Origin of the sequence: Vibrio artabrorum (assembly GCF_024347295.1) — a bacterium.
In the GTDB taxonomy this organism is placed as follows: domain Bacteria; phylum Pseudomonadota; class Gammaproteobacteria; order Enterobacterales; family Vibrionaceae; genus Vibrio; species Vibrio artabrorum.
Genome location: NZ_AP025459.1, coordinates 1 through 115,343 on the forward strand (window position 1 = coordinate 1; position 115,343 = coordinate 115,343).

A 115,343-nucleotide genomic window follows, 5' to 3' on the forward strand; every position below is an offset into this window, starting at 1 on the left:
CCGTAATCAAATTAACTCTTAGTTAATCAAATCAGCTCTTCGTTAATCAAATCAAGAATGTCGATCAGCTCATGATCCGGCAAATTCAGTAAGTTATCACCAACATACCATTCAATCTTACATTGGTTTGGCCATTCGCTGATCGCTGGGTTCCCGATCCAAATTTTATGCTTCTTGGCGATGTTATCCCTCACAATAATGCCGTCTTCGTAGCTCACCGGTAGATAAAGGTGAAGCATGTTAGCCTGCGGTTGTTGCGGGTTAACCGTGAACTGAGGGTAATCTTGTAATATTTGATAAACCTGTTTGGTGCGTTCATATAGCGCAGGCATCAGGTCTAATCGCTCATCAAATTGCATGGCCGCTGACACCACATAAGGCGTTCGATGATAGACATTGCCACCTTGACGCTTCATCCACGCCGATGCTTTTGCCACAAAGGCTTTATCGCCTAACAGTAACGAACCACCAAGGCCATTGAGACCTTTATACAGCGATACATAAGCAGTATCGAAACCGTTAGCTATCTCACGGTATGGCTTTTGATAATACGCAGCGCACTCCCACAAGCGCGCACCATCCATATGCAGATGAATGGATTGCGCTTTGCAGTAATGCTTAATCGTTTCTAGCTCTTCCCACTCAGGTAATTGCCCGCCAATTTCTCGCATCGGCAATTCATATAAAGCCGCTGCAATTTCATCGGGCCATGCTTTTAAGTCGTCGACATTCCAAGTTCGAAATGCATTTCCGACGGGCAACACGTTGAATCGATTTTGAAGCTGATACCCTTGGCGTTCATGACGCATGATATGACTCGACTCATGCATCGCCACTACTGGATTTCTTTTTTCTTGGCACGCGATCTGTAGGGCGGTTGCCTGGTTCATTGTACCTGTAATGACAAACACGGCAGCTTCATAGCCGAGCAAATCGGCAACTTTGGCTTCAAAGCTTTCTATAAACTCTCCATCACCATAACTATCATGGCTTATATTGTGCTTCTCACACCATTCTGCCATCTGAGAGAATGTTTGTGCTGGAGAGGGTTCTAAGTGACCAGAAAGCAACAAATTACATTGTTGACGCAAGTCCATGCTCATAGTTTTTCCTCTATTCATTGTCGTTCTATGTCGGGTGATTGCATTATTTATGTTCGTCCCCAACGGTGCCATAAAATACACTAATTCGCTTTTATTATTCGCGAACAATTAGTTTTACTCAGTCATAGACAGTGTGTGTCAGCTATGCACAAATTGGCGAGTGCTTTAGATAACGGATCACCAAAAATCGTATTGACTCCATAAATTAGTATGGGCTAATTCGTTGTTCTTTAACCATTCTTCTATTATTGTATATCGACAATCCCAATACGCATTGTTCGAGAATAAACAAAGAGGGCTGTATGTCGAAAAATCGAGTTTTGGTGCTATTCGCCCACCCAACTCAGCACCGTTCTGAAGCAAACAAACCCTTATTTGAACAAGCTCAGCGCATTGATGGAGTCACCTGTGTCGATCTCTACGCTGAATATCCAACCTTTAAAATCAACATTGACCGTGAACAGAGACGTCTATTGGATCATGACATCATCATTTTTCAGTTCCCTCTGTATTGGTATTCGACGCCGGCGATTCTTAAAGAGTGGCAAGATCTCGTTCTAGAATATGGCTTTGCCTACGGTGTTGATGGAAACAAACTGCAAGGTAAGAGCTTACTGTGTTGCATCACAGCAGGCGGTAAAAAAGAAGCTTACCAAAGCGATGGTTATAACCACTTCACTGTTCGAGAACTGCTTCACCCTTTAGAGCAAACCGCGTCCTTATGTGGAATGAATTACCTTGCTCCTTTTGCGCTTTTTGGCTCTCGGACGGCATTAGAAGAAAAACGTATTCAACAACATGTCGATAACTATAAGACGCTTTTACAAGCGTTAGTTGCAGACAGAATCAACATCAAAAAAGCCACTAAAGCAGAAAAATTAAACCACTATGTAGAACAATTAATGACTGAGATGAAACAATGACAGGATATTTTCTACAAGCATTTATCTATTTACTTGCGGCGGTCATCGCTGTACCGATCGCCAAAAGGCTTGGCCTTGGCTCGGTGCTTGGTTACCTCATAGCCGGCGTCGTGATTGGTCCAATCATCGGCTTGGTTGGTGACGAAACCACAACGATTCAACATTTCGCTGAATTTGGCGTAGTCATGATGCTATTTTTAGTCGGGCTTGAGCTTGAGCCTAAAATGCTGTGGGCGATGAGAAACCGCTTAGTTGGACTGGGTGGCCTTCAAGTTGGTGCAACAGCGGCAGTGGTTATGGGGATCGCATTAGTTTTTGGACAACCTTGGACGATCGCTCTTACTATTGGCTTGATCTTCGCTCTTTCATCTACCGCGATCGTTCTGCAAACTTTTAACGAAAAAGGGCTATCTAAGACAGAAGGGGGCAAAAATGCGTTCTCGGTCTTGCTGTTCCAAGATATCGCCGTGATTCCAATGCTCGCCTTCATTCCGTTGCTGGCTCTCCCTGAACTGGTGACTTTAGCAGAGAGCTCAGCTCAAGCCGCAGCACATCATGATGACTTAAGTTTGGTTGCAGGCTTACCAAGTTGGGCATACGGCCTAGTCATCACCGCCTCTATCGCGATTGTCGTTGTTGGTGGACATTATCTAAGTCGACCACTATTCCGTTTCGTTGCCAGTTCTGGCCTGCGTGAAATCTTTACAGCAACAGCACTGATGTTGGTTATTGGTATTGCAGCACTAATGAGCCTAGTCGGCTTATCGCCAGCATTAGGCACTTTCCTAGCCGGTGTTGTACTGGCTAACAGTGAATTCCGACATGAGCTGGAGTCCAACATTGATCCGTTCAAAGGCTTATTACTTGGACTGTTCTTTATTACCGTGGGTGCGGGTATCAACTTTGGGATACTGTTTAACGACTTTGCACTCATTCTTGCTTTGACATTGGGCGTGATGATACTTAAAGCACTGGTGCTGTTTACGCTGGCATTAATATTCAAGATCAAGAACAGCGATCGTTGGCTGTTTACATTGAGCTTGGCACAAGCCGGTGAGTTTGGTTTTGTGTTATTGAGTTTCTCCGCTCAAAACCACGTATTACCTGCTGATATCGTCCAGACCCTGTCGCTAGTTGTCGCGCTTTCAATGTTCCTAACACCCGGGTTATTCATTCTATTTGATAAAGTGATATTGCCTCGTTACCAACAAAAATCGAACGACCGCGAAGAAGATACCATCGACGAAAAAGGCACGGTCATTATTGCTGGCATTGGTCGATTCGGTCAAATCGTTAACCGCCTTTTGGTCTCGAATGACGTCAATACGGTGGTTCTGGATCATCAAGCAAACCAAGTTGACTTGCTGCGTTCCATCAATATTAAGTCTTACTTTGGTGACGCCACTCGTCATGACCTATTGCATACCGCTGGAATCGAAGAAGCGGCGATGCTTGTCATTGCCATCGATAACCCAGATTCAAGCGTTGAATTGGTTAAATACGTCAAACATACCTACCCTAAAGTAAAAATCTTAGCACGTGCATTCGACCGCGGTCATAGTTACCGATTAAAAGAAGCAGGGGCTGACTTTGTAGAATCAGAAACGTATCACTCAGCGCTTGAGATGGGGGCTGAAGCCTTACGTTCTTTAGGTCACCACCCCTTCTTCGTCGAACAACAAAAATCAACGTATCAACGTGTTGAAAGCCGCAAGTCTGAAAAACTTTACCAAGCTTGGTCTGAAGCTCAAGAGAACCCGCGCTACGACAACAATTATCGACAAATCTTCATTAATCTTGAAGAAGCAATGAAAGAAGATATGAAAAAAGACCGTTCAGATAAACATAGTCATTCTGAGCGTGGTTGGACACCACCACCGAAAGGCTACGCTGACAATTTGGACGATGAAGAGTCTCAACCGTAAAGCTCGAACGGGGCAATGACGGGCTAAATGAAGAACGTGTATACAATGAGCGCTACAGTGCATCAGATCTTAGGTAATACACGTTGAAATTATCATTACTTAATATAATAATAATTTTTTGTTATTTTCAGGTGAGAGATGAGTATGATTAACCCACTTTGGCTCAATACGTTTAAGACTCTGGTTGAAGTTGGTCATTTCACTCAAACTGCAGACAAGCTGTACATGACACAACCGGGTGTGAGCCAACACATCAAAAAACTTGAGCAAGCTTGCAACTGTGACCTGTTATCTCGGGAAAAAAAGAGTTTTGAATTGACTGAACAAGGTCGGATTGTCTATCGCTATGCACTTCAGTTAGCGAAAAACCAAGAAGACTTATTTGAGTCTCTAAGTTTTGATAACCCTTATGCAGGCCAATGTAACCTCTCCTGTTCTGGCTCTTTATCTTTACGACTTTATCCGAAGCTTCTTCAACTGCAACAGCAACATCGAGAATTAAGCATTCACCTCGAAGCGGCGCCAAACCAAAAGATATTGAATGACTTACTCCAAGGCAATACCGATATCGGCATTGTGAGGCACTCACCTAACGACAGCTACTACCAAAGCCAAGTCATAGGCCAAGAGAGTCTGCACCTTATCGTTCCCCACAATCTTGCAGATCTAGAGATAACACCAACGGTGTTAAACGACATTGGCCTCATTGCACACCCAGATTCGGCTCACTATCTGTCTTTATATTTTGACTTATGTGGGGATAAGGATCTTGCGAGTATCAACGTTAATGAGATACCAAAGTCTGGCTACATCAATCAACTTCACCAGATCTTACTGCCAGTATCAAAAGGGTTGGGCTTTACCGTGTTACCGGCTAGTGCGGTTGAACACTTTCCAGAAAGAGACAAACTGCACGTTGTGCCGCCCAAGGTTGAAGTTGAGGAGACCTTGTATTTGGTTCAGAAAAGAAATCAAAAACTGCCACACAGGTACGATGCGGTCATTGAGTTAATCAAACAAAACGTAAACAGCTAGGCCAAATCTCATATTAATTTAAAATGGACTTGCCATTTCAAAAAATACGCGTATCATCCACCAATTGGCTCTTGTTTAAAGAGCTGTTAATGCTAAAGTAAGTCCAAGTTCCACACAGACAGTTCTCGATTCCCTCGTTACACCCTCTCTGCGTCAGCTTTCACCTAGATAGTCATTCAATAGCTTTAAATTCGATCCTACTACCGTTCTATTCATCCTTTGCTTTCTTTTGAGCAAATTAAAAATAGATCGACAACTTAAATACAAATGTAATAAACACAAGGCACAATTATGTCACGCAGAACAACACGACAAACCCATTGGTACCAACTATCACGCGAAAAAAACGTTAATAAACTAAAAGGTAATAAATGCTCAAAATCAAAATAGACTTATACCGAGAAGAAGTTTCATGGGTCACCGAGATTCGACAGCTCAATAGCGATATACTTCACCGCCACATATTGCCCAAGCTACACCACCACAGTTATCTCATCGACTTTGAATTTAATGAACGAGAAAGCATCGGAACTATCGTTTCAGGCAACGGAAACACCCTAGGACATTTCACACTCCTATAGCATTTTCCAAAGGCGACAGAAAGCAACACCGCCTAGTCCCAAAGATGTAAAAGATGTCACCCTCAATTCGCTCTAGCAGAACAAAATAGAGTAGAAGTAAAACCGATCAGAAACCTAGCCCTTTTTGCATTTCACACGCGGCTAACGCTAGCTAGGTTATCGTACTTCTATTGAAACCAACTTATATCGAACTCTGAATTACCAATGAGTCATTATCAGTGCATTCATGGACTAATAAGTTAACGGCATCGACCTTAACTTCTGATCAAGAGTATATAAGTGTTCTGCAGCTTGCATGTGTTGAGGGTAATCATTGAATTTCTCACGATTCTCCTCATTCATCTTACATGTCTCATCCACCAGCATTAACGTCCAATACAGCTTTGTTGTATGCAGCATCGCCAATAACGGTTTGAACACCTCTTTCTCATAAGCTTGAATCAATTCTTCAATTAACTCGTCACGTTGGTCTTCGCTTGCGATTGAACCCTCGGTTGCCGACAACACTTTTTGATACTTGAGGTTTTGTTGCAGCTTATCCATGATCGTTTGGTTATCTTTCGCTAGCTCAACAAGTTTTGACTTAATGATGTTCACCCAGTGAGCTTGGCTTAGTACGACATCGTTAACACTGGTAAAATCTTCTCGTATCTGTCGTTCCACATCTTTTTGAGCTTTCTTTAAAACGCCACGCACTTTTTGGAAAGGCAGCTGATATTCCTTACTTAGCTCGATAATCAGTTTATGAAAACCACCATTTGGCAGGTGTAAGTTCTCCTTGAACGTCGCCATTGCAGCTTCTTGCTGTTGTGTAAGGTTGGTCATTCTGTTTCCTATTCTTTATCACTTATGGTGCTGAGCCCGCGATCATACCATTGTTGGTCATAATCGTTAGATATCTTCATCCAGACACCTTGGTCTTGGATTCGTCAGCACTACCTTATTTCTGCTCATCTTACCGATAAATATCTTTGTCGTGTGGATAAAACACCCTAGTTGATGTCCCAAAGTGACATCACTACTATGCGAACCCAAAGGGTTGGTCACCTCAAGTTGAGCGCTGTGAAGAAAAAACAGCAACAAAAAATGAATAAGCCGCAGCCGTTCTTTGACATGACAAACCAAACTTCAAATCTCCGATGTAAGTGACACCGGTATGTTGTCGTTTATTTCAGTTTTAAATAGATCACTTTTTGAACATCGATTCGCACCAGTTTATGAGCCCTCTTTGAGCGCTTTTCTATATCTAAATAAACCTGTTGGAAAATTTGTCGTGAACGTATTAAGAAATATTTGCCCTGATCGATTAGGGAAAGAGCGTAACAAACGAGAGTATGATTTACGCGTGCTTAATTGTGTGAGTGAAAGCGAATATGAATCGCGAATGGCAGTATGGAATAGCCTAACTTTAGGTGCTAATTCATCTGCTTCGGAAACAAAAGCCTTTATTGATGAGGTTTTTAAAAAACTACAACGAGACCTCAAAGATACTGATCGTGAATTATCGATTAACGCCGCTGAGTTTATTGCAACAGCACATGAGGAAATCAATTATATCAAGGTTTTCGTAGCCGATAAAACGTCACAATATGGCTGGTACGCGACGATCGTTTTAATGATCATCGGTATTTTTGCATTGTGTATCTAACACAACCCGTCTATGTATAAACGGTAACAAAATCCACACGATTCTCGCGAGACGTTTCGGCTTTAAGCCAGGCGGCTCGCGTTTTTGTATCAACTCAGCGCTGGAGTCTGTCCGTTAGCAATCTAGATTCAGGGTTTGTTTAACTCACTTCTTATGTACGAACATAAGTGCTTACTCCTACCAATGACAATGACAAACTTAAATACAGCACTCACCAAAGAACAAAAAAGCAACACCTCCCCAACCAAAGCGTTACTTATCACACAAACCATTCACTTAATTCTGCCTGAAATACTATTTTATGAAATACTCAGCAGCGAAGGAATCAGGTCAATATAGGGATAGTTATGCGCCACCTTTCTATAGCACGCAAGATTAAGCTAGGTTATGCCATCTGCTTGCTCTTTTTCGTCATTTCCGGCGTTGTGAGTTACAAAGGCATCCAAACCTTGTCGCAAGGCTTTAGTCAATACAGTGAACTTAGCCATGAAACGACACTATCAGGTAACATCCAAGTGCACTTTCTTCAGATGCGTTTAGCCTCTGAACGTTATATAGACTCATTGGATAAGCAATATGAAACGAATTATCAAGCAAGTAAACTCGCCATTGATGATCTGTTGAACCAGCTTCTCCAAACCTCCACCAAAAATGATAGCTTATCGAGCCTACAGTTAGTGCAAGACAGTGTTGAAGCCTTCGATGCGGCTTATAGCTCTATGAAACAGAGTCAGTTACTCATCGACAAACTCGTGAACGTCGATATGGTCCAAAGAGAAACCAACGCACTCAAAGCCGCTCAGAGCTTATTGTATGAGTCTTACAACAACAATGACCCAAATGCGAGCTTGTACGCGGGCATGCTGATGGAGAATTTTCTCCTCGCCAAAATCACCGTGTTAAATTACTCAAATAACAACAATCTTAAAACTTATGAAGCCGGTAAAAATATCTTTGAATATGCATTACCAGGTATTGAGAGTGACATTGAGTCTCTTCAATCCTCCCCTTATCAAAGTGAACTGATTAAAGACTTTTCTAACCAACGCGAAGCGTATGAAAAAGGCTTTGAACTCGTTCATCAACAGATGATTGAGAACACCCAAAGAGAAGCAACCCTTGTCTCAATTGGCAACAGCTTAGCCATCGCGGTAGCGGATGCCCAGAGTATTCTTGAACAACAGAAACAAGCACTCACGCCAAAACTGCAAGCCAGCAAAAAACGCTCCATTCAAATCATCATCTTGCTGACTGGTGTGGCTTTGATCATTGGTATGACGAGTGCGGTTTTGGTGACTCGATCGATAACCAAAGGCATCGATCAGGTTAAACGGATCACTAACGAACTTTCTCAGGGTAACCTGAACGTTGAAGTGAACATCGAGAGTAAAAATGAGATTGGCGAATTGCTGACCAACATGGCCATCACCATTGAGTCTCTGCGAGATATCGTTGGGCAAGTAAACCACTCTAGTGTACGGATTGGCGAGATGTCAGAGTCGCTCAATCAAGTCACCAACACCAGCTCGACCAACGCAACACAATTGAACAATGAAATGAACAATATTTCATCCGCCGTTGATCAACTCGCGTCAAGCACCTCAGAAATTGCCACCAGTGCTAACCATGCATCTCAAGTGGCAAACCAAGCAACTGAGAATGTGGCAATGGGATTAAAAGAAGTAGACAAAACCCTGCACGAAATTGGCAGTGCCGATGAAAGCATGCAGGTCAGCAGTCAAAAAGTGACCAACCTACACAAAGAGTCAATAAACATTGGTGCCATTCTTGAAGTTATCAAAGGCGTTTCTGAACAGACCAACCTATTGGCATTGAACGCAGCCATAGAAGCCGCTCGTGCGGGTGAGCAGGGCCGTGGATTTGCCGTAGTAGCCGATGAAGTGAGAACTCTAGCGAAGCGCACCCAAGATTCTGCAAGCCAGATTGATGAACTGATCACCTCACTGCAACGTGGTGCTAAAGACGCATTAGAGTCTATCAAAGCGAGTCACAGCACGGTTTCCGATGCTTCGACTCAGGCGCAACAAGCTTCTCAAAACTTACATGTGATTAATCAACATATTCAAGATTTGAATCAGGCCAACAGCCAAATTGCGGCTTCAGTTGATGAACAAGATTGCCTAACTAAGTCATTGGGTGAGAATGCGCAGGGTGCCAACACCATAGCACAGAGTAATCAAGAATCGGTTAGCAGCATTTCAGGTGCGGCGAACGACTTAACTGAAGTTGCTCACCACTTGGAGCGTCAAGTGAATCGATTTAGAACCTAACTTATTTGCAACATCGCTTATGTGAGAAATCGCTTATTTAAGACAAAGAAAAGGCTTCTACCTCATAAAAAATGCCCTCCAATCGTTGGGGGGCATTTCGTTTTATTCGTTATGTTTTTTTAATTTGACGGTTGAATATCAAGCATAAACTAGGGGTTTTAAAGCATTTCTTTGGCTATCAAATGCAGCAGAAACGTTTCCCGCTCAATGCTCATGCCCTTTTTCGGGCTCTCAGCCATGGTCTTCTCGTTATGAGCAATGGCGTCATGAATGTTAATCCACACAGGTTTCATTCCGTTTTTTATTTCATAGTCTTCATAAGCCGTTTCCCCCAGCTCGCGGTCAATCTTGCATGAGTAGCAATAAGAAATCATGTGCATGATATCCGCATCATCTTTATACCAAGGGCGAAACTCTTCAATAATACCGAACGGTTTAATGCTGTGGATATTCTTTGCACCCGTCTCTTCTTCCAGTTCACGAACCATACCGGCAATGACGTCTTCACCCTCATCTAGCCCACCACCAGGGATGGTGTAGTCGTGATAACGCTCGGTATAAAGCATCAAGATGTTCTCACCATCTAACACAATCGCACGGGCAGCATTGCGCTTGTATACCGTTTTATTGTCTAAGTGTTCGATCTCTGGGTGGATAGTCGTTTTTAGATGTCTCATGATTCCAACTGCTCAACTGAATTTGGCGGCATCATATCATAACTATCCATAGTTTCGAGGTTCACAACCCCACACAAGCACACATAATCTTGTTATTTCGCCACAGCTAACTCAGCGCTATTGATCTAAAACACCCCACACACAATCCTCCCTCAAACGAAGATAATCCAGCGACATTTCACCTAAGTTAACATGAGCTAACACTCAAAAAACCGTTAAACGTAGGGAAATAGCAGCGTATTTCAATATCTTGACCAAATCGAACTAACCTTTTCTGAAATCTAAAATATACTCGTTTCATAGGGCTTCTAATCTGGTTCTGTAGAAGTTAGCACATTCACTTGTAAAGTTATTACGTAGGAGATAAACATGAAGAATATTGGTTTAATAACAGTATTTGCCATTGTACTAGGCGGCTGTGCGAACAACTATGCAGAATATAGCGAAGGCCAACGAGTTTCAGTTTCTAATCCAGCGGCAATCTATTGCGTTCAGCAAAATGGCGAGTTGAACACGGTTACTGAAAACAATCAACGCACAACTTACTGTGTATTCGACGATGGTGAACGCATTGAACAATGGGAGTACTACCGTAACCACCACGAACAACAAACTGAAAATTAGTCACTTACGTTAAAACGTCCGTCGTCATGACTATAAAGCCCCTCACTGCAAAGGATTGTTGCGGAAAATGAAACGGAATAAATGTCTAGCGCCACCAGCGCTGTGTGCGATCTGATTCCGGGTCTAAATAACGATTCAATAGAGTCAGGTTTGTATCGAGTAATGCTAGATACTCCCTGACTTTTTTTATATCGGCACTGGCTGAGGTTTGCTGGATGCAGCGATCCAATACTGGAAGTAAGCTGTCCATGAGAACAAAGTTAGATGAACCTCTTACTAATTCCTTCGCGATGTTCAACGCGTCTAAAGACAATTGCTCCGGTTTTTGTCTTACCGACTCTAAATCTCGTTCAAAGGCCCCCGTAGAGACCCCTTCTAGATACACTCGATAGGTCGTCAGAGCGTCCACCAACAAAAACAGTTCTCCTTGGGTGCTTTGATAAGGGTATGGCACCGCAACATGAGCATCTAAGTGACGCTTTATCTGTAAATTCACCCCAAGCGCCGAACACTTCTCGACGAGAACTTTGAGCAAACCTTGCTCATCCATTAGCGATTGAATCTCGAATATACGTTGCAAATGGTAGTCATGCGAAATGAAGGTCACCTTGACACTTTGTCCACGAACAAACAACCCACTCTCAATCATCTCTGACGCTAGATTCTGGATATTCTCTAGCGTATTGGTCGAAAGCTGCTCGAGTAAAATCGCCCCTAGTGGAAACGGATGTGCACGCTGATTTTCAAGCTGTCTAAAATATTGGTGCATAGCATCGGCTTCCGAAATCGTTTGGCCTTTAGTCACTCCACCACAAAATGCAACCGCCGTTTGCTTATTGGACTCCGCCGTCAGATATTCAACCAAAGCATCAACTCGGCCGATCCCTTCAGCAGTCAATTTATTTCCATTGAGCCGCTTACCTAGCACAATAAGGAGGTGATGAATGCTCATTTAATGTTCAAGTCTCGTTTTTATAATTAGATGAAGTGAATTATGTATACAATACTTATTAACAAAAGTATTTTGAAAATCTCACACGTTGCTCGCAATAAGTTCACGGTTGAGAGCAACATCATAAGCCATGCAAGAATAAATGTGCCGCTGTCACGTAAAATAGCACGATCTTGGGTTTCATCGCTCTGCGCTTGTTAACGTTAATCACAGTCAAGAGCGCGAAGATCAATCAAGAACCCTTTACTCGAAAAAAGTGAAACGAACACCATACCAATTTTACACAGAGTTCGTTCATCGAACCGTCTTCACAGGAAGTTACTATGCTGTCTATTTTTGACATTTACAAAATCGGGGTCGGGCCTTCGAGCTCCCATACCAATGGGCCAATGATTGCTGGGTTCAATTTCACCCAAAAGATTGACTCTATACTTAGCCAAGTCACCCGAATTCAAATCGATTTATACGGTTCACTGTCATTAACGGGGATTGGTCACCACACAGATCGTGCCACCCTATTAGGCCTGCTTGGCAATCGCCCTGACACGATAAAAATAACCAGCGCCAATGAAGCTATGCGTAAAGCAATTGAAGAAAAATCGTTGATGGTTAGTGGTCGTCACGCCATTCATTTTGATGTAGAAAGCGATTTACTCTTTCACAAAAGCAACCTCCCGCTTCATGAAAACGGCATGACAATATCAGCCTTTGATGCCACTGGCTGCCTTCTTGAAATGGAAACCTATTACTCCATCGGTGGTGGGTTCATTGCCACCACTGAAGAACTGCAACACGGGAAACAGGAATCAAAAACACAAGTTGAATTCCCTTTCTCTTCTGCCGATAAACTGCTGGAGCTCGCTGACCAAAATGGCCTTAGCCTTGGTGGCTTAATCCTGCGCAATGAAGTGTCATTCCAAGGTATGGATGTGATTGACCAAAAAGCAGACCAAATCTGGAAAGTGATGTCATTATGCATGCAACGTGGTTTTGATACTGAAGGCATACTCGATGGTGGTTTAGAAGTGACACGTCGAGCACCGGCCCTTCTTAAAAAGCTTGAAGCCAATGCGTCGATTGAAAACGATCCCATGGAAATTATGGACTGGATTAACCTATTTGCCTTTGCGGTCAGTGAAGAGAATGCGGCTGGTGGTCAGGTTGTCACCTCACCAACTAACGGTGCGGCTGGCGTTATTCCTGCTGTACTCATGTACTATCACCGCTTCATCAAAGAGCTGAACACCAAGCAGCTTAAAGACTTTTTAGCCGTATCAGGCGCCATCGGTATCCTATACAAAACCAATGCTTCGATTTCAGGCGCAGAGGTGGGCTGTCAGGGTGAAGTCGGCGTATCTTCATCAATGGCAGCGGCCGGCTTAACGGCATTACGCGGTGGCAGCAACGAGCAAATCTGTATTGCAGCAGAAATCGCAATGGAGCATTCACTCGGGATGACATGCGACCCTATCGGAGGGCTTGTTCAGGTACCTTGCATTGAACGTAATGCCATGGGCGCAATGAAAGCGATCAACGCATCACGCATGGCGCTAAAACGCACCAGCAAATGCCTGATATCGTTAGATAAAGTTATCGCAACCATGTACCAAACTGGTAAAGACATGAATAAGAAGTACCGTGAGACCTCTTTAGGTGGCTTAGCCGTGATCCACATGGCACCACCCTGTGAGTAACCTCAATACAATGAAAAAATCGAAACGAAGTCTTCACTCTGGACACCTTGTTTGAAACTGAATGTTTCCCCTACCCAAGCCAGCTGCCAAGCTGGCTTTTTATTGGTTTAAAGCCAGAAGCGAGTGGTATTAGAACTAATCTAAGCCATTCACAACACAGACTTTAAATATTTTCCCATTGTTATTCAACAGCTTACACCGAACCCCGCTAACAATAGAATCACAATCAAATACATATCGATAATGGAATCTAAGATTCTACATTTCACGCATGAAAAATATGAATCTTCAGATAAGAAAAAATCATAGCGAATAAAGTACTGATCATGGCTCATGCTTCATTCTATGTTTCGCTATCAATGATAGAATAATTGAGTAATTACACTAACATTTAACATACATATGAGAATAAAATAATGTGGAATAGATTAAACAAATCAATGATGTTCTGCCAGATGATGTTTGGACTTTCGTTCTATGGCGTCATGGTAATCTTGACTCGTTTCTTCCTTGAAGACCTCAACTATAATGAAGCCGATACCATGATGGTTGTTGGTGCTTTCTCTGCCATCGGGCCGCTATTTGCTATCGCTGGTGGCTTCATCGCCGACAAATTCTTAGGCGCATACCGCTCTTTAACTATTGCCTTTCTAGGGTTCGCAAGTGGTTATGTGTTACTGGTACTCGGTGCAGCAGCAACCAATATACCAATGGCATTGTGCGGAATCGCTCTAGCAAGCTATGCACGTGGTTTGATGTCCCCTTCTTACCCAAGTCTTTATAAGCGCACGTTCAAAACTCAAGAAGATTTCGAAAACTGCTACCCTATCAACTACTCCGTCAACAACATTGGTGCGCTTTTGGGCCAATATTTATTCCCTATGCTGGTACTTGTTGTTGGTTTTCAAGGCGGCTTCCTACTTTCAGCAGCTCTAGCTGGTGCCGCACTTCTGATGATGATTATTGCTCGTAAAGGCCTTGTCAACGCCAGTGCTGAAATCGATCAACAACCAGTAAGCACAAAAAACTGGGCGGCGTTCCTTGTTATTTCTGCAGCAATGATTGGCTTAGTGTTCTTCATGTTTTCTAACATGGATATCGGCCAAAACATCGTCTATGCCATTGGTGGTGCAGCCATTGTCTACTTTATCTCTTTGATGATTAAATCAAAGAAATCAGACATGCTGAAAATGGGCACAATATTAATCATCACATTCCTAACCACCTGTTTCTTTGTGTACTACGGTCAAATGATGACATCGATGACCATGGTAGCGATCAATACTATGCGTGGTGACCTACTTGGCTTCATCCCTGTCGCTCCAGAAGCCTCAATGGCAATGAACCCACTGTGGTGTATGGTTGCAGGCCCTATCATTACCGCTATTTTCTCAAACCTAGAAAAGAAAAATATTCACTTCTCGACTGCAACTAAAGTAGGGTTCTCGTTCATTCTAACGGCTATCGCTTTCGGTATCCTGACCATGGCTGTGACGACCGTTGGTGAAGATGTTCTAATCCGCCCTGAAGTATTCCTGGCAATCCATTTCTTCCTAGCATTTGGTGAAGTTATTGTTGGCTCTATGGTGGTGGCGTTCATTCTGTCTGTGGCCCCTAAGCATATTGAGAACTTCTCAGTAAGTTTGTTCTCTGTTGCGATAGCACTATCAGGTATTGTTGGTGCGGTGTTCTCAACATCCATTGCACTGGAAAAAGGTCAAGAGATCACACAAGAGATCGTACAAACCGTTTACGGCGATTACTTTCAAATGCTAACCGTTTTAGCGGTCGTGATGGTGGGCATCGCAATGGTAGCATCGTTCATCATTCGTAAGATGCTAGAAGCTGCGAAAGTCGCAGAAGAAACCATTGAACTAGAACAAGTAAACAGCTAATTTTACCCACGTTAAACCGCTCTAATCGATCAAGCCCTTTCGTTTACTAAAGGGCTTTTTTTATCCAATAGCAAAGTCCTTTAACGTACTTCTGCATCACGCCGACACCATGAGTCAAGAAGCGATTTTAGAACAGAGAAGTAACCAAACCAGCGATAATCAGAACGACACCGACACCGCGAGTCGCGTGCCACTTTTCCTTTAACAAGCAGATCCCCATCACTACACCAAAAATGATACTCACTTGCCGAAGTGCAACAACCAAGCTGACGTTCTCTGTCATGGTCATCGCAAACAACACTAAGCCATAGGTCGAAGCCATCATGATGCCAGCAAGTGTTGCTCTTTTACGTAGTAACCAAGCGTTATGAAATTCTATTCTTTGATTCGACACGAGCAACCACAGGCTCAGTGGAAGCACAATTGCCCAGAACTGGATACCTAGGTAGAAAATCGCGGTGTGTTTATTGGTAATGCTAGGCGTGCTTAAAGGCTCTAATAATAGAAGCGCCTCTTTATCAATAATGGAGTAGCCCGTAGTACCAATGGCGGCGATTAATGCCCACAGTACGCCAAGATTCAGATAGGCCTTGAGCCTTAATTCAGAAAACTGCTTAAGCGGGACAAACAGACAACCCAATGTGATCAGTGCAAATCCAAGCCATTGATTGATTGATAATTCATACCCTATTAACACCGTACCTAAACCCACCATCAACACGGGCAATGCTCGGGCCATTGGGTAAATCACACCAATATCGGCCTGCTTGTAAGCCATACCTAAGCCGATTAAATAGATGATTTGGCAGATTCCACTTAAAAGAAGTAGCTGCCAGAATGGAACTGTGATGTTTGCAAAGCCGACACTGTAGACGTACCAAATCAAATAGGGAGTCAACATCGCGGCAGCGGCAAAGCCAGAAGCAAGGAAAAAAGACGACCCCGATCCTTGATGAGATTTACCCAGAACATTCCACCCCGCATGAAGCAGAGCCGAAATTATCACGATAACGATGGCAGAAAATTCCATTTCATTCCTAACTGATTAACTGACTTTTAAAAGCCGTCGCTGAAAACGGGTGATAAAAAAGGCCTCCAGATAAGAGACCTTTGATCGATTCAATTGGGTAAGCCCACAAAGTTACAGGTATGTAAGCGTTCTAACGTATGACTAGCGCTCTAGCTGCGCGATTGACTCAATACTGATCGCGTCATGACGCCAATACTCAATATCACAATCAATCAGATCGCCGTTTTGGTTGTAGTTCACACGCTCTACGACCATTGCAGGAGAGCCAGAAGTCGCACGCAGAGCTTGTGCTGTTTCGCCAAGCAAAGACGTTGTGCTCACTCGGTAACGGATCTTCTGATACACTACACCAAAGTGCTCGCGGTAGATGTCCGTCAACGATTGAGACAAGTCATAATCAAGCAAGTTAGGGAACAACTCAGGTCGAATGTAGTTAGTCACATACACAACGGGCCTGTCTTCAAGGTAACGAACTCTGTCAACTCGATAAACATCCGAAAAAGGTTGCAGCTCAAGAAGCCTAGTTGCTTCCTTGGTTGCTAACATGCCTTTCGCCGCCACCAACTCTGTTTTCGGCTTACGATTCTGCGATAAAGCCATGTTGGTGAAGTTCAATGTTTGTGTTGGATCGTAGCGCAGTGGCGCAGGCGAGATAAACCAACCACGTCGGTCTTCTCGATAAATGCGCCCTTCCGCTTCAAGTGAAGATAAGGCTTCACGTAAGGTAACTCGAGTCGTATCAAACGATTCAGCCAGCTTACGTTCCGCAGGCAGCTTCTGTCGTGGTGTTAGCATCCCCGACTCTATCTGCTCTACGATGACATCTTTGATTTTTACGTACTGCACTTCATTTCCTTTCATTCTTGTTCTTGTCGTCAGCCACTCCTTGGCCAACTGCAATATAAGTGGTTGGCTAGCGTTTACGCCAAGCTTGGGTGCGCTTCTCGAATAACTTGTTGATTAGCATATGAATCAACTTCGCACTCGCTGCTGATATCATGATCATCACCGCCATCGCTGCCGCTGCCCCCGTTTGCCCCGCGTCGTCCATATTCAGTACTGATACTGACGCTGGAATCGTATTGGTAGAATACAAGAATACTACCGCAGATGTCGTGGTAAGTGCATTAATAAACAGGTATGTCGCAATATCTAAAATCGCTGGCAGACAAACGGGTACCGTCACCTTAAAGAACAACTTGTATTGCGGTAAGTTTACCGAAGCCGCTGTTGCTTCAATTTCAGAAGGCAGCTGTTTCAATGCCGTTAACGCAGTCATGTGCCCTACCGTGTAGTAGTGAACCACGGTATTAATCACCAAGAACGCCATCGTGCCATACAAGAAGTTGAGTGGATTACTCAAATCATTGAAGTAAAAGATATACCCCAAGCCCAGCACCATACCCGGAACGGCCATCGGCACCACGCTGAGCATTTGCATCGCTTGACGAACAGGACCGAAGGCACGGCCTTTCTCAATGCAGTATGCCCCAAGGAAAATCAGAACAGTACCAATTATCGCAGTCCAAGCACCAAGCGTTAACGAGTTGAAGAATGGCGCCCAACCATAAGTACTCATTTCTGCGAAGTTGTAGTTGTTTAGCGTCAGCGCTTTGTTCCAAGGCCAGAAGGTGACCATCGAACCGTATATCGCCATACCCAACACAATAACCACAGCAGCAGAGATGATGGTACAATAAAGGAAACATAAACCATCACGTAGTGTGCTAGGTTCCGGTTGGTACGCGACAGAACGAGTATCAAACAAGCTCTTCTGCTTCTTTTGAACCCAGCGGTCAACGGTAAACGCAAGCAACGCAGGCAATAGCAGCAAGATACTGGTTACTGCCCCCATAGAGAAGTTCTGTTGCCCTACTACCTGTTTAAAGATATCGGTAGACAGAACGTTGTAGCTACCACCAATCACCTTTGGCACACCAAAATCACAAACCACCAGCGTAAACACTACGATCAGAGTGCTGATCAAGCCGTATTTTGCCGCAGGTAACGTCACCATAAAGAAAGTTTTTAACGATGAAGTATTGAGTGCACGTGCAGCCTCATACAGACGAGCGTCAGAGGTTCTTAATGAGGTGGTCAGAATCATTAAGGCGTGTGGAAACGTCCAGAATATCAAGCCAAGAGAGATACCAATCAAGCCATAAACCGAGTTGCCACCCAAGACTTCTTTGGCGATACCTTGGTTACCAAATAAGAAGATAAGACTGATAGCAGGAAGCAAAGACGGTGCTAAAATCGGCGCTGAACCTAAGACTTGAAATAGCCCCTTGAAAGGCATGCACGAACGAGTCAAGGCATAAGCATAACCAAACGCTAATACCCCCACGATAACCGTCACTAGCAACCCTATCGTGAACGTATTACCTACCGACTGCCATAAGCTTTGAGACGCAAAATACGTTGCGAAATTCTGTAAACCAACAAATTCGCCATCTGCGTTCTGAACACTCTTTTTCAACATGGCCCACAGTGGCATCAGGATAAACAACGTCATGACCACAGACAAAAAGGCCAACAGCCCAAATAGAATGACGTTGTCTTTACTTAACCGAGCCAGAAAAGGTTGTACTCGTCGTTGAATTAGCCGCTTAGATTGCATCATTTGAGTCGATTCCATGATTGTTTACGCCGCCTCGTCTTTCATCACTTGCAGGCTTTTCGATGGGTAAGCTCTAAGGCCTTCTTCATCAAACGCTACATAACGAATGTCACTACGACGTAACTTCAATCGATTAAACTCTTTGACGGACACATCCACTAGGATCTCTTTGGCCGTTGAGTCGTGTTGCAATTGACACTCAATGCGATAAAACGCACCAAGGAACTCACTCGATACGATTCTCACCGGTAACGATTCGTTAAAACGATCAACAAACTGAATTTGTTCTGGACGAACCGCGATATCAAAACGATCGCCATGCTTTGGGGTTAAATTATCCAAAGCAGGCAGCGGTAACATTGACTCAGCAATACGCATCTTACCTTGCGCCGCAACAGAAGCTTGAATAAAGTTCATACTACCAACAAACTCAGCGACAAAACGACTAACCGGTTTTTGATAGATATCTTGAGGCGCCCCTACCTGCTCGATAACACCATGATTCATCACCACAATACGGTCAGCCATGGTTAACGCTTCATCTTGGTCGTGCGTCACCATGATAGTGGTGATACCTAGCTTACGTTGCAGTTGGCAGATCTCATCACGTAGGTGTGTTCTTACCTTTGCATCCAACGCAGACAGCGGTTCATCGAGTAGCAACAAGCCTGGAGACAACGCCAATGCGCGAGCCAGAGCAACACGCTGCTGCTGTCCACCAGATAGTTGATTTGGAAACTTCTGACCAGACGTTGGTAAGCCGATGGTCTCTAACCAAGACTCAACCGTCTCAAGGGCTTCTTTGGTCGACATGCCTTGGTTTTTCAGACCAATCGCAATGTTTTCTTCCACCGTGAGATTTGGAAACAAAGCGTAAGACTGGAACACGATGCCAAAGTCGCGCTTTTCTGGTGGCAAGAAGGTCGTATCCTTACCGTTCTGCTCAATAGAACCTGAAGTGGGTAAATCTAGACCTGCAATCGCACGTAATAAGGTGGTTTTTCCACAGCCAGATGGGCCAAGGAAGCAGACGAACTCGCCTGTATCTATCGATAGGGAGATCTCTTTTAACGCTGTAAATTGGCCAAATTGCTTTACAACGTTTTCAATATTCAAATAAGTTTGGTTGCTCATACTACAGCACTCTCCATATGGTATATACCAAACTTAAACTGAGAATATTGCAGTTGAGTGACAAATTTATAGAAGCTCAATGACAGTTATATTGCAGATATAATAAGCATTAAAGATTGCTATTTGTTCAGCATTAACAGTTCGTTCAACGTTGAAAGCCCTCAGTGACTTGCCCATAAATCACTGAGAGCCTTAATGTAAACTTCTAATTTAAACGCAGGATTAATCTATGATTCAATCTTGTCGGCTTTGCCCGCCGCACCTGCGAGTTTGGATAACTGTTTATCTAGCCACAATGGCGTGTTACCCGAATCTTCCGCGTTCTCTTTTCTTCGTACCGCATCACGCACCATCATCGCACCTACCCAACGAAATGGCTCGGGCGGGAAGCGTCCTAAAGGGCCTTTAGTTAAACCGCTTCGTGTCCAAGCATTGTCGATATCGAGTACCATTGCTGACAAAATTTTTCCGCCCATACGGGTTTGAGCAACGCCATTGCCTGAATAACCAAGCCCATAATAGATGTTGCTTTGGCCTTTTAGATTACCGAAAAATGGCAATCCGGTGACCGAACGATCTGAGCCGCCAGACCAGTTGTAATCGAATTCACTTTGTTCCAATTTAGGGAACAGCTTTTGGAACGATTGATTGAGAATCGGCAGGTAGTTAGTCGTTTGGTTAAACATGCTTTCAACTTGATTGGCAAACGAGAATTTATTGCCACCTTTGCCCAACATGAGTCGTCCGTCCTGGGTATCTCGGTAGTAGTGGACAAAGATACGCGAATCCACCACCGCCGCCCCTTTCTCTGGGCCAAATTGCTTGAGCTTGTCAGGAATAGGCTTGGTCACCACCATATCTGAAGAGACAACCACAATGCTGCGTTTGAACTCTTTGAAGTGATCGAGCATCCACGCATTGAGTGCCAAAATCACTTTATCTGCAAATACGGAACCGCCTTTGGTTTGAATTCGAGCGGGAGAGCCATAGTCGAGTGATGTCATTTCTGTGTTTTCGTGAATTTCGACACCCAGTTCGAGCGCGACTCGGCGCAAACCTCTAGCCAATAACGCTGGCTGCACACTACCCGCAGCTTCTGAATAGTAACCTTCAATGTGGCGATCAGATCCCGCTTTGTCAGCCAAAGAATTGTCGCACTTCTTCCAGCTATTGATACCCTGCTTAACCAGCTCATTAACAACAGACTCCATTCCACCCTTTTGAGCTTCATTGGTCTCCGTGTAGTAAGTTCCGCTACGATATAGATGCGCGTCAATGTTGTGTTCGTTACAGAAGGCTTCGATCTCGTATATAACCTTTTCCGATTCCTTAACCAACCATTTCGCTTGTTCTTTTCCGTAGAGCTTTTTCAGCGTCAGATACTTAGTTGACCACGTCAGCATGCAACCGCCGTTCGCACCAGAAGCACCGCTACCACATAGGCCTTTTTCAATCACGACAACATGTTTTTCGGGTTGCTGTTGTTTGATTAAAATCGCCGTCCATAACCCCGTATAGCCACCGCCAACAATGGCGATATCACAGTTGACATCTTTTTGGAGTGGCTTAGCCGAATCTAGCCCCGCATTGATGTTGCCAAACTCTTGTTCCAACGCTTGCTTGAACCAATATGAGTAGTGCTTTGTCATTTGTTGTACCTTACTTAAAACCTAAAGGCGTAAAACTAACAAAGGAAGACCGAAGCCTTCCTTTACTGATCTCGAACTTCTAATGAACTAAATAGGTCGTCAGATTAAGATTTTGGCTCTGATTTAGCATCAAACTTCTCAGACCATGTTTTAAGAACGTCGGCACGTTCGCTGCCCATACGAGCGAAGTCCATTTTTGCCATGTTCTTTTCTACATCAGGGAAGTTCTTTGCTTTGCCTGTCACATCTTGGTGACCAACAACTGGGTACATTTCGATGTAAAGCTCATTTGCCGCTTTAGAAATAGACCAGTCAACAACGCGTTGCGCTGCATCAGAAGGCTTAACAAGACCTACCGCCTCAGACTCCCAGCCGATGCCTTTAGGTGTGATCACTGACAGTGGAGCGCCTTGAGTCTTTAATTTAGCACCACGGCTCGCCATAGAAATACCGATGGCCACTTCCCCCATGCCCGCTTCAACACAAGGCTTCGAACCCGAGTGTGTGTAATGAGCAATATTTTGATCAAGTTTCTGCATGTAGTTCCAGCCTTGCTCTTCGCCCATGTTCTGTAGCCAAGCTGAAACCTGCATATAACCAGTCCCCGAAGAAGCTGGGTTTGGCATCGCAATGTGGCCCTTATAGACAGGTTTCGTTAAGTCGTCCCAAGATTTCGGAGCAGGTAGGTTCAGTTGCTTAGCAACGATTTTGTTAAAGCAAATTGCATTGAAGAATGCATCATTACCATACCAAGCTTGAGTAGACTGTGGGTCATTCAGGTTAGTGCGTAACGCTTCTACTCCTTGAGGTGTGTAAGGCTTCAGAATACCCTCTTCTTTAAGCAAAGCCATGGAAGAGCCCGCAAGCCCCCATACTACCTCTGCACGAGGGTTATTTTTTTCAGCCAGTAATTTTGCCGTCATGATCCCCGTTGAATCACGTACCCACTTAATCTCAATGTCTGGGTTTTCACTTTCGAATGCATTTTTGTATTTAGCTAAAATGTCAGTTTCGAAAGCCGTGTAAACCGTCACTTCCTGTGCTGCATAAGCATTACCAGCGAGTAGAGTGACTAACGCTGCAAGTGATCCTTTCATAAAACGGTTTTTCATCATTTTCTCCAGTCAGGCTCAACTCCAAAGTGAGAAGTCGCCAAAATTAAAAGTTACCGAGGTTGAGCATTTTTTAAGTTAGAAGCCTCATCAGAGGCAGCTATATCCATAAGTTCATCTGGGGTGCTTACATGTCAGTGGTATGTACCAGATTGCAAGTATTAAACTAATCAAGGTTTATGACGGCTAAATGAACAAAAAATGGCAATTTAAAGATCGACAACTTTCTCAACATGAGTGACCCATTTGAATATGAAGCTTTTGTGAAAATAACGTTTGGGCTATTTACGACCGTTTGAATGGGTTGTTAAAGTGGCTGTAAATATTGGTATAGTCCAAAATACAAATCGCGAGAATTGAACATGAGAAACGAATACCTACTACTGACACCGGGGCCTCTATCTACTTCTGAAACCGTTCGCCAAGCGATGCTAAAAGATTGGTGTACTTGGGATGATGAATACAACAAAGACGTTGTTGAAGTGATTCGTCGCAAGCTAGTGACTTTGGCGACTAAGCAAACGGGTTATACGAGCGTACTAATGCAAGGTAGCGGCACCGCTTCAGTTGAAGCAACAATCGGTAGCGTTATCTCTAAAAGCGGCAAGCTTCTTGTTGTTGACAACGGTGCGTATGGTGCTCGTATTGCTCAAATCGCAGAATACTTAAACATTCCATGCCATGTCGTTTCTCCAGGTGAAACATCACAGCCTAACTTGAACGAAATGGAGACGGCATTGGCTATGGATTCAGATATTACTCACGTTGCGATGGTGCACTGTGAGACCACTACGGGTATGTTGAATCCAATCGAAGCGATCGGCAAATTGGCAAAACAGCACAACAAAACCGTCATTCTAGATGCGATGTCGAGTTTTGGTGGCATCCCTATGGATATTGCTGACTTAGGTATCGATTACATGATCAGTTCGGCAAACAAATGTATTCAAGGTGTACCTGGATTCGGCTTTGTTATTGCGAAGCAATCGGAACTGAAAAAATGCAAAGGCCAAGCTCGTTCATTAAGCCTTGACCTGTTTGACCAATGGCACTGCATGGAAAGCAACCATGGTAAATGGCGTTTCACCTCTCCGACTCATACCGTGCGTGCGTTCTACCAAGCTCTACTTGAATTGGAGCAAGAAGGTGGCATCGAAGCTCGTCATAATCGCTACCAAACCAACCAAACTACATTGGTTGCTGGTATGCGTTCTCTTGGCTTTGAGCCACTGCTTAATGATGATCTTCATTCACCTATCATTACCTCTTTCTATTCTCCAACTCATAGCGATTACCAATTCAAGGAGTTCTATGACCGTTTGAAAGAACAAGGTTTTGTGATTTACCCGGGCAAGGTTTCAAACGCAGACTGCTTCCGAATCGGTAACATCGGTGAAGTGTATCCGTCAGACATTAACGCGCTCATTGGCGCAGTGAAAAACGCTATGTATTGGGAGATCAAATAATGATGACGACCAATCAAGAGCCGATTCTAAAGGCCACACACTTTCGAAGTGAAGGCGATGTAAACACCACGCCAGCACGCGAAAAATGGAACCAATCGCTAAACGATGATGCGACTCAAGCGATGTTAAAACGTGACTCTGACGTGTTTCTTCATCAAGCCATGTCAACGCCTTGCCTAGACACACTTGAAGCCGCTGAAGGCATCTACATTCAAGATGCGACGGGCAAAAAGTACATGGACTTTCACGGTAACAATGTTCATCAGCTTGGTTATGGCCACCCACATATCATGAATAAAGTGACTCAGCAAATGGCGTCGTTGCCATTTTCACCACGTCGCTTCACCAATGAAACTGCGGTTCAGTGCGCTGAAAAGCTGACGCAAATCTGCGGTGGTGATTTAAATCGCGTGTTGTTTGCTCCCGGTGGCACATCAGTGATCGGCATGGCGCTCAAACTGGCTCGACATGTCACCAACAATTTCAAAGTAGTGTCATTGTGGGACTCATTCCATGGCGCGTCACTCGATGCGATTTCAGTGGGTGGCGAAGCGTGTTTCCGCGAAGGCATGGGGCCATTAATGGCTGGCGTAGAACGCATTCCACCAGCGGTTTCCTATCGTGGTGCTTTTCCGCTTCGCGGGCAAAGCGCAGGCGGTGAAAGTGAGGCTGCATGTGATGTGCACTACGCCGATTACCTAGAATATGTGATTGAAAAAGAAGGCGGCATTGGTGCCTTCATTGCCGAAGCAGTGCGTAACACCGACGTGCAAGTGCCAAGTAAGGCTTACTGGAAACGCATCCGTGAGATCTGCGATAAGCATAACGTCATGTTGATCATCGACGACATTCCAAACGGTATGGGTCGCAGTGGCGAATGGTTCACTCACCAAGCTTTTGATATCGAACCTGACATTCTTTGTATCGGTAAAGGTTTTGGCGGCGGCTTAGTACCAATCGCCGCCATGATCACTAAAAACAAATACAACACGGCAGCGCAAGTATCGCTTGGTCACTACACCCATGAAAAAAGCCCAATGGGTTGCGCGGCAGCACTCGCCACCATGGAAGTGATTGAGCAAGAAAACCTACTTGAAAAAGTTCAAGCGGACAGCGCATTCGTGCGTGAACAGCTGCTTCAAATGAAAGAGAAGTACCCTGTCATTGGTGACGTTCGTGGCATCGGCCTGCTCTGGGGGGTGGAATTGGTCACCGATCATATCACCAAAACCCGAGCTTTCGATGAAGCGGAAGCCGTACTTTACCAATGTCTAAACGACGGTCTGAGTTTCAAGGTGTCACAAGGTAATGTGATTCAGTTAAGCCCACCATTGATCATCAGCCGCAGCGAACTGGAAGTCGCTCTGTCTGTATTCGAAAAAGCGATAGCAAAAGTCTGCAAAGACTTTCAATACCTTTAAACCATCATCTAACCAATAACTTAAAACCATCATTCATCTCCCAGAACAACTTGAGCTGGGAGAGAACAGAAATAGGACTCGACTATGAACACCACATCACCTATCCAAGCGGTTATCTTTGACTGGGCTGGCACTATCGTTGATTTTGGATCATTTGCGCCAACCAGTATTTTCGTTGAAGCATTCAGACAAGGTTTCGACTTTGATATCGACTTAGCAGAAGCGCGTGAACCTATGGGGATCGGCAAATGGGACCACATCCAAGCAGTGGGTCGAATTCCAGCCGTTGACGCTCGTTGGAAGGCTCAGTTCGGACGTTCGATGACCAGTGAAGACGTTGATGCGATCTACGCGGCATTCATGCCTCTGCAAAAAGCCAAAGTAGCCGATCACGCCACGCCTATTTTGAATGCGATAGAAGTGGTCAATAACCTAAAAGAGAAAAGCATTAAAATCGGATCTTGTTCAGGTTACCCACGTGAGGTGATGGACGTATTGATTCCCGCAGCGGCCGATTACGGCTACCAGCCAGATAACGTGGTAGCGACCGATGACTTACCTCAAGGTGGTCGCCCTGCGCCATTTATGGCACTGAAAAACGTCATCGACCTAGGTGTCACTAACGTTGCTGCGTGTGTAAAAGTAGACGATGCAGCACCGGGGATCGATGAAGGTCACAATGCAGGCATGTGGACGGTCGGCCTAGTTCTTTCGGGCAATGAAGCTGGCTTAACGTATCAAGAATATTTAGATGCAGACGAGACAACACTTGCCTTGGCGCGTGAAAAAGCAAGCGTTAAGCTCAATAAGTCCAACCCACACTACCTCATCGATACCATTGCAGACCTACCCGGCGTGATTGCCGATATCGAAAAGCGTTTACTGAAAGGTGATCGCCCTTAAACAAATATTGGCGACTGGGTGATTTCAAACGCACCCAAAAACGCCGCCTATATTGCTGTAAAATCCCTATCCAATCATGTTGTCATTCGAGTTAACCAGATAGGATGGGGATGCTAGACGATTTCCCAACTGTGGGTCATCTCTACGCCAGCACCGAGCATTAGGCATACTGAACAGTACTTTTCTAATGAATCCGCACATACCTTCGCCACAAGCTCTGGATCCAGATTGTCACCCGACACTTCAAAGTGAATATTAATCACCGTAAAGATTTTTGGTGCCGTTTCACGACGTGTCGTCTCTAGTTTTGCGTTACAGCCAGTGATGTTTTGACCTGCCGACTTCAAACCATCAACCACATCAACAGAGCTACAACCACCAGCCGCCATTAATACCATTTCCATAGGGCTTGGCGCAGTAGCACCACCGCTGCCGTCCATCACAACAGAGTGACCTGATTGAGATTGACCTAGGAATTTAAAGCCTTCGACCCATTTAACTTCTGCTTGCATGTTGTTCCTCAGATGTACGAAACATCATCATTATCTAAGGTCTTCTGACCGAGTGTTTATACCAATGCGTACAGCCTACTACTGGCAGCAGTGATGAGCAAGATTTTCTCTGTGGCATGTTTTTTTCTAAAATCCTGTAATTTTTCTCATCGAAAGCCTGTCTCTATTCGTACATTCAAAAACAAATCGAAAGAACGTCAAAATGAGGTATCTATGAAGAGATTATCTAAAATATTGGTGTCACTCGTGGTTGTACTACCATTGATCTCTCTGTTTGTTAGCCAAACTGGTACGGCCAATACAGCAGATAAAATAGCAAATGCAGGCAACAGTGAAATTGCAACACTGGCTGGCGGTTGCTTTTGGTGTACAGAGTCTGATCTGGAGAAACTGCCGGGCGTGATTGACGTGATTTCTGGCTATTCAGGAGGCGAATTAGAAAATCCAACCTATCGACAAGTTTCATCGGGTAAGTCTGGGCACATTGAAGTGGTTAATGTCATTTTTAACCCCAAGAAGGTTAGCTATGAACAAGTGCTTGACCAATTTTTCAGACACATAGACCCAACCGATGACAAAGGTTCGTTTGTTGATAGAGGTCCACAATATCGACCGGCGATTTTCTATCATAACCAAACACAAAAAGAGATCGCTCAGAACTTCATGATGGAGATCGACAAAGCTCAGATCTTCGACAAACCACTAAAAACAGAACTTATTCAATTTAAAAAATTCTGGCTAGCTGAGGATTACCATCAAGACTATTACAAAAAGAACAAAGTGCGTTACAACTACTACCGCTATGCTTCTGGCCGTGATCAATACCTCGATAAAGTCTTCGGTGAGAATAGAAATAAGAATCCACAAACTATCCGTCAGATCATTGATAGCAAAAATGCCACAGCCAATGTGAAAACATACCGTAAACCCTCTGATGCTGAGATCAAAGCGAAGTTAACCGCACTGCAATACGATGTCACACAAAATGAGGCAACTGAACGCCCTTTTAACAACAAGTACTGGGACAATAAGCAAGAAGGGATTTATGTTGATATTGTCACCGGTGAACCTCTTTTCTCTTCAAAAGACAAATACAAATCGGGTACAGGCTGGCCGAGCTTTACTCAATCGATCAGCAAAAGTTACGTGGTAACTAAAACCGACTACAAACTGCTTTACCCAAGAACCGAAGTTCGTAGCCGCTATGGTGATTCTCACCTCGGACATGTATTTAAAGATGGCCCGAAACCTACCGGCTTACGATACTGCATGAACTCAGCAGCAATGCGCTTCATCCCAGCCGATAAATTAGCAGAAGAGGGTTATGAGGAATATAGACCAATGTTCGAGGGCTAAGTACCCAAAATAACCACGCTATCTTAGACACAAAAGCCAGCATGTTGCTGGCTTTGTACTTGTGATAGCGCGACTCATGACGAGTCGAGTTTATTGACCTAACCGGTCAACACAGTATCTTCTGGGTACTTCAACAACGAAGGTTCTGGTCGAGCTAGCATATACGCTAAAGTCAAAGGACCAATCCGTCCGATCACCATCACCACAATCATGATGTATTTTCCGGGTTCAGAAAGTTGAGCGGTTAAACCTGCGGAGAGTCCAACCGTAGCAAACGCAGAAATGACTTCAAACATCACTCGATCAAATGCTGCTTTTTCAGTAAGCATTAACAAAAACATTGCGGTGGTTAATAACGCGCCACTCACCACGATAATCGCCAATGATTTCGTTACCGCTTGCCAAGTAACCGTTCGCTTAAACATCACAACATGTTTTTTCTGACGCAGAAACGTCCACGTCGCAACAAACGCAACCGCAAAAGTCGATACCTTAATCCCGCCCCCCGTTGAAGTAGAGCCCGCACCAATCAGCATCAGAACTATCATCACCAGCAAAGCAGGTTGTGTGTATTGAGACAGGTCCACACTGTTAAAGCCCGCCGTTCGAGCACTCGCCGACTGGAAAAAAGCCGCCAACCACTGCCCTTGTGTCGATAATTCGCCCATTGTCGCCGAATTACTTCTCTCCAGTAACCAAAACATGACCGTACCCACCAACAATAAAATCGGTGTCGCTGTCAGCATGATCTTGGTGTGCAAGTGTAAAAAATGAAAGCCCTTGCGCCAGTTACTCGACAAATCACCGACCACCGTAAAGCCTAAGCCACCAAATATAAACAACCCCGCTAAGGTGAAGATCACCAAGGGATCATCAACAAAGCTCATCATACTGTCTGAAAATAGAGAAAAACCGGCATTATTAAACGCTGATATCGCATGAAAAAGAGCATAAAAGCTCCCTGTTGCCCATCCCATTTCAGGGACCCAGCGGAAGCAGAGCAACACAAAACCAACCCACTCCGCCAGCAACGCAAAGATAATAATCTTCTTCACGAGCTTACGAAGGTTCACTTTGCTATCTTGCCCCAGCGCTTCTTTGGCCAATGCTTGTTGTTTCAAACTTAACCGAACACCAAACATATAAAGCAGGACCGCAGACAACGTCATTTGCCCAAGTCCACCAACTTGCATCAAAAACATCAATAAAATTTTACCGGTCAAAGTGAAATGCTGCCCGGTATCCACAACCCCTAACCCCGTCACACTAATCGCCGAAGTGGCAGTAAACAGTGCGTCCGTAAAACTTAACCCTGTGACAGAAAAAACAGGCAGAGTAAGTAAGATTGCAGAAGGGATCAGTACCGCAAGAAAGCTCGCAAGAATAATCTTAGGTTCAGAACCTTTTTTACGCTTTTGATCCTGATTTAACGAGTAAAACAATCCTCTTCGATTTAGCAAATTCATAGACTCACCTTACGATAAGTTTTTGAGTTTATGAGCCAACAGCGTCTTAGGTCCCGCAATAATAATGACATCTCCGGTCTCCAAGCTGATATCCAATGATGGCGCATTAGCTAAATTAGGGCCACGCTTAAAACCCAAGACTTGTACATCCCGTTCTTTACAAAGATTCAAATCACAGAGACGCTTACCAAGCAACTTATGGCCGATGACAATTTCTGTCATCGCCAAATCACTACCGAGATCGATAAATTCAAGTACACGTTTATCGAGCATTTTACGAGCAATACGAATACCCATGTCACGCTCTGGCATAATGACGCGGTCAGCACCAATCTTAGAAAGGATCTTGCCGTGGAATTTGTCGTTCGCTTTAACCCAAACGGATTTTACGCCTGACTCTTTCACCACCAAAGTGGTCAGAATACTTGAGTTAACATCCGCTCCAATCGACACCATCACCATGTCGTAATCGTCTAACTTTAACTCTTTAACTGTCTCTTCATTCGTACAGTTCGCAACAATCGCCTGTGAAACGAAAGGCGCAACCTCTTTCACTCGCGCTTCATCAATATCAATGGCCAATACTTGTGCGCCTGAACTTTGCAACTCTTTACAGACAGATAGACCAAAACGTCCCAATCCGATAACTGCGTACTGTTTGTCGCTCATTTAAAGCCTCCGTTTAGGAAGTTGAATTACATCGAATAGCCAAAACTACATTAGTTTCTATCTCAAAAAAAGCCGAATGTGCAATAATAGGCCTACAATAATGTCATAATAGCTTGATTTATCTAGGCAGAGAACGACTGCAATTTCTGTTAATTCCCACTAATAATTTCTGCGGCAGCACACAATGAATGAATTGATAACCCAAATTCAAACCTATATTCACCAAAGCCACAGTAGCTGGAGTACTAGCGTACTGTTTATTACATTGGCGAGTTTTTTGGCTTGGGTGGCGTGGCGTATAATCCACAACCGTTTAGCGACTTTAGTAGAAAAAACAACCTTCTATTGGGATGACTTAATATTAAATGCCCTTAAAGCCCCCGTCAGTACATTGCTCTGGTGCTGGCCTGCCACTGTCTCTATAGGCTTGATTCTTCAAGACCAGTTTGGCAATGAAATCAACTGGTTAAGAACACTTAAAAACATACTGATCATCTGTACGTTTGTTTGGTTCACGCTGAGAATGATCAGTAACGCTGAAACCTACATCTTAGAACAGAAGACCAGAGACGAAACCACGGTACACGCTATCGCGAAAGTCGCCCGACTGTTTTTCATGGTGATGGGCGGCCTAACCATTATGCAGGCATTTGGACTCAGCCTATCGGGTTTGCTCACCTTTGGTGGCGTGGGGGGCCTCATTGTTGGTTTGGCAGCCAAAGACCTATTGTCTAACTTCTTCGGCGGCATGATGATTTACTTCGACCGACCGTTTAAAGTCGGAGATTGGATACGCTCACCCGATCGTCAAATTGAAGGTACCGTAGAACGCATCGGCTGGCGCATGACGATCATCAGAACCTTTGATAAGCGCCCTCTTTATGTTCCAAACTCAATTTTCAGCAATATTGTGGTAGAGAATCCATCAAGAATGTTGAACCGAAGAATCAACGAAACATTCGGACTTCGTTATCAAGATGCAGACAAATTGGCGCTCATCGTTGATGAAGTAAAAACCATGCTTGAAAACCATCCAGACATCGATGCCAAACAAACGCTGATGGTTAACTTTGATAAATTTGGGCCATCCACCCTGAACTTTTTTATCTACACTTTCACAAAAACAGTCAATTGGGTGAGATACCACAAGGTTAAACAGGATGTGTTGTTACAAGTTCTGGCTATTATTCATAAGCACGATGCCGATATTGCGTTCCCAACTCAAACACTCAAGATCGCCCCTCAAGAGACTCACCTCTCTGATGATATGGTGAATTCGCACCCTGAAGCTCATTGATAGTCGATAAGCGTGGTAACATACAAACAGTAGCCCTATATAACTCATTACCACCTTATGATTTTACCTGTCATCTTGGCTGGCGGCTCTGGTAGCCGCCTCTGGCCATTGTCTCGAGAGCTTTACCCCAAACAGTTTCTAAGTATTGCTGGTAAGCATTCAATGTTGCAGCAAACGCTGCAACGCTTGCACGGTCTAGAAGACTGCGTTGTTGGTCACCGCTATCTTGACCCTTTCATTATATGTAATGAAGAGCATCGCTTTATCACCGCCGAACAACTGCGATCGGCTAAACTTCAACACAGTGGTATTCTATTAGAACCCGTCGGTAGAAATACCGCACCAGCGATTGCTCTCGCCGCCTTACATGCCTTAAGTCAACCCTCCGATAGCTCAGAAAAAAATCATGACCCAGTCTTACTGGTGCTGGCTGCTGATCATCACATCGCCAAAACATCGGCGTTTCAACAAGCAGTTCGCTTTGGCGTTAACTACGCAAAACAAGGCAAACTGGTCACATTTGGAGTTAAACCTGACGCGCCGGAGACGGGCTATGGTTATATCAAGCAGGGTAAACCTCTTCCCGTTGTTCACTCTTTTAACCCAGCGCCGATTAACCGAGTGTGCAGCGTCGCGCGTTTTGAACAATTGCACCCTACCAAAATGAACAATAATGAAATGTTAACTAATTGTTAATTCGCACCTGTATCAGGGTCGATTTTAATAGTAGGTGAAGATGAAGTGACCTTTGTTGTAATTCGGTCATCACTGACGGATACATCTACCTTTATATTGCCCCCCGTGTTGGAGGACAAATATGGATTGTTTACTACCCCTTCATTACTCGGACTTGATGAAAACCATTTCCTGAAGTCGTCTACTACATCCATCAATCCAGCCGAAACAGGGAAACCCTCTGGCAGTTGACTTCTGTCAACTTCAGACTGGCGACGAACATTGATAGGAGAAAAGTCAGGGATAATAGATAGACCATAGCCCACAGTGGTCGCAGCTGCTAAATTAGAAAGGCTCATAAACCTAGAGTTGGGCGGCTTACCTACTTTAGGGTTTTTTCCATCTGGAACGTCACCACCTAGACCGCCCATACCTCCACTTGGCATGTTAACAACGAATACTGGCATCGCGCCTAAGTCTTGAAACCCACCTTTACCACTTGCAGAACTACCTTTCCCTTTTCCTAAGAATCGTCCAGCAGCATTAGCTATATCTAAACCTTTCTTAGCCGCAACCAAACCACCTACAGCCCAAATTGCCGTCTCACCCCATTTTAACCAGCTTTGAATGGTGTCATCGTCAATACTGTTAATTGCGGCAGAAAGCTCACGAATGGGTTCAGCAAGCCTCTGATTAGTAAACTTATCAAAGGAATTTCCTAAAAGCTGTAAACTTGCAGCAGCATCACCTGCCGCTACAGCAGCATCTGCAAGAGTAACAGAGCCGTCACCGACAATTGACATAAACCCGCTAAAGGCATTCGCTGAACCTGTATCTTTATACAAGGCTATTAATGGGTTCAAGGCTCGCTTTGCTTCATCAGTTAAATTTAACATTGCTAACTTTTCTGACATACCACCTGACTTATTAACAATTTCTTCCATAATTGAAGGAAGAGGGCGCATGACCTCAATACCATCTTTTAACTTATCTTGATCAAAAACACTAATACCGCCCAATTGCTGAAGCTTTTTAACCCTATCTGGAGAGGTAATATCACGAATTAGAGCTTCGAATGCAGTAACGGCTTGTTCATCACTACCCACTCCACCTCTAATAACCTGTAACGCAGCCCCAAGCTCTGTAACGGCTTCTGCTCCTTGTCTACCAGTAGCAGCATAAGCAGCGAATATTTGAGGGCCAGAGTTAGCCATGCTAGCAAGAGTAAAAGCACCGCTTTTACCTTGTTTATTTAGCACATCAATTGCTGCCATAGCTTCTTTCGAACCTTCGATTGCAAGCTTCTTAAATTCGGTAAATATCCCACCGACTTGTTGGCCTGCCGCACCTGTCGCCTGAATTACAGCTGCAATATTAGGAAGGTTTTCCATGGCATAACCCAAATCACCTGTCTTTGTTAAGATTTCTTCGATTGCAGACAGTGACTCACTAGGGTCTATTCTAATGCCTTCTAGGTTACTCACCCTTTGGATTTCATCGTATAACTCAGACGCTTTTTCTTTACTGACTTCTGCCGCAATTGCAAGGCGACTTAATCGCCTATCTAACGAAACAAATCCTTTTGCAATCGCTCCTGTAGTAAGTGCCGCAGCCATGCCTACATATCGATTAAATAAAGCGTCGATACCTCGACTAGCTGCGGCGGTTGAGGTTTTGACTAGGGTCATAGCCTTTTGATTTTTCTTAGCGAACTCACTCATAGAGTTTCCATAACGCCTAGCTTTTGCCGCTAAGTTGCCCGCCAAGTTTAATGTAATCTCTGTCTCTAACTTTTGAGCCATACCGCCCCCATAAGCAAAGGGCTAGCCAATGCTAGCCCTTTTTGATGTTATAAATCTTGAGAAACTAAAATCTCAACCGCTTTATAGTTGGTGTTGTCTTCTCCGTTATCAAGAGTACGACGCAAGACGATTTTCTCAGCAGCAGAACGGTAAGCAACGGGAACGACGAGCACAGTAGGTTTAACCTTTAACGATCTTCCCTCACTGTCTTTCTGTTCCATCATTTTGGTCATCATCAACTCAAAATTAGCTTCTGTTAAAGCAGCTTTAGAACCAAATGCCATTTGCCAGAATGTATAGCCAGCGTTACCACGAGCACGAGTACCGAAAGCGTAATTATCAGTAGTGAAAACATTGTAATCAGTTGAGTCAGTCACCGACTGGAATTCTGGCTTTAAACGCTCTTGCCAAACTAAAGGTTTAAGAGGGCGACTAGTGTCTAACATGTACCAGCCTTGACCTGTATCCGTATCAGGATCACCAATTACATTTGAAAATGTTTTTACACCATCTTCTGACGGGTGGTCATCATCAAAGAACGGCTGTCCGTCATAACAAATCTCTGCAAAGCCCTTTTTTAGCAAACCAAAGACATGTTCATCTGGGTACATTTCGGCATCGTAACCCATCTCTTGAAAGATGATGCCATAGCGACCATAGTCATTATCTTCATAGTCAACACGGGGAATTTCTACGGAGGACTCAAACATCTTGTTTACGATGTTATAACCGTGTTTTTTAAGGTTCTTCATTTGGCGAGAACCGATCCATTCTTTAAGGCGAGGGAAGTCCCCCAACCAACCGTAGCCAGTTGCACCAGCAGAGGAAGGAAGAACAGTGGCAATCATAGGATAATCAGGTTTCGCGCCCTCTTTGCCTGCGTCAAAGCGACCAGCAAACGCGGTTTTAGATTCAATGACTACACTAGTAATATCGATTGGATTTGGCATTGTTAAACCTCTTTATTCTTTACATTTAAAAACTGTTCTTCGGAAATTCCAACATTTCGACAGACAGCTAATTGTGTTTCATTTAATGATGATGAACTTTGGTTTGTTTTATGTGGCGTATTGGTACTCTTATTTAAATAAGAGAAACCAGACGTGCTACCAGCAAACTTCTTAAACTCATCAATCCCTTGGCTATGACAGCAAGCGACTAAAAAATCACGCTGTGCTGGAGTAAATACGGCATCACTTACATAACCATCAACTAAGGATTCAATTTCCTTTTTCTCGACTTGACTATCGCGAGAGTTTAAAGCTGACAATAATTCATCATCAGAGGTGACATTAGAACCAAGGGCTTTTGATAGCTTTTCCCACTTATTATCTGGTTCGTTCTGTCTGCTATTTAAAGCTTGCATTACTAGGTTTGGCTTATTGGTTAAACCGACACTAGATAACGAAATAACTTCTTTGCTTTCGTTATAGTTGAATGCGGGTGATAAAAAACGATACTCACGCGAGTTAATTGCACTTGCGGCTTTCTTCGTCCAATCCGCTTTAGCCCATATTTCACCATTGCGAATTTCTAACTCTTCAATCCAACCAGCCGCAGGGGCTTCTTCACCTTTTGAAGCTTTTAATTCTTGACCATGTTCGTAGTCAATAACCATAGGGACTTTCATGTTTTTAAAGGCGTGTAAGATAGCTTTAGGATTTCTCAAAACCCAACTGCGACCATCCAAACCTTTGATGTCAGGGCCACTAGGTAGAATCTGTACCCACTGACTCGCTTTTTCGTCTAATTCTTTACATAACGCTGTAACGGGCATAACTTTAGCCTCATACCATGTTTAAAATACGCTTGAATCGCTCTATATTGATTCAAACACTTTCTTTTGAGCCAATGCTCAACCAAATCGGAAAGCTTCAATACAACGCGCTACGCGAGCATTTCCCCGTTATTGCCTGAATGCAATTCTGAAACCGCCATACTTGCAGTTAAAATTACATTCCAGTCTTGAGCCGTCATCTTGTAATCGCAAATATCATCATATGTAAAAGTGACTCGATACTTGCCAAGACAACTAATAGAAGCAGCTGCGTTTTCATTAAGAAGCATTAAACCCTTAATCGCTAAAGTATGCTTGTCATTGACAGGTTTGAACTCGGGCATATTAACTAGATGCTGGTGTTGAGCATCAACTAAATCGACTACTGTATTTCTAGATGAATTTGATAATGGTTCTATTGATACTGTCTTAACCAGTTCGCCATTAATAAGAACACCGTCAATTAGATTGTGTAAATACATTTACTTCACTCCATCCATTGCTTTTCTAATTTCAGCGTCAGCCTTTCTGCAAGCCTTAATACCCCTTTGAATTGCCATGACCGACATGCCGTATTTTCTAGCTAACTCACTAGTGTTATTCCCATTAAATTCCTTATATATCATTCGATATATAGCGGCTTGCTTAAATGGTTCTTCTCTAGGTAAATAAACTTGAGTACCGCCAAAAATAGACACCATTAAACAAATGAATTTAACAGTATCCCTTTCATTAAAATTGAACTCTTTTGATCTTGATAAAAACTCATCAAAAAGAATTGTTTTTGATGGATTCATTTTAATTAAGTCAATGACGACATCCAATGCACTCTCGTCTTTTGCTATATCTAGCCATGATATTGACATTGTTAGTTCCCCTTCAATATTTCTCTTACCGTACTTTCTGTAATGTTTTGCTTACTAGCTATCAATTTGATTGGGATTCCATCATTATTCATCAATTTAATAAGCTCACATTCAAATGCACGATGGTAAAAAGCAAACCCATCAGAAAACCTCTTTTGTCTCTTGGGTTTATAGTTATGTTTATTAAATGCTCGATAAACATATTGAACGCTAGTTCCAAAATCTCGTGAGATACTAGCAACAGTTTTGCCACTTTGATGAGCTTGTACGATTAAAAGTTCTGATACATGCACTTTTAAAGATTGAAGCTGCCCAAAATAAACATGGGCGCTCCCATTGCCTTCAGCGCCTGAAAACATTGACCTCATATCTTCTGTTAATGCTGAATCCAAGTCTGGAGTTGGTGGGATTTCAAAAAACTGGTCGACCAAGAAACCGAGCATTAATATATCTTGGTTTATTTCACGTCCCATTGTTTTACTCCGTATCTGCTTTGATAAACTTATATTAATGTACTTACCTAAAACATGTGGAGTAACGCAGATTGTTTAAAATAGAGAGGAGGGGGAATGCTTTATAGATATGAAAAAGCCCCTTTAAAGGGGCTTTGAATTTCATCGACAAGATGAATAAATGTTACCTGCGTATTTAATGTAAGCGATATTTATTGGTTTGACAAGTTCGGATATATTTCTTCGTTCAGAAAACGATTAAAAGCGGTTCGAGAGATCTTAAACTTATCTGCTAACCCTCTATGCTCAATTTCGTTGTTCACATAAGAAAGAATATCTTTTTGAGTGTACCGCCTTGATGAAAGCATTACCGCCACTCGCGCTCTAATATCAGTTGGTAGCTGTTGAACCTTATAAAGCCTCTTTGCTTTTTTCGGTGATGCTGCTTTTCTAAGGATCAACAAAACATTTTTAACACCAATATTACGAACCAAGTTAGCCAGTTCGTAGCTCTCAGCCGCTGTTAGTTTAGAAACCGTCATATCACATAGCCTTCTGTAGGTGTTTTTTCATCAGATTAATTACTTCTGACGGTGATACACCTAACTCTTCTGACAGGCCAATTAACTCAACTTGCTCAGTTATCGTTAACGGTTGAGATTCAGGAAGAGACCTATCATTTTTACAGGCTTTTGAAATGGTATTGAATTGTGATGATATCAGGTTTGAGCGCATCGTCATTTCCATAACAACGGTGTAATCGCACTTTGTATGACCTTTGATCCAATGATTGTATAAAGAGAAAAAACCGTTCAAGTTACCAGCTAGAGACTCAACGTCTTTATGAACCTTCTTTCTAAAATCGGTACTTGGGACATATTGATCTATATCAGAGTGATTTGGGTTGTATGGCGTGAGTATCTCAATAGACTTACCGTCAATAGTGACGAGCAAAGGGGAATTGACGCTATTTTCTTGAGGAAAATTGTTAGGCATGATGGCCTCCTTGGATATTTTATATATCGCCATCAGGAGGTTCCAATCTCACTGGTGGCGAACTGAGCAGGGTTGGAACTACCGTATCCAAGAAACGGCCTAACCGAAGTTAGCCCTACTCAGCTCACCATTGTGAGCTTACGCACAAACAAAAAAACACGCATAGGCGTGTATTGTGCGCCTCGGATAATAACAGGGTTCCAATCCTGACGCTAGATTTTGCTAGCGTGTTTTCATCTTAGATTGAAGATTGCACTTCGTCAACAACTTTCGAGACTACCAAAATGAGCAATAAAAATTACATATGTAATCTATCAACTCGATAGCGACTAAGTGATGATTTAGTCAATTTAGAGCTATCAGGAAGACCTTGATCTTCTATCAGTTTATTGACTGCCTTTAATGCCTCTCCATGGCTCAATGTTCGAATCAATTTAATGACTCGATTTCTAACCTTAAAAGGTAGACAATCAACTTTGCTAATTCGCCCCATTTTAAACTCTCAATTGGCTTTAGATTTAACCAATATCGAACTAATTTCCCTATCAATAAAAATAACGGTATTTGCTTTAAAATTACCAATTGAAATTTAACATACTGTTAACATCTGGCTTTTATTGGATCCTTTTCCTCTTTCAACTCAACGAAAGGTCACATGGTGGATAAGCTTTAAAATTCAATGAGTTAAAAGGAAAGGGACGACATGAAAGAGAAAAGGACCTTTCGTCCTTTTATAATGGTTAGAAAAATACCTTTTCAATCGAAATCTAGACGAGTTTAAATTTATCTTTAAACTATAAATCAATGATTTAAATGCCGTTTAAACATTTTCACAAACTCTGTAATTGTGCTCACTTTTGTAGGCTTAAATCGTCCTTTTCGTCCGTTTGTCCCGATATTGCTCATTTCAGTAAAAGCTAATACACAGCTAAGCAAATCCTTTTGAAATCTTTAAAGCCCTCCTACCTCTAATCACCGTCAACCCTTTGTTCACAAGCTCTACAAGAGCTATCGTAGGCACAAATAATACCGAGACAATCCCTCTGATATCGGGATAATCCCTAACTTCTCTACATTGCTCATATCTCTAGTCCCTTTACACCGAGCAGACAGCAACGTAATGAAACAACCGAACCACCGTGCTTTCGCCATTGAGTGCTTTGTTGAAAAGCCAGATACAGCAACAGCAGAACATTACGTTCACTCTGAGCAGTATCTATGGAACAGCGGCATGTTTATGTTCAAAGCATCACGTTACCTTGAAGAGCTTGCCGAACATCATCCAGAGATTTTAGCCGCGTGCAAACTCGCCCTTTCAAAGCAAAATACCGATCTCGACTTTATCCGAATTGATGCTGAAGCATTCAAAAATAGCCCAAGTGATTCCATTGATTATGCTGTGATGGAAAAAACCTCACACGCCGTGGTGATCCCGATGGATGTAGGTTGGAGTGATATTGGCTCATGGTCTGCTATTTGGGACGCAAGCGACAAAGACGAGTACAACAATGTTGTTGAAGGGGATGTATTAACCGTCGACTCCCAGCACAACTACATTCACGCAGAGAACAAATTGGTAGCAACGGTCGGTGTTGAGCACCTCATCATTGTCGAAACCAACGACGCCATCTTGGTCGCGGATAAAAGTAAGGTTCAGGGGGTAACGTCGATTGTTCACCAGCTCCATCAAGCGGGTCGAACCGAGCATATTCACCATAGTGAAGTTTTTAAACCTTGCAGCAAGTGCGACGGGATCAACCTAAGCGAGTACGACAAAGTCTCGACAGGGGAATAAATCAAGAGCGCCCTTATACCAACGGGGTCGTAACCATAGACGCAAGGGGTGGCTCACAAAAAAGCCCTCATAGGCTTTCGCTCATGAGGGCTATCAATATTTACATCCTTGTTCGATAACGGTTCTACTTGTTACGACGTGCTTCAACCGCATCCGCCAGTTGACGAAGTACTGTTTCAGTATCTTCCCAACCAATACAAGCGTCAGTAATCGACTGAGCGTATGTTGCCGCTTTACCATCAACTAAATCTTGACGGCCTTCAACTAGGTGAGATTCAATCATTACTCCAAAGATCGCTTTGTCACCAGCAGCAAGCTGTGCACACACATCATCAGATACGTTCATTTGACGTTTGTACTGCTTAGAACTATTCGCGTGGCTAAAATCAATCATCACTTTCTGAGGAAGACCTGACGCTTCTAGCTCTTGTTTGATTTTACCGACATGTTCAGCGCTGTAGTTTGGCTCTTTACCACCACGCAGGATAATATGACAATCCGGGTTTCCTGCCGTCTCAACAATCGCTGAATGGCCATACTTAGTAACCGACAAGAAGTGGTGAGAAGCGCCAGCAGAACGAATCGCATCCGTTGCGATTTTGATGTTGCCATCAGTACCGTTTTTAAAGCCAACCGGACAAGATAGGCCTGAAGCAAGTTCACGGTGCACTTGAGACTCAGTCGTCCGTGCGCCAATTGCACCCCAGCTGATCAGATCGGCAACATATTGAGGTGTGATCATATCTAGGAACTCACTAGCCGTTGGCATACCAAGGTCGGTGAGATCAAGCAACAGTTTACGCCCAAGACGAAGACCATCATTTAACTTAAACGTGTCGTCCATGTATGGGTCGTTGATCAAACCTTTCCAACCAACTGTGGTTCGTGGTTTTTCAAAGTAAACACGCATGACAATTTCCAGTTTATCACCGAGTTCGTCACGTAGAACTTTCAAACGTTTACCATACTCAAGTGCCGCTTCAGTATCGTGAATAGAGCATGGACCTACAATAACAAGCAAGCGATCGTCGCTTTCTTCTAAAATATTGTGAATCGCTTTACGGCTTTCAAAGGTTGTAGAAGAAGCAATTTCTGTCGCTGGAAACTTTTCTAAAACAGCAACGGGTGGTAATAACTCTTTTACTTTGTTAATTCTTACATCATCAGTCTGGAACATTGCTTACTTCTTCCTATTTTCTATCCTTGAGCTGAATGTACGCACTCTCACGTCACTTTCCATCAGCACTTATCTTGTTGTTCCCTGTAACTTAACGAGTAAAAACGACAGTTTCAATCACTAATTTAAAAAGAACGCAATTTTTTAAATGTTTTATATTTAAAACACTGCGTACACTAATATTTACACCCTGCCGATAGTATCATTTCTTCTTCGGTAAGCTCCACGACTCTTCAAGCTCTAATCTTCAAATAGCGTCTCTTGAAGTGAGCAACCTAAAAACACTATCGATTAGCAAAAATCGTCATGTAACCACATGATATTCAGTTTATTTTGGCATTATCCAGATCTTCTATTTTCAATCAAAGGCAAAGCTTTCGTCCATCGCCAAGATCCCCGGAACGCTATTTTGTCGAGCGACAAAAATTTGCAGGCGGCTCTCCTTAATTAGTAAGCCATCAATAACTACAGGTATGGTAAGTTTATTTGTGAAGAGCTGGTGCGATGAGTAACATCGCACCAGAAAAAGTATTCGCAAGGTTCGCACTAAGTGCCGTTATGGTAAATCGACCACCTACACACAACGGGTGTTATGGTAAATAAACGTTATTTGTTCTTTATGAGCCTAGCAGGAACACCACCATAGACCGTATTTGCAGGTATATCTTTTGTAACGACACTGTTAGCTCCAATGGCTACATTATTGCCGATATGAACACCAGGAAGAATGACAGTATTAGCCCCTACCCATACACCTTCACCAATTTCAATATTTCCAAAAAACGATTTCAATGGCCTTTTCGTGAAATCTTGGTTGGTTTCAGTTGAAGATGTATACATTCTTACATTGTGACTAATTCTTGTTCGACGGCCAATTTTGACGTGATATCCATCTACAACCTGAATGGCTGTGTTATGCCCAACATATGATTCAGCCCCACCAATAATGTCACCTTTACCATAAAACCGAACATTAACCCTTTTACAATCAAATGACTTATCTAATGAATAGCGCCTCTTATACTTAGATTCTCTTTCTTTTATATAAGATTTCTCAAGCATTCGATAAATAGCCGAACCAATTAAATGAAGCATAATCTACTCTGTAGCTAATAAATTTGCATATTTTACACGAAGTAATGAGTAGTCAATAGTCCTATTATGTTAAACGGACGGGTTAGTTATCAGAAACAGCCCTTAAAGCAAATCAAACGCTCTTAGCGAATATTTAGACGGTTAATCAAACCGATGTGTTTCTATGCCGCCTTAAAAGTTTATAACGATTTCAGAGTGACTTACAGAGCAAAAACCAGCGAGTTCGTTTGAGTCAAGAACTGCACTGTGGTACCCATTTTTCGTACTTTGTGAGTTTTGAGTATCAGATGAGTTATATTTCTAGCAGATAGCGTGGACGTTTTGGCAAACTCGGAAAGGGGCATAACTGCGTTACGATCAAATGCCAAATGCGCCATACACTCTTCAATTACATTGGGCTGATGCTCATCGGACGAGGATGCACAGTACTCTTGGATACCTAAGTCCAATAAGCTTTGAAAAAATGGCGCATAGTGATCGGCTCCAGTTTGACAGGAGCCGAGCGCTACAAAGCTTAACTCACCAATGATATATATCCGTGTATCCCCATGTATAACCCGACAGCACTAATCAAGGCACCCGATAAGTACGGGGCTCGACGTGCAACATCGTTAAAGCCGCTCCATTTAGATGTTGCTTTTTTCACACCCAGTGCTGCCACCACGCCAACCGTAACCAGAGTCAATGCTAAACCAATGCTGAATGATACAACCAAGGTAGCACCGAGTGTAATGGCTTTAAGGTGCAAGCAGATAAGCAAAACCGTTACCGCCGCAGGACATGGAATCAAACCACCCGTTAAACCAAAAAGCAGTATTTGCCCATTAGTGACGTCTCGGTTCTCAAAGCGTTTTTGAATATCTAAAGCGTGAGCGCGTTCATGAGCGTCTTGGTATTCTTTGTTGTCACTTCCTGAATGAGAATTAGCACTAAAATGTACATCAAAATCATGGGTATGATCGTGGTGTCCGATAATCAATGTGACAGAAAAATCATCAGAGACTTCAATGCAGGAGGACGATTCTAAGTATCCATTACGCTCAGTAAATTGATATACATCAGCAGGTTGTGAATTAGAACTCGGGGCTGAAATCTTGACATCTTCGGCCGTTAAAACCTTGCCATTGAGTGTGCGCAACTGGAAGCGATGATGCCCGCCCTCTTCCATTATAGAGAGCGATACATTCCCATGTCCTGTATCGACAATTTGGGTCGTCCATTCATGATCATGGCTATGCGCTTTTTGCCAAGCGCGCTCAGCGCTCCATGTTCTCCAGAACATCCATAAACCCGTCGAAACGATAATCCCCCCGGAAATGAGCTGCATCCACGGCTCTGCAGCTTCAGCTGTGAATTTTTGGCTGATGTACATCCCACCAACAGCGATTAACCAGACAATCGCCGTGTGGGAAAGTGTCGCGGCTAATCCCAACATTACAGCCTGTTTAACCGTTCCTTTAACCGCGATAATGAAAGCCGCCATCATCGTTTTCGAATGTCCCGGCTCTAAACCATGCAAAGCACCCAGTAAGATGGCACTAGGAATAAAGAACCACCCATTACCATTTTGCAGTAGCGCAACAAAATCCATTGTTATTCTCTTTAGTTATTTCAAATTTAACGCAAACTATACTCCCCCCTAGTATCCAATACTACCCCCTAGTATAAATTAAGTGCTACATTATCGGTTAGAATCGAGCAGACCATAACATTAAGAAGATAAGCCATGTCACATACAACCAGAGATAAGAAGAAGCTCAACACTCGAGTCAGTAAAATACAGGGTCAGGTGAATGGACTAAAAAAAATGCTGGAAGAAGAGCATGAGTGCCAAGATGTGTTACAGCAGATCGCAGCGATTCGAGGTGCGGTAAATGGTTTAATGCGAGAAGTGATCAAAGGCCACTTGCTTGAGCACGTTGTACTGGAAGAAGACAAAGAGCAACGTGAAGCTGATATGGAAGTTGTTCTGAAAGTTCTGGACTCTTACATCAAATAACGCGGCTGAAATAATACAATCGTCGTAGTATGCCCTTTGAATGAAACGAAGGTCATACTATCGAGTGCTTATTTTCAGGAAAAAGAACCCATAATTTTTTGTTATAAGTGTAAAAATAAGGATCATCAAAGGTCAATAAACTCTAAATCATAGAGGTAATTTAGGCTGAATAAAATCTATAAAAGCCGAAATACGTTTGCCACTGAAGAGGCCAGTTATTCAATACCTTTGCCCCTGAAAACTCAATCGTATCGTGCTTAGAAAGATCGCTTGAGTCCTGCGAAAACCCTCTGCGAGATAAATATTCTGGCGATACGACGATAAATAATAAGCTTTTTCCTAAAGACTGAGCATGAAGCCTAATAGGGTAACTAACTGTTTTATTATATTAAGTGGTCACTTTTTTGGGGCTTATTTTTTTTATTTCATGGCTTACTTCTGACGACTCAAGCTCAGCCGCGATTTCGCCTTCATGATCACGACTTCGTCCAAGGTTTACAAATAAACACAGAATAATGCCTGCTGCTAATCCCCAAGCCGCACCTTTGGTGGCAATTATTGCAGCCATAACGCCAGCAATACCTAAATCGTTAACGGTTCGGGACTTAGTCACTCCGACTCTAAATGATACAAAACCTTGAATAAGTAGCGTTGCAGCCAGCGCAATCCCTAGTACAGGTTTAACTAGAGTCACAATAGGTAATAGAAAATAGCCTAGCGTCGTGCCATAACGATAAGAAATCGCACCGCTATTGATAGAACTCATTGTTTTTGGACCAATCTTAAATCGCTCACAAACTACAACTTGCATTGCAGCCGCTAGAGGACCACACAAAGTAATCGTGGGGCCAAAGACTCCCATCAAGACATTTCTAGCCCCAAAAATTATATTTGATCGATTGGCGTTAAAGTCTATTTTTTCATCTGGCCTTTTTTTACTCGCATCGTCCAGTAAGCACTTGGCTTGGATTACATCACCAAACAAGATGATATAGGTTGAAACAACAGCAGGCAGACCGATTATAAACATTTCAATCGGTGGTAGCCCAAGACCAAATATGGTCCAGTTACTAAACAGTTCCCCAAAGGCAAATGTAGTGAACCCCCACTCAATCTCAGGCCATGGGACTTCCCCTACCAAAGGACCGACGATAATAGCGAGAATAATGATCGGAAGAGAGCCTAAATCAGCTAGCAGTTGGGTAAATTTATTGAAATGTCTTTGACTCTTAAAGTGGCTAGAAAATAGCAAGTAGAAGCCCACTCCAGTACAAATTATGATTGAAATTGGTGCTTGTTCAAAACGACCACCTTCAACTAAAACCGAGTTAACCGCTGCAATTCCAGCACCAATAATGATCCCAGATTTCATCGCGTTAGGTATTATTGATGCAACTCTTTGTCCTAGCCCTGTAATTCCAAGTAAAATCGCAAGTACACCCAAAGATATTTGAAATGCGATCAAGGCTTGGACTCTTTCTACACCAATCGCGAATTGGTTCAGGTATATAATGACAATTGGAATTGCTGGCGTTATCCACCCAGGGATAATAGGGTCACCAAGAAGTATATGTAAAAAGTAGAACAATCCATTTATCACGACGATAGTCATTGCGACACCAAATGGCATACCTAGATATTCTTGTAGAATAGGGATCATACCAAGGCAAACTGCACAAAGTAGTAAACCTTGCATGAAGTCTACTTTCTCAAAACCAACATGAACAAATGGAATTCTTATTTTAAACGGCCCTGCCGGTATATACGGCTGCTCCTCTCCATATTCTCTTTTCATAAAGTAACCTATAGCTATAAAATTCTATATATAGCCACTATCCTGCTATCCCTGATAATACTCACGAGGGTAGCACCATTGATGATAGAAAATAGCTATATATAGAATAACCTTAAGATGGCACTTTGCATAAACGGCTATTCAAAGTGCCAAATATGAGATTAGATAGCTTGCTTATAAAGCTCGATCATATCTTCTAGCGTTGTTTCGCGCGGGTTACACAGCACGTTACCGCTCTTCATTGCATCTTTTGCCATTTCTTCAATTAAGTCTGTCTTTACGCCGACTTCAGAAAGAGTGCGTGGAATGCCTAAACCATCATTTAACTTCTGGATCTCATCGATTAGCATCTCTGATGTGAAGTTTTCTACAGGTTCATCACTTTGACGAATGAAATCGTAGATGACTTTATAGCGGCCTTTGTCTGTAGCAGCGTTAAACTTCATTACTGTAGGAAGCAGGATCGAGTTAGCAACACCATGAGGTACGTGATAGAACGCGCTAACTGGGTGACTCATTGCATGAACATTACCCAAGCGAGCCCACGCAAAAGCGATACCAGCAAAGTTACTGCCTGTCATCATTGCACAAGCCGCATCCTCGTCTTGGCGATTCTCAACAAATTTCCGAAGATTAGCACCGATCAATTCCATTGCTTTTTCTGCCATGGCATCTGTGAATGGTGATGCGTTCTTTGATACATAAGCTTCAATGGCATGAATTAATGCATCAACACCACAAGCTGCTGCGATGGAAGCTGGTGCAGTCATGATCAGTTGTGGATCTAGGATTGCGTATTTAGGCAACGTCTCATAGCTAACAATTGAGAACTTGTAGTTAATAGCTTCGTCGGTAATGACTGATGATGCCGTTGCTTCACTACCAGTACCAGCCGTTGTTGGGATAGCAATCATCGGTACGATAGGACCAGGAACCTTGTTTAAGCCTTCGTAGTCTTTAATATCGCCACCGAATTTAGCAAGGATACCGACTGTTTTCGCAACGTCTAGCGGGCTGCCACCACCTAATGCCACAATACTCGTTGCGCCACACTCTTTATAAAGAGCTGCAGCTTCATTAACGATGGTAATGGTCGGGTTTGGCTTCACATCTAAGTAAGATGTACATTTAATACCACCCGCTTCGATGATGTCTTGTACTTTTTTCACGACACCAATGCTTTCTAAGCCTCGATCAGAAATGAGGAAGACGTGATCAGAATTATTATCTTTTAAGATTTCTGGAAGCTTGTTTAGGCTTCCTACGCCAAATTCAATATTTTGAGGGATTTTAAAATTAAAGTCTTTCACGACATATTCCTTAGAAAACAAGCACCGCAATGAACAATGCTTGTTTGAGGTTAAAATTTATATTAATAGAAAAGTAAAATCAGTTAACTTGTAGCTTTGTAAAATTATTTTTGCGCTTCTTGAACACGCTCATTGCGTAGCCACCAATAACGATCACTGCCGCAACTATTGATGCAAATTTCGTATCTGGAGTCCAAGGAATGTTACTTAGCAGCATATTGGCACCAATAAGAAGTAGAACGACATACACGATACGTAGGAACTGTTCACGGTTGATCTTCTCTAAGAAGCGCATACCGAAGTAGAAGCCAATCCCCGCGAGCGGTAGACCAATCAATAGAGCGCTGTTTAGTTCATTCGTGAATGCACCATTTTGGTGTTGGTTGAAAAGGTTCCATGAGTTCAATACAACCCATAGCATTGTCATTGTGTTACGGAACTTCTTCTTGTCTTGAACAGCTTCAAGGGTGTAAACCGTGATTAGTGGACCGCCAATGTTAAATGCGCCGTGTACGATACCACCTAGAATTAAACAACCGTAACGGAAGATTTTTTTTAGCAACGTGTCTGCAACATCTTCTTCCTCAACATCTTTGATAACGAGAGGTTTGATGATGTGTTTATGAAGATTCATTACCGCAATAATAGTAACCATTGCACCAATTAAAATCTTCGCTGTTTGTGGTGAAATTGTGTAAAACAGATGTTGACCAATCAAGATTCCAGGAGCACATAGCGCTACGATTTTAGCAAGGTCTTTCCATGAGATATCTTTTCTGCCTTTAATTGCAAGATAGTATAAAAATGGAATTGTAATAGCGGTACCGTAAGGCACGCCCATTGTCGTACCTAGCAAGCCATTAGTTACTGCAGCCGCAATTACAGTACAGCCAAATCCGGTTGTACCTTGAACAAAAAAACCAATGACTTGCATTAAGCCAACAAGCAAAAAGTCGAATTTATAAATGAATTCCACGAAAATAACTCCAAAAGAGTGGATAGAATCCTATCCACTAAAATTTAAATTAAGGGTATTTAAATGCGATTAGAAACGAAGTTCAGTTCGGTCGATAAGGTCATCTTGCAGCGGCCTACCTAGCTCTACGAAGTAAGCACTATAACCCGCGACACGAACGAGCATGTCTCTATATTGCTCAGGGTTCATCTGCGCTGCACGCATTTTATCTGCGCTCATAATATTGAACTGAATATGCATCCCCTTCTTAGACATATACTCTTCGATGAAGCTCACCAATATGTCTCGACCTTCGACTCCTGCAACAGAATCCTCGGGGAAACGAAGGTTTAACAGCGTTCCGTTCGTCGCTTTACTGTGGTCAACTTTAGTTACAGAGTTCACAACTGCTGTTGGACCCGCGAAATCGTGTGATCCACCCGCAGTATGTACAGGTCCCATATTGTCTGAAATTGGCTCTTGAGCCTTACGGCCATCAAGCGATGCATTCATAAACAGCCCCATACCAACATTCGCATTAACCGTATAAACGCCAGGACTGAAGGTTCCGCCTCGCACAGTTGGGCGACCAGCAATGTTTTTGCAGTAGCACTCAAACATGTATTTGAACAGCTCGTCGGCTTCATCGATATCATTGCCGTAATGAGGGATTTTTGAGCTGTTCACTAGAGCATAGAGCTTGTCGTGGCCCTCCCAGTTATCTCGAAGGGCAGCAAGAAGCTCTTTACCTGTGTAAGATTTATCTTCGAACATCAATTTTTTGATAGTCGCTAGAGAATCAGCACAAGTTGCGATACCCGCAGCTTGAGGACCAATACCGTTGTACTTAACACCACCAGCGGTCATATCACGACCTGATTCAATACAACCTTCAAAGAAAGCTGAAATAAATGGTGTTGGTTTCAGGGCTGCGTGCACTTTATCAGTGATGTTGAGTGTGCTGCATAATTGGTCACACCAAAATTCAAACTGCGCATCGACGCTCTCAAGTACCTCTTCAAAAGATTGATACGTTTCAAGGCTACCTGTATCCGGTGCGAGTTGAAGATCCGTGTTTGAACCAGCCACAAGGCGGCCATGGTTTAATACCATTTCCATCATTTTTGCAGCATTGACATAACCCGCATCTTGCCAACCGTGCTCCTTACCTGGAATTGTTGGCTCAACACAACCAACAACCGCATAGTCACGAGCCTCTTGTAAAGTCACCCCTTTAGCCAGCATTGCTTGAATGGCTGGTGCATCATTAAATAACTTCGGATGACCGTAGCCTGCACGAATACATTCTGTCGCTTTAACTTTAAGTTCGTAAGGTGTATTTTCATGCATACGCACACAAACCCATGGGTTCATCATACGAGTGTGAACAGACGCCTCGAGCAATAGCATTGTCAGGTCGTTTGTTGCGTCGTTGCCTTCTGTGTCAACACCGCCAATAGTCAGACTTTCCCCTCCAAAACCGCGACCGTTACGCACTTTAACTGTGCCTTTGTCTTTCAATTTTGTTGGATTGTTCATCTTAACGTAAAGCACTTCAAGCAACTCTAAGATGAACTCTTTTGATGTGTTGTTCTTTTCGACATCTGCTAGGTAAATTGGGTGCAGCCATTGATCCATACGTCCGTATGAAATAGAGTGACCATTGCCTTCAATCTGTGTCATTGTTGTTGCAAAGTTAAAGAGCTGAACCGCTTGCCAGAACGTTTGTGGGACACCACCTGCGATCTGGTAGCAGTTTTCAGCCATTGTAGCTAGCTCTTGCTTACGGTTTTCATCAGACTCAGACACGGCCATTTCATTAGCAAGATCGGCGTAGCGTGTGATGTATTTCTTAGCGGCATTTTGCGTTATAAGTGTTGCTTTGTAATAATCACGCTTTGTTGAGTAATCACTATCTTTCTTAGAAAGCCTTGCCAAGGCTTGTTCCGCTTGCTCAATAACGCCATCAAAACCAAAGGTCATTAACTTCGCAAAATCCATAGCAAAGTGGCCGATGCCAGCAAAGTGATAATTGTTTGTCTGGAAGATTTTCTCACCCATGTGAGAACCGTTCTTCTGATCCTGATCTAGCGTTGCTGTGATCATTTCATTGACAGTCTTGCCTTTCCAGTAAGCACAAAGCTCTAAGATTTCAGCACGTTCTTTTTCATTACGAATATAAAATTGGTCGTTTTCGCGCTCTTCAAATGGAGAGTTGGTGATTTCATTGATGATCCAATCGACAGAGAATTCTGGGTAAATCGGGGAGGCTTTAGCTGGCGCAGCGATCTCACCTAGAATTAAGTCTTCGTCATAGATATAAAGCGATGTATTTAAAAGGATATTTTCAAAAGCATAAGCACTTTGAAGGATACGAGGAGCCACCTCATGCTTCTTAAATGCTTCCGTTACTAGGCGCAATCTCTCTACATCGATTTCGTATGGGCGATCTAGAAATGTTTGACGTAACCGGTTAACACGTGGGTATGGTGACCAATCATCGTGCCCCACTTCATACCCTAAACCATACACTTTATCGAATGCATCAACCCCGATAGCTGTCGTCGTGTTTTCTTTTACAGTAGTTTTTTCCATCAACGAGTTCCTTAACTTAAAATACAATTGGGTAAACATGACAAACAAAGCACCACGTGTTTATCCAATTGAATCTCAATAAATTGGGCTTGCAGAGAAGTGACAAAGCAACTTCTCTGCGAACCGAATATTAATTTACTCTTCTTTAGTACCGACAACGCAATGAATGCCTCTAGAGTTGAAATAACCAGCAATGTTTTTAATTCTTTCTTGGAAAGTTTCTCGATCGAAAATGAGATTCTCCATTTTGTAATCTAGACCTAGTGAGCGGTATTTTTCTTCACCTAGACGCATAAAGCTCAATAATTGAAGTGTTCTTACTTTGTTATTCATTTTATTGATAATAAAATCTGCCGTCGCTTCAATATTTTCTTCGTCATCATTGACGTTTGGAATTACGGGTATTCTCAAAATTAAATCTTTATCTAGATCAGATAGTTTTTTTAAATTGTCGAGTATCCGAGTGTTATAAACTCCTGTATATTTTTTATGAATATCACTGTCCATATGTTTAATATCAGAAATAAATAAATTGGTATGGGGAAGAATTTCTTCAATTTTCTCCCATTTCCCATGAAAGCTAGACTCTAGACAAGTATGAATATTCTCATTTTGACATTGTTCAAATAGCTCTCTAACAAAACCGCTTTGTAAAAGAGGTTCACCACCTGAAACTGTTACACCGCCACCAGAACGATCATAAAAACCTTTGTCTTTACGAATTACTATCATGCATTCTTCAACAGACATGCGCTTGCCCCATTCTTTAATAGCATCTGAGGGACACACTTTCTGGCAAGCTAGGCAGTTATTGCAGGTTTTATTATCGATCTCAGCAAGTCTTCCATCCTTGAAGATAAGCATGTCACTATTTGGGCAAACGTCCACACACGCGCCGCATTTCTCCAAAGTGATACATCGACTCTCATATACGCCGGGCTGAACATAGTGTTTAAAACTTTCGGGATTACCACACCAATCGCATCGCAAAGGACATCCTTTAAGAAACAGTTCGGTACGAATACCGGGGCCATCATCAATAGTAAACAACTGTATGTTGAATACATTGCCTTCCACCTCTGTTCTCACTTGTTCTTTGCACATTGTCATATCGCCCAAAATCCATTGCATACGTATGCAGTGGAATTTAGACTATGCTTAATATAAGTTTATTGACACAAATCAGAATTAGGTAAAATCGAGTCAATCCATACCCCTTTAGTATGATCAATGTCAGTTTTTTACGAAAATCTTATTGTTTTTAGACTAAACAAGAAAGTCAGGTCAACTTTTGAGCAAATAATCTCTTGAAAGATCATAAAACAGATTGATCGCAAAAATTAAATCGTTAAATGAATGTTAAGTAAGGAGAGAGGTAGGAGGATTACAGGTACAAAAGGTGAAGTTTTATCGACATTTATGAATGACAATAAGATCGCGGAATCTGGTCTCCGCTACAGCAGAAGTACCGAATTGAACGGTAAGCAAGTACTTTTGATTACGTATATTATAGAACAGCTGCCTCTCCTTAGCTTCTAACAATACGAACAGTAAGCCAGCAGTCAACATGGATGATTAGCGATATGATCTGCTCATATTGGACGGCTTTACGCCACACATAAACTTGAGATTCATACAACGATAGCTGTCTTGCAGCAGCAGTGACACCGGCTTTCTCTGCTAACTTAAGCGCTTCGGCTTTAAATTCAGGAGCATGTTTGATTCGTGTTTTCTTAGTTGCCATTGTTCACCTCGTGAATGATTGTACTCACTTAACTCAGTGTCCAAAACTTATGGGGCGGATCAGATCCTCATAAATACAAAAATCAAGCATCTTCAATGTTCACGGGGTAGTGTCTTATTTTTGGTGCGCAAAATACTCTCAACAATATGATTAGAGAGCATGGCCTTAAAAAGGGGTGTATTTCGTGAGCAAGCTTAAATGCTTTCACCCACATCAATAGATACGTCTAATTGTACAATCGAGTGCCCTATGGTGTCATCTATGATGCGCTTCAATAAAATATCAGCAGAGCGGCGACCAATCTCTTCACGAGGCGTTCGCACACTGGCAAGCTTAGGTACAATAGAACGCCCCACATCATGACCATGAAAACCCATAATGGCCATTTGCTCTGGAATTTTAATCCCTTGACGTTGACATTCAAAAATAACCCCTACCGCTAAGTCATCATTGGTACAGAAAATAGCATCAATATTCGGGTATTTTTTAAGTGCTTGACAGAAGAGCTCCGCACCGAGCGTAAAAGAGGAGGATTGCTCCGTCATTAAACTTAGTGCTTGTAAATTTGCCTCTTGGCAGGCTTGCGTAAAGCCATCTAACTTTAAACGCGTACGTGTATCTAAACGGGCACCAAAATAAATGGGATGACGATAACCTTTTCTTATTAACGTATTGGTTGCCATTTTTGCCGCATCAATCGTATCTATCCCAACGGCGTCATGAATCCCCTGCTGCGTCGTGTCCATCATTTCAACCACAGGTATTCCAGCTTGCTCGATCATATTAAGCGTATGCTCGGTATGCTCAAAGTCCGATAACAACAAGCCATCGATTTGATAAGATAATAAGGATTTAATATGCTTTTCTTCTACTTCAGCACTGTAACCATAGTGCGCCATCATGATTTGATAACCAGTCGGCTCGGTAATCGCTTCAATACCATTAATGACCTCAGCAAACACTTGATTGGTCAAAGAAGGCACTAGCACACCAATAGCATAACTTTTTGAATTGGATAATAATGAAGGGGCTTTATTAGGAATGTAGCCAGTTTCAGCAATAACACGCTTTATTTTTTGTTGAGTAGTGACAGAAACAGCATTAGGGTTTCTCAAAAAACGACTGATTGTCATTTTCGTGACGCCGACTTTTTCTGCGATATCTTGAAGTGTTGCGCGTTTTCTTTTCAATGCTGATGACCTATACCACTGAGATTATAGGCATAGTAGTCGATTACTTTATTCAGTACAATTAGTTGCAATCAAGCGCACATAGATAAACAACCAATTGCTTAAATAGCGCCCGATAGAGACATTCCTGCGTCGAATTTTCAAGATGAACCAATCACATCATTCATACCAATAGAAAAAGCGCTAACCTGTAGCGCTTTTTGTTTACCGTTTCTTTTGCTGGAGAGTAATGACTCTGTTTTTCTATTGAAGAACTCAATAATTACTTTTTAAGCTCAGCCACTAAAATGCACGCTTCTTTTGATAATTGTGCAACCGCAACCCAATCTTTATTATCAAGCGCCGATTTTGGCAACATCCATGATCCACCAACCGTCGCAACTGTTGGTAAGTTGATGTATTGCTCAAGGTTGTGCACACTAATACCACCGGTTGGGCAAATAGTCACTTGTGGTAATGGCGCAGACATCGCTGCTAACGCTTTTGCACCTCCATTGGCTTCTGCGGGGAAGAATTTAAGGTGCGTATAACCAAACTCAAGCGCTGTCATCATTTCTGATGGTGTGGCAACACCAGGGATCAAAGCCACTTCTTTTTGCTGTGCATACTTAAGCAGTGTGATGCTAAATCCTGGAGAGATAATAAATTGAGCACCGGCAGTTACTGCAGCGTCGTATTGCGCTGTATTTAGTACCGTACCAGCACCAACAATCGCTTGTGGAAAGGTATCGGCAAGAATACGAATCGCATCTAATGCACACTCCGTTCGCAAAGTCACTTCAAATACCGAGATACCGCCATCTAACAACGCTTGCCCCATTGGGATCGCATCATCAAGATCGTTAATTACCATTACAGGAACAACAGGCGATGCGCTAAATACACGTTGTGGAGAAATAGTCCAAGTCATTGTTTTATCCTAATCTAAAATAGTTGCGCCAGTTTCAGCACTTGAAATTACTTTACGGAAAATCGTGAATAGCTCACGGCCGGAGCCCATATGAATATCAGAAAGATCAGGGTGGAATGGTTGACGCGTACTAAAGTCAACATCAATCGCTTTTAATTCACCGGTTTCTGCATTGATAGAAATCATATCGCCCGTTTGGATATACGCCAATGGACCATCTTTTTGCGCTTCTGGCGTCATGTGAATAACCGAAGGTACTTTACCTGATGCGCCCGATAAACGACCATCGGTGACCAAAGCCGTTTTGTAGCCCGCTTTCATCACATTACCCAAAATTGGCATCAGTTTATGCAGCTCAGGCATACCGTTTGCGGCAGGTCCGTTATGACGTACCACCACAATGCAATCTTGGTTTAATTGACGTGCTTGATACGCATCGGCAACCTCATGTTGAGATTCAAACACGATAGCAGGTGCGGAAAGAACTTGGTTTTCTTTTGCAACCGCACTGGTTTTCATAACGCCGCGACCTAAATTACCATCAAAGACTTTTACGCCTCCCTGTGGGTTAAAGTCTGCGCCTTTCGCAGCAATAATCTCAGGGTTTAATGACTCTTCAACAGGAGTAAACACTAACTGGCCATCTTCTAGTTTTGGACGCGTTAGGTAATCGTGCATGGTGCCGTAAACCGGCAGTGCGTCCATGTGAATTAAACCGCGTTCAGCTAAACGAGACATCAGCATCGGCACGCCACCAGCACGTTCAAACTCATTAATATCCGCAGGACCATTAGGGTACATTTTAGCCAATTGTGGTACTGCATTTGCAAGCTCGGTAAAATCATCCCATGTGATAATAAAACCGGCTGCGCGAGCAATGGCTATCATGTGGATCGTATGGTTTGTGCTACCTCCAGAAGCCAACAATGCCACCAAACCGTTCACGATGGATTTTTCATCCAATACTTTGGCAATTGGTCGGTAATCTTGTCCGTTCGCAGCCGTAGTCGCAATAGTTTCAGCACCAAGTTGCGTTAACGCTTCGCGGAGTGGCGAGTTTACAGCAACAAACGCAGAGCCCGGTAGCATAAGCCCCATGGCTTCAAAGACAAGTTGGTTGGTATTGGCAGTGCCGTAGAAAGTACAGGTGCCAACAGAGTGATACGCGTTACATTCCATCTCTTGTAGCGCGGCTTTATCGATGTTACCGGCTACATATTGCTGACGAATGTTCACTTTCTCATCATTGGTGATGCCCGTGGACATTGGACCCGATGGAATGAACATGGTTGGTAAGTGACCAAACGACATCGCACCCATAATCTGTCCAGGGGCAATCTTGTCACAAATACCCAATAACAAAGTGGCATCAAAGGTATTATGGCTTAGGCCAACCGCAGTAGCTTGAGCAATAAGATCTCTAGAATATAATGAAATATCCATACCATCTTGGCCTTGAGTTACCCCATCGCACATTGCCGGTACGCCACCTGCCACTTGAGCGCTGTGACCTTTTGCTGTTAACACCTGTTTGATTTTAGCTGGGTAGGTTTCATAAGGTTGGTGAGCACTTAACATGTCGTTAAAGGCTGTGACGATACCCACATTCACCGTAGTAAAATCAAGAATGCGCGTTTTTTCTGCTGATGAGCAAGTCGCAACGGTATGAGCTAAGTTGCCACACGCAAGTTGACTGCGGTTTGGACCTTGCTTGGCTTGCTGTTCAATACGTGCTAAGTACGCTTGACGACGCTCTGCGCTGCGCTCAACAATCGCTTGAGTAACGGCTAAAATTGTTTTATTCATCATTTATCCTAAAAAATCGTTCGCAACAGAGACAGCATTGGCAACCACCTCATCAAAAGTGGCATTCACATCAATTTCAAACGTTTGAGGCTCATTGGCGGTTGGCATTTCTAACGTTGCAAATTGGTTATCCAGTAACGACGTTGGCATAAAATGCCCTTTACGATTTAGCATACGCTCAGCAATGATCTCTTTAGAGCTGTGCAAATGCAGAAAAACCACGTTTTGGTTGCCTTCACGAATTTGGTCACGGTATTTACGCTTTAATGCCGAGCAAACAATCACACCAATTTCATTTTTCTTTTCAATACTAAAAGCTGCGTCACGAATACGCTCAAGCCACGGGGCTCTATCATCGTCATTCAGTGCATGACCCGACGCCATTTTCATCACATTCGCTTTCGGATGTAGATCGTCACCGTCAATAAACTTGCCTTTAATACTTTGCGCCAGAACTGCACCTACGGTTGATTTTCCTGTGCTTGATACACCCATAACGATAAATACGGCACTTGTTACATTTTGATTCATTTTTTGACCTATATCCCATAATTGTTAATGCGATCAATTTTTCTGTTCATATCCTACGATGTTACGCATAACATGTTACCCGTAACTTAACTATTTTGTGAAGTAGAACACGAAAATTTTTTTTCTTAAAGGAAGACTTATGTCAGATATCTCTCTCATTTTAACCGCTGTGGGTTCCATCATAGTGCTGTTATTTTTAGTGATGAAAGTGCGTTTACACGCCGTTGTTGCATTGATTATTGTGTCAATGGGTGCCGGCCTTTTTTCAGGCATGAGCCCTGAAACCATTGCAGGAACCATTCAAAAAGGGATGGGGGGCACATTAGGTTTTGTCGCTGTTGTGGTCGCGCTTGGGGCCATGTTTGGTAAGGTAATGGAAGAAACGGGTGCTCTTGATCAGATAGCGCACACCTTGCTAAATAAATTTGGTAAAGAAAATGCAAACTGGGCATTAACGTTTACCGGTTTCATTTGTGCTCTACCACTCTTCTTTGATGTTGCCGTCGTACTGCTCATTGGTATTGCTTTTGCCGTTGTTCGCCGTGGGGGTGGTAGCGTCATTAAAATTGGTATCGCACTATTAGCAGGTATCGCAACGTGTCAAGCATTCTTAATTCCAGCACCAGGACCTATTCTAGTGGCATCGCAATTACATGCTGACTTTGGTTACATGATCTTTATTGGCCTACTTGCGTCGATTCCTGCGATGATTTTAGGTGGTCCAATTTGGGGTAGCCTGATTGCAAAAAGCGTTCACGTAGAGCTACCTGAGCATGCACAATTAGACGACAACGAGCGTGAAGGTCATTCAACGCCAACTTTCAGTCTTGCGATTGCGCTTATCTTATTACCGTTATTTATGATTGGTTTAAACACTATTGGCGGTCGCTTTGTTGAACCCAACAGCGATCTACACCATTGGTTAGAATTCATCGGTCACCCATTCACAGCCATTACAGTGGCATGTCTAGCAGCGTTCTACATGCTGGGTGTGCGTCGTGGCGTATCAAATGAACGTGTTATGGAAATTTGTACCGCAGCTATCCAACCGGCGGGCGTTATCATTCTCGTAACCGGTGCTGGCGGCGTATTTAAACAAGTTCTGATTGATTCAGGTGTGGGGGCCGCGCTAGGTAACATGCTGGCAGGCTCTGGCTTACCGATTGTTGTATTAGCCTTTATTTTGGCCGCTGCAGTTCGTGTTATCCAAGGTTCTGCAACTGTTGCGATGTTAACTGCGTGTGGTTTGATCCTACCAATGCTTGAGCCACTGGGTCTCAATGGTGCTCAACTGGCGGCCGTAACCATTGCTATCGGTGGTGGTTCAATCGTATTTTCTCATGTTAACGACTCCGGCTTCTGGCTTGCAAACCGCTTCTTAGGTTTGTCTGAAATTCAAACGCTAAAAACATGGACCGTAATGGAAACCATTATTGGTACCACGGGTGCTATCGTGGCATTAATTGTCTCTTTCTTCTTATAAGAAACCATAATCTCATGCTCACGAGCAAGTAGAGAAAAAGCCAACCTAAACTGACTGTTTTTTGACCAGTCAGTTTTTTATCTATCGCTGCAGATAAAACATGAGGTAAGCCGTCTAAATCAGCGCGTTCTTATCGGATGGTTATGCCACGTTATCAAGCATGCCCATGGAGCTAACTCTTACTCAACAATCACCAAATGTACAGGTAAGAAAAACCGCGGCATATTCTTAGGCTTATGGAATATTTCACATAACGTAGGTGATGCTGCAGGTGTCGTCCTCTTGGGTGCTAATTATATCTTTAATGATAGTGTTACTGGTATCTTCATCTTCCCCGTGTGCATTGCGATTATTGTAGCAATTATCGGCTTTTTCATGGGTAACGATAGCCCAGAAAGTTATGGTTTAGATAATGCTGAAGATATCTTTGAAGAGCCTATCTTAGAAGATGATAAAGCCGTAGCAGAAGAGAAAATGCCTAAACTTGATATTTTCAAGAAATACGTTCGATTTAACAAAGTGATCTGATTACTCTCTCTAATCAACGTATTTTTATATGTTGTTCGTATTGGTATCGGGCAATGATCTACAATTATTAATTGGTGTCGCAGCTGTTGACTTTGTTCCAAAATAAGGTATTGCTGTAGCTGACGGTATTAAAGGTACCTTTGCTTATCTAATTAGTAATAGTTTTGCCAAACTAGCTCTTGGTATGATTACCGATGGCACTCCTATTTTTGGTTAAACAGGTTGGGTGGCTACATTCACCGCACTCAATACAGCAGCAATTATATGCTGCGTGATTATGGCTTGTGTTGCGATTGTCGAAGAAAGAAAATTTCGTCGCGTAAAGCTAAACCGCTTGATTCAACTTTTGCTTAAGGTTGTATTTCTTAGCTCAACAAGTTTTATTTGATACACTAGCGGAAAGTACTTACTTTATAGTTAATAAAGTGGCGCTTTTTCTTTTTGTATCATCTTTGTTAAAGATCAAAAAAACGATTATCTGCAATTATTGACAATGCACTAACTAAGCTCACTACCGACACTAGAGAGCATGGGTTATTTTAAATATAGTAAGCGGATAATAAAAATGATTAAAGTTGCTCTAGTTGATGATCACGTCGTAGTACGTTCAGGTTTTTTCCAATTAATATTGAAATATGCCATGAATTTTCTTCCGCTAAAGAAGCGCGTCAATGTCGGCTTACTTCCACTATTGATGTGTGTATTTTAGATATTTCTATAATATAAAGTGCATAGGGAGGCGAAGTCAGTAAGTACTACTGGCTGCAAACATACGCTGCTTTGAGGATCGCACAACGGGGTTATCTCGTTTCCCTTGCGAAAGAGGTAACCTTTAGATTACGAAGCTCGCTCTACTAAAGTCCCTTTAAATCGAATATATTTCCCTATATCTTTGGTGTTTCCACTGATTCGATTAAATATATCATCGACAGCTGATTTACATATTAACTCTGTCGGAGGTTGGATTGTTGATAATTGGTATGAAGGCCAAGATGACATTGGAATATCATCGACACCGATTACCTTAATGTCGGTCAAATTATGCGCTTTTAATCCTTCCAACACACCAATTCCAATAATGTCATTAGCACAAAAAACAGCATCAATCTTATTTTTACTGTTCATTATATCGCGCACAGCAGAAATACCTGACTCCATGTCAAATGAACCTGATATTCGGATAGGCTTATCTAAACCAAGCTCTACTGCTCGTTGAGAGAAGCTCTGCCATCGCTCTTCACAAGTCATTGAACCTTCCTCATTACCAACAAATGAAAAAATTGAGCACCCCTTTTTAAAAAAATAGTCAGCCGCTTGACTACCTGCATCGATATTATCTAAACCAATACTGTTGGCTCGAAAATTTTCAATGTACCTATTAATAAAATTTAAATATACACCATACTTTTCACATTGCTCAATAACGTTACTTGTCAAACGACTGGTCGCGATAATGACACCATCAACCTGATATTCAAAGGCTCGCTGTATGGCTGAGTCTAAGTCTCCATTTGAGATCGGGCATAAGATAGCATGCCCGCCTTTCTTTTGTATCTCGAACGCTAAAATCCTCGCCTGCAAGTCATACATTGGGTTTAAGCTACTATCAAGTACTATGGCGATTAGCCCAGAGCGGTTCGAAATCAAACTGCGTGCTAAAGCATTCGGCTTATACCCAAGTTTCATCGCGCCTTCTAATATATAAGCTCGCTTAGACTCGCTGATGCTTGCTTTGGGACTAAAGGCTCGAGAAACCATAGATTGGGAAACACCCAATTGTTTTGCGATATCATTTGAGGTCAGGTTCGGCTTCTTCATAATTTTGAATCAATAAATTGCGTAGTAGGTTTATTACCGTGCTGCAATTCTATTCCGGATCTGTTGTTATATCAACGATAAAAATATGATAAATAAATGGTTAATTGGTTGTATTATTTAAGCTTTTAATATTATAAACAAAGGAAGTCAGTGGGGCTATTCACGATAAAATAGCTCAGTGACAACACGCGGTATAAAACACCCATGAAAACATTGATTCAACATGAGAAAAAGTAGGTCAGATTCTAAATAAAACCCGGCACAGAAAAGCGGCACAGACGGTTATAAACAAGTAAAGCTCTGTCTAACAAACAGGCAAAAAGAGCCAACCTGAGAGACGGGCTCTTTTGAATAAAAACACATGGTATCGTGGATGAACTTAACGGCTGTGGCAGATGACACTCGCTTACTCTTTGAACTGGTGACCCGTCTTCTTCGCGAGCTGTTGCATCGCCTCGGCAAACGTTGTTGCCCCGCCTTTAGCTTTAACCTGTATGACCTTATATCCCATTTTTTCCAACGCTTGGCGTTCTGCTAGCACAGCTTTATCACCTTGCTGACTACCTTGAGCGGGCTGATGAAGGTAACAGCCCTCTAGTTGACCATCTTCGACCAATTGGTGGTGTTTCAGTGCATCTATATCAAAATTCATAATAAGTCTTTCAATTAAAAATGGGAATTTTCGGTGACAGGTTACATGCGTTTCAAAGGTTTAACGACACTATCGAGACCTTCAATTTTTAGCGCCAAACACAGTTTGAGTAAGTCCCCTAACTCCCCAGTAGGAAAACCTTTTTTATCAAACCACAGCAAATATTCTTCAGGAAGGTCGATCAATACACGACCTGTGTATTTGCCAAATGGCATTTGCATTCTCGCGAGTTTGATGAGGTTCTCTTTTTCAAGCATGACGGGTTCTTTCTATGCATCATTGGTGTTGGGTAGCATATCATTTAAATATGAAAGCCAATAGTGGTTAACCTTTTGGGCGGTGCGCCAGTCACTCTCTATCCCCGCCCCAACGCACTCTCAATTTCTCACTTTCACTCTCTCAGTTTTGTTCGCTTATACTCCCACTGAGCTTGCGCCGCTGTGAGTAAATAAGTTGTAGAAAAAGGGGAATTAAGACGAGCTTTCACAATGAGTGAGGCTGAACGGTATGAGCATATTCGACAATAACTTGATTGCCTTCGATATAAGCATTTTGAATGTCACCATCCACACTCATGACACTTTTCAAATACACCACCTTAGGGCCAGATTCGCTGTTTTCTGTTAGAGAAGGGAACACAGTTTTAGGATCTAAATGCAGCAAACGACAAAAGTGACTAACAAAAGACATGGTTAATGGTGCCTGTCCTCTTAGCACTTTTGAGAAATCAAGCTGACTCATGCCTAACTTCTTGGAAAATTCCATCTGCGTAATTCGCATACGCGATTTATGTGACATCCACGTTTGAAACAACGCTTCTCTGTCTTGTTCTGAGAACTCCATATCGGATCCTTTGTATAATTTGTATCAATCAATTATCTACCGTTTGATACATGGCATGTCAGGGCAAGGTTAGTGGAAAACAAAGGTTTGGTTGTGATATGCGATCCATCGATAGACAGAACAAGACGCATCCGACGATAAGCGTCAAAGCAAGTAATGATCCGCCAACAGAGCGACAAACAAGATCATGAGATGATAAATCGAAAACTTAAAGGTCTTCATCGCCCAATGCGGTTCATCACGATATTTAAGTACCCAAGCGTGGTAAACAAATCCACCGTTAAGCAATAAAGAAGCACTCAAGTATATCCAACTGCTCATGCCAACCAACACAGGCAATACGCATACAATACTAAGCAACAAGGTATAGAGCAAAATAGAGGTCTTGGTATATTCGATTCCGTGAGTCACCGGCAGCATCGGGATATTTACCTTGGCATACTCGTCACGACGATGAATTGCCAGCGCCCAGAAGTGCGGCGGTGTCCAAATAAAAATGATCATCACCAACAACCATGCGTTGGAATGCAGTTCGTTGGTCACCGCCGTCCAGCCCAATAATGGGGGCATTGCGCCAGCTATCCCTGCTATCACGATGTTTTGTGGCGTCGCTCGCTTCAAGTACAGGGTATAAATCACCGCATAACCTAATAAGCTGGCAAAGGTTAGCCAAGCAGTGAGTTGATTGACCCATACCACCAGCGTGGCGAATCCAAGTAACCCGATCACCGCAGCAAAGCCGAATACACGCACACTATTCAACTCTCCTGAGGGCAAGGGGCGTCGGCTTGTTCGAGTCATCTGGCCGTCGATCTTTTTGTCGATCAAGTGGTTAAATGCAGCGGCCGATCCCGCCATCATCCCTATCCCAATCATTCCAAACACGGTTTGTTGTAAGGGCAATCCGCTCGGCACAGCCAAACACATACCCACTAATGCTGTTAGCAACATCAGGGCCACCACTTTGGGCTTGGTCAGGGTTAAGTAAACCCGCCAAGTTGCTTTATTTTTCGAGACCAACTCATGTTTTGAAGCCGCAGTTTGGGCCACCACGCTATGTTGTGTCGACGTTCGACTGACCATGATTACCTCCTTGTCATACCTTACTCTTCACCAAGTATTCACTCGGCTTGTGTTGCCACACCACAACATTCGCTACAACCAAACTCACGAGCAACATGGCGGCCATTAGATTGTGTAAAACAGCAATGAATATCGGTAACTGAAACACGACATTACTTATTCCTAAACTGACTTGAATAAACAGCACCGTCGCGATCATTGCGCTCAATTTTTTATGAGGCGCTCTATCTAGCTTCCAAAGTTGATAAACAACCATCAACACCGTTACGCTGGCAACAATAGCGCCAAAACGATGCATCACATGTATGGTTAACCTCGCGGGGTATTCCAGCACACCAAACTCGTAGTTGTCATACCCACTTTGAGCAAAGTCGAAAGCGCGTTTGAAATCGAGATAATTCGTCCAGTTCCCTTCACAAATCGGTAATTGGGTACACACAAGAGCAGCATAGTTGGATGAAGTCCAGCCACCTAATAAGATCTGGCCGATAACCACGACGGCTCCAAACAACGCCCACACTTTAAGTTTTGACGAATAAACAGGCTCACCAAAACGGCTTTGAATATTTGATAGGCGGCAATAGAGTAAGCAAAGAAGGGACAACAGTGTAAAGCCCCCCATTAAATGCGCCATCACCACGACAGGCATTAGCTTGAGGGTGACCGTCCACATGCCAAGTAGAGCCTGAAAGATCACGGTTGCAGAGATGAGTAATGGCAGTCCCATCGATGTGATGTTCTTTTTGATACACCAAGCAACGACCACGAAAATAAGCATACCTAACGAGCCGGCAAAGTAGCGATGTATCATCTCTATCCAAGCTTTATCGGCTTCGAGAGCTCGCTCTGGGAATTGTCGATTCGCTTCATTCACTGCTAACGCGTCAGAAGGTACCGTGATCTTTCCATAACATCCTGGCCAATCAGGGCAGCCAAGGCCGGCATCCGACAAACGAGTGTAAGCACCGAGTACAATCACGGAAAGGGTTAACAAGATGGTCAATCTCATTATGAGCATCAGTAAATTGGGGGCTTTATTTTGCATCGTTTATCTCCCTATACTTATTCCCTTTCGCTAACAACACCCAGCCGTAATGCTATCGGATAATACTGAACAACTACCCAACACGTGACAGCTTAAGTAGCTTTCTTAGATCATGGATCATCCCTTTCGACTGGCTCACGAGCTGCGAAGAATCGGCAACGCTCTTGTATTCCATAACCAATTGCCCGAGAGGGTCAATGATGACAATCGAAGCTGGTGCAAACTCACGACTTAACTGATCTCCCCCCGCTAACAAAGACAAATCAGGCTTATGCAGCGAACCCGATAACGAGCTGCCCTCTGAGACAAAGACAACGACGGTCACTCGCTCTTTGTTTTTCCCTAACGCTAAATAGCTTTGATTCAAATAGTGGAGCTGTTGTTCACACAAGCTTTCGCACTCCGTTGGCGCGATATAACCCACTAACCATCCCTCACCGGCCATGGGAACTGTTACGCCGAAATCTGCGAGTGTGGTTCTTGGTTCGACCAATTCACCCGAATTAGTGACACCGGAGGTATACCAATTCTGATCCAATACGGTTTTGGCGATAATCGCAGGTAAAGCAAAAATCAACACCAAGCCGATTAACACCAAACGCCCCCTAGTCTGACGACTTTTCAGCTCAGCCATATTTGCATCCACATTTTCCCTGTTCACTTGTGCTTGAGACTTACCCATCTTTATTCCCTGTCTTAGATGTTGTGGTGAGATACCGATAGCCAATCAATATCATCAAAAACAACAGCACAGCCGCCATAACGAACCACTGAACCGAATAACCAAAGTGTTTGTCAGACTTCATCGCCGTTGGTCGCCATAACATCTCATAAGGCCACGAATCTAAGCTCTGAGGTTGGAAGACAAAGGGCAGCACTTCTTGCCCGGTGTACTGTGATAACGCAGCAATGTTTAGGTTTTGAATTCGAGTCGGTGTCGTCTTTTCTAACCCGAGTTCCTGACTGAGTGGGTTAACCGAGCGTGTATACAAACGCCCAGACATATTGGTTGGCAGTGTGATATTACCGAGTTGCGGAAGCTCGCTTCGATCTTTATTTGCCTCTACAAAACCAAGGTCGACCAATATAGGGCTCGTCCCACCTTGCCTCAGACACTCTACCAGCATGTAAATTACATACCCCACCTTTCCTTGGTTAATCTGATTATCCAACAAGAACACCCAACCACTGGTACTTGCTAATTCTATATTGACCTTTACACCGTTAAGCGTTGGATTCGCTGATGGCGCTTGCGCAGATAAACGTGCACTTTGCCATTGGGAAATCACCACATCTAGCGGCTGAGAGGGTTGCTGTGCTCTTTCAATTAATCGTTGTTCGTAACGTAATTTCTCGTTACCTCGGTCTAACTGCCACGCTCCCAACTTGATTAAAATGCCGACTGAAACCACAGTTAAAACAACCGCTATCCAAAAACCTTTACTGCGGAACTTTTGTTGTTCATCAATCGAACGGTTTGGAGTTATCACTATGTCGTCATCTGCCTTTGTGTTGTTATTTAAAATGGTATTGGTCGCTTTACTGTTTTTTATCGCTTTTAACTTGATGAAAGGCCTAATTCAAATCGCCTCAGGTAAGCATAATGGACAACGACTCAGTCACTTCTTGGGTCGTCGAGTCATACTGTCTGCCGTTGTGGTGTTACTGTTATTGCTCGCTTTAGCCTCTGGTGCCATCACGCCGAATCCACGACCGTATTAACGCTTTTGTGACGCCTTAGAGAACATACACAAAGACGAACAACCCTAGCCAAACCACATCAACAAAGTGCCAATACCAACTGCCCGCCTGAAATGCAAAATGGTCTTTCGGAGTAAAGTGGTCTTTCGCAACCCTTACCAGCAACACAACCAAAAAGAGGGTTCCTAAACAGACATGCAAACCATGGAATCCAGTCAGTAAGAAGAAGGTATTACCGTAGATACCCGATTGAAGTGTCAGCCCCATCTCTTGATAAGCGTGAAGGTACTCTTCAACTTGGAAGAACAAAAAGAAGCCAGCCAGAACAATGGTTATCTCTAACCAGACGATCAACGCCATGCGCTTATTTTGTTCAAGGCTGATATGTGCCATGTGCAGCGTCACAGAGGAAAGCAACAGAATAATGGTGTTCTTAAGAGGGATACCTTGCCAAGGCATGGCTTGAGTTGTCACACCATCTGGAGTGGTGGTGAGCGGCCACACTGATTGAAACATCGGCCACAGCACTTCGTGCGTCATGGCGTTATTCCCTGCCCCACCAAGCCATGGCACTGAAATCATCCGAGCGTAAAAAAGTGCACCAAAAAAAGCGCCGAAGAACATAATTTCAGAGAAAATAAACCAGCTCATTCCCTGTCGAAACGATCGAGAAATCTGCTCAGAATAGAGCCCGCTCAATGACTCTGTAATGACGTTACTAAACCAGCCTGCGAGCATGTAAAGCAGCACACAAAACCCAACCAACAGAACCACCTTGCCAAACACACCACCAGCAGAGTCCGTTCCCATGTACTGAACAGTTAAACCTGCCCCCACCGCGACAAGAAACAGCGCAACGGCACCGACTAATGGCCAATGGCTTTGATGTGGAACGAAATAAACTTCCTTTTTAGAACTCATTGCTCAACTCCTTATGTTGATACTGGTTCTGTAATTCCCTAATTACTTGCGAGTGTGCTCAATGTTGATGTACTCACTTCAAGCTTACTTGCCTCTCCACTCACCTGACTCGTGATGTTAAACAGCGTGTAAGAGAGCGTAAGCGTGTGTATCGACTCTGGAATATCGGGCTCAATGTAAAAAATCAAACCCATTTCTGCGCTTTTGTGCCCGTCTAATGGTTGCTGATTAAAGCAAAAGCATTCCATCTTATTGAAGTAAGTTGCCCCCATCCCCGGCGAAACCGATGGTACAGCTTGACCAACCAATGAGGCATCAGAAAGATTTTTGGCAATGTAGTTGGTTTGAACCACCTCACCAGGGTGAACGTTTAACACTCGAACTTCCGGTGAAAACTGCCATGGCATATCAGGCTTGATGTGCGACATGAATTCGACTCGAACCGTACGAGAATAATCGGGCTGCATTCCCTGAGGTTGCACCGCTGAAACGGTATTGGTTTTACCATTAATACCTAAGGCCTCACACATCACATCGTAGAGTGGCACCAAAGCGAAACCGAAGCCAAACATCGCAACCACACTCAACACCAAATAGCCCGTCAGCTTTTTGGATGAACGTTTGGGTTGGTTTTTATCTTGATCGCTTTGCTTATCACTCATGGTTCTACCCTCTAATCCACTTTAGGTGGGTGAGTAAAGGTGTGGTGAGGTGCAGGGCTTGGTACTGTCCACTCAAGACCTTCAGCTCTGTCCCAAGGTTTGCTTGCTGCAGGCTCGCCCCCTCTTACACACTTGATAGCCAGCCATAAGAAAATTAGCTGAGACAACCCAAAGGCAAAACCACCAATCGACACGACTTGGTTAACATCAGCAAACTGAATGGCGTAATCAGGAATACGACGCGGCATACCCGCTAACCCTAAAAAATGCATCGGGAAGAACAGTACATTGACTGAAATCACCGACGTCCAAAAATGCCACAGGCTGAGCTTATGGTCGTACATATGCCCTGTCCATTTCGGCAGCCAGTAATAGGCGGCGGCCATAATTGAGAACACAGCCCCGGTTACTAAAACATAGTGGAAGTGCGCCACCACAAAATAAGTATCGTGATATTGGAAATCAGCGGGCACGATAGCGAGCATCAATCCAGATAACCCACCAATCGTAAACAGAACAATAAAGGCAATCGCAAACAGCATGGGGGTTTCAAAGGTTAGCGCCCCACGCCACATGGTCGCTACCCAGTTGAATACTTTCACACCGGTCGGCACCGCAATCAGCATGGTGCAATACATGAAGAACAGTTCAGCAAAGACTGGCATACCCGTGGTGAACATGTGATGCGCCCAAACCAAGAATGACAACAATGCGATACTACAAGTCGCGTACACCATCGAGTGATAACCAAACAGACGTTTGCCACTGAATGCGGGGATGATGGCTGAGATAATGCCAAAAGATGGCAAGATCATGATGTACACTTCAGGATGCCCAAAGAACCAGAAGATGTGCTGGAACATTACCGGGTCCCCACCACCAGCAGCATCAAAAAAGCTCGTTCCAAAGTACTTATCAGTCAATACCATGGTCACCGCTCCCGCGAGCACGGGCATTACGGCTATCAGCAAGAAAGCGGTAATTAACCAAGTCCATACGAACATCGGTAGCTTGAACCAAGTCATGCCCGGCGCTCTCATGTTGACAATGGTTACGATCACGTTAATCGCCCCCATGATCGAGCTGATCCCCATAATATGAACTGAGAATACGAATAACGCGGTACTGTCTGGGCCATAAGTTGTCGAGAGTGGTGCATAAAAGGTCCAACCAAAGCTCGGGCCGCCCCCCTCTGTAAATAAAGATCCGATGAGAATGAGAAACGCAAAAGGCAAGATCCAGAAACTGAGGTTATTCATTCGTGGCAACGCCATATCGGGCGCACCAATCATCATCGGGATCATCCAGTTCGCCAACCCTGTAAAAGCTGGCATCACCGCACCAAACACCATGATTAGGCCGTGAACGGTCGTCATTTGATTAAAGAAATCTGGCTCAACAAGCTGTAAACCCGGTTGGAATAGCTCCGCACGAATCACCATCGCCATCGCGCCGCCTGTCAAGAACATCGCAAAACTGAACCAGAGGTAGAGTGTTCCGATATCTTTGTGGTTAGTCGAGTATAGCCAACGAGACCAGCCTGTCGGGGCGGCATGTGAGTCGGGGGCATCCATAGGTTGATCAGGATAATCAACAGGACCTTGCACTGAATGACTTAAGGCTTGATCTTCTGCTGGAGCCGATTTCACCGGCTTATTGATGGGTGAACTCATAACTGCTCCTTAGCCTTGTTTTGTGCTTCGTCCGATGAGCCTTGTTGGTCAACGGCTTGACCTCCGCCAGCTTGCTTGGCCTTATAAGCATTCACATCGGCAGCCTGAACAAGATCGCCAGTGTCATTTCCCCAAGCGTTTCGTTGATACGTGACAACCGCTGCGATCTCTTTCTCCGTCAACTGATTATCGAATGCTTGCATTGCCGTACCACCACGACCATAAACAATGATATCGATGTGAGCATCCACATCGCCAAGGGCAACAGGACTTCCTTTGATGGCTGGGAATGCTCCGGGAATCCCTTCGCCACTGACTTGGTGACAAACTGCACAACGAGTTTTATAGACCTCTTGACCAAGTGCTGTGAGCTCTTCCAAAGAAAGTGACGCATCTAATGCATCTTTTGCGGCTTGTTGCTCGGCGAGCGCGAGCGCTTTCTGTTCTGTTAACCAAGCGTCAAAATCGTCTTCTTCCATAGCATGTACCACTATCGGCATGAAACCATGAGCGCGACCACACAACTCTGCACACTGACCTCGGTAGACACCGGGCTGATCAATTTTTGTCCATGCCTCATTAATAAAACCGGGAATGGTATCTTTCTTAACGGCAAACGCGGGAACCCACCATGAATGAATCACATCGTCAGAGGTCATCAAGAAACGGACTTTTCGGTCAACAGGCAGTACAAGCGGCTTATCAACTTCTAGCAAGTAATGCGCGCCTTTCACTTCAATGCCTTCAATCTCTTTGTCACTGGTCGCTAGAAGGCTGAAAAATTCGACGTCTTCACCAAAATAGCTGTAATGCCATTTCCATTGTGATCCCGTGATTTTAATGGTCAGATCGGATTGGGTGGTGTCTTCCATCGCGATCAAAGTCTTGGTGGCTGGAATGGCCATAGCGATGAGGATAATGATCGGAATGATCGTCCACAGGATTTCGACTTTGGTGCTTTCATGAAAATGAGCGGCTACCGCCCCTTTCGACTTTCGGTGTCTCAATATCGAATAAAACATCACCCCAAAGACAACGAAAGCGATCGCACAACAAATGTAGAAAATCAGCATATGAAGCTCATACACTTGTCCGCTAATCTCAGTGACACCCTTTGTCATGTTGTATTCACGACTTGCATACACCAAAGGTGAGACTAAAAGCACAACCAAACCATTCAAAAACCACGCTAGCCTGACCAATAATCTTTTCAAAAGATCTCTCCTTATCCTTCCTAATTGGATACGTGCAACTTAAACGTCACTGCGAGCCTGACAACATTCATTGCTATTCCGCGACACATCAAAAGGCGCAATCTCAATCGACAACTCACATGGAAGTAGCCAGTAAACGAACGGCTGACCTCATTTCAACCTATGCACCCATCCGGCTCAAAACGTTGGATATTTCCATGAAAGATTCAAAAACGGCGAATTGGTTAAACTTTGTTATATTTATGTAAAAGGCTAGTTAGTGATGTCCAATTGTTCAAGGTAAGTGTACTTACTAAACAGTCAATTATTTGAAGTGGCTGAATCTACATGCCCTCTTGCCGTTGGAATTTATTTTATATCGAGTTTTACGATTGTCTTTATAAAAATGATAATCGATATCATTTAAATTAAATCAACAGTGAGTCATACATACATCAAAAGGTTGAGTGATTATGCAAGATGCAATGAATTGGTTAGCAAGGGACCCAGATCCAAGAACTCGTGAAGAACTTCAACACCTCATAGATCAGCGAATGAACGACGAGATAAGCGATCGCTTTATTCAACGATTAGAGTTTGGGACTGCAGGACTTCGCGGCAAAGTTGGATGTGGTCCAAATAGAATGAACCGCTTAGTCATACAAGAGACCGCAACCGGGTTGGGTCACTATTTAATTGAACATATAGCCAATGCCTGTTTGCGTGGGGTCGTGGTTGGCTATGACGGACGTTTAGATTCAAAACAATTCGCGATTGATACCGCTTCTGTGCTTACGGCTTTGGGTATTAAGGTCTACCTAACAGCGAATGTCGCTGCGACACCTATCGTCGCTTTTGGTATTAAGCATTTCAACGCTGCGGCCGCTGTTGTGGTGACGGCCAGCCACAACCCGCCAGAATACAATGGTTTCAAAGTGTACTGGGAGAATGGCGCACAAATCATTCCCCCACACGATACTGGCATTGCCAATGAAATCGACATCGCATCGACTAAACCCATCCCTTTAATGAGCCTGTGCGATGCGGAAAAACAAGGTAAGTTAGTGTGGCTTACTGAGGGCTATTATCAAACTTATCGTGCAGCGATCAATCAAAGTCGCTATGTAAACCACAGTATTGAATCTGCAAATACCACCATTACTTACACCGCGATGCATGGTGTAGGCGCCCAAATGGCCGAAGATCTGCTTCACGATGCCGGATTCCACAAGGTGTTCAGTGTACCGGAACAACGAGAACCTGATGGTCACTTTCCGACGGTTAACTTCCCAAATCCAGAAGAACAAGGCGCGATGGATCTTGTGGTCAACCTTGCGAAAAAGGTCGATGCCGATATCGCTTGTGCCAACGATCCCGATGCAGACAGGTTTGCGGTTGCGGTTAGAACCAAAGATAGGTCCTATAAGATGCTGACGGGCGACCAAGTCGGTGTGCTATTCGCGCATTACTTACTATCACAACCTCACAGCAAAAAACCGCTCGTTGGGAACAGTATTGTCTCTTCAACCTTGCTTGAAAAAGTGGCTCAATCCCATGGTGCGACTTATTTCCAAACACTGACAGGTTTTAAATGGTTGGCCAATATCGGCATGCAATTAGAAGATGAAAACAGCGAGTTCTTGTTCGCTTATGAAGAAGCTCTAGGTTATACCATTGGGACACAAGTACGGGATAAAGATGGGCTGTCTGCACTTGTAATTTTCGCTCAACTGGTTGAAGAACTTAAGTCTCAAGGTCAAACGGTTTGGGATCTCCTCGCTCAAATTTCGTTTGAGCATGGCGTGCATACCAATGCCCAACGCAGTATTGCCCTAGCCCCAGATTCACCCTCAATTGGGTCCAAGCTCAGAGCAGAGCAACCTAAAAAAATCGGTGGGATGGCTATCTCTGTGATTGAAGATCTGCAATCTTCTTTGCGATTCATCGTTGGTGGCAACACCGAAACGATTCACCTACCGACAAGTGACGTATTGATTTATCACCTTGCAGACGGTTCACGAATTATCGTACGACCTTCTGGCACAGAACCAAAGGTGAAAGTTTACTATGAAACCGTCACGAAATATGAAGGAACAGAAACCTATGAAGACACTCGCCTGCGCGGTGAGCTGCACATGGAAAAACTGATTGAACAGCACCAAAAAGAGTTGAACTCTTAATCGATAAAGCGAGCGTTCACTCAGTATTCAAAGACGACAATTTACACTCAATAGAATCAAAAATGAATGCTCTATGCGTTCATTTTTGATTCGCTAAGTTAACTCGCCACCCACTCGATCTCAATCAATGTGGTTTCACCACACTTGAGACGACCGAGGAATATGTCGCCTCGATGAACTTCGCCAACGCCTTTAGGTGTGCCTGTCATTACAACATCACCATCGATCAAAGTCGTGTAAGAAGATAACTCGTCGAGAATCGTCTGTGGAGAGTAAAGCATCTGTTGAACGTGCCCTTTTTGAACACGGACACAATTGATGAATAACTCTAAGTTTAAGTCAGCGAGATCCAAGTTATCCATTGGCACAAAACGACTTAAGACGGCGGAACCATCAAATGCCTTAGCGCGTTCCCAAGGTAACCCTTGAGTTTTCAGTGTATTTTGAAGGGCACGTTTAGTCAGATCTAGCCCTAAGCCCACCGCCGAATATTCCCCCCTTTCTACGATGAAGCAAATTTCAGCTTCGTAATGTAAAGCTTCTTGATGAAAAGCGCTTAAGGATGAGGTCACGCTGGTACTCGGTTTGTTGAAAACCACCATCGAATCAGGGATCGCATTATTAAGCTCTTCAATATGATCGACATAATTACGCCCAACACACAGTACTTTCGTTGGTGTTGCTGTCCGTTTCGAATTCATTAATTGTTCCTGATCTACAATGCTGCTCATAGTCTGTCCCTGAACGATTTTTTGGAGAACAGAGTTTACCGCATCATAAAGAGAGAATCTTCGACAAGATGATGACCATGAATGAAATTCTGATCTCCCGCTCAATTCCTATTTGAAGCATACCTCTGCCCAACGAGCGAGACCCGCGGTTACGGAACCAAAATAGTTACCGCTGACAATCGGTACATTCGGCACGGCTTGTTCGACCGCTTGGCGCAGAATTGGAGATCGAGCTGAGCCTCCTGTCATGTAAATCACATCTGGCTTTTTCTGCCCCTGTTGAATCGCTTCATTCACTAATTCAATCATTTTCGATTTCGGACTCTCAATCGCTTCAACCATCTGCTCTACAGAGATATCGACTTCAACCAACTCAGAAGCCACGTTAATCGCGGTTCGATATTGAGCAGATTCGGCTAACGCAATTTTGGTTTCTTCTGCTCGGCGCACAATACTGTATCCGAGAGTATCGTGATAAACCCTCATTAAGCGATCGAGTTTGTGAGGTTCTGACGCTTCTTTACGAAGCAATTTCAATGCCGCTAAGTTTTCTCGAGAATAGAAATTTTTCTGAGCTTCAACATTGTTAATCGCAATGGGATTCCAAAATTGAGTCAACGGCATATCAATACCCGAAGTGCTTTTGCTCCCCATACCAAAAGGGGACATTAACTGCTTGAATGCAAGATAAATATCGAGGTCATTACCGCCAACCCGTTGCCCACTGTGAGCCAATAAACTCTGGGTGCGGTCTGTTTTACCACACCAAGTTGGGCCCATCTCTAACAGGGAACAATCGGTCGTACCACCACCAATATCCACAACCAATACCGTTTGGTTTTCAGTTAGGGTACTTTCGTAATCAAGCCCCGCTGCCACAGGTTCAAATTGAAAAGCGATATCGACAAAACCGGCACGCTTGGCTGCGCGCGCAAGAATATGTTCGGCTTGTCGGTTGGCGTCTTCACCACCTCGACCATGAAAGTTGATCGGTCGACCGATAACCGCTTGTTTGATCGTTTCTTGAGTCGTACGTTCAGCTTGGTGTTTGATATTCGCCATCATGGCGCACACTAGATCTTCAAAAAAGCTTATCTGAACATCGTGCAGCCCGCTCGCCCCAAGAAAAGATTTAGGAGATTTAACGTAATATACATCGCGAGGGTCTTCTAAATAAAGATCCAACGCCGCCTGACCAAATGCCATATCTTCTGGTTCTAAGTCGATGCTCTCTTCTCGGTTTAGAGCAATTGCACGTCGTAATACTTGCTCTCCCACCGCATCACTCGGTTTGATGTTCAAATGACGAAATAGATGCTCCGACACACTTTCACGAGTGGGGGCGAAGACGGTGGATGGAATGTAGTGGTTGTGACCTTCTAGTGGTAACAAACTGGGCTCTCCATTGACCATTGCCGCAACAGAACAGTTCGCCGTTCCATAATCAAATCCAATAAACATGACATCCCCCAACTCAATAAAAGGGGCCAGATGCTACATGAAAAGTCTCGACATTACGAGGTGATTTGTCGATTTTACTTGATCAATTCGTGAGGTTCATGGCTCTGCAAAAGGGGACAAATATGTTACATTTCAGCTCTCATTCATCACGGTACCTATCAATGAAAACTCCTTGCCGAGCGGCTTGTAAAAATAACGGCGGTATTTGCAGTGGTTGCCATCGAACGATGGACGAGATCATAGGCTGGGCAGGATTATCTGAAAGCGAAAGAGGAACGGTAATGCGCAACTTAAGTGGTGCGAATTCCACTCACCAATGTCCACAATGCGGTGAACACGCACAATGTGATATCCGTTCGGGAAAAGAGACGTGTTGGTGCTTTTCATTAGAGAAGCGTGAAACCACTAGTGCTCCCAATGCGGGCGTTTGCCTGTGTCGTCAGTGTCTATCCTCACTCCCTATCGAGTAATTCTCGAACCGGATTAAGCAATATTAAAGCGAGCATTCATTGTCTCGCTTTAATATACCGAGGTTATTCAGGTTTGCGTCTACTTAACTTTTGCAATCAGTGCCGGCTGCGAAAATGCGACCCCACCCCAACCATGAGTCATAAAGTTGCGAATATTTTGATGATCGGTATTGTCAGGGAAGCCAAGGACATCGTTGCGATAAAATTGCCCAAAACACGCCAATGTTTGCTGCTCAGAGAAGCCTTGCTCTAAACCGAAAGCAAAAATCTTACACGAACCATTATTTTGCCCTGCTGCGTTGACCACATCACCATTGCGAAATTGACTCTCAAAGAAATCATAATAGGCATCAATCACTTGCATTGTGTCTTCAAACTCGACGTTCTCGGGGGCTTTTTTCAGTGCTTCTAAAAAGGTTTTCAGTTCCATTCAATCATTCTCCATTTTATCGATAAAATGCCATAGTTTATCTTGTTTTCTGCCAAGAGTAATAGAAGATAAGAACAAGCAAGGTTGCTATCAATAAACAAGCGAGTGAATCATGGTCTGTTCACCGATTCTTCCCCCCTTAGGCTAATGGTTAGCATCATTCCAATAAGACTGTTTAAAATGCACAAAAGCTTGGTGCAGCGACTCTTCTTTAATCGGTTTGACAATCACGTAATTCGCTCCCGCAGCCATAAAACTGTCTCTGGTCGACATTTGAGCATCAGCCGTGCACGCGTAAATTGGCGCAGTAACATTCAGTTCATCTCTTAGCTTCTGAGTCGTCTCTACACCACCGAGATTGGGAAGTTGATTGTCCATCAAGATAAGGTCAAAGGTCGTGGTTTTCGCCATTTCTATCGCGGCTAAACCGTCCTTTGCCCAAGTAACGTCCATTCCATACTTTTTGCAGAAAGCCTGGGCAATAAAGGCATTGGTGTGATTATCTTCGACTAGCAGTACTTTTAAAGACCGATTAAATAATGCACTGGTTTCGATATCCGTTTGGGACTTAACGTCCAATTGTGGCTTGGAATTCAGTTCCACTGGAATGTCTATGATGAACTCAGAACCACGATCTTTAACACTGTTTACTTGTATGCCCCCCTCTAGCATATCGACTAGGTTCTTTACAATTGTTAACCCAAGGCCAGTACCACCATACTCACGAGTCGTGGTCTCTTCTGCTTGCATAAAAGGTTCAAAGACAACGTCTATTTTACTTTCATCAATACCAATTCCGGTATCTTTTACTCGAACAATCAAGTTCGCATGCTTGGAATTGCAAATATTTTCTAGTTCAAAACTGATTGAAATACCACCTTGATGCGTGAACTTAAGCGCATTACTCAGCAGGTTAAACATGATTTGGTTCAAACGTATTTGGTCTGTGTTTATCTCAATATCATCCACTAAGTGGTTTACAATCGTCAACGAGATAGCCTTACCCTCACAAAGTGGGCGATAGACACTTTCTAACATATTGACCAACTCACCTAAGTGAAAGTCTTTCTTTTTAATATTGAACTGACCTTGCTCTATCTTTGAGAAGTCTAAAATATCGTTCAGTACCGCCAATAAATGCTCCGCACTATTGCAAAGTACATCAACCTGACCTCGATTATCTTCATTGTGTAAAGAGCGCTTCAATAACTGAGAAACACCCAAAATACCGTTGAGTGGCGTGCGAATCTCATGGCTCATCTTCGCTAAGAAATCAGTACGGACGCTGGCAAGATGCTCAGCTTCTTCTCTGGCTCGATCAGCCTGTCTCTCTGCTTCAATCAGTTTTGTAATATCTTGTCCTTGTACCACGACACCTGTGATGCCGTGCTCAACACGAATGGCTGACATATTCCAACGAAACACCTTCTCACCAATGGGGACGTTAATGCCCGTCAGCTTCGCGCCTTGAGCCACCATGTGAATATTTGGCAACATTCGTTGCTCAAATTCTTGAGCCATCGCACTATAGTTGTTATCTCCATCAAACAATGTCATGCGCGCTGCTGGGTTCATCTGAATTAAGTCACCTTTCTCTGACCAGACCAAAATAGGAGAGTGAGCGAAGTTAAAGAGGTCTTGAAACTTCTGGTTCTGTTCCGACAAGCGCTCAAAGGTGTCTTCCAAGGTACAGCCAATATGATGAAACTCGAAAATATTGGACCCTGCGAACTTATTATACTCTTCGCCATTACTGACTGAGCGAGTAAAATGCATTAACTTATCTAACTCTCCCGCCACCCTTCTTTGAATCCAAGCTCGCGCAAAATAATACATGAAGATAATCACCACAAGCACCGCCAGGATTGCATGCTCGTAGTTCCGCTCTAACGCAATGAAGTTCGTATTTTTTTGCACAGCTCGTATGGTAATGGGGGCTTCAACGGCGTTGATCTTAATCGTCGCAATTGTCACGAAATGACGGGGTAATTGTTCGTATATTTTATAGTTGAGGATGTCTTTTATCGTATAGCTTTCATCACCACTTAATGTCGATGTCACTGCACTATCATGCGCGACAATAACGATATTTTCGCAATTACTGCCGCGTTGAATCGATCCCGCAAGAGAGAAGTTGTTATCAAGTACGATGGCAATATACAACTGGCCAAGAACCTCGCCGGTCGGATTATCAATGATCGGAGTTCTTCTAACTAACAAGTGGCGTTCACCACTACTGGTCGTTAACTTTAAAAAATGCCAATTACTATTGAACGATACCTCGTTAGAGATCGTCTCAAGTGAAGCATGATCTAACCCATAAAATTGACTGTTCCCATCTTCCCAAACTAAGCCGCTATGAGTATACGCAAAGCGTAAATCAGGAGCATACTCCGGCTCATGTTGGTCTAAGCCAATGAAAAAGTTGCTCAGAGCATCTTCGTTTTTGGTTCTAAGAAACTCGCTAATAATCTCACTGTGTGAACTACTGTCTTGATAAATTTGCAGTACAGACAAACGGTAATCAAACATGTTTTGGATTAGACTAGAAGTTTGTTGAACTGTTCGATTAGTCTCTTGTTTTACGATACTACTGCTGGTCTCATAATTATGGATAAGTACGCCAAGCGCCATCACGCCTATCACTAGAATAATGATTCGCGTAATTAATTTGGCTAAGGTGTTCCTTGGTGTGTTGGCATATCTTTTGTTCATTATTGATCTGAGTACCTAAATGCTCGCTTCTTAAGTTCTGAAATGCGTTCTGCCGTATCATCTTTAGTCACAACTTTAAACTCACCCGAGTAAACCGTAGGAACTTCCGCCCCCTCAAGGTCCCATTTGATGGCCTCAGCCATTGCAATCCCCGTATCGTCATTTATTCTCATAACGGTCACATCTAAGTCGCCTTTTTCAATAGCTTCAAGCTCAGCTGAGCCGCCTCCCCAGCCGTTGATTAAAATATCGCTACCTGACTCACGAATCGCCTTTACTGCCCCCAGAGCGACATCCGTTGAACATGCATAAATAAAGTCTAGATCCTTATCTTTCGCAATGCTGATTTTAGCGGCTTGATAGCCACTTTCTTTGTCTGATTTTGTGTAAAACGAAGACTTGAGAATAAAATCAGTATCACTATCTAACTCATGGATAAAAGTATCCCCGCGAGCATCACTGATATGACCTTCAGACCGATATAGAACGGAGTATTGACTACTTGGTTTCGCTACCGATTTAAAATAATCCGCCAACATTAAACTGCCTATCACATGATCAAACCCCACATACATGAGCGGCTGCCTATCCGCCCACACTCGTACTGGTGTTGTGATATTTTGTAGAATCAGTTTGGTGTCTGTAGAGTTCAGTACGTGCTCAATAAACTTGCGATGTCGCGTAGTATCTAACGTGAAGATCAAGTAATCCATCTTGTTTTCAATCGCCTCTTTCAGCGAGATACTTTGTTGAACCAAATCAGCATTAACACGAGTAAACACTTGATTTATTTTATAATTAATACCTAACAAATCGAGACGCTTCTCAAAAGCTTTGATATTTCGAACCCAATAATCGGAGATCTGTTGGCCTGGATACACAACAGCAATCGTAACAGGCTTGTCTTGAGAACGCTTCAAAGGCACTGGGGAACTCTTCACCGCTTCAATCATTTTATCGGTTAGCGTTTTTTGTTCGGGGAACGTGGAAAGGTACTCTTGGTATCCCCAATAGCCATTAAGGACATGGGTTTCATCAGAGAGGGCGGTCGCGGAAAATACGGCCAGTCCAAACAACATCAATAAACGTTTCATATTTTTCTCGTTTTATATGAGCTACTTTGGCTCATTTTTGACCTAGCGTGACACCATCTCTTTGTACGGCTGGACGATATTATGTAGGACAACGATGATAAATGATAGCGTCTAAAAATCACGAAGAACGCACTCTAAATGAGTGATGTGTCAATTTGAAATTAAGAGTCGAGGTGATGAGTGAAGGTATCAAGTCATCCCAATATCAGAGAAAAAATGATCTTTTACATTTCAGCCCTTGACTAAAACGTTCGTGAAGCTTCCAACGATTTATGAGTCGATTAATGATGGATATCTGGCCATGAATTATGAGATTTCGATATACTGAATTTTGTCTTTGTCCCACTCAATCATTAATTTGCGTGATACCAAATTTTCTTTACGAGATTTGGGCCATTGTTTAATCGCATATTCTGTTTTCAACGCTTCACTTTTTGAACGGACAACTAAGCTCCAAACGAGTTCAAGTGGGCCTTTCCCTTTGAGGGCTTTGGCTCCTTTGCCTATTTGATGTTGTTTAAAACGACGTTGCAAATTATTCGTCACACCACAATAAAGGGCATTATGGCTATTGCGGATCAAGTACACGACCCAATCCGCACTTTTATCAGACTCAGACACAGACACAGACATTTTAAAGCAGTGATTCAACCAAAGCTTTCAGCTCAGCGACTTCAGCTCGTAGGTTTACTATTTCGGCTTCGAGTTCTTCAAATTTTTCGTGGGTTGCAGAAGGTATTGGCGCACTCACAGATGCCGTCGAACATGCTTCAACATCAACCTCACCACTCAGTAAATGTTGGTAACGAGATTCACGCTTACCCGCTTCGCGTGGTAGTTTTACCACTAAAGCGCCCGCCTCTCTCGCAGCTAGCTTCTCAAGTGTAGTTTCTACTTCTTTTACGTCACTGAAATTTGCGAGGCGTCCCGTTCGAGTGCGAAGTTCACCCGGTGTTTGCGCACCACGTAATAACATGCAACAGATGATGGCGCGCTCTTGCTCTGTGAATTGCAGATCACCGAATTCAGTATTGCAGAAACGATGTTGATACTTGTTTACGCGACTATTGAAACGGCTTTCGTCGCTCACCATACGACGCGTTATCAAACCATCAACCGCATCTAAAACCTCGGATTCTGACAGAGAAAGAACGGGATCGCGGTTGCTTTTTTGGTTACAAGCCGTTGTTAAGCTGTTCAGCGTCAAAGGGTAATGATCAGGGGTCGTAACCTCTTTCTCGATCAAACAGCCAATAATTCTCGCTTCAATAGGGGAAAGTACTGTATTCATCGTTTTTCCTTTTTATTATTTTAATCATTCCATCCCAACACCTAACAATGCAGTCACTGATGACTAGTGCTCAGACAGAATGGAGACTCGTTTTTTTCTGCCTTGTTCGTCAATCATTATGATCTTAGAACGATTTAATTCTATTTCTACGACTTCCATATAAGTACGCTCTTGTACATACGCATCACGAAGCTTTTGTTGCTCGGTTGAAGGTTCTGTCACATTGTCGTCCAAATCTTTTGTTTCTCGTTGCTGTTGATTCATTTCACATGTCGTATCAATGCAGGATCTAGATAGGATACTAACTTGAACCGTTAGAGAAAAACAATCACACATCAGCGAGAATGACGAATAATTAAACAACCTTCCTTTTGCTTTGATCTAAAGACTGTTACATCATCAATTGATGTGCTTTAATCAGAACCAGACAACGTATTTGACGATTAGGAAAAGGTATCTATGAGCAGCGTATTTGAAATTGTTAGCCAAGCACGACGTAAGAATAAACTGAAACGTGAACTTTTAGACAACGAAAAGAAAGTTCGTGACAACCGCAAGCGTGTCGACCTTCTTGATAACCTACTTGATTACATCAAGCCAGAAATGACGCATGATGAAATCCTAGGCATTATCAAAAACATGAAAGCTGACTACGAAGACCGTGTTGATGATCACATCATTAAGAGCGCAGAGATTTCTAAAGCTCGTCGCGACATCAGTCGTCGTATTCGTGAGCTAACAGAAGAAGACAAGCAAACTCAAGGTAAGAAATAATCTAACCTCGTTAATTGACTTGCAAGAATATTAGAAGCCCACTCTTAGTAGTGGGTTTTTTTGTACGTTAATCTTAGCCTCTATGACCAACTCTAAACTCAAAATAGGCTCTGATTGACTTTGTTTACCCTTCCGAACAAGAGTCATGAGCCCCCGGAAATAGATTCAACCCTATATTGATTAGACAATATTGAGGCGACTGAATAGGTCGTATAGCTGGTGGGATTTATAAGGTTTTGGCAAGTAAGCGTTCATGCCCGCCGCAAAGCAATCTTTGATGTCTTCTTCTAACACACTGGCCGTTAGGGCTATAATTGGCATTGGTGTAGCTTGCTGCTCAAGTTCCCATTGTCGAATGGCTTGAGTCGCGGTAATTCCATCCATCACTGGCATCATACAATCCATTAAAATAGCATCAAACTGAGCGCCTTGCGTGATCGCATCTACGGCTTCCTGCCCGTTACTGGCAATCAAGTATTCGTAACCCGCTTGTTTGAGAAAGAAACTCGCTATCTTCTGATTCATTAGATTATCTTCTACAATCAAAACACGTCGATTCAGAGAACGAACTTCTTCTTTTTGCTCCGCTTCCGGAATGGCTTCTTCTCCTGCATCAAGCGATCGCAGGCTACTTAAGAATCGTCTTCCCAAAAATGGCAGCGTATGGGTCGAGTGAACCATCTCAGGTACTGAATTGCTTTTAAATAAGTGATGCTGGCAAACGATAACAGGAGAAAGAGGATATCGTCCCTTGAGCGCCACCAGATCTTTCTCCATCGGATGATGCTGTGTATAGCAATAAAGTATGACATCACTTGCTTCCACGTTTTCATCGAGATCCAACACCGATGCAACAATATGGGGGCGAACATTCAAGCGCTTACACTCTTTCACCAGTTGATCGAGATAGTGAAAGGAGTTCGAGATAATCGTTATGGTATTTAAGGTGTTGAAGCGATGAATATGGGCTTCAACGGTGTCAACATACAAACAAAAAGTGAACGTTGTCCCCTCGCCTTTTATCGAATGCGCTGTAATAGTCCCCCCCATCAAATCAGCAAGTTGCCGACAAATTGCAAGCCCTAACCCTGTACCACCGAATTGGCGAGTAATACTGCCATCTTCTTGAGTGAAGGGGTCAAAAATAGAGTCAAGCTTCTCGGGTTCAATCCCCACACCGGTATCAGAAACACGGCATTCAAGCTTACCTCGCCCCAAAGACATCGGGGTATACGCAATATCCGTTGCAATTGCGCCCTTGGACGTAAACTTGATGGCATTAGAAAGCAGATTGGTCAGTACCTGTTTAACGCGATACTCATCAAAGAACAATTGAGGTGGTATTTGGGAGTCGATATTAATATCAAGCTCGATCCCCTTACTTGCCGCTTTTGATAAGATGATACTCACTGAGTCATAAACCACTTCCCGCAAGTCGGCATTATTTGGCGACAACATTAAATTGCCCGATTCAATTTTAGACAAATCGAGGATGTCATTCAGTAGAACCAACAATGAGTGAGAAGACGATTCAATGTCTCTCAGCACTTCTTGTTGATTCGCACTCAATTGGCTTTGCGATAGAATCTCCGTCATACCGACAATTCCGTTGAGTGGTGTGCGTATTTCATGAGACATGTTCGCTAAAAATGCACTTTTGGCTTTATTTGCCGAAACCGCATTTTCTTTTGCTTCTATCAACTCTTGGTTGTGTTGATGATTGCGCTCCATCACTCGATTTAAGGTTTGAGTAAACTCAGCAAGTTCATCGTTCCCCTTAATGGCAATAACCGTGGGTTTACCGTAACTATTCGCACACTCGGAAACCCCTTTTAAGATCAGAGATAAGTTTCTATTTAAGCGCAGCGACGTTGCGATACCCAACCACAACAGAACACTTGAAACCGTAATAATCAACAGTGTCATCACCAAAGCTTGTCTTTTCTGCAACGCAATATTTCTGGCTAAATTCGATTGCAGTTGTTGAGTGTAAGCGCTAACGGCTTCTGAAATAGCCTGCTTCTTTCTCTCTAAGACTTCAACATGCTCATATATATCTGGTGACGAAACATCTCCTTTTAGGAGTCGCACTTTAAAATCATCTTGAAATTGATCTTTGGAGAAAGTGTCTAACAGTTTTCTCATAGCCGACGAACGACTACCTGATCGAAAAAATGTATCTAGCAACTGTTGTTGCCTTTCTAAAGCCCCAACATAGCTTGATAAGTATTGACTGTTGAGCTCTGGCGAACGATACAAACGGTAACTTAACCACACTTCTCGCTGAGTCCAAAACACATAATTGATAAGATTAACAAACGTCGCATCGGCCTGGCTGATGTTTTCATCGGCTAAGGTAATACGGTATTCAGACAGCTCCATTAATACGTCTTTTAGCAAATCAAACGCACGCTCTGCCAACTGTATTTGGCGAAGACTTTGGTTCGTACCAGCCAGGCTCCCCAACACACTCTTAAGTTCCACCATCTGTGGTTCGACGCTCCAGTTGGCGTCAACTTGCTGAAGTTGTCTTTGGTACTGAGTGAGCCTATCCAATTCCGCTTGTAAGGTTAAAAGTAACGGGCTGGCCTCAGAGGAGTCATTCGATAGAAACAGCCATCGATAAGCACCACTTGAGATAGCATTAAAAGATTGAAGTGCAGCAACCTTAATCCGTGTTGTTTCAAGGTGGTTCATCTTCTTTTCGTTCTTTAACACCTCATTGGCTGTAAACCCAAACATGATGAATACAGAAACTACAGACAGAAAAATAAGACGCCATCTAATTGACATATTTATCATTTTTATAACGACTCCCTTCCCGACGAAAATCTTACCCAACCTTTTTAAGAGTAGAACATTACAAGAGATTATTGATCTAATTGAATATCAACCAACGATACTCTGGTTCAAATATGAGCATTCATCATCAACGAATACGGGTCTCTAAACTTTAAAACTGGGCGATATTTCTTTAAATCTTTCTGTAAAGAGGCGTGGATCGGCAATAAAAAATGAAATTTGTGAGGTCGAATCGTTTGCTTGATCGCTTTTTCGCACTCAACTTTGGCTTATACCCCGATCAAATAGGAAAAACGCTTGCTTCATTCATCTGTTGTTTACCATTTAAATGTAACTTGAGCAGGTGATCACACCCTTGATGAGCGCTCTCCCTAATTACAAGCCATATTTTGATGTGAGTATTTTTTGGCGAAAAACAAGTGCTACAAATCATTAAAGTCAATAGGCTTTATCTGTATAGAAAGCCCGTATTTTCGCGATATAAACCCAAGTTAACAGCTAATCTAGCTGTCTTTATTTTTCCTAGCAGAATAACCCTTCAGACCCTACAATCCCGCCACATAAAATTTACAAGTTATACACAAGGCATATCGAGCGTATTTAAAGTGGCATTAAAGATCACTATCGCTTCGATCACTCAATTCCCCGATGCACTATGGCGAACCAACACTCGCAGTGCTTTCAAAAATTAACGTGAAAGGTCCCGAGTAAAGATGAGTCCCGAAAAGCACCTCCAAGACTGGCAAACAAGTCAAACTATTGCAGAATCCATCGCTCCTACTTTAGGTCAGTTGTATCGCCAAAAAGGCGTTGAAGTTATCCTCTTTGGTAAGACCCTAGTTAACGCGACCACTATCGATATTATCAAAGCTCACCGCATCGCAAAACGTTACACAGGCTCAGCACTCACCACAGAGCAAACTCAACCTATCATTCAACACCTTCTCTCTATGGACTTGTCTCCATGTCGCATCGATGTGGGTCGCCTTGCGCATGCATTCTGGCAAGATCGCGAAGACACACATGGGTTGGATGATTTCCTACAAACGGCACTCATCGAATCGCTTGAAGGCGACGCGATGACAGAACCTCGTGACGTTGTACTGTACGGTTTTGGTCGTATTGGCCGCCTGCTCACTCGTCTATTGATCGAGAAAAGTGGCCCGGGTTATCCACTTCGTTTACGTGCAATCGTTGTACGTGGCGGCAAAGATGGCGACCTAGAAAAACGTGCTAGCCTACTTCGTCGCGACTCTGTACACGGCCAATTCAATGGCAGCATTGTTGTAGACCAGCAACGCAAAGCGATCATCGTTAACGGTAACTTCATCCAAGTTATCTACGCAAACAAACCACAAGAAGTGGATTACACGGCTTACGGTATTGAAAACGCACTTGTGGTTGATAACACAGGCGTATGGCGTGACACGGAAGGCCTGAGCCAACACGTTGCGTGTAACGGTGCGAAAAAAGTTCTACTGACTGCGCCAGGCAAAGGTGACATCAAGAACGTGGTATTTGGTGTGAATGAAAATGTTATTCAGCCAGAAGACACGATCATCTCTGCAGCAAGCTGTACCACCAACGCAATCACGCCAGTACTGAAAGCGGTTCACGACAAGTTTGGCGTGCTGTCTGGTCACATCGAAACGGTGCACTCATTTACCAATGATCAAAACCTAATCGATAACTTCCACTCAGGTGATCGTCGTGGTCGTGCTGCTTCATTGAACATGGTTCTAACATCGACCGGCGCTGCTAAAGCGGTATCAAAAGCGATGCCAGAAATGGAAGGCAAGCTAACAGGTAATGCGATTCGCGTACCTACGCCAAACGTTTCAATGGCAGTAGCGAACCTAAACCTTGAGAAAGGTACAAACAAAGAAGAGTTGAACGAGTACCTACGTGAAATGGCGCTGTCTTCTGCTTTGTCTGCACAAATCGATTACACAGACTCGACTGAGATTGTATCTACAGACTTGGTTGGATCTCGTCACCCAGGAGTGATTGACGGTGTGGCGACTATTGCACAAGACAACCGTGCCGTGCTGTACATTTGGTACGATAACGAGTTTGGTTACAGCTGCCAAGTTGTTCACTGTATGGAACAGATGATGGGTGTCCGTTACAAGACATACCCTAACGTTGAATCAACTTCGCGCTTATAGATATTTCCAGTACAAAAAGCGCCACAGCATAATAACGATATCTGCGAAGGCTGAGAGGGCTTAGCTTCGCCCCCTTTTGCTGTACTTCCTCGTATCGACAAGAGGGTTGCCACTTAGATCTGTTCTCTCTAACGGATCTAGGTGGCCTTTTTACATCTAGCGCCCTAACTTTTATCTCGATGACAAGACCTTGTCTTCATCACTCTTGCAAAGCCACACTTCACGTCTGTTATAACGCCACCTCAACATCTGACTGAATCGAGCTGGAACACGCAAGTACGTAACCCTGTTCAATCTGTTCTGGTGTCAATGTCTCTTGGCTGCTTGATTCCACGGATCCTTTGGTCACTTTGCATTTACAGGAACCACAAATCCCACTGCGACAAGCGATAATAATTGGCACGCCTGCTTTTTCTAATGAATCCGCCAATGGGGTGCCCGTTTCCGCTTCCACTTCTGCGCCAAATGCAAGAACAAATACCTTAACAGCACCGTTTGAACCCGCAGCCGCTTCCGCCTGTGACTCTTCTGATTGAGCATTCTGAGTAGCAGGCGTAAAGCTTTCTTGATAGAAATTATCCATGTTGAACTCAAGTTCTTTCAGATAACTTTCAATATCTTGCATGAAACCCACAGGCCCACACAGGTAAACGGTTCTCTCTAAGATATCTGGGCTCAGTTTCGCCAACCCGTTTTTATCTAAACGACCTTGAGGGGCGGTTGTTCCTTCGTTATCTTTTAGCAGCAGTTTTAAGTTGAAATTGGCATGTAATTCATCGAGCTGATGAAGTTCTTGAAAGTAGATAGTCTCATGCCGATTACGCGCTATATGAACAAAATCGATGTCAATCTCACCGCCTTGAGCCAGCCAATATTTTACCATCGCCATCACAGGGGTGATCCCGCACCCCGCGCTGACTAAAGTGACTTTATTTGTCGCTGTTGGCATGCAATCAATGCAGTTAAACGCGCCTGCTGGCTTCAATACAGAAACCTCATCACCTTCATCAAGCTCATCAACAATAAAGTTCGAAACCAAACCACCTTCCACACGCTTTACCGTCAGTTTCAGTCGGTTATCTTCAGGACAAGACGCTACAGAATAAGCACGGTAATCCGTTTTCGTCGGCGTCTCCAAACCCAGAGTAACGAATTGCCCTGGCTTAAAATTGAAACGTAAGTCTTGTGGAATACTGCCAAGCTCAAAGCTGACCGTATCTGGCGTCTCGTGCCATTTCTTTAAACACACTAAATTGATTGAATCGTTATCCGACCATGCATACATAGTTCGTGTACCTTACTGATGATTAAATGACTAAAGAGTTAAATCGAAAAAGCCCCGCCGCTGTTTGTTTTAGAAAACATCACAACAACGAGGCTTAGAGTTGGCTTAAATTAAGCCGCTAAGATTGTTTTAAGATCTTGCTCTGGCGTTGAGATAGAACGCATATCGAACTCATCTTGAATAATCTTCAGTAGGTTCTCGGTTAGGAAAGCGGGTGCGGTTGGGCCGGTGTAGATGCCTTTCACACCAAGCGCAAACAGGGTAAGCAGGATAACGATCGCTTTTTGCTCGAACCAAGAAAGAACCAATGTTAGTGGTAGTTCGTTGATACCACAATCAAACTCTTGAGACAGTGCAATAGCCAACTGAATCGCAGAGTAAGCATCGTTACATTGGCCCACATCGAGCAGACGTGGAATACCGTTAATGTCGCCAAATTGGTTTTTGTTGAAACGGAATTTACCACACGCCAATGTCAGGATAACTGAATCGTCAGGCACTTGCGCTGTGAAGTCTGTGTAGTAACTACGCTCAGATTTGTCGCCGTCACATCCACCCACTAGGAAGAAGTGCTTGATGTTACCTTCTTTCACTTGCTCAACCACCGCAGGCGCGGCTTCCATCAGTGCATTACGACCAAAACCGACAGTGATCATTTGCTCGATCTCGTCATGCTTGAAGCCTTCTTGCGCGAGTGCACAATCGATCACTGCACTGAAATCATCACCTTCAAGGTGAGCAACACCCGGCCAGCCTACGATGCTACGCGTAAACAGGCGGTCAGCGTATGAGCCCACATCTGGGTTAAGCAGACAGTTAGATGTCATGACGATCGCACCTGGGAAGTTCGCAAATTCTTTTTGCTGGTTCTGCCAAGCGCTGCCGTAGTTACCCGCAAGGTGTGGGTACTTGTTCAGTTCAGGGTAGCCGTGTGCAGGTAGCATCTCCCCGTTGGTGTAAACGTTAATGCCCTTGCCTTGCGTTTGTTGAAGGATCTTTTCTAGATCATGCAAGTCGTGACCAGACACAAGGATACAGTGACCTTGCTTCGTCTTCACATTCACGGTTGTTGGTTGAGGGTGACCAAATGTATCTGTCTCGCCTTTATCCAGCATTTCCATGACTTTGTAGTTCATCAAGCCAATCTGCATAGACGTATCTAACAGTTGTTTTAAATCTGATGGATCCGTACCTAGAAAAGCCATGATTTCATGGTATTCAGCAAAGATAGCATTGTCAGTTTGACCAAGAACACGTGCGTGCTCCATGTAAGCTGCTGCACCTTTTAGCCCGTAAAGACAAAGAAGGCGAAGACCAATCACATCTTCGTGTTGAGAGTCGTGACCACGGTTTACCGCCGCTTGAGGGGCTAGTGCCAATAACTCTGAAGAGTCCGTTGGCAGATCGAATTGCGCAGCAGCTGAAAGTGCTGGGATTTCAAAACCGATCAACGTAGCAGCCGCACGTACCTGTTGTTCTAAACGCTGCTTAAACTCGTGAGATTGCTGTGCAAATTCAATGATACGAACAGGGTCGAAGTTAACGTTAGTCAGTGTTGCGAAGAACGCTTTTGGTGCCCACTCGTCGATTTCAGTATCAATAACATCACAAGCACGGCCCAAATTGGCCCAAAAAGAAACACCTTGAAGAGAATGCACCAACACGTCTTGAAGGTCGGATACTTCCGACGTTTTACCACACATACCTTGTGCGAAAGAACAGCCTTTTACGGTTGGGGTTTGAATGGTTTGTTCACATTGAATGCAGAACATATAGGGCTCCAGTAATTTTTATTAACGGTAAATACTTTGCTTACCGTGACTTATTGCGAACTCTATAGAGCATCAAGCGTGCCAACTTTTAAATCACTGATTTTATTGAACTTAGTTTTTATTCCATATTTTTTATGCGTGATTATGACTGCATATAAAACCCACAACAGCACACACCCGAGTCATAATGACTCTCGGAAATTAATTAACGGTGTTCATGTTTCGTTCAGAATAGAAGCGATAAAGTAACAACATAGAAAAAGAGGAATGAATATGAAAAATATATTAGTTACGATTGTTGCATTGTTTACAGGCCTTTTGGCGTTATTCACAAGCTTGATCCTTGCAATTCCTTTAGCTATTGCAGCTTTAATTACTGGCAAGCGCATTCAGAATCAAATGAAGAAACAAGGTTTCGCAGCTCACATGAACACTCGTCAGTCATCAACCCATGATGCTGGTGTTATTGAAGGTGAATACGAAGATCTTTCAAGCAAAAAGTAACCTAAACTCTAGTTTCAAACAGAATGTAAGCACAACAGAGACAAGATGACATAATGCAAAGAAAGCCCCTCTTAGCACTGCTGGCCTTAACGACTTTAAGTCTCGTTGCTTGCTCCAACGAGACACCGATACCCGCTTACGAAACATCGCCAGACTTGCCTAGCTATCAGCAAGATAGCTTTGATGCCTACGTCAATGAAACTCAAGATTGGCTATGGAAAAACCGCGTGTTCATGACCGAAGACAAGCAACTCGAGATCCAACTCAATTCACCAACCGAGTATCAACCCACCTCGCCAAACGGTAAGGCGGTGTTATTGGTTCATGGATTAGGCGACTCACCTTACTCATTTAAAGACATCGCTACCCATTTGGCAGAGCAAGGTTACTTAGTGAGAACCGTATTGCTACCAGGTCACGGCAGTCGCGTGGGTGACTTAATGCAGCCAAGCTTAGAAGATTGGCAAGGGGTGGTGGCTCATCATACGAAGTTACTTGAGCAAGAGTATGATTCTGTTTGGCTAGGCGGCTATTCAACGGGTGCAAACCTCGTGACTTCACAGGCGATGAACGATCCAAAGATCTCTGGGTTACTGCTGTTCTCTCCGGCGTTTCAACCGAGCTCGTCTGCTGTTCAATACGCGGGGCTAGCAAGCTACTTTATCACTTGGGCTGATCAAGATCCTGAAGATAATATTTTGCGTTACAACTCATTGCCTATGAACGGTGCCTCGGTTTACTACGAGACATCAGAAGTCGTACGTGATGACTTACAAGATAAGCACTTCGACAAACCCGTGTTTATTATGATGAGTGAAGGCGACAGCGTGATTGACACCAACTACGTTCAGCAAGCGTTTACTGAATCGATGCCGAATCCAAATAATGTGTTGGTTTGGCAAGGAGAGACGACTCCCGAGGATCCTCGCGCTGTTCAGTACAGCATGAAAATTCCAGAGCAACGTATCTCGAACGGCTCTCACATGGGCTTACTGTTCTCACCAAACAACCCTTACTACGGAATCAATGGTAGCGAAAAGATTTGCTCCAATGGTCAGGCAGAAGGCTTTGAAGAACAATGCAACGCAACCAGTGAGGTTTGGTACTCAGCTTGGGGCTATCGTGAAGACGGCAAAAACCATGCACGTTTGACTTACAACCCCTACTTCTCAGAGTCGATGGCGAAGTTGGATGCCGTGCTAAATTCTGAAGGCTAACAAACTCAAATCTGTCACAGCCAAACATAGAAATCAAAAAGGCTCACTAGATAATGTCTAGTGAGCCTTTTTTAATGTGTATTGTTTCTCGTGAATGTCTCGTTACTTATTCTTATCGCGCATTGCTATATCGTCCACACGACACGAACAGCAAGCAGGATCAACACCACGCCAGATAGTCGATCAATCAACTGAGCTTTCGAGCGAATACGTTCAACAATCAACGGACTAGACAGTACCAAGGTGATAAAGGTGTACCAAAGCCCATCAACAATCAGCGGTGTTGAAACAATAATCACTTGATTGCTGAGCTCGTTACCTAACGCCACAAATTGGCTAAACAGAGCGATAAAGAACAGCGCAATCTTAGGGCTCAAGATAGAAATCAAGAAAGCCTCGCGAGCAGACTGTATGTAACTCACCTGTTCACCCGCTTCTAATTTCGCGGCAACACCACCTTTCGAACGCAATGCATTTACGCCGAGATAAAGCAGATAAGCCGCACCCGCTAAACTAATACCTTTAAACAACATGGGTGATTGCTCAAGCACAACGGCCAAACCAACAATGGTTGCGAACGCATAAATACCGATGCCCGCGGCGTGTGACCAAGCTGCGATAAGCCCGTTCATACGGCCACCAGCTAAACTGTGCTTAGCGATCATCGCCAAGCTTGGGCCCGGAGACATGGCCCCCAACAAGCAAATCGCTAATAAAGAAAACCAAATTGTTACTGTCATCATTCCATTCCTAATAAAATAAAGCGTTCCAGCTGAACGCTCTACGCTTAATACTTGGCACTGACCATAATTCGCAGGAGGTATTATTTGAAATCAAAGATTATCATCACACCTATGATTTCAAGTCATACTGATATTGTAACTCGACTTTTGCATGGCTTGGAATGCTTTTTCCCGCGCCCATTTGTGAGCAGAGTCGTTGTCATATTTAGGGTGCCACATTAACCAATAGGTATGCATTTCCGTATTAAATGGCAATGAAAAGTAGCTAGTATCGAGGTGTCGACCTAGGTTATAGGCGATATGTTCTGGCACGATCATCAGATAGTCGTCTTGCATTAACACAGTGCCAGCGGATGAAAAGAACGGGACCTGCAAAGCCACTCTTCGTTTCAGCCCTTGCTTCTTCAATGCTATGTCCGCGTAGCTGTCTTTATCTCCACCACCTGTCACTTTGATGTGAGAGTAGTGAACAATATCTTCTGCACTCAACACCGCTTGTTGAGCCAATGGGTGCGACTTGCGCATCAAACACACCGACTTATCTTCGCCAAGTTTGATGCTTGAGACATGTTCAGGCTTTGTGGGAAACATACTAGAAGCCAAGTGAATCCCCGAATCGTTCAGTGCTTCAAGGTAGTTTGGCTGCCACAGGCGATAAGCCAAATTGATGTTCGGCGCTTCAGCGGACACCTCTGCCACAATCACTGGAAGAATATACTGAGCGACATAATCACTCGAAGACAACACCAATTCACCTTGCCAGTCTTGCGGTTCGAAGGGTTTATCATCTAACAGGTGGTCAAACTCGCCAAGCAGGTCGTCGAGTTTGTCTTTGAGTAGCAGTGCACGGTTGGTCGGCACCAGTTTATTACCATCACGGACCAGCAAAGGGTCACCACACAAATCTCGTAACTGGCTGAGTTGACGGCTCACCGCGGATTGTGTGATATGCAGGCGTTGGGCAGACCGGCTTACATGACACTCTTCAAGAAGTACATGCAGAGAGCGCAGTAAGTTTAAGTTGATATTGCCTAACATGAATGCACCGTCGCATTCTGTTTGTTGAAAAACTCGGTCAAAACCGTATGAGTCATTAAGTGGCGCAGATCTGGATAGCTTTGCAGCTGATCGCGAACTCGGTTCAAGCTCTCCATACTTTCAACTTCAACATAAAGCATCATATCGGTCTCACCGCTAATCGAGTGGCACCATTGCACCTCATCGATACTCTGGATTTGTTCCGCGTAAGACTCACAACTATGGTCACTACTCGACATGTCGAACTTCAACAAGATATAAGCGCACACATTCTTTGGTTGGTTAGGCTCTGCCACTTGAGCGCAGTAGCCCGTAATCACTTTGTCGCTTTCCAGTTTCTTGATTCTGGCGTTCACCGCCGAGCGCGAGAGGCTGACATCTCGGGCGATATCACTCACTGAACATCGTGCATTGGTTTTGAGAATAGCCAAAATCTGACGATCAAATTTATCCATGCTTCTGATTCTTTCCACTTACTGTTCTATTTATAACGGCTAATTTGACACAACTTTCCTACTTATAACAGCCATTCTGACAGCCGACACTTTCACGCTGAATCGGATTAATACCGTTAAAATGACGGTCTGTTACGACGTTTCGCTAGCTGTATTATTGATGTCGACAATGTATGCTCTCAATCATAGCTTCACACACACCAGAAGAAAGTTACTGGAAGACCGTGATCAAAATCAAATAGCTAGGAGAGCGAATGACACAACTCAAACAAGAAATCACGCTTATTTCAGGAATCGGACAACTGTCGACGACCTTGCTAGGCACGGGATTATTTATGATACCTGCGATCGCAGCAGGTATTGCCGGACAGTTGTCTCTACTCGCTTGGTTAATCCTATTTATCGCTATTTGCCCGATTGCACTGACCTTCGCAGCATTAGGAAAACGCTACCCGAATGCGGGTGGCACAGCCTACTTTGTGCGTCAGGCGTTCAATGAGCGATTAGAAACCAGCGTGGCATGGTTATTTGTGAGCGTTATTCCTGTCGGTATTCCAGCGGCCATTGCGTTGGCAGGTGGCTTTGCTCAACAATTGTTACCCACCCCTCTCGACACCCCACTGGGTGCTCAGTCCTTTACCGTCGCTCTGCTTATTGCCGTCAATTTACTGGGCAGTAAATCTTCTGGCCGCTTACAAACCGCAATTGCGTTATCGATTTTCGCCTTGGTTAGCGCTTTTGTCTGGAAAGCCGACATCACGGTAGCCGATGTGACTCTTCCAACCATCTCGTCCGATTCAATGTGGTCTATCGGCGCTGCTTTGGCTGTCATGTTTTGGTGCTTTGTCGGAATAGAAGCTTTTGCCCACATGGGAGAGGAGTTCAAAAATCCACAACGTGACTTTCCAATCGCCATCATTGCAGGCTGTTTTGTTGCGGGGTTAGTGTACTGGGCTTGTTCCGTCGTGATTCTTAAACTGGGCGCTTACGGTTCACCTGAATTCGATGCGACATCCATTCCTTGGGTAACAGAGCAACTGTTTGGTAATGGCTTCAAGACCGTGATTAGTGTGCTTGGGTTCTTTGCTTGCTTTGCCAGCCTCAACCTTTATACACAAAGCCTATCACGAATGATCTGGGCTCAAGCTCGTCAACATGCTCCTACAAGTAGAATGGCTCAACTGAACAGCCGCGGCGTACCACTTTACCCAACGTTAGTAATTGGCTTTGTCGTGCTTATCTCGTGTGTGATTGGTGAACTCTCTAATCTGGACCTTGAGTTCTTTCTCAAGCTCGCCAACGGTATTTTTGTTCTGGTTTATCTGCTCGCGATGTTAGCCGCTTGCCGATTGCTGACAGGCGCATCTAGATACACAGCCATGCTCTCATTGGTCATCTGTACCTTGGTGTTTATCTGTTTAAGTTGGTCGATGCTCTATGCGGCAACCATTTTTGTGACATTGTCACTCCCCTGGCGCCAGTGGTTGGGTAAACCCACAGTCTCTATCGACAAGCTGTAGTCATTTTAAACAATGGGTAGAGCCTCCTGAATACTATCGACTATCTGTGCTACCTTAAGTTATCAACAGATTACGGCTTTTTTTTGCAAAATGCAATTGCACTTTGCAAAAACACATTACAAAAACGCAAATCTGGTGCTCAAATACGCACCAGATTGCTATAAAACTAACGTTTTTACGTGATTTTAAAAGTTGGCACACTAACTGCAATGAACATATTGACCCTTCTTAAGCCGAGGGTCACCTAGCCAACTGACGTTGTTAGTGAACCTACTCTTGTTCACAAAATATATAGGCCAATTGCGAGTATTGCGATTGGCTATTTTTTTGCCTGTCGTTTGGCTCACCGCTCTTCTTTCGATACAGATACCCGTTCAAATATCATAACAATCAATATTCCAGGCCAACCAAGAACAGTCGATAACGAATATGTTATAGAAAACGTTTTCTATTTTTTTTTTTGAAAAAACAGCAGAAATTAACCTTATGTTTTATATGACAATTAATACCATAACTGATTTCAAATCACCTTTACTGATAAAATTAGCATTGACTATGTGATTTATATCACCATAATGCGCACGTTTGCCTGCAATATGGCGACCGTTAATTTTAATTTTGATCATTTGCGGAGGTAAAAAATGGCTGCTGATAATAACTACAGTCTAGGGCCGGTTCCTACATCGGCTAGGAAAGGAGTCGCTTCACTCACCATGGTAATGCTAGGACTCACTTTCTTCTCTGCAAGTATGTGGACAGGTGGTTCACTCGGGACAGGTCTTTCATTCAACGATTTCTTCCTCGCCGTTCTCATCGGTAACCTAATCCTCGGTATTTACACTTCTTTTCTTGGCTACATCGGCTCATCTACTGGCCTCTCTACTCATCTTCTTGCTCGTTTCTCTTTCGGTACTAAAGGCTCATGGCTTCCTTCTGCGCTACTTGGTGGTACACAAGTCGGTTGGTTTGGTGTGGGTGTTGCGATGTTTGCTATTCCAGTACAAAAAGCAACCGGCATTGATACTAACACCTTAATTATCGTATCTGGCTTGTTGATGACGGGTACGGTGTATTTCGGTATCAAAGCACTCATGGTGCTTTCAGCGATTGCGGTGCCTGCAATTGCGATTCTGGGTGGTTACTCAGTACTGACTGCCGTGCACAGTGTGGGGGGACTAGAGCAACTGCAACTGATTAAACCTGAGACGCCAATGGACTTCTCAATGGCTCTGGCAATGGTTGTTGGTTCGTTCGTCAGTGCGGGTACGTTGACCGCCGATTTCGTTCGCTTCGGTAAAAGACCAGCGAGCGCAGTGTTAATTACCATGGTCGCGTTCTTTATCGGTAACTCGCTGATGTTTATCTTCGGCGCAGCAGGCGCAGCAGCAACCGGTCAAGCTGACATTTCAGATGTGATGATTGCGCAAGGTCTACTGCTTCCAGCCATCATCGTGCTTGGCTTGAATATCTGGACAACCAATGAAAATGCACTTTATGCATCAGGTCTTGGCTTTTCTAATATCACCGGCCGCTCAAGTACGACAATGTCTATCATTAACGGCATTATCGGTACGATTTTCGCGCTTTGGTTATACAACAACTTCGTTGGTTGGTTAACCTTCCTTTCGCTAGCGATTCCACCCATTGGGGGCGTAATCATCGCCGACTTCTTCGCGAACCGCAAACGTTACAAAGATTTTGCAAATGCAGAGTTCCAAACCGTTAACTGGGCTGGCATTATCGCGGTAGCAACAGGCGTAGCCGCTGGTCACTTCCTACCTGGCGTTGTTCCTTTGAACGCCGTGTTAGGTGGTGCTATCAGTTACCTCGTGCTTAATCCTCTATTGAACAAAACAGCTCTGAAATCTCAGGCTGCTTAAGGACACACTATGACAACCTTATTAATCAAGAACGCGAAACTTCAAGACCAAGAGGGCTTGAAACAGATTCTGATTGAAAATGGTCAATTTTCTCGCATTCTCGATAATGACGCGCCAATCAATCATCAAGGTGAGATCCTTGATGCTGAAGGTGGCATTGCCGTTACTCCTTTCTGTGAACCGCACATCCACCTAGATACCACTCAAACCGCCGGTGAGCCGAACTGGAACATCTCTGGTACTTTGTTTGAAGGTATAGAGCGTTGGGCCGAGCGTAAAGAACTGCTATCAATCGAAGACGTGAAGTCTCGAGCTAAGCAAACACTGAAATGGCAGATAGCTAACGGTGTTCAACACGTTCGTACACACGTTGATGTGTCAGACCCAACACTCGTTGCGTTAAGAGCGATGGTTGAAGTTCGTGAAGAGATGAAAGAGTGGGTCGACATCCAGATCGTTGCATTCCCTCAAGAAGGCATTCTTTCATACCCTAACGGCAAAGAGTTACTTGAAGAAGCCGTGAAGATCGGCGCTGACGTTATTGGGGCTATCCCTCACTTCGAATTCACTCGTGAATACGGTGTTGAATCTCTGCATTACGTGTTCGAACTGGCACGCAAGTACGACTGCCTGATCGATGTTCACTGTGATGAGATCGACGACGAACAGTCTCGCTTTGTGGAAACATTAGCCGCCCTTGCTCATAAGTTTGAAATGGGCGAGAAAGTAACCGCTAGCCACACCACAGCAATGGGGTCGTACAACGGCGCTTACGCATCTCGTCTATTCCGTCTATTGAAGATGTCTGGTATCAACTTCGTGGCAAACCCGTTAGTGAACATTCACTTGCAGGGCCGTTTCGACGATTACCCGAAACGCCGTGGTGTCACACGCGTAAAAGAGATGCTCGCGGCTGATATTAATGTGTGTTTCGGCCACGATGATGTGTTTGACCCATGGTACCCACTGGGTACAGCGAATATGCTTCAAGTCTTACACATGGGTCTGCACGTAACACAGGTTATGGGCTACGACCAAATCAACACCTCACTTGATTTGATCAGCAAGAACTCAGCTCGAACGCTTAACATTCAAGACAACTTCGGCATCGAAGAAGGTAAGCCTGGTAGCTTGCTGATTCTTCCTGCTGACAATGGCTTTGATGCGGTGCGCCGCCAAGTACCAGTCCAGTACTCAATACGCCACGGTAAAGTGATTGCAGAGACTCAACCAGCTAAAACAAAAATTAACTTAGATCAGACAGAAGATATCAACTTCAAACGCTAATCTCGTCTATACTTACCGAAGAGAAGGATACTGAGGTTGTCCTTCTCTACTATCGAGCTTGGCGAAGTGACAAAATCATCACTGTATCGGTGTTTTTTTGCCAGCCAGCACTACACAACAAAAAGAAGTATTTCACAATCTATGCGTGTACTTCTCGAAAGACTGTGTTAACATGCACTCGCTCTGTTAGCCGGAGTTATTTAAGTTAGATGAATAGTAAAAAATTGACATGTAAAATCGTTACCCGTTTTTGTAAGTAGTTTTTCCTTATTTCGCAGTAATATTAAATAATTCAATTATCAGCGCATTGCAGTAATGCAATCAACAATTAAAATTTATGAATAAGGGACAAATTATGTCTAACACAAATACTGGCACTGTAAAATGGTTTAACGAAGAGAAAGGTTTCGGCTTCATTTCTCAAGACAACGGCGGTGCTGACGTATTCGTACACTTCCGTGCAATCGCTTCAGAAGGTTTCAAAACTCTGAAAGAAGGCCAAAAGGTTTCTTTCGAAGTTGAAAACGGTCAAAAAGGCCTACAAGCAGCAAACGTTGTTGCTCAATAATTAGCTTCTAGCTAAAAAGAACTTTAAAGCGCTGATTTATATCGGCGCTTTTTTACATCTATCCATCAATCTTTCTCCCTCTTTAAGATTTCAAGCGACATCCTCTTAATCCGCCAAACCTTATAACTCAAAACTCAACATCCATGCTCTGGTCACAAAGTTGAGACAAATCCCCACGATAACCGGCTAATTTTGCCGTAACAAAAACCCTCTTTTGTAGCCCCGCTGATAAGTCGATGCTTAGCCAAATAGTCATCGGCATACTCGAAATTTCAATATGTATGCAATATATCCACACTATAAATGCGTGTTTTATGCGCTTCTAACTGCTAATTTCATAATTTTTAAAGCAAAATCCTTTGAAATCCGCTAACCTTGTCAACCAGTGGCTTGAGCTAGTTTAAAATATGCAGTAGAAATAATGAAAAAAGACGAATTTCAAAAATCCACCGCTAATCTAAAAAAAGCGGTACCTCTCATGATGAAAAATAGAGTGTCTACCACACCTGCAAATTACGCACTCTGGTACACTTATGTGGATAATGCGATCCCACAACTGAATGAAGAGATGGATGGCATTCTTGAACACTACAGCATTTGCCCACCGGCTGTTAGTGAACAACTTTACAACGATTATGTTGCTAGCAAAGCTGAAACTAATATCAACGATCTTCGAGCGAATCTGGAATTGCTGGTTTCTGAAGTTTCGAATTCGATGAACGATACGCTTATGGACACCTCTGCTTTCTCCGATATGATCGACAAAAGCTTTGAGGGTTTAGCTGGTGTTGATCATGATAGTTTCTCTATTGATGAAGTGATGTCTTTAGTCCGTCAACTCGTTTCAGAATCTCATCATATTCGCCACTCGACCCAATTCTTAAATTCTCAACTGAACGCTGCAGCGTTAGAAATCACCAAACTTAAAGCTCAACTTGTCGAAGTGCAAAGGGATGCGCTCTTTGACAATACAACAGGACTCTATAACCGTCGTTCTTTCGAACGAGATTTAGAAACCTTGTGTGAAGCGAAACAATCTTTTTGTTTAATCCTTCTCGACATCGATCACTTTAAAGATTTCAACGATACTTATGGCCACTTATTTGGCGATATGGTACTCAAAGGCATCGCTCGTAAACTGAAATTAAGTTGTCGAGACGGCATTTGTGCCTATCGATTTGGTGGTGAAGAATTTGCGCTTATCGTACCCAATAAATCACTCCGTATGACTCGCCAACTCGCTGATACCAATCGACGCTCTCTAGAAAAGCTGTCGATCAAAGACCGTCGCAGCGGAAAGCAAGTCGGCAATATCACAGCGTCGTTTGGTGTCGCTGAGCTTGAGCCTGGTGAAGCTGCTCAATCACTGATCGAGCGTACCGATAAACTACTTTATGAAGCGAAGTCTCTTGGCCGAAATCGAGTCATGCCTCTTTAGGTTTATCAATAACACGACTCAACGAAAACCAGTGAAACATTAATCAACATACGTTTAAAAAGAACATCAAAAAGCCCCAAAGATAACTGCTGCGTTAATCTTTGGGGCTTTTTTGTCGGCTGTACATCGGTTTATTAACTACTGACTTTAATCCTATAGTCAACGAAAACCTGCTTCTTGTTGCTAAAGTTGGTAGCAGTAATTGAGGCAGTAATCTTCACCACTTTTTGCTCTAAACTCTTTATCTTCACTGGATGCCTTTGGTTTACCCTTTGCATCACCTTGAATCAAACTGATCCAGTGGCGCATCGCAGCAATAGTCTCTTCACGCATTGTGGTGGTTGCTTCCATTGGTGATTGACCAAACGTGGTGCATGATTCCAACTGAATATCATCGATTTCTACCAGTTCAATACAACCCGTCCCTTTGTGGCAACCAAACATCACCTCTAAGTGGCTTCCACTGCCATCTCGGAACAAGATTGAATCTGGGTCACATTTCTCCCCCATATAAGCCACAAATTGCTTAGGGTGCTTCAGACCACTGTGTTGGCCACCTTTGAAGTAAGCCATGACATGATGGTAATCGACGACGTAGCTGGTTACGTCTTGATGTGAGCCATTCTCGAGAGGGAATAGTCGATCAAGTAACTGCTTTGCTTTCACTTGCTTTTCAGTTTGCTGGCTTGCACTGATTGTCTCGACGGCAAAGACAGCTTCAGCGATAAAGGGTTTTGTTTGTTTTTGGATTTCTGTTTTATCGAATGTAAGCATATTCATAGTCTTTCCCTCTTGACCAGTTCGGTGATAACCACCGATTTCTGCAGCTAAAATGTGTCCTAGAGCAATTATTCCAAACTAACGTTTAATTTATTTGTCATTTTGTGAATTGCTTAGTTTGTAGACTAGCGCTTTTTTGCATACAATTTCACAACAAAAATTTTACAATGTGAATTTTACAAATATGGCCTTGTCAAAAAGTTTAGTTCGTCAGTCTCATTTCCTAGGCACGAAAATACGTAACCTAAGAAAACGTAATCATTTAACCATGGAAGATCTGTCTGCGCGTTGTATCAGAATCAACCCAGAGTACGCACCTTCCGTTTCTTACCTTTCCATGATTGAACGTGGAAAACGGGTTCCAAGTATCGACATGCTGGAAGTGATTGCGCAGGTCTTTCAGAAGAACCCAACATGGTTCCTCGACGACGAATCAGAACAACAAGCCATTGCACCTGACAAAGGGAATCGCGGGGGGATCAGTGGTATGGCACTCGAGCCGAGTTTTCTTTTCTCAAACGATATCCTACAAATTGCGATTCCTGAAATGCTGTCACAAACTGGGATTTCAGGCCGTCAGTTTGCGCACCTCTTGATTCGAGCGCACCAAGAGAGCAACCAAAACCACTTCCCAGACCTAGAGCGCGCCGCTGAGGAAGTTGGCCTAAAACGTCTTAACCTGAGCGTAGAAGACCTGATAGACATTGCTCGAAGCCTAGGAATCAACATCCGTTGGGTGACACGTACACCGCAAGACGTGGTTGATGAGCTTGGCATTAATGCTAAGCAACTAGTGACTTCATTTTTCGAACCTCCCGGCACTATCTTCCTCAATGAAATTCTTAAAGAGTACCCAACACGTCTAAAATACGATCTGTCGGTTTATATCGGCCATTGCATTCTGCATAGCAAAGAAGGCCTTAAGAGTGTGCTTTCCGTGGGTAATAACAACACATGGGACGACAATCAAGTATCGGGCTCTTCACAACTCAACTCTCAAGACATTCTTCAGGCATGGCGAGACTTTGAATCCAGTTTCTTTGCTGGCGCGCTACTGTGCCCGAAAGTCCCGTTTAGACAGCTGCTCGACCGCACGGGTTACGAAATCGACGTTCACAAAAGAGCAGGAGTTTCCCCCTCTGTTGCGATGCGCCGAATGACGGTAGTATCGCCCTACCCTCACTGGCACTACTTTGATGCTTATGGGCCAGGGAAGCTCAAAGCGGTATACCGCGGGAATGGGATTCCACTGCCTTGGGGAAATATGAGAACCGTCGCCGATCCATGTCAACATTGGGCTGTATTCCGTCGATTATCAGAACCTCGAGCGGGTAGCTCTGCTCAAATCTCTATTTTAAATGTGGGTGATGAACCAAGAATCTACTGCTGTGAATCCATCAATATGACAGATCCCGCGGGCAACAATCGTGTATTGTGTGCAGGCATCGATCTCAACCCTGCAATTGACGCTCAAGGTGGCAATTCAAGAGACATCGCAGAGCAACTAAAAGCATCATGCGTTAACAATGGTGGATCTGTGGCAATCCCGCGTAACATCAAAAAAGATCTGACGACAATAGCCAAGATTCTCAATATCAATTGGATTGAACGTGGAATCGAGACAGAGGCGAGACTTATCTGCTCAAGAGGAGGAGAATGCCCTCGCAAGCCAAGCTGTTACGCGAAATGTGATGAGTGTTAAAGCTATTTGTGGTTAAAGCGATAAGCGACAGCATTCAAGATCCGAGCACGATAAACGAGTCGCCGTGGGAACCTAATATTCCAGCTTATCCCGTCAAAAACGTTCAGTGTTCGCGAAGTCGCAAACATAAAAAACGCGAACATTGAAATTCAATATTCGCGTTTATTCGAGGTTACAACTTGCAGCAAGGGGTTAACCAACCGCTCCTTTTACTAAAAAGTAACGTCCGTAAACCATCCTCTCAAAAAGGAACTACTTCTGCGCTGCTGGCTTAGTACGCGCTCTAGACGGTTTATTCGTCGCTGGCCTGCTTGTCGTTGGCTTATTCGAAGACTTGCTTGGCCCAGTGTGTCCACTATAACCTGACTTGTTAGGTTTCCCTGAGCCCGTTGGTTTACCCAAAGTGTTTTGAGAGCCGGAGTTATTAGTAGAAGGCTTGCTCGCCGCATTACCACGCTTATAGTTACTGCCGTTGTTTCTGACCGACTTATCATCCGCTGCTACCGCTGAATTACCATCCGTCGCTTTTTTTGCTGAATTAGGCTGACGCTTTGGCGCCGTTCCAGTACCTGACACATGACGCTTGTTTTTGCCTGCCGGTTTATGCCCACGAGCATTTTCACCAGAGCGTTGACCATCAGCATGTTCACGTGTTTTTTTCGGCTTCTTAGGCTTAATTGGACGTGAATCTAATCGAGACTCAGGTAACTTATTTACTGGTGAGAACCCTTCAAGTTGACGACGCTCTAGCACTTGTTGAATAAGGCGTTCAATACCGAACAGTTCACCCACTTCATCCGCGCAAACCAATGAAATTGCTTTACCGACTTCACCAGCACGGCCTGTACGACCGATTCGGTGTACATAGTCTTCTGACACATGTGGAAGGTCGAAGTTAACCACTTGAGGCAGTTGCGGGATATCAATACCACGAGCGGCGATATCCGTCGCGACCAACACGCGAACCTTGCCTGTTTTGAAGTTCTCTAAGGCTTTAGTACGTGCACCTTGACTCTTATTACCATGAATAGGAGCAGCCGTGATGTCTTGCTCTTCAAGGAAACGAGCAAGTTTATTCGCGCCATGTTTTGTTTTGCTAAAAACCAACACCTGTCGCCAATCATTATCTTTGATTAACTTCGCGAGCATTGGGGCTTTTTTATTTTTGTCGACTGGATAAATGCTTTGCTCAACCGTCTTCGCTGTCGAGTTTGCAGGGCTTACCGAGATCTCTACGGGATTATTTACTAAGCCTTTTGCCAATTTACGAATATCATCCGAGAAAGTCGCCGAGAACAGTAGATTTTGTCGGTTTTTAGGTAAGAAAGCTAAGATCTTACGGATATCACGAATGAAGCCCATGTCGAGCATGCGATCGGCTTCATCGAGTACCAATATTTCTAGCTGATCGAAACGCACAGCATTTTGATTGTAGAGATCAAGCAAGCGTCCAGGTGTTGCCACTAGAACATCACTACCTTTACGCAGTTTTTGCATCTGAGGGTTAATTTTCACGCCACCAAACACTACCGTTGAAGTCAGAGGGAGATTAATACCATACTTAACCACACTACCATTCACTTGCGCAGCAAGCTCACGAGTTGGTGTTAGCACCAGTGCACGCACTTGATTCTGACGTACGCGAGGGCCTTTTGATAAAATTTCAAGAATAGGTAGCGTGAAGCCTGCAGTTTTACCTGTACCTGTTTGAGCAGCGGCCATAACATCTTTGCCCGTAAGGACAGCGGGTACGGCTTTCTCTTGAATTGGTGATGGCTTATCGTAACCTTGCGCTTCAATAGCTTTAAGGATCGGTTCAGAAAGGCCAAGGGAGGTAAAACTCATAGATTATTTTCTCAGTTGAATAACATTTAGTATGAGCAACACTAAAACTGAGTGTTGCTGCAGCTCTTACTTATCAAATCATTGGTCATTGATACGGAGCAAAGCGCGGTATTCTGAAGCTTTTCCTCACATTCAGCAACTAAATTCTAATCATAGGCCTTATTCAACTTAGCGAGCTTGACGCTTCTTTTGGTACATTTTTTCATCAGCCACTTTTAATAGACTATCCACATCACTGTAACTGTTATTATAAATAACCCAACCGACACTGATGTTAAGAGCAATTAAATGCTCTTCATAGGCTAACGGAGTGTCACAAATAGCACTTTGTAATTGGTTGACAATCGATATCACCTGTTGCTCATCGAGTATACGGGGTAATAGAACTAAGAACTCGTCCCCGCCCATCCTCGCAACAATATCAGAGCGACGTAACTGACTTTTAATTCGCTTAGCACATTCGACTAAAACTTGGTCTCCAGCCACATGACCGTAGGTATCGTTGATCGCCTTAAAACCATCGAGATCGATATTCACTACGGCAAATGTCTGTGCTCTCTGTTTCTTCACGCTTTTGAACGCTTGCTTTAAGCTACACATAAAAAAGCGACGGTTAGGTAACATCGTCAATTCATCTTGCATTGAGCGACTATCTGCTATTCGATAAAGCCTGTAAATCATAATGTAAGCAATCGCAAGAATCAGCGTTAACGTGTAGCCTACTAATCTAACGGCATAGATACGATACCAGGGCACGTCCATGAGCACATGTTCATTGCCAGATAAGGCGAGATACCACCCACCATAAGGGAAGTTTACCTGCTCAGTTGTAAATGCATTGGTGAAGACCTCTTGCCTACCATAAAAAACCGCGCCTTCTTTTCCTGTACTATTGGCGCCACGTATCGCTAGCTCATATTTTTTTTCTATCTTGCTAATACCCACGTCTTCTAGTAGTGCCTCTAAATCAATCACTGCACTCGAAACGCCCCAATAGTCTTTATTAAAGGGCGGGTCTCTAAAGATTGGAGTACGCGAAATTAAAGCTTGTCCTCCTTGAAATAGCTCAAAGGGCCCAGCGATAAAGGTACTGCCAATATTACGAGCAATCTCAATCGACTCCCACTGGGTAGGGTGATCGCGGTAATCAATACCAAGGATCTGCGCATTGCCTTCCATTGGATAAACAAAATTAAGCACGTCGTCTTCAGCTAAAGCAATCAGCCTAATATGAAACCCATCGCGAATAATATTCTGACCTATCCGCTCCCAATCTTTTGGACTTCCATGAGGGTTAATGGACACTAACGTTGAAAAGCTATTAACCACATACATGTCTGAGATGATCGTCGCTTCTATACGAGATCGAATAATCGATAATAGTTTCTTTGCCTCAGAATTAGCTTCATTCTTAAGGTGAGTGAGTTCCTTAGCGTGAAAAAACTCAATAGAACTTGCTACCACGACAAAAAATAATGAAGCTAACAATTTAGCAGGCCACAACTTGCTAGAACGACTTGGCATTAACGAACCTCTAACACTTTATTCGGTTTACTGCCTTAAATGGGCGCATTTGTTATAAATCCTTTGAGTATGCCTACAAGTTGTTAAAAATCTACACTTTGCTTTCAATCGCCATTCATTATTGAGTCATTCATCACTTCACCGTCAATGAGTGACGGAGACTTATTCAACAAAAAAACCTTAATGCACCTGATAAAGCTTACATGGTATTGACTTAAGCCTTACATTGAAGGATTAAGCAGTGCTATTTTATACACTCAACTCATTAGCTTGGCACCTTACAACATGAAGTTAAAAACGCTAGCGTTATGGACATTGCTATCAACCTCCGTTGCCGTTACGGTTCACGCACAAGAGACCGTAAAGGCACCAGAGATAAAACCGACCCCAAGCACACCAAGTACTCAGCATCCTGTGAATGTGCGTCACTCCAATGAACAATCTTTCAAACAATCAGCCAATCACATTCGCAGGACCTATGAAAGTCAACTTTATACCCTTCCTGCCTTCAAAGAGGGTCATTACGGATTACGCATGTATCGCCAAACATTAGACGATAAGTATTCTGCTGCGGTATGGAGTGATATGGCACGTGTAGCGAGTAAACTCAGCTATTTATCTAATGATGTTCAGACGATGGAACAAATCGCTCTCTATTCGGGAAAACGTGTTGCCTCTTATATTAACGAGCATGACGAACGTAGTGTGCGACGCTACAATATCACCAAGCACATGCCTGAATACCTCTATATTGGTGTCGACCTTCTCGGCTCTATGGCCCGAGCCAATGAGTACGGTTTAAAACATAACAACGATGCTAAGCTGCGAGAAATTATTCGTCGTTATGACTTCACAAAATACGTCACCAACGAAGACATGGTCAAAGCGTGGGCTGCTCAGTTAGCGAACCAGGTTTATTGGTTGCGTCAATTGGGCGAACAAGATGTGGTTGATCAATTCGTCGACACCTTTAAAAAGGTCTACCCAGACGAACAAGATAAGAAGCTATCGAGCCAGCAGTACGGCAATAAACTCTATGGTATGACTCACATTATCTTTGGCGACTCAGAATACTATCAACACCCCGTTAGCGAACAAGAGCATCAATGGATCTACGACTACTTCAGAGATAATATCGATACTATTTTGCTGCGCGCGAAAGAAGATGTGATTGCTGAAGTCGGACTCACCTTCCTAATCGCCGATCAAAAAGATGACCCAGTTGTTGAGAAAACTCGACTTGCGATCCAAGCTGCTATCGATAAGAAACACGGTATGATCCCTTCAACGACGGGGGATTTTAATCTTAAGCTTGGTGAACACCGCAATGTGTTGGCAATCATGTTACTCGATTGGCAACAAGTGAACGCAGCGCCGACTTTAAAAGGTAACCCTAAAGTGTTTACTAATATCCCATACGGACTCGTTGCAGACCAAACGTTAAACAAATAACAACACCTAAACTGATCTGTAAAATGAAAAAGCCGCATACCTTCAACTCTAAAGAGACAAGGAACCTGCGGCTTTTTTAATTCTGATGACACCACCCTGGCGCTCAGGCTCAGGATACGACTTTGTTCATGACTATGGTGAAATCCCCGTCGGCATAACCTTCTATCAAAGTGACATCGTTACAGAGTGTTTTACAAAAGCGAAATACGCCCCGAGGGTGGTAACTCATCAAAGTATGACGTGAAGGGTATTTCTTTGAGTTTAGGAGATTAAAGATCACGGTTTGGTTTGCTAATCCAAACATGCGAGTGATCATGTTGGTGAGGTAGTCGGGATCTCGGGAGATATAATTTAATGAACCACTGGCGATAACCACATCGTGCGCTTCAAGGGGCATCTTGCTCATGTCACCCAATAAAAACTGACACCCAGCCTGTGAATACTGTTGCTTGGCCATTTTCAGAAAGCCGGCATGTAGATCAACACCGGTGTAAGATCGAATGCGATAGATGCTGCCGAGCAGTTCAAATAACTCTCCGTAACCGCACCCCAAATCTAACACACTCCTTTTTTCGAAATCAGCCGAACGCACGATCACTTCAAAGCGACACAATTGGCTCTCTTCGCTAGTCCAACCTAAAGCTTTGGCTTTGTCGCCTTTCGAGCGGTCAGTCTGTTTTCGGTGATAGCGATACACCTTCCAACGATCGAGCCAATGCATTCAAATCAACCCTACTTCAATGATCATCAACACACCTTAATGAGATTAAGCTTGAGAACGAGAAGAAAAGAGCCCACCGATCTTATAACCGATCGCATAGCAAACCACGGCAACAGTGATAAACACCAAGGCTGAGAAAAGGTACGCGATCGATGCCGCGACACCAGCCCCCCACACGATGCTAAACACCAAACCGAGATAAGCCTCTTTTGGCCACTGGTCGATAGGAAACTGAGCACCACCAGCAATTAGATAAACCATCGCAAACAAACCAATGAAGGTAACAATAAGACCTATGATAACGCGAATGTTCATGGAGAGACCCTTGATTAATTGAGCTTGGTTGCCATTGTTCCTAATCGAAAGCGGATATGCTTAGTCGGAACCGAATATTCTCAATCGAAATCGAATGTTCTTAATCGAAGCCGAATGTTATTAATTGCTACCTGATGATATTCAAGTATATCGGATAAAAGGTACCGGCTCTATGACTCTTCCGAGTGAACTTTTACTGATTAGATACACGTAGCTGACGACAACAAAAACCTGATTTCATTTGATTAACCGGCACAAAAAAGCGAACACCTTGCTCACGTTGAATCTGTGAGCAAAGTGTCCGCTTTAACTGAATCTAGCTTAAAGCAGGATGAAAATACCCGCTAAACATGCACTCATTAAATTCGCTAGTGTGCCCGCTGCTACTGCTTTCAAACCTAAGTTCGCCACTTCAGCACGGCGCTCTGGTGCCATCACACCGATTGAACCTAACTGAATCGCGATAGAACCAATGTTTGCAAAGCCACACAAAGCAAAAGTCACGATCACTTGGCTATGTTCAGATAGTAGATCTTTGTTCTCAACGAAGTCGATGAAAGCAACAAACTCATTCATTACGATCTTCTGACCGATGTAAGAACCCGCCATCAATACTTCATCACTCGGAATACCGATTAACCACGCTAGCGGCGAGAATAAGTAACCGAAGATAGCTTGCAGCGTAATGCCCGCAAAACCGAACGTTTCACCTAGGCTTTCTAGCCCAGTGTTGACCATCGCAATCACACTCACGAAGGCAATCAACATAGTACCGACAGCCACCGCGACTTTCATACCGTTCATCGCGCCGCTTGCCAATGCATCAATCACGTTACTTTGATCCGCTCTATCTAATTCAATGTGCTCGTAGTCACAAGGTGTGCTGCGTTCAGGCACAATGATCTTTGCCATTAACAAACTGCCCGGTGCAGCCATAAAGCTTGCCGCGATAAGGTATTTAAGCTCAACACCAAGTCCAGCGTAACCACCAAGTACACTGCCCGCGACCGATGCCATACCACCAGCCATCACCGCAAACAGCTCCGAACGAGTCATAGACTTTAAAAAGGGACGAATAAGAAGAGGAGACTCACCCTGAGAAAGGAAGATATTACCAGTAGCAACCAGAGATTCAGCTTTACTTGTCCCCAGCAGTTTCTGCACCGCTCCGCCCAAGATTTGAATCACTTTTTGCATGATGCCTAAATAATAGAGCGCAGAAATCAAAGCACTGAAGAAGATAATGATTGGAAGTACGCGAACCGCGAAAATGAAGCCTTCAGTAGCAAGATCACCGAAAAGGAATGCGATACCAGCGTCGGCAAAACCAAGCAGGCTAGAAACGCCATTACTTAGGCTGGTTAGCGCCAATTGTCCCCATGGGAAATACAATACTAAGGCTGCAAAACCGATTTGAAGTAATAGTGCACGAGAAACCGTTTTCCAGTTAATTGAAGAACGACTTTCAGATAGCAGGTACGCGCAAGCAATCAGTGCGATAACACCGACAAAACCAAATAGAATATTCATAATATGTCCTAGTGATCCTTATAGAGTGAACATGAGCCAAGCAAATGACATCAAAGGAGCAGGACAAAGAACCGCAAGCAAAACGCTACGCGATGAAGGGGCTAACAAAGTTAGCGAGTGTAACAACGAATTGTTCATGTAAAAAATCACCTTATACAAGCAGTGGAACGTAGCTGGTCCGGTCCGTGGGGTCATTCACATATCCATGTGACGGCTTGTATTGGCTAAGCACCGGCTTAAAACCGGAAGAGAAGTATAAACAGTTGAGTGAGACTTTCATCACATTTTTTAACGCAAACGATCGCGCGGTCAAGGATTAGGCAAACCGTATTATTCATTGTCATTTTCGTGGCTCAACGCTGTAAATAATTGGTAGAAGGTGAAATTTAGAATAGGAAACCTTGTTAACGTATGAGCGTAATCGTTTGATGAATTTTGAGTGATTTTTACGGCTTTTCTGTGCTTTACCTCAATTCCCGATACTTCAAGATTCATCTTGAGTTTAGATACGTATATACTTTGTGTGATCTCACGAAAGAATTAGCCATAAAATACCAATAGCGTTGATTAGATATAACAGCCATCGAGACTAAGAGAGGGAACACGTGAAGAAAATGGACGCTCCGCACGACATGAACAATGGAGCTAGATTCAAAACAAATAGACACGGCTATGTGACCGTAGTTGAGTATTATAATACCTATACTGTTATTGTCGCGTTTGAAAATACAGGAAATATCCGCGCTATCAGTGCGGCGAAATTACGTACAGGTCAGTTAACCGATCGCTCTGTCGCACCTGAGTCAATTATGATCGGTGAGAAGGTTGAATCGGTTAAACACGGGATATTAACCATTACTCAAGTTGAATCTGAAAATATTGTGGTACTGACCAATGCCAATAATGAAGAAATTAGAATGTTATTGCCTGCGGTACAAAAAATGAAGGATAAAAATGAAGAGGTCGATGGTGAAAATGTTGCCTCGCCAAAACCGACCTCTCTTAGCCAGCTGACTAAAAGAAATAAAAAGACCAAAGACGTTAATAGCATGCTTAAGAAAATGCTTACTGACTACGGTCGATACGATTAATTCTCTGTTTTATACAATAACGCCTCTAAAGATTTATATCCTGATATAAAAATTAATTAAGCCTACCTTTCTCAATAAAATACGTTGCATATTCGAGTGAAAAGTTAAATTTGATCAATGTCTCACTCTCGATCTTTACTGTTAATTAACGAGATCTCCATCACAATCTCATTTTGACTTTGTGATGCAGGTCTTATTGGGTTCTCAATATTTCCATTACTATGCTCTCACACAATAAGAGAACACAGTTTCTCAACCCCTAAAATCCAATTGAGACAAATATTATGAAAAAGATTCTTGTAGTTTGCGGTAACGGCCTTGGTACTTCACTAATGATGGAAATGGCAGTGAAAGAAGTGGCAAAAAAAATCGGTTTCGAAGCAGAAGTTGATCACGAAGATCTGTCCTCTGCATCATCAAGCAAAGCGGATATTTGGGTTGCAGCAACAGACGTCGCCAACCAGCTGAAAGATGGTGGAAAAGAGAACATCATCAGCCTTAAAAATATTTTTGATAAAGCATCAATCGAAGAGCAACTAAAAACTTTCATGTAAGGTAAAATTATGCAAAACTTTTTCGAGTTCATGCTTGGCTTATTAAAAGAGCCTGCAATCATGGTAGGGTTAATTGCTTTCATTGGCCTTGTTGCTCAAAAATCTGATATTTCCACCGTACTTAAAGGCACAATAAAAACCGTAATGGGTTTCCTTATTTTAGGGTTTGGTGCCAGTGCTCTTGTGGGTGCTCTAAATAATTTCTCAGTTGTATTTACTGAAGCATTTGGTGTAAGTGGCGTTATTCCAAATAACGAAGCAATTGTCGCATTAGCACAAAAAGCTTTCGGCTATGAAATGGCTCTAATTATGTTTTTTGCATTCGTAGTGAACATTTTATTAGCTCGAATTACGCCTTTGAAATATATTTTCTTAACAGGCCACCACACAATGTTCATGTCTATGTTGGTGGCCGTAATTCTGTCTACAGCGAATATTCAAGGCACTGCTCTCGTCGCAATCGGATCGCTCATTGTCGGTTCATTGATGGTTATCATGCCAGCACTTGCTCAGAAGTACACAGAGAAAGTAATGGGTACAGACCAACTGGCAATGGGTCACTTTTCAACGCTCTCGTACTTAGTATCGGGTTACATTGGCAGCAAGTTTGGTGACACGTCGAAATCAACAGAAGACATCAACGTACCTAAGAGCCTCATGTTCCTGCGTGATACGCCTGTAGCAGTAGCAACAACGATGACCATTTTCTTCATGCTGGCTTCGATTATGGCTGGCGGTGAATTTGTTGAAACCATATCTAACGGACAAAATTGGGTCGTATTTACCTTCATGCAGTCTCTTGTTTTTGCAGGTGGTGTTTACATCGTACTGCAAGGTGTGAAAATGCTGATTGCTGAAATCGTCCCTGCATTTAAAGGGATCTCTGACAAACTGGTCCCAGGAGCAAAACCGGCTCTAGACTGCCCAATGGTATTTCCTGTCGCACCAAACGCAGTACTTATCGGCTTTCTTTGTTCTTTCGCCGCAGGCCTACTGGCAATGGCAGTGCAAGGCGCGCTTGGTTGGACAATCATTGTTGCAGGCGTGGTTCCCCACTTCTTCGTTGGTGGTGCGGCAGGCGTTTACGGTAATGCGACAGGCGGCCTACGCGGTGCGATTTTGGGGTCTTTCACACAAGGCATATGTATTTCGTTCTTACCAATGCTTTTACTTCCAGTACTTGGTGGTCTAGGTCTTGAAGCCACTACTTTTTCTGACTTCGACTTTGGTGTAGTTGGTCTAATTCTAGGGTGGATTGTGTCATGAGCTTATTCGATTTAATTGGCAACCAAGGCGTTATCATCAACGCTGAAGAAAACTTAACGGTTGATGCGGCTATTGATGTGACCTGTTCAACGCTACTCGCGAGCAACAAAATCGAAGTAAGCTATGCTGAAGCAATCAAACAAAAGCACAAGGACATTGGCGCGTACTATGTTCTAGCACCAAAGATTGCAATGCCTCATGCTCGTCCTGAAGATGGTGTGAACGAAGCATCACTGCAAGTGACGGTATTCAAAAAGGGTGTTGATTTTGAATCCGAAGACAACGGTGACGTTTATCTTTCGATTACTCTGGCGGCGATGGACTCCGATAGCCATATCCACACCATTATGGCGCTATCTGAGTTATTCCAAAATGATGATGACATTGATGCCATTATTGCGGCGGAAACAGAACAAGCGATCATCGAGATCTTAAAACGCTACTGATCTTACATTTGTAGCTCCTCCCCCATAAACAAGCCACGGTATTCGCCGTGGCTTTCGTCGTTAATAGACCAAATAAAGCGCAAAAAGTCACATGACATTTTGAGTCTGTTCATCGCCGCATACTGACCTCAACATAGCTCGACATAAAGAGTGCAAACTCATCATTATCCCAGCGTTCACATCGATAACGTCTAATATTTTCAGTCAATATCACTCTTCACCTTAAAAGACGATAAGAGACTTCAATCATTAAAAATAAGTAACCACGGTTAAAAAACTTGCCAATTCGAATAATTAGTATAGTGTTATACACATGTATATCACCATGCAGTTTTAATTATGACCAAATGGAAAGACGACCAGCCGATCTTTAGGCAGCTTGCTACAAAGATCAGCGACCAAATTCTTCAAGGCATTTGGTTAGAACAACAGGCACTGCCCTCTGTACGTGCGGTTGCCGCCGATCTCAAGATTAACCACCTTACTGTCATGAAAAGCTATCAATTACTGGTTGATGAAGGCTTGGTAGAAAAAAAACGCGGCCAAGGCATGTATGTGGCTGAAGGGGCAATCCAAAAATTGAAAGAATCCGCCCATCAATCATTCATCAACACACAGATCCCAGCCATCGCTGAGACGCTAGGCATCATTGATATGAGTGTCGAAGAACTCGTGAAACAGCTAGCACAACATATAAAGGATAAGTCATGAGTACTTTACTTTCCGTGAAAAACGTAACCAAAACCTATTCCAATCAAGTGGGTGTCGAGAACATCAGTTTTGAGTTAAAACCAGGGCAAGTGCTTGGCCTGCTAGGTCACAATGGCGCGGGTAAATCGACCCTGCTCAAATCACTGCTTGGTGGGCACAACTACCAAGGTGAAATAGAGGTGAATGGCTACCACCCTATCCACCAGCACGCCGACCTCATGCTGCATTTATCTTATATTTCAGATGTGAACGTGCTACCCGAGTGGATGACGGTAAAACAACTGCTCCGATACACGCAAGGTGTACACCCCAGTTTCAACAAACAAAAAGCACAGCAGATGTTAAGCAGCACCAACATTAAGCTCTCTTCAACGATCAAGCAGCTTTCTAAAGGGATGAAAGTGCAAGTTCACCTTGCAATCATTATCGCGACCGACACTCAAGTATTGATCTTAGATGAGCCTACACTTGGCCTAGATTTGCTATACCGCGATACTTTTTATCGCCACCTACTCGAATGGTTCCACG

101 protein-coding genes and 5 pseudogenes (1 of these 106 running past the window's edge) are annotated in these 115,343 nt (G+C 43.5%); 39 read left to right on the plus strand and 67 right to left on the minus strand.

The window, feature by feature from the left end; all coding sequences use genetic code 11:
• Nucleotides 1-26: 26 nt before the first annotated feature.
• A complete protein-coding gene (locus tag OCU36_RS14110; RefSeq protein WP_261840760.1) occupies nucleotides 27-1,103 on the minus strand; it encodes a threonine aldolase family protein in 1,077 nt (358 codons plus the stop codon).
• A 302-nt stretch (nucleotides 1,104-1,405) separates the two neighbouring features.
• Between OCU36_RS14110 and OCU36_RS14115 the strand changes: the two genes are divergently transcribed.
• The 4 genes from OCU36_RS14115 to OCU36_RS14130 all read left to right on the plus strand — a co-directional run bounded on the left by OCU36_RS14115 (nucleotide 1,406) and on the right by OCU36_RS14130 (nucleotide 5,567).
• Nucleotides 1,406-2,026: an NAD(P)H-dependent oxidoreductase gene (locus tag OCU36_RS14115; RefSeq protein ID WP_261840215.1), complete on the plus strand. Its 621-nt coding sequence runs from the start codon at nucleotides 1,406-1,408 to the stop codon at nucleotides 2,024-2,026.
• A complete protein-coding gene (locus tag OCU36_RS14120) occupies nucleotides 2,023-3,951 on the plus strand; it encodes a monovalent cation:proton antiporter-2 (CPA2) family protein (protein WP_261840216.1) in 1,929 nt (642 codons plus the stop codon). The genes OCU36_RS14115 and OCU36_RS14120 overlap by 4 nt, the downstream gene beginning before the upstream one ends.
• A gap of 144 nt (nucleotides 3,952-4,095) precedes the next feature.
• Nucleotides 4,096-4,986, plus strand: coding sequence for a LysR family transcriptional regulator (locus OCU36_RS14125; protein ID WP_261840217.1), 891 nt, complete (start codon nucleotides 4,096-4,098; stop codon nucleotides 4,984-4,986).
• Nucleotides 4,987-5,357: 371 nt separating this feature from the next.
• The gene (locus OCU36_RS14130) at nucleotides 5,358-5,567 is read left to right on the plus strand and encodes a hypothetical protein (RefSeq protein ID WP_261840218.1); all 210 of its coding nucleotides are present in this window, start codon (nucleotides 5,358-5,360) and stop codon (nucleotides 5,565-5,567) included.
• Between the two features lie 231 nt (nucleotides 5,568-5,798).
• Here the strand turns inward: OCU36_RS14130 and OCU36_RS14135 are convergent, their stop codons facing one another.
• Entirely contained in the window at nucleotides 5,799-6,392 is a 594-nt protein-coding gene (locus tag OCU36_RS14135) for a hypothetical protein (RefSeq protein WP_261840219.1), read from the minus strand.
• Nucleotides 6,393-6,840: 448 nt separating this feature from the next.
• Here OCU36_RS14135 and OCU36_RS14140 point away from each other — a divergent pair, with 448 nt between their 5' ends.
• Both OCU36_RS14140 and OCU36_RS14145 read left to right on the plus strand, forming a co-directional pair.
• Entirely contained in the window at nucleotides 6,841-7,215 is a 375-nt protein-coding gene (locus tag OCU36_RS14140) for a thiamine-phosphate diphosphorylase (protein WP_261840761.1), read from the plus strand.
• A 347-nt stretch (nucleotides 7,216-7,562) separates the two neighbouring features.
• Complete coding sequence (locus OCU36_RS14145; protein WP_261840220.1) at nucleotides 7,563-9,506, plus strand: methyl-accepting chemotaxis protein; 1,944 nt, start codon at nucleotides 7,563-7,565, stop codon at nucleotides 9,504-9,506.
• Between the two features lie 158 nt (nucleotides 9,507-9,664).
• On the opposite strand, the gene OCU36_RS14150 is transcribed toward OCU36_RS14145, so the two are convergent.
• Nucleotides 9,665-10,183, minus strand: coding sequence for an NUDIX hydrolase (locus tag OCU36_RS14150; RefSeq protein WP_261840221.1), 519 nt, complete (start codon nucleotides 10,181-10,183; stop codon nucleotides 9,665-9,667).
• 369 nt (nucleotides 10,184-10,552) lie between these two features.
• Between OCU36_RS14150 and OCU36_RS14155 the strand changes: the two genes are divergently transcribed.
• On the plus strand, nucleotides 10,553-10,807 hold the full coding sequence (locus OCU36_RS14155) for a putative hemolysin (RefSeq protein WP_261840222.1): 255 nt from the start codon (nucleotides 10,553-10,555) through the stop codon (nucleotides 10,805-10,807).
• Between the two features lie 85 nt (nucleotides 10,808-10,892).
• On the opposite strand, the gene OCU36_RS14160 is transcribed toward OCU36_RS14155, so the two are convergent.
• Nucleotides 10,893-11,759, minus strand: a complete 867-nt coding sequence (locus OCU36_RS14160) for a YdcF family protein (RefSeq protein ID WP_261840223.1) — start codon at nucleotides 11,757-11,759, stop codon at nucleotides 10,893-10,895.
• 323 nt (nucleotides 11,760-12,082) lie between these two features.
• On the opposite strand from OCU36_RS14160, the gene OCU36_RS14165 reads away from it, so the two are divergent.
• Nucleotides 12,083-13,453 carry an L-serine ammonia-lyase gene (locus OCU36_RS14165; RefSeq protein WP_261840224.1) on the plus strand — a complete coding sequence of 457 codons (1,371 nt, stop codon included), beginning with the start codon at nucleotides 12,083-12,085 and terminating at the stop codon, nucleotides 13,451-13,453.
• 416 nt (nucleotides 13,454-13,869) lie between these two features.
• Entirely contained in the window at nucleotides 13,870-15,348 is a 1,479-nt protein-coding gene (locus tag OCU36_RS14170) for a peptide MFS transporter (RefSeq protein ID WP_261840225.1), read from the plus strand.
• 127 nt (nucleotides 15,349-15,475) lie between these two features.
• On the opposite strand, the gene OCU36_RS14175 is transcribed toward OCU36_RS14170, so the two are convergent.
• The 6 genes from OCU36_RS14175 to OCU36_RS14200 all read right to left on the minus strand — a co-directional run bounded on the left by OCU36_RS14175 (nucleotide 15,476) and on the right by OCU36_RS14200 (nucleotide 22,896).
• Entirely contained in the window at nucleotides 15,476-16,378 is a 903-nt protein-coding gene (locus OCU36_RS14175) for an EamA family transporter (protein WP_261840226.1), read from the minus strand.
• A 141-nt stretch (nucleotides 16,379-16,519) separates the two neighbouring features.
• Complete coding sequence (gene phnR / locus OCU36_RS14180; protein WP_261840762.1) at nucleotides 16,520-17,224, minus strand: phosphonate utilization transcriptional regulator PhnR; 705 nt, start codon at nucleotides 17,222-17,224, stop codon at nucleotides 16,520-16,522.
• 67 nt (nucleotides 17,225-17,291) lie between these two features.
• The gene (locus OCU36_RS14185; protein WP_261840227.1) at nucleotides 17,292-19,001 is read right to left on the minus strand and encodes a putative 2-aminoethylphosphonate ABC transporter permease subunit; all 1,710 of its coding nucleotides are present in this window, start codon (nucleotides 18,999-19,001) and stop codon (nucleotides 17,292-17,294) included.
• A 21-nt stretch (nucleotides 19,002-19,022) separates the two neighbouring features.
• On the minus strand, nucleotides 19,023-20,132 hold the full coding sequence (locus tag OCU36_RS14190; protein ID WP_261840228.1) for a putative 2-aminoethylphosphonate ABC transporter ATP-binding protein: 1,110 nt from the start codon (nucleotides 20,130-20,132) through the stop codon (nucleotides 19,023-19,025).
• A 227-nt stretch (nucleotides 20,133-20,359) separates the two neighbouring features.
• Nucleotides 20,360-21,781, minus strand: coding sequence for an FAD-dependent oxidoreductase (locus tag OCU36_RS14195; RefSeq protein ID WP_261840229.1), 1,422 nt, complete (start codon nucleotides 21,779-21,781; stop codon nucleotides 20,360-20,362).
• A gap of 104 nt (nucleotides 21,782-21,885) precedes the next feature.
• On the minus strand, nucleotides 21,886-22,896 hold the full coding sequence (locus OCU36_RS14200) for a putative 2-aminoethylphosphonate ABC transporter substrate-binding protein (RefSeq protein ID WP_261840230.1): 1,011 nt from the start codon (nucleotides 22,894-22,896) through the stop codon (nucleotides 21,886-21,888).
• Between the two features lie 359 nt (nucleotides 22,897-23,255).
• On the opposite strand from OCU36_RS14200, the gene phnW reads away from it, so the two are divergent.
• The 3 genes from phnW (at nucleotide 23,256) to phnX (ending at nucleotide 26,683) form a co-directional block, all read left to right on the plus strand.
• Entirely contained in the window at nucleotides 23,256-24,359 is a 1,104-nt protein-coding gene (phnW, locus tag OCU36_RS14205; RefSeq protein WP_261840231.1) for a 2-aminoethylphosphonate--pyruvate transaminase, read from the plus strand.
• On the plus strand, nucleotides 24,359-25,780 hold the full coding sequence (locus tag OCU36_RS14210; protein ID WP_261840232.1) for an aspartate aminotransferase family protein: 1,422 nt from the start codon (nucleotides 24,359-24,361) through the stop codon (nucleotides 25,778-25,780). Before phnW ends, OCU36_RS14210 begins: the two co-directional genes overlap by 1 nt.
• 84 nt (nucleotides 25,781-25,864) lie before the next feature.
• Entirely contained in the window at nucleotides 25,865-26,683 is an 819-nt protein-coding gene (phnX, locus tag OCU36_RS14215; RefSeq protein ID WP_261840233.1) for a phosphonoacetaldehyde hydrolase, read from the plus strand.
• 113 nt (nucleotides 26,684-26,796) lie between these two features.
• Here the strand turns inward: phnX and OCU36_RS14220 are convergent, their stop codons facing one another.
• Nucleotides 26,797-27,195 (minus strand): OsmC family protein, encoded by a 399-nt coding sequence (locus OCU36_RS14220; protein WP_017068628.1) that lies wholly within the window; start codon nucleotides 27,193-27,195, stop codon nucleotides 26,797-26,799.
• A 213-nt stretch (nucleotides 27,196-27,408) separates the two neighbouring features.
• On the opposite strand from OCU36_RS14220, the gene msrB reads away from it, so the two are divergent.
• Nucleotides 27,409-28,551 (plus strand): peptide-methionine (R)-S-oxide reductase MsrB, encoded by a 1,143-nt coding sequence (msrB, locus tag OCU36_RS14225; protein WP_261840234.1) that lies wholly within the window; start codon nucleotides 27,409-27,411, stop codon nucleotides 28,549-28,551.
• Nucleotides 28,552-28,649: 98 nt separating this feature from the next.
• On the opposite strand, the gene OCU36_RS14230 is transcribed toward msrB, so the two are convergent.
• Nucleotides 28,650-30,017 (minus strand): TrkH family potassium uptake protein, encoded by a 1,368-nt coding sequence (locus OCU36_RS14230; RefSeq protein WP_261840235.1) that lies wholly within the window; start codon nucleotides 30,015-30,017, stop codon nucleotides 28,650-28,652.
• Between the two features lie 9 nt (nucleotides 30,018-30,026).
• Nucleotides 30,027-30,686 carry a potassium channel family protein gene (locus OCU36_RS14235; protein ID WP_261840236.1) on the minus strand — a complete coding sequence of 220 codons (660 nt, stop codon included), beginning with the start codon at nucleotides 30,684-30,686 and terminating at the stop codon, nucleotides 30,027-30,029.
• 184 nt (nucleotides 30,687-30,870) lie between these two features.
• Here OCU36_RS14235 and OCU36_RS14240 point away from each other — a divergent pair, with 184 nt between their 5' ends.
• Together OCU36_RS14240 and OCU36_RS14245 are read left to right on the plus strand one after the other, a co-directional pair.
• Nucleotides 30,871-31,983 (plus strand): mechanosensitive ion channel family protein, encoded by a 1,113-nt coding sequence (locus OCU36_RS14240; RefSeq protein ID WP_261840237.1) that lies wholly within the window; start codon nucleotides 30,871-30,873, stop codon nucleotides 31,981-31,983.
• A 57-nt stretch (nucleotides 31,984-32,040) separates the two neighbouring features.
• Nucleotides 32,041-32,586: pseudogene (locus OCU36_RS14245) on the plus strand (sugar phosphate nucleotidyltransferase); the annotation flags it as partial.
• An 89-nt stretch (nucleotides 32,587-32,675) separates the two neighbouring features.
• On the opposite strand, the gene OCU36_RS14250 reads toward OCU36_RS14245, so the two are convergent.
• From OCU36_RS14250 to OCU36_RS14285, 8 genes are all read right to left on the minus strand, one after another.
• Entirely contained in the window at nucleotides 32,676-34,460 is a 1,785-nt protein-coding gene (locus OCU36_RS14250) for a phage tail tape measure protein (RefSeq protein WP_261840238.1), read from the minus strand.
• A 47-nt stretch (nucleotides 34,461-34,507) separates the two neighbouring features.
• Complete coding sequence (locus tag OCU36_RS14255) at nucleotides 34,508-35,410, minus strand: Mu-like prophage major head subunit gpT family protein (protein WP_261840239.1); 903 nt, start codon at nucleotides 35,408-35,410, stop codon at nucleotides 34,508-34,510.
• A gap of 2 nt (nucleotides 35,411-35,412) precedes the next feature.
• Nucleotides 35,413-36,237: a phage protease gene (locus OCU36_RS14260; RefSeq protein ID WP_135382487.1), complete on the minus strand. Its 825-nt coding sequence runs from the start codon at nucleotides 36,235-36,237 to the stop codon at nucleotides 35,413-35,415.
• A 110-nt stretch (nucleotides 36,238-36,347) separates the two neighbouring features.
• Complete coding sequence (locus OCU36_RS14265) at nucleotides 36,348-36,719, minus strand: 6-phospho-beta-glucosidase (protein WP_261840240.1); 372 nt, start codon at nucleotides 36,717-36,719, stop codon at nucleotides 36,348-36,350.
• On the minus strand, nucleotides 36,720-37,103 hold the full coding sequence (locus OCU36_RS14270; protein WP_261840241.1) for a Mor transcription activator family protein: 384 nt from the start codon (nucleotides 37,101-37,103) through the stop codon (nucleotides 36,720-36,722).
• A 2-nt stretch (nucleotides 37,104-37,105) separates the two neighbouring features.
• The gene (locus OCU36_RS14275; RefSeq protein WP_261840242.1) at nucleotides 37,106-37,576 is read right to left on the minus strand and encodes a COG3415 family protein; all 471 of its coding nucleotides are present in this window, start codon (nucleotides 37,574-37,576) and stop codon (nucleotides 37,106-37,108) included.
• Between the two features lie 191 nt (nucleotides 37,577-37,767).
• Nucleotides 37,768-38,097 (minus strand): DUF3486 family protein, encoded by a 330-nt coding sequence (locus tag OCU36_RS14280; protein WP_261840243.1) that lies wholly within the window; start codon nucleotides 38,095-38,097, stop codon nucleotides 37,768-37,770.
• Between the two features lies 1 nt (nucleotide 38,098).
• Complete coding sequence (locus OCU36_RS14285) at nucleotides 38,099-38,551, minus strand: hypothetical protein (RefSeq protein ID WP_126609369.1); 453 nt, start codon at nucleotides 38,549-38,551, stop codon at nucleotides 38,099-38,101.
• A gap of 1,108 nt (nucleotides 38,552-39,659) precedes the next feature.
• Between OCU36_RS14285 and OCU36_RS14290 the strand changes: the two are divergent.
• Nucleotides 39,660-40,331, plus strand: a pseudogene (locus OCU36_RS14290) (sugar phosphate nucleotidyltransferase); the annotation flags it as partial.
• 139 nt (nucleotides 40,332-40,470) lie between these two features.
• Here OCU36_RS14290 and aroG read toward each other — a convergent pair.
• From aroG to OCU36_RS14305, 3 genes are all read right to left on the minus strand, one after another.
• Nucleotides 40,471-41,523, minus strand: coding sequence for a 3-deoxy-7-phosphoheptulonate synthase AroG (aroG, locus tag OCU36_RS14295; protein ID WP_261840244.1), 1,053 nt, complete (start codon nucleotides 41,521-41,523; stop codon nucleotides 40,471-40,473).
• A 606-nt stretch (nucleotides 41,524-42,129) separates the two neighbouring features.
• On the minus strand, nucleotides 42,130-42,618 hold the full coding sequence (locus OCU36_RS14300; RefSeq protein WP_261840245.1) for an acyltransferase: 489 nt from the start codon (nucleotides 42,616-42,618) through the stop codon (nucleotides 42,130-42,132).
• A gap of 514 nt (nucleotides 42,619-43,132) precedes the next feature.
• Nucleotides 43,133-44,209 (minus strand): nickel/cobalt efflux protein RcnA, encoded by a 1,077-nt coding sequence (locus OCU36_RS14305; protein WP_261840246.1) that lies wholly within the window; start codon nucleotides 44,207-44,209, stop codon nucleotides 43,133-43,135.
• 135 nt (nucleotides 44,210-44,344) lie between these two features.
• Between OCU36_RS14305 and rcnR the strand changes: the two genes are divergently transcribed.
• A complete protein-coding gene (rcnR, locus tag OCU36_RS14310) occupies nucleotides 44,345-44,617 on the plus strand; it encodes a Ni(II)/Co(II)-binding transcriptional repressor RcnR (protein ID WP_261840247.1) in 273 nt (90 codons plus the stop codon).
• Nucleotides 44,618-44,764: 147 nt separating this feature from the next.
• On the opposite strand, the pseudogene OCU36_RS14315 reads toward rcnR, so the two are convergent.
• The 11 genes and pseudogenes from OCU36_RS14315 to OCU36_RS14365 form a co-directional block, all read right to left on the minus strand.
• A pseudogene (locus OCU36_RS14315) lies at nucleotides 44,765-44,975 on the minus strand (hypothetical protein); the annotation flags it as partial.
• A gap of 30 nt (nucleotides 44,976-45,005) precedes the next feature.
• The gene (locus OCU36_RS14320) at nucleotides 45,006-46,412 is read right to left on the minus strand and encodes a xanthine/uracil/vitamin C permease (RefSeq protein ID WP_261840248.1); all 1,407 of its coding nucleotides are present in this window, start codon (nucleotides 46,410-46,412) and stop codon (nucleotides 45,006-45,008) included.
• A gap of 161 nt (nucleotides 46,413-46,573) precedes the next feature.
• On the minus strand, nucleotides 46,574-47,722 hold the full coding sequence (locus tag OCU36_RS14325) for an iron-containing alcohol dehydrogenase (protein ID WP_261840249.1): 1,149 nt from the start codon (nucleotides 47,720-47,722) through the stop codon (nucleotides 46,574-46,576).
• A 79-nt stretch (nucleotides 47,723-47,801) separates the two neighbouring features.
• Entirely contained in the window at nucleotides 47,802-48,698 is an 897-nt protein-coding gene (locus OCU36_RS14330; RefSeq protein ID WP_261840250.1) for a sulfite exporter TauE/SafE family protein, read from the minus strand.
• A 69-nt stretch (nucleotides 48,699-48,767) separates the two neighbouring features.
• Complete coding sequence (gene hpfG / locus OCU36_RS14335; RefSeq protein WP_261840251.1) at nucleotides 48,768-51,272, minus strand: (2S)-3-sulfopropanediol dehydratase; 2,505 nt, start codon at nucleotides 51,270-51,272, stop codon at nucleotides 48,768-48,770.
• 135 nt (nucleotides 51,273-51,407) lie between these two features.
• Nucleotides 51,408-52,376, minus strand: coding sequence for a (2S)-3-sulfopropanediol dehydratase activating enzyme (gene hpfH, locus OCU36_RS14340; protein WP_261840252.1), 969 nt, complete (start codon nucleotides 52,374-52,376; stop codon nucleotides 51,408-51,410).
• Nucleotides 52,377-52,869: 493 nt separating this feature from the next.
• Nucleotides 52,870-53,016, minus strand: a pseudogene (locus tag OCU36_RS14345) (transposase); the annotation flags it as partial.
• Nucleotides 53,017-53,210: 194 nt separating this feature from the next.
• Nucleotides 53,211-54,206: a substrate-binding domain-containing protein gene (locus OCU36_RS14350; RefSeq protein WP_261840253.1), complete on the minus strand. Its 996-nt coding sequence runs from the start codon at nucleotides 54,204-54,206 to the stop codon at nucleotides 53,211-53,213.
• Between the two features lie 262 nt (nucleotides 54,207-54,468).
• Nucleotides 54,469-55,116 (minus strand): bifunctional 4-hydroxy-2-oxoglutarate aldolase/2-dehydro-3-deoxy-phosphogluconate aldolase, encoded by a 648-nt coding sequence (locus OCU36_RS14355; RefSeq protein ID WP_261840254.1) that lies wholly within the window; start codon nucleotides 55,114-55,116, stop codon nucleotides 54,469-54,471.
• Nucleotides 55,117-55,125: 9 nt separating this feature from the next.
• The gene (gene edd / locus OCU36_RS14360) at nucleotides 55,126-56,925 is read right to left on the minus strand and encodes a phosphogluconate dehydratase (RefSeq protein WP_261840255.1); all 1,800 of its coding nucleotides are present in this window, start codon (nucleotides 56,923-56,925) and stop codon (nucleotides 55,126-55,128) included.
• Nucleotides 56,926-57,453: a gluconokinase gene (locus tag OCU36_RS14365; protein ID WP_261840256.1), complete on the minus strand. Its 528-nt coding sequence runs from the start codon at nucleotides 57,451-57,453 to the stop codon at nucleotides 56,926-56,928.
• Between the two features lie 139 nt (nucleotides 57,454-57,592).
• On the opposite strand from OCU36_RS14365, the gene gntU reads away from it, so the two are divergent.
• Together gntU and OCU36_RS14375 are read left to right on the plus strand one after the other, a co-directional pair.
• Complete coding sequence (gene gntU / locus OCU36_RS14370; protein ID WP_261840257.1) at nucleotides 57,593-58,936, plus strand: gluconate transporter; 1,344 nt, start codon at nucleotides 57,593-57,595, stop codon at nucleotides 58,934-58,936.
• Nucleotides 58,937-59,104: 168 nt separating this feature from the next.
• Nucleotides 59,105-59,852, plus strand: a pseudogene (locus OCU36_RS14375) (hypothetical protein); the annotation flags it as partial.
• A gap of 449 nt (nucleotides 59,853-60,301) precedes the next feature.
• Here the strand turns inward: OCU36_RS14375 and OCU36_RS14385 are convergent.
• From OCU36_RS14385 to OCU36_RS14420, 8 genes are all read right to left on the minus strand, one after another.
• Nucleotides 60,302-61,282 (minus strand): LacI family DNA-binding transcriptional regulator, encoded by a 981-nt coding sequence (locus tag OCU36_RS14385; RefSeq protein WP_261840258.1) that lies wholly within the window; start codon nucleotides 61,280-61,282, stop codon nucleotides 60,302-60,304.
• A 406-nt stretch (nucleotides 61,283-61,688) separates the two neighbouring features.
• Nucleotides 61,689-61,934: a hypothetical protein gene (locus tag OCU36_RS14390; RefSeq protein ID WP_261840259.1), complete on the minus strand. Its 246-nt coding sequence runs from the start codon at nucleotides 61,932-61,934 to the stop codon at nucleotides 61,689-61,691.
• A gap of 41 nt (nucleotides 61,935-61,975) precedes the next feature.
• Complete coding sequence (locus tag OCU36_RS14395) at nucleotides 61,976-62,191, minus strand: DUF3820 family protein (protein ID WP_261840260.1); 216 nt, start codon at nucleotides 62,189-62,191, stop codon at nucleotides 61,976-61,978.
• Nucleotides 62,192-62,417: 226 nt separating this feature from the next.
• Nucleotides 62,418-62,777, minus strand: a complete 360-nt coding sequence (locus tag OCU36_RS14400; protein WP_261840261.1) for a helix-turn-helix transcriptional regulator — start codon at nucleotides 62,775-62,777, stop codon at nucleotides 62,418-62,420.
• A gap of 144 nt (nucleotides 62,778-62,921) precedes the next feature.
• Complete coding sequence (cyoE, locus tag OCU36_RS14405; protein WP_261840262.1) at nucleotides 62,922-63,860, minus strand: heme o synthase; 939 nt, start codon at nucleotides 63,858-63,860, stop codon at nucleotides 62,922-62,924.
• Between the two features lie 13 nt (nucleotides 63,861-63,873).
• A complete protein-coding gene (locus OCU36_RS14410) occupies nucleotides 63,874-64,905 on the minus strand; it encodes a COX15/CtaA family protein (protein ID WP_261840263.1) in 1,032 nt (343 codons plus the stop codon).
• Between the two features lie 73 nt (nucleotides 64,906-64,978).
• Complete coding sequence (locus tag OCU36_RS14415; RefSeq protein WP_261840264.1) at nucleotides 64,979-65,587, minus strand: hypothetical protein; 609 nt, start codon at nucleotides 65,585-65,587, stop codon at nucleotides 64,979-64,981.
• On the minus strand, nucleotides 65,580-66,485 hold the full coding sequence (locus tag OCU36_RS14420; RefSeq protein WP_261840763.1) for an SURF1 family protein: 906 nt from the start codon (nucleotides 66,483-66,485) through the stop codon (nucleotides 65,580-65,582). The genes OCU36_RS14415 and OCU36_RS14420 overlap by 8 nt, the downstream gene beginning before the upstream one ends.
• Between OCU36_RS14420 and OCU36_RS14425 the strand changes: the two genes are divergently transcribed.
• Complete coding sequence (locus tag OCU36_RS14425) at nucleotides 66,397-66,627, plus strand: DUF2909 domain-containing protein (RefSeq protein ID WP_261840265.1); 231 nt, start codon at nucleotides 66,397-66,399, stop codon at nucleotides 66,625-66,627. The genes OCU36_RS14420 and OCU36_RS14425 overlap by 89 nt on opposite strands.
• Before the next feature lie 15 nt (nucleotides 66,628-66,642).
• On the opposite strand, the gene OCU36_RS14430 is transcribed toward OCU36_RS14425, so the two are convergent.
• The 4 genes from OCU36_RS14430 to coxB are packed head-to-tail and all read right to left on the minus strand — an operon-like array spanning nucleotide 66,643 to nucleotide 71,076.
• Nucleotides 66,643-67,527, minus strand: a complete 885-nt coding sequence (locus tag OCU36_RS14430; protein WP_261840266.1) for a cytochrome c oxidase subunit 3 — start codon at nucleotides 67,525-67,527, stop codon at nucleotides 66,643-66,645.
• A gap of 38 nt (nucleotides 67,528-67,565) precedes the next feature.
• Complete coding sequence (locus OCU36_RS14435) at nucleotides 67,566-68,189, minus strand: cytochrome c oxidase assembly protein (RefSeq protein ID WP_261840267.1); 624 nt, start codon at nucleotides 68,187-68,189, stop codon at nucleotides 67,566-67,568.
• Nucleotides 68,190-68,200: 11 nt separating this feature from the next.
• Nucleotides 68,201-69,862 carry a cytochrome c oxidase subunit I gene (ctaD, locus tag OCU36_RS14440; protein ID WP_261840268.1) on the minus strand — a complete coding sequence of 554 codons (1,662 nt, stop codon included), beginning with the start codon at nucleotides 69,860-69,862 and terminating at the stop codon, nucleotides 68,201-68,203.
• Nucleotides 69,859-71,076, minus strand: coding sequence for a cytochrome c oxidase subunit II (coxB, locus tag OCU36_RS14445; protein WP_261840269.1), 1,218 nt, complete (start codon nucleotides 71,074-71,076; stop codon nucleotides 69,859-69,861). The genes ctaD and coxB overlap by 4 nt, the downstream gene beginning before the upstream one ends.
• Before the next feature lie 452 nt (nucleotides 71,077-71,528).
• Here coxB and OCU36_RS14450 point away from each other — a divergent pair, with 452 nt between their 5' ends.
• Nucleotides 71,529-73,235 (plus strand): phospho-sugar mutase, encoded by a 1,707-nt coding sequence (locus OCU36_RS14450; RefSeq protein WP_261840270.1) that lies wholly within the window; start codon nucleotides 71,529-71,531, stop codon nucleotides 73,233-73,235.
• A gap of 98 nt (nucleotides 73,236-73,333) precedes the next feature.
• Here the strand turns inward: OCU36_RS14450 and OCU36_RS14455 are convergent, their stop codons facing one another.
• Nucleotides 73,334-73,966: a fumarylacetoacetate hydrolase family protein gene (locus tag OCU36_RS14455; RefSeq protein ID WP_261840271.1), complete on the minus strand. Its 633-nt coding sequence runs from the start codon at nucleotides 73,964-73,966 to the stop codon at nucleotides 73,334-73,336.
• A gap of 108 nt (nucleotides 73,967-74,074) precedes the next feature.
• Nucleotides 74,075-75,427, minus strand: a complete 1,353-nt coding sequence (yegD, locus tag OCU36_RS14460; RefSeq protein WP_261840272.1) for a molecular chaperone — start codon at nucleotides 75,425-75,427, stop codon at nucleotides 74,075-74,077.
• Between the two features lie 161 nt (nucleotides 75,428-75,588).
• Between yegD and OCU36_RS14465 the strand changes: the two genes are divergently transcribed.
• Nucleotides 75,589-75,897 (plus strand): cysteine-rich CWC family protein, encoded by a 309-nt coding sequence (locus OCU36_RS14465; protein ID WP_261840273.1) that lies wholly within the window; start codon nucleotides 75,589-75,591, stop codon nucleotides 75,895-75,897.
• Between the two features lie 79 nt (nucleotides 75,898-75,976).
• Here OCU36_RS14465 and OCU36_RS14470 read toward each other — a convergent pair whose 3' ends face one another.
• The 6 genes from OCU36_RS14470 to OCU36_RS14495 all read right to left on the minus strand — a co-directional run bounded on the left by OCU36_RS14470 (nucleotide 75,977) and on the right by OCU36_RS14495 (nucleotide 81,691).
• The gene (locus OCU36_RS14470) at nucleotides 75,977-76,327 is read right to left on the minus strand and encodes a HopJ type III effector protein (protein WP_261840274.1); all 351 of its coding nucleotides are present in this window, start codon (nucleotides 76,325-76,327) and stop codon (nucleotides 75,977-75,979) included.
• Between the two features lie 144 nt (nucleotides 76,328-76,471).
• On the minus strand, nucleotides 76,472-79,042 hold the full coding sequence (gene luxQ / locus OCU36_RS14475) for a quorum-sensing autoinducer 2 sensor kinase/phosphatase LuxQ (RefSeq protein ID WP_261840275.1): 2,571 nt from the start codon (nucleotides 79,040-79,042) through the stop codon (nucleotides 76,472-76,474).
• A complete protein-coding gene (locus OCU36_RS14480) occupies nucleotides 79,042-80,136 on the minus strand; it encodes a substrate-binding domain-containing protein (protein WP_261840276.1) in 1,095 nt (364 codons plus the stop codon). The genes luxQ and OCU36_RS14480 overlap by 1 nt, the downstream gene beginning before the upstream one ends.
• A gap of 306 nt (nucleotides 80,137-80,442) precedes the next feature.
• On the minus strand, nucleotides 80,443-80,757 hold the full coding sequence (locus OCU36_RS14485; protein ID WP_261840277.1) for a GIY-YIG nuclease family protein: 315 nt from the start codon (nucleotides 80,755-80,757) through the stop codon (nucleotides 80,443-80,445).
• Nucleotides 80,758-80,770: 13 nt separating this feature from the next.
• Entirely contained in the window at nucleotides 80,771-81,427 is a 657-nt protein-coding gene (locus OCU36_RS14490; RefSeq protein ID WP_261840278.1) for a YceH family protein, read from the minus strand.
• Between the two features lie 63 nt (nucleotides 81,428-81,490).
• Entirely contained in the window at nucleotides 81,491-81,691 is a 201-nt protein-coding gene (locus OCU36_RS14495; RefSeq protein WP_261840279.1) for a hypothetical protein, read from the minus strand.
• 195 nt (nucleotides 81,692-81,886) lie between these two features.
• Between OCU36_RS14495 and OCU36_RS14500 the strand changes: the two genes are divergently transcribed.
• Nucleotides 81,887-82,201 carry a DUF496 family protein gene (locus OCU36_RS14500; protein ID WP_261840280.1) on the plus strand — a complete coding sequence of 105 codons (315 nt, stop codon included), beginning with the start codon at nucleotides 81,887-81,889 and terminating at the stop codon, nucleotides 82,199-82,201.
• A gap of 180 nt (nucleotides 82,202-82,381) precedes the next feature.
• On the opposite strand, the gene OCU36_RS14505 is transcribed toward OCU36_RS14500, so the two are convergent.
• Nucleotides 82,382-84,943 (minus strand): hybrid sensor histidine kinase/response regulator, encoded by a 2,562-nt coding sequence (locus OCU36_RS14505; protein ID WP_261840764.1) that lies wholly within the window; start codon nucleotides 84,941-84,943, stop codon nucleotides 82,382-82,384.
• A 773-nt stretch (nucleotides 84,944-85,716) separates the two neighbouring features.
• Here OCU36_RS14505 and OCU36_RS14510 point away from each other — a divergent pair.
• Nucleotides 85,717-87,171 (plus strand): glyceraldehyde-3-phosphate dehydrogenase, encoded by a 1,455-nt coding sequence (locus OCU36_RS14510; protein WP_261840281.1) that lies wholly within the window; start codon nucleotides 85,717-85,719, stop codon nucleotides 87,169-87,171.
• 229 nt (nucleotides 87,172-87,400) lie between these two features.
• On the opposite strand, the gene OCU36_RS14515 is transcribed toward OCU36_RS14510, so the two are convergent.
• Nucleotides 87,401-88,456 (minus strand): hybrid-cluster NAD(P)-dependent oxidoreductase, encoded by a 1,056-nt coding sequence (locus OCU36_RS14515; RefSeq protein ID WP_261840282.1) that lies wholly within the window; start codon nucleotides 88,454-88,456, stop codon nucleotides 87,401-87,403.
• Nucleotides 88,457-88,566: 110 nt separating this feature from the next.
• Nucleotides 88,567-90,228, minus strand: a complete 1,662-nt coding sequence (hcp, locus tag OCU36_RS14520; protein WP_261840283.1) for a hydroxylamine reductase — start codon at nucleotides 90,226-90,228, stop codon at nucleotides 88,567-88,569.
• 273 nt (nucleotides 90,229-90,501) lie between these two features.
• Between hcp and OCU36_RS14525 the strand changes: the two genes are divergently transcribed.
• Nucleotides 90,502-90,732, plus strand: a complete 231-nt coding sequence (locus OCU36_RS14525; RefSeq protein WP_213865175.1) for a hypothetical protein — start codon at nucleotides 90,502-90,504, stop codon at nucleotides 90,730-90,732.
• 53 nt (nucleotides 90,733-90,785) lie between these two features.
• Nucleotides 90,786-91,949, plus strand: a complete 1,164-nt coding sequence (locus tag OCU36_RS14530; protein WP_261840284.1) for an alpha/beta hydrolase — start codon at nucleotides 90,786-90,788, stop codon at nucleotides 91,947-91,949.
• Between the two features lie 125 nt (nucleotides 91,950-92,074).
• Here OCU36_RS14530 and OCU36_RS14535 read toward each other — a convergent pair whose 3' ends face one another.
• The 3 genes from OCU36_RS14535 to OCU36_RS14545 form a co-directional block, all read right to left on the minus strand.
• A complete protein-coding gene (locus OCU36_RS14535) occupies nucleotides 92,075-92,689 on the minus strand; it encodes a LysE family translocator (RefSeq protein ID WP_261840765.1) in 615 nt (204 codons plus the stop codon).
• 120 nt (nucleotides 92,690-92,809) lie between these two features.
• Nucleotides 92,810-93,730 (minus strand): LysR family transcriptional regulator, encoded by a 921-nt coding sequence (locus OCU36_RS14540; protein ID WP_261840285.1) that lies wholly within the window; start codon nucleotides 93,728-93,730, stop codon nucleotides 92,810-92,812.
• Entirely contained in the window at nucleotides 93,724-94,185 is a 462-nt protein-coding gene (locus OCU36_RS14545) for an Lrp/AsnC family transcriptional regulator (RefSeq protein ID WP_261840286.1), read from the minus strand. Before OCU36_RS14545 ends, OCU36_RS14540 begins: the two co-directional genes overlap by 7 nt.
• Before the next feature lie 254 nt (nucleotides 94,186-94,439).
• Between OCU36_RS14545 and yjeH the strand changes: the two genes are divergently transcribed.
• The 5 genes from yjeH (at nucleotide 94,440) to OCU36_RS14570 (ending at nucleotide 100,878) form a co-directional block, all read left to right on the plus strand.
• The gene (gene yjeH, locus OCU36_RS14550) at nucleotides 94,440-95,705 is read left to right on the plus strand and encodes an L-methionine/branched-chain amino acid transporter (RefSeq protein ID WP_261840287.1); all 1,266 of its coding nucleotides are present in this window, start codon (nucleotides 94,440-94,442) and stop codon (nucleotides 95,703-95,705) included.
• Nucleotides 95,706-96,346: 641 nt separating this feature from the next.
• Nucleotides 96,347-97,585: a cytosine permease gene (codB, locus tag OCU36_RS14555; RefSeq protein WP_261840288.1), complete on the plus strand. Its 1,239-nt coding sequence runs from the start codon at nucleotides 96,347-96,349 to the stop codon at nucleotides 97,583-97,585.
• Between the two features lie 9 nt (nucleotides 97,586-97,594).
• Nucleotides 97,595-98,872, plus strand: a complete 1,278-nt coding sequence (locus OCU36_RS14560) for a cytosine deaminase (protein ID WP_261840289.1) — start codon at nucleotides 97,595-97,597, stop codon at nucleotides 98,870-98,872.
• A gap of 355 nt (nucleotides 98,873-99,227) precedes the next feature.
• A complete protein-coding gene (gene cspE / locus OCU36_RS14565; RefSeq protein ID WP_004730009.1) occupies nucleotides 99,228-99,440 on the plus strand; it encodes a transcription antiterminator/RNA stability regulator CspE in 213 nt (70 codons plus the stop codon).
• 421 nt (nucleotides 99,441-99,861) lie between these two features.
• A complete protein-coding gene (locus OCU36_RS14570) occupies nucleotides 99,862-100,878 on the plus strand; it encodes a GGDEF domain-containing protein (RefSeq protein ID WP_261840290.1) in 1,017 nt (338 codons plus the stop codon).
• Between the two features lie 183 nt (nucleotides 100,879-101,061).
• Here OCU36_RS14570 and OCU36_RS14575 read toward each other — a convergent pair whose 3' ends face one another.
• Nucleotides 101,062-101,658: an aldolase/citrate lyase/malate synthase family protein gene (locus OCU36_RS14575; protein ID WP_261840291.1), complete on the minus strand. Its 597-nt coding sequence runs from the start codon at nucleotides 101,656-101,658 to the stop codon at nucleotides 101,062-101,064.
• A 169-nt stretch (nucleotides 101,659-101,827) separates the two neighbouring features.
• Here OCU36_RS14575 and OCU36_RS14580 point away from each other — a divergent pair, with 169 nt between their 5' ends.
• Nucleotides 101,828-103,360 carry a DUF3612 domain-containing protein gene (locus OCU36_RS14580; protein WP_261840292.1) on the plus strand — a complete coding sequence of 511 codons (1,533 nt, stop codon included), beginning with the start codon at nucleotides 101,828-101,830 and terminating at the stop codon, nucleotides 103,358-103,360.
• Nucleotides 103,361-103,612: 252 nt separating this feature from the next.
• Here the strand turns inward: OCU36_RS14580 and OCU36_RS14585 are convergent, their stop codons facing one another.
• Both OCU36_RS14585 and OCU36_RS14590 read right to left on the minus strand, forming a co-directional pair.
• Nucleotides 103,613-105,205 carry a DEAD/DEAH box helicase gene (locus OCU36_RS14585; protein ID WP_261840293.1) on the minus strand — a complete coding sequence of 531 codons (1,593 nt, stop codon included), beginning with the start codon at nucleotides 105,203-105,205 and terminating at the stop codon, nucleotides 103,613-103,615.
• 168 nt (nucleotides 105,206-105,373) lie between these two features.
• Complete coding sequence (locus OCU36_RS14590) at nucleotides 105,374-106,729, minus strand: sensor domain-containing diguanylate cyclase (protein WP_261840294.1); 1,356 nt, start codon at nucleotides 106,727-106,729, stop codon at nucleotides 105,374-105,376.
• 285 nt (nucleotides 106,730-107,014) lie between these two features.
• On the opposite strand from OCU36_RS14590, the gene OCU36_RS14595 reads away from it, so the two are divergent.
• A complete protein-coding gene (locus tag OCU36_RS14595; RefSeq protein ID WP_261840295.1) occupies nucleotides 107,015-108,181 on the plus strand; it encodes a DUF3541 domain-containing protein in 1,167 nt (388 codons plus the stop codon).
• A 109-nt stretch (nucleotides 108,182-108,290) separates the two neighbouring features.
• On the opposite strand, the gene OCU36_RS14600 is transcribed toward OCU36_RS14595, so the two are convergent.
• The 3 genes from OCU36_RS14600 to OCU36_RS14610 all read right to left on the minus strand — a co-directional run bounded on the left by OCU36_RS14600 (nucleotide 108,291) and on the right by OCU36_RS14610 (nucleotide 110,747).
• Complete coding sequence (locus OCU36_RS14600) at nucleotides 108,291-108,902, minus strand: class I SAM-dependent methyltransferase (protein WP_261840296.1); 612 nt, start codon at nucleotides 108,900-108,902, stop codon at nucleotides 108,291-108,293.
• Nucleotides 108,903-108,947: 45 nt separating this feature from the next.
• Nucleotides 108,948-109,217 (minus strand): hypothetical protein, encoded by a 270-nt coding sequence (locus tag OCU36_RS14605; RefSeq protein WP_261840297.1) that lies wholly within the window; start codon nucleotides 109,215-109,217, stop codon nucleotides 108,948-108,950.
• 321 nt (nucleotides 109,218-109,538) lie between these two features.
• Nucleotides 109,539-110,747: a NupC/NupG family nucleoside CNT transporter gene (locus OCU36_RS14610; RefSeq protein WP_261840298.1), complete on the minus strand. Its 1,209-nt coding sequence runs from the start codon at nucleotides 110,745-110,747 to the stop codon at nucleotides 109,539-109,541.
• Between the two features lie 614 nt (nucleotides 110,748-111,361).
• Here OCU36_RS14610 and OCU36_RS14615 point away from each other — a divergent pair.
• The 6 genes from OCU36_RS14615 to OCU36_RS14640 all read left to right on the plus strand — a co-directional run.
• Nucleotides 111,362-111,838, plus strand: coding sequence for a hypothetical protein (locus OCU36_RS14615; RefSeq protein ID WP_261840766.1), 477 nt, complete (start codon nucleotides 111,362-111,364; stop codon nucleotides 111,836-111,838).
• A gap of 284 nt (nucleotides 111,839-112,122) precedes the next feature.
• On the plus strand, nucleotides 112,123-112,392 hold the full coding sequence (locus OCU36_RS14620) for a PTS sugar transporter subunit IIB (RefSeq protein WP_261840299.1): 270 nt from the start codon (nucleotides 112,123-112,125) through the stop codon (nucleotides 112,390-112,392).
• A gap of 9 nt (nucleotides 112,393-112,401) precedes the next feature.
• On the plus strand, nucleotides 112,402-113,658 hold the full coding sequence (locus OCU36_RS14625; RefSeq protein WP_261840300.1) for a PTS ascorbate transporter subunit IIC: 1,257 nt from the start codon (nucleotides 112,402-112,404) through the stop codon (nucleotides 113,656-113,658).
• A complete protein-coding gene (locus OCU36_RS14630; protein WP_261840301.1) occupies nucleotides 113,655-114,104 on the plus strand; it encodes a PTS sugar transporter subunit IIA in 450 nt (149 codons plus the stop codon). Before OCU36_RS14625 ends, OCU36_RS14630 begins: the two co-directional genes overlap by 4 nt.
• Nucleotides 114,105-114,443: 339 nt before the next feature.
• Nucleotides 114,444-114,815, plus strand: coding sequence for a GntR family transcriptional regulator (locus OCU36_RS14635; RefSeq protein ID WP_261840302.1), 372 nt, complete (start codon nucleotides 114,444-114,446; stop codon nucleotides 114,813-114,815).
• Nucleotides 114,812-115,343: the 5' portion of an ABC transporter ATP-binding protein gene (locus OCU36_RS14640; protein WP_261840303.1), read on the plus strand. 323 nt of this gene lie beyond the right edge of the window; 532 of the gene's 855 nt are visible here — the first part of the coding sequence; it begins with the start codon at nucleotides 114,812-114,814; its stop codon lies beyond the right edge, outside the window. The genes OCU36_RS14635 and OCU36_RS14640 overlap by 4 nt, the downstream gene beginning before the upstream one ends.

Bases quoted from the DNA above. Each gene is read 5' to 3' on its own strand.
- OCU36_RS14110 (WP_261840760.1), bottom strand. From the start codon at position 1,103: ATGAGCATGGACTTGCGTCAACAATGTAATTTGTTGCTTTCTGGTCAC.
- OCU36_RS14115 (WP_261840215.1), top strand. From the start codon at position 1,406: ATGTCGAAAAATCGAGTTTTGGTGCTATTCGCCCACCCAACTCAGCAC.
- OCU36_RS14120 (WP_261840216.1), top strand. From the start codon at position 2,023: ATGACAGGATATTTTCTACAAGCATTTATCTATTTACTTGCGGCGGTC.
- OCU36_RS14125 (WP_261840217.1), top strand. From the start codon at position 4,096: ATGATTAACCCACTTTGGCTCAATACGTTTAAGACTCTGGTTGAAGTT.
- OCU36_RS14130 (WP_261840218.1), top strand. From the start codon at position 5,358: ATGCTCAAAATCAAAATAGACTTATACCGAGAAGAAGTTTCATGGGTC.
- OCU36_RS14135 (WP_261840219.1), bottom strand. From the start codon at position 6,392: ATGACCAACCTTACACAACAGCAAGAAGCTGCAATGGCGACGTTCAAG.
- OCU36_RS14145 (WP_261840220.1), top strand. From the start codon at position 7,563: ATGCGCCACCTTTCTATAGCACGCAAGATTAAGCTAGGTTATGCCATC.
- OCU36_RS14150 (WP_261840221.1), bottom strand. From the start codon at position 10,183: ATGAGACATCTAAAAACGACTATCCACCCAGAGATCGAACACTTAGAC.
- OCU36_RS14155 (WP_261840222.1), top strand. From the start codon at position 10,553: ATGAAGAATATTGGTTTAATAACAGTATTTGCCATTGTACTAGGCGGC.
- OCU36_RS14160 (WP_261840223.1), bottom strand. From the start codon at position 11,759: ATGAGCATTCATCACCTCCTTATTGTGCTAGGTAAGCGGCTCAATGGA.
- OCU36_RS14165 (WP_261840224.1), top strand. From the start codon at position 12,083: ATGCTGTCTATTTTTGACATTTACAAAATCGGGGTCGGGCCTTCGAGC.
- OCU36_RS14170 (WP_261840225.1), top strand. From the start codon at position 13,870: ATGTGGAATAGATTAAACAAATCAATGATGTTCTGCCAGATGATGTTT.
- OCU36_RS14175 (WP_261840226.1), bottom strand. From the start codon at position 16,378: ATGGAATTTTCTGCCATCGTTATCGTGATAATTTCGGCTCTGCTTCAT.
- OCU36_RS14185 (WP_261840227.1), bottom strand. From the start codon at position 19,001: ATGATGCAATCTAAGCGGCTAATTCAACGACGAGTACAACCTTTTCTG.
- OCU36_RS14190 (WP_261840228.1), bottom strand. From the start codon at position 20,132: ATGAGCAACCAAACTTATTTGAATATTGAAAACGTTGTAAAGCAATTT.
- OCU36_RS14195 (WP_261840229.1), bottom strand. From the start codon at position 21,781: ATGACAAAGCACTACTCATATTGGTTCAAGCAAGCGTTGGAACAAGAG.
- OCU36_RS14200 (WP_261840230.1), bottom strand. From the start codon at position 22,896: ATGATGAAAAACCGTTTTATGAAAGGATCACTTGCAGCGTTAGTCACT.
- phnW (WP_261840231.1), top strand. From the start codon at position 23,256: ATGAGAAACGAATACCTACTACTGACACCGGGGCCTCTATCTACTTCT.
- OCU36_RS14210 (WP_261840232.1), top strand. From the start codon at position 24,359: ATGATGACGACCAATCAAGAGCCGATTCTAAAGGCCACACACTTTCGA.
- phnX (WP_261840233.1), top strand. From the start codon at position 25,865: ATGAACACCACATCACCTATCCAAGCGGTTATCTTTGACTGGGCTGGC.
- OCU36_RS14220 (WP_017068628.1), bottom strand. From the start codon at position 27,195: ATGCAAGCAGAAGTTAAATGGGTCGAAGGCTTTAAATTCCTAGGTCAA.
- msrB (WP_261840234.1), top strand. From the start codon at position 27,409: ATGAAGAGATTATCTAAAATATTGGTGTCACTCGTGGTTGTACTACCA.
- OCU36_RS14230 (WP_261840235.1), bottom strand. From the start codon at position 30,017: ATGAATTTGCTAAATCGAAGAGGATTGTTTTACTCGTTAAATCAGGAT.
- OCU36_RS14235 (WP_261840236.1), bottom strand. From the start codon at position 30,686: ATGAGCGACAAACAGTACGCAGTTATCGGATTGGGACGTTTTGGTCTA.
- OCU36_RS14240 (WP_261840237.1), top strand. From the start codon at position 30,871: ATGAATGAATTGATAACCCAAATTCAAACCTATATTCACCAAAGCCAC.
- OCU36_RS14250 (WP_261840238.1), bottom strand. From the start codon at position 34,460: ATGGCTCAAAAGTTAGAGACAGAGATTACATTAAACTTGGCGGGCAAC.
- OCU36_RS14255 (WP_261840239.1), bottom strand. From the start codon at position 35,410: ATGCCAAATCCAATCGATATTACTAGTGTAGTCATTGAATCTAAAACC.
- OCU36_RS14260 (WP_135382487.1), bottom strand. From the start codon at position 36,237: ATGCCCGTTACAGCGTTATGTAAAGAATTAGACGAAAAAGCGAGTCAG.
- OCU36_RS14265 (WP_261840240.1), bottom strand. From the start codon at position 36,719: ATGTATTTACACAATCTAATTGACGGTGTTCTTATTAATGGCGAACTG.
- OCU36_RS14270 (WP_261840241.1), bottom strand. From the start codon at position 37,103: ATGTCAATATCATGGCTAGATATAGCAAAAGACGAGAGTGCATTGGAT.
- OCU36_RS14275 (WP_261840242.1), bottom strand. From the start codon at position 37,576: ATGGGACGTGAAATAAACCAAGATATATTAATGCTCGGTTTCTTGGTC.
- OCU36_RS14280 (WP_261840243.1), bottom strand. From the start codon at position 38,097: ATGACGGTTTCTAAACTAACAGCGGCTGAGAGCTACGAACTGGCTAAC.
- OCU36_RS14285 (WP_126609369.1), bottom strand. From the start codon at position 38,551: ATGCCTAACAATTTTCCTCAAGAAAATAGCGTCAATTCCCCTTTGCTC.
- aroG (WP_261840244.1), bottom strand. From the start codon at position 41,523: ATGTTCCAGACTGATGATGTAAGAATTAACAAAGTAAAAGAGTTATTA.
- OCU36_RS14300 (WP_261840245.1), bottom strand. From the start codon at position 42,618: ATGCTTCATTTAATTGGTTCGGCTATTTATCGAATGCTTGAGAAATCT.
- OCU36_RS14305 (WP_261840246.1), bottom strand. From the start codon at position 44,209: ATGGATTTTGTTGCGCTACTGCAAAATGGTAATGGGTGGTTCTTTATT.
- rcnR (WP_261840247.1), top strand. From the start codon at position 44,345: ATGTCACATACAACCAGAGATAAGAAGAAGCTCAACACTCGAGTCAGT.
- OCU36_RS14320 (WP_261840248.1), bottom strand. From the start codon at position 46,412: ATGAAAAGAGAATATGGAGAGGAGCAGCCGTATATACCGGCAGGGCCG.
- hpfG (WP_261840251.1), bottom strand. From the start codon at position 51,272: ATGGAAAAAACTACTGTAAAAGAAAACACGACGACAGCTATCGGGGTT.
- hpfH (WP_261840252.1), bottom strand. From the start codon at position 52,376: ATGTGCAAAGAACAAGTGAGAACAGAGGTGGAAGGCAATGTATTCAAC.
- OCU36_RS14355 (WP_261840254.1), bottom strand. From the start codon at position 55,116: ATGACTTGGACTATTTCTCCACAACGTGTATTTAGCGCATCGCCTGTT.
- edd (WP_261840255.1), bottom strand. From the start codon at position 56,925: ATGATGAATAAAACAATTTTAGCCGTTACTCAAGCGATTGTTGAGCGC.
- OCU36_RS14365 (WP_261840256.1), bottom strand. From the start codon at position 57,453: ATGAATCAAAATGTAACAAGTGCCGTATTTATCGTTATGGGTGTATCA.
- gntU (WP_261840257.1), top strand. From the start codon at position 57,593: ATGTCAGATATCTCTCTCATTTTAACCGCTGTGGGTTCCATCATAGTG.
- OCU36_RS14385 (WP_261840258.1), bottom strand. From the start codon at position 61,282: ATGAAGAAGCCGAACCTGACCTCAAATGATATCGCAAAACAATTGGGT.
- OCU36_RS14390 (WP_261840259.1), bottom strand. From the start codon at position 61,934: ATGAATTTTGATATAGATGCACTGAAACACCACCAATTGGTCGAAGAT.
- OCU36_RS14395 (WP_261840260.1), bottom strand. From the start codon at position 62,191: ATGCTTGAAAAAGAGAACCTCATCAAACTCGCGAGAATGCAAATGCCA.
- OCU36_RS14400 (WP_261840261.1), bottom strand. From the start codon at position 62,777: ATGGAGTTCTCAGAACAAGACAGAGAAGCGTTGTTTCAAACGTGGATG.
- cyoE (WP_261840262.1), bottom strand. From the start codon at position 63,860: ATGGTCAGTCGAACGTCGACACAACATAGCGTGGTGGCCCAAACTGCG.
- OCU36_RS14410 (WP_261840263.1), bottom strand. From the start codon at position 64,905: ATGCAAAATAAAGCCCCCAATTTACTGATGCTCATAATGAGATTGACC.
- OCU36_RS14415 (WP_261840264.1), bottom strand. From the start codon at position 65,587: ATGGGTAAGTCTCAAGCACAAGTGAACAGGGAAAATGTGGATGCAAAT.
- OCU36_RS14425 (WP_261840265.1), top strand. From the start codon at position 66,397: ATGTCGTCATCTGCCTTTGTGTTGTTATTTAAAATGGTATTGGTCGCT.
- OCU36_RS14430 (WP_261840266.1), bottom strand. From the start codon at position 67,527: ATGAGTTCTAAAAAGGAAGTTTATTTCGTTCCACATCAAAGCCATTGG.
- OCU36_RS14435 (WP_261840267.1), bottom strand. From the start codon at position 68,189: ATGAGTGATAAGCAAAGCGATCAAGATAAAAACCAACCCAAACGTTCA.
- ctaD (WP_261840268.1), bottom strand. From the start codon at position 69,862: ATGAGTTCACCCATCAATAAGCCGGTGAAATCGGCTCCAGCAGAAGAT.
- OCU36_RS14450 (WP_261840270.1), top strand. From the start codon at position 71,529: ATGCAAGATGCAATGAATTGGTTAGCAAGGGACCCAGATCCAAGAACT.
- OCU36_RS14455 (WP_261840271.1), bottom strand. From the start codon at position 73,966: ATGAGCAGCATTGTAGATCAGGAACAATTAATGAATTCGAAACGGACA.
- yegD (WP_261840272.1), bottom strand. From the start codon at position 75,427: ATGTTTATTGGATTTGATTATGGAACGGCGAACTGTTCTGTTGCGGCA.
- OCU36_RS14465 (WP_261840273.1), top strand. From the start codon at position 75,589: ATGAAAACTCCTTGCCGAGCGGCTTGTAAAAATAACGGCGGTATTTGC.
- OCU36_RS14470 (WP_261840274.1), bottom strand. From the start codon at position 76,327: ATGGAACTGAAAACCTTTTTAGAAGCACTGAAAAAAGCCCCCGAGAAC.
- luxQ (WP_261840275.1), bottom strand. From the start codon at position 79,042: ATGAACAAAAGATATGCCAACACACCAAGGAACACCTTAGCCAAATTA.
- OCU36_RS14480 (WP_261840276.1), bottom strand. From the start codon at position 80,136: ATGAAACGTTTATTGATGTTGTTTGGACTGGCCGTATTTTCCGCGACC.
- OCU36_RS14490 (WP_261840278.1), bottom strand. From the start codon at position 81,427: ATGAATACAGTACTTTCCCCTATTGAAGCGAGAATTATTGGCTGTTTG.
- OCU36_RS14495 (WP_261840279.1), bottom strand. From the start codon at position 81,691: ATGAATCAACAGCAACGAGAAACAAAAGATTTGGACGACAATGTGACA.
- OCU36_RS14500 (WP_261840280.1), top strand. From the start codon at position 81,887: ATGAGCAGCGTATTTGAAATTGTTAGCCAAGCACGACGTAAGAATAAA.
- OCU36_RS14505 (WP_261840764.1), bottom strand. From the start codon at position 84,943: ATGTTTGGGTTTACAGCCAATGAGGTGTTAAAGAACGAAAAGAAGATG.
- OCU36_RS14510 (WP_261840281.1), top strand. From the start codon at position 85,717: ATGAGTCCCGAAAAGCACCTCCAAGACTGGCAAACAAGTCAAACTATT.
- OCU36_RS14515 (WP_261840282.1), bottom strand. From the start codon at position 88,456: ATGTATGCATGGTCGGATAACGATTCAATCAATTTAGTGTGTTTAAAG.
- hcp (WP_261840283.1), bottom strand. From the start codon at position 90,228: ATGTTCTGCATTCAATGTGAACAAACCATTCAAACCCCAACCGTAAAA.
- OCU36_RS14525 (WP_213865175.1), top strand. From the start codon at position 90,502: ATGAAAAATATATTAGTTACGATTGTTGCATTGTTTACAGGCCTTTTG.
- OCU36_RS14530 (WP_261840284.1), top strand. From the start codon at position 90,786: ATGCAAAGAAAGCCCCTCTTAGCACTGCTGGCCTTAACGACTTTAAGT.
- OCU36_RS14535 (WP_261840765.1), bottom strand. From the start codon at position 92,689: ATGACAGTAACAATTTGGTTTTCTTTATTAGCGATTTGCTTGTTGGGG.
- OCU36_RS14540 (WP_261840285.1), bottom strand. From the start codon at position 93,730: ATGTTAGGCAATATCAACTTAAACTTACTGCGCTCTCTGCATGTACTT.
- OCU36_RS14545 (WP_261840286.1), bottom strand. From the start codon at position 94,185: ATGGATAAATTTGATCGTCAGATTTTGGCTATTCTCAAAACCAATGCA.
- yjeH (WP_261840287.1), top strand. From the start codon at position 94,440: ATGACACAACTCAAACAAGAAATCACGCTTATTTCAGGAATCGGACAA.
- codB (WP_261840288.1), top strand. From the start codon at position 96,347: ATGGCTGCTGATAATAACTACAGTCTAGGGCCGGTTCCTACATCGGCT.
- OCU36_RS14560 (WP_261840289.1), top strand. From the start codon at position 97,595: ATGACAACCTTATTAATCAAGAACGCGAAACTTCAAGACCAAGAGGGC.
- cspE (WP_004730009.1), top strand. From the start codon at position 99,228: ATGTCTAACACAAATACTGGCACTGTAAAATGGTTTAACGAAGAGAAA.
- OCU36_RS14570 (WP_261840290.1), top strand. From the start codon at position 99,862: ATGAAAAAAGACGAATTTCAAAAATCCACCGCTAATCTAAAAAAAGCG.
- OCU36_RS14575 (WP_261840291.1), bottom strand. From the start codon at position 101,658: ATGAATATGCTTACATTCGATAAAACAGAAATCCAAAAACAAACAAAA.
- OCU36_RS14585 (WP_261840293.1), bottom strand. From the start codon at position 105,205: ATGAGTTTTACCTCCCTTGGCCTTTCTGAACCGATCCTTAAAGCTATT.
- OCU36_RS14590 (WP_261840294.1), bottom strand. From the start codon at position 106,729: ATGCCAAGTCGTTCTAGCAAGTTGTGGCCTGCTAAATTGTTAGCTTCA.
- OCU36_RS14595 (WP_261840295.1), top strand. From the start codon at position 107,015: ATGAAGTTAAAAACGCTAGCGTTATGGACATTGCTATCAACCTCCGTT.
- OCU36_RS14600 (WP_261840296.1), bottom strand. From the start codon at position 108,902: ATGCATTGGCTCGATCGTTGGAAGGTGTATCGCTATCACCGAAAACAG.
- OCU36_RS14605 (WP_261840297.1), bottom strand. From the start codon at position 109,217: ATGAACATTCGCGTTATCATAGGTCTTATTGTTACCTTCATTGGTTTG.
- OCU36_RS14610 (WP_261840298.1), bottom strand. From the start codon at position 110,747: ATGAATATTCTATTTGGTTTTGTCGGTGTTATCGCACTGATTGCTTGC.
- OCU36_RS14615 (WP_261840766.1), top strand. From the start codon at position 111,362: ATGGACGCTCCGCACGACATGAACAATGGAGCTAGATTCAAAACAAAT.
- OCU36_RS14620 (WP_261840299.1), top strand. From the start codon at position 112,123: ATGAAAAAGATTCTTGTAGTTTGCGGTAACGGCCTTGGTACTTCACTA.
- OCU36_RS14625 (WP_261840300.1), top strand. From the start codon at position 112,402: ATGCAAAACTTTTTCGAGTTCATGCTTGGCTTATTAAAAGAGCCTGCA.
- OCU36_RS14630 (WP_261840301.1), top strand. From the start codon at position 113,655: ATGAGCTTATTCGATTTAATTGGCAACCAAGGCGTTATCATCAACGCT.
- OCU36_RS14635 (WP_261840302.1), top strand. From the start codon at position 114,444: ATGACCAAATGGAAAGACGACCAGCCGATCTTTAGGCAGCTTGCTACA.